A 110,201-nucleotide genomic window follows, 5' to 3' on the forward strand; every position below is an offset into this window, starting at 1 on the left:
CAGGATTATTTAAAAACCTGTATAGTTATAGTAGGACGAGTCATGGTGTATCATTTTGTAGCAATATGTAGCATTATGTTGCAAAATGTGTCATTTTTGGAAGCGCCTGATTGAATCGGTATTTTTCCTCCATATCTTTGTTATGAACAAATGAACAGTGATGTATAACCGAACATTTGAGTACTTACAATTGACAAAGTTCATTATCGTTCCCGCTCCACAAAACAACTAAGCAGCTTGCAATCGGTAATCATTGCATCTGCAAACCGGCAAACCGGAAACGAGGATGCGATGGCGCGATGCGACTTCCACTTGTAATATGTACGATGGATCCAATCCCGCTTCAGCGGGACAGGTAATGCAATGCCTTCATTTGTTACGCACTTTATTGGCCAATAAAGTAACAGGCTTTGTTAAGTAGCTGGTATTTTTATTTCCTAACAACTAAAATGTCAAAACATGACACACAATATCACAAACGGATTTAAAAAACTCCGTGATAACGATTTGATCGGTTTCTCATACGGCGTTACAGGAAAAATGGAGAATAATCCAAATTTTCCTCAGCCACCCGCCGCATTGGCTGACCTTAAAAAACTACTCCCCGAGTATCAGGAGGCCAATGTCAAAGCAAGCGGTGGCGACGAAGAAATGCGGTTTATTAAAAGGGCTATACGGGTCAGGGTGATCTCCCTGTTATCAGATATAGCCGATTATGTAACCCTTACCTGTAATGGTGATCCTGCCAGGTTGGTCAGCAGCGGTTTTGAACTGGCCAGGGCAAGAGGTACAAAAGCAATGGCCGCTATTAAAGAACTGAAGGTAACTGTTGACCGGTCCGGTGAAGCAGTTACCCGGGTTAAAAGAGTGGCAGGCGCCAAAGCGTACATTCACCAGTATACAATCGACCCGCTCACGGGCGACAATGTATGGGTTAACAAGGTCACTACCGATCCCGGTTATACCTTTACAGGTCTTAAATCGAAAGAGAAGTACTGGTTTCAGGTTATCGCTGTAGGATTGAATGGCCAGGAGTCTGCTTCTCCACCTGCTTCGCGGGTTGTTCAGTAACAGATGAATAGCCAACATATTACTTAATAGTCAGGAGTTCCGCCATCGGCGGGACTTCCGTTTTATATGCCCGGATCGGGAAAATATCATTTTGAAACAAATTATTCATTATAGGTGAGTTGAACGGGCAGGCGGCCGGGCCCAGGCTTCCGGCATTATCAACGGTGTTATACATGTATGTTTACTGAAATAATTTTTTTTATTAAATAAAAAAAATTATTTTGGATGTAATGATTCCTGTGCGCCTGCTATATGCAAAAACACATTTTTAAAAGTGTTATTTCCTGATAGCACTTTGATTTGCAAGCGAAATTTCGGCTTCGCTTCAAGGTTTCATGTTTGAGTCATAATTTTATTTTTTACAATAGCATCTGGGCTCATTGTAGCGATAGCTATATCCTGAAGTATTAACACTCTCTGTTTTTCATTCTTACATGTTACTTACTGCGTGAATACACCGGTTATTAAAATATCTTATTTGCACAATTCATAAATAATAATGTTAAATACACGCTCTGATCAATTCGCATCGTCGCCTTTTATTTACCGCGTTAATCATCAGTTTTTTCTGGGCAATACTCCCTGGTATTTTGTAGGCGCCAACTACTGGTATGGGCCTTACCTTGGTTTGAAAAAAGACCCGGAAAAAGGCATAGAACGGTTGCGCCGGGAACTCGATTTTCTGAAAGCAAAAGGCATTACCAATTTGCGTATATTAGGTGGGGTAGAAGGTGCCGGTCAGATAAACGGCGTTCAGCGGGTTATGCCATCTCTGCAGCCGCAAAAGGGTGTTTTTGATGAACAGCAACTGAAAGGACTTGATCTGTTACTATATGAAATGGGTAAGCGGCAATTGAAAGCAGTGATCTTTCTCAGTAATAACTGGGAGTGGAGCGGCGGCTTTTTACAATACCTTAACTGGAATGGCTTGCTTGCTACGCCCGATATGCAACGTAAACTGAACAGGATTGAACTGAGCGATGCTATCAGTAAATTTTATGGTTGCACTCCCTGCATACAGGATTACTACGAACAGGTAAAACACATTATTACCCACACCAATACCATCACTGGTAAAAAATATAGCGAAGATCCCGCCATCATGGCGTGGGAACTGGTCAATGAGCCCAGACCTATGCGGCCTGCTGTCAACGACGACTATTATACATTTATCAGCAATACCGCCTCGCTTATCAGGTCGCTCGATAAAAATCACCTCATCACTACCGGTCATGAAGGCGTTATGGCCATTGACAACGACATGCCGTTGTACGAAAAATTACATGCCGATAACAATATAGATTATCTCACCATTCATATCTGGCCAAAGAACTGGAGTTGGTTTAAAGAAAATACATTACACCAGGATCTGCCCGGGGTAATTGATAAAACAACTGCCTATTTAAACAAGCATGTACTGGCGGCTGAAAAATTAAACAAGCCCCTGGTGATCGAAGAATTTGGTATTCCCAGAGATCATCATGCATTCAGTGTTGATACTCCTACTACTGTAAGAGACCAATACTACCGGTTATTGCTGGAACAATGGCAACGCAGTAAACTTCATAATGGCGTATTGGCGGGCTTAAACTTCTGGTCATTTGCAGGCATCGGAAAACCCATACCCGGGCAAACCTTCTGGGAGCAGGGCAACGATTACCTCGGCGACCCGCCTATGGAAGAGCAAGGATTGAATTCGGTATTTGATAGCGACGCCAGTACCTGGCAATTAATTACAACGTTTACCATCAACTCGTAGTTACTTAGTAAATAGTTATAAATCAGTAGTATACGTTTATTGATAAAAGATATACATTTCAACGTTTGCTCATTTCCGAATATATATTAACTTAACATACGATTAAACTTTGGTTGTTTTATTCCATTTTCATTTCTCCAAAATTTGGTTTCCACTTATTAAGTAAACATGTGAGTTTCTTTAGCGACAGCTATTGCAATCCCTAACGTTGCCACAACATTAATAGAATTTCAGGTAAAGATTTATCAGATTCTATGCATCTGCGATAAGCTGTTTTTTTTGCAAATCATCCTTTTTTAATACAGAAAATATTTGCACCCGCCTGCAATGAAATGCAGGAACCGGGAACGGAGCATAATGGCCTTTTTTGATTAAACATTGTTTTATGAAGGTGCGAACCATTGCTGTTTTTTACCTGTTTGCCGGTGGCCTGGTGGCAATAATCCTGTATATGTTGAATGCAGGTAATGGTCCTGGTTTGTCCGGAAGCAGTTTTTCAGGCGTTCATGTACAACCTGTTCTGCCATCCTCAGGTATTATAAAAGCGCTTTCGAACATACAGGCGCTCATTATTCTGCAGATCGCTCTTATTTTGGTTGTGGCAAGATTATGTGGTGTGCTATTCCAAAAGCTGGGGCAACCTACTGTAGTTGGTGAAATCATAGCCGGTATTGTACTTGGACCATCGCTTACAGGAACTTTATTTCCTGGTTTTAGCGAATTCATATTTCCAAAGTCCTCGTTAGGTAGCCTGCAGATATTGAGCCAGATAGGCCTCATACTGTTCATGTTTGTTATAGGCATGGAACTCAGGCTGAATGTGATCAGGAAAGAAGCCGGTACTGCTTTGGTCATCAGTCACGCCAGCATTATTATTCCTTACGGCCTGGGAGTTGGTCTTTCCTGGTACCTGTATAAAACATACGTACCTGCCAATATTCCTTTTTTCGCATTTGCATTGTTTATGGGTATAGCCATGAGTGTTACTGCTTTTCCGGTGCTGGCAAGAATAATACGTGAAAGGGGGCTTTCCAATACCCGTCTTGGCGATATTGTAATTTCCTGTGCAGCTGTTGACGATATCACGGCATGGTGTCTGCTGGCCATTGTAATAGCCATCGTAAAAGCAGGTTCTATTACCGATGCGCTGTACACATTGCAATTTGTAATCCTGTATGTTGCGCTGATGTTCCTTGCCGTGAAACCTTTGCTCAGAAAGGTATTACAGAAAAAAACTGAAAAAAAAACGATCGATCGCCCGGCGCTTGCAATCGTTTGTACGGTACTGCTGTTAAGTGCCTGGTGCAGCGAAGTAATTGGAATACACATGTTATTCGGAGCATTTTTAGCAGGTATTGTTATGCCGGCAGATGTGGTGTTCAGAAAACAACTGATCGATAAGCTCGAAGACTTCGCGCTTGTAATGTTGCTTCCCTTGTTCTTTGCCTACACCGGTTTGCGAACACAGATGGGATTACTGAACAATTCATCGCTATGGGGCAGCTGCGCGCTCATTGTGCTGGTAGCCATTGCAGGAAAATTTGGCGGAAGTGCTCTCGCCGCCATGTTCATGCGTGAATCTTTAAAGAATAGCTTATCAATAGGCGCATTAATGAATACCAGAGGCCTGGTAGAACTGGTGGTGCTCAACATCGGTTACGAGTTGGGAATACTCTCGCCCGAAATATTTACCATGATGGTACTAATGGCACTCGTCACTACATTTATGACTAATCCGGCATTGAACCTCATTAATAAGATAAAAGACAAAGACAGCCCTTCGATTGAGGAATTACCACAGGAATACCAATTGGAAGATGGAATGAAAAAGTGAACCATCAGGATTTACACCGCAAAAATTGTATTAATACTTTACCGGAAACATATTAGTTAACTATAAAAGATACGTATGGAAAAATTATTTTTTCAGAAGTATGATATGTATACAGCTGAAGATCATAAAACCTGGTCTACGCTGCTTAAAAGGCAAAAGCGGTTATCCGAAAGCTCGAATATCTCTAAGGAATATTTAAGTGGTCTCGGTAAGCTTGGGTTGAGCAACGACCGGATTGTAAAGATAGATGAGATGAGCGATGTGTTAATGAAAATAGCGGGATGGGCCCTGGTACCTGTAAATGGGCTCATTCCTACCAAAGAATTCTTTCATATGGTTAGCAATAGAAAATATCCGGTAACGGTATATATACGAAAACCATTTGAACTGGATTTTAGTGAACAACCGGATATTTTTCATGATGTATGCGGACACTTACCCTTGTTGACTAATGAAAAGTTTACCCAATTTCTTACATCCTATAGTATAATTGCATTAAAATATGTGCATAATGACAGAGCCGTGGAACTGCTGGGAAGGCTATATTGGTTTACGTATGAAATGGGTTTAATTAAAGAATTTGATGAATGTAACGCATACGGAGCGGCTATTCTCACTTCTTCCAGTGAAATGGAAAACTTTAAGGATAAAAAAATACCTAAATATTGTTTTGATATTGACCATATTTTCAAAACAAGCTATGACAGTTTTAATTTACAACACGAGTATTTTGTTATAAACTCATTTGATGATCTTTTCAATTGTTTGGAAAACCTGGAAGAAAAACTGACCCGGCATTTGTTGTTGCCGGTATCCAACGCAAACGCATACGAATAACTTCAAAATATGCAGAAGTCTGAAATCTCTTCCACATTGACGGAGGAATTTTGCTGCAATAAAGTTGACTATGGCCCTGAGCGAAATATAATTGACCTGTTTGCCGAACAGGTGCAGAAACGCGGAAATGCAATAGCATTGGTATATGAAGATGAAGAAATGAGTTACAGCGATCTGGACGATTATTCCGGTAGAGTAGCGCGCTATTTAAAAAAAGGAGGAGTGAAGCCGGAGCAGATGATTGGGATCTGTATGGAACGCTCAATGGAAATGATAGTGGCGATATTGGGAATATTGAAAGCGGGATGTGCATATGTTCCTTTCGATCCTGATTACCCGCCCGACCGTATTCGTTATATGGTAGATGATAGCGATTGTCGGGTAGTGCTAAGCAGTAAGTCCTGTATGAAAGCGCTGGAGGGGTGTGATTGCCGGATCATTTATCTGAACGGGGAAATGGATATTGTTCAGCAGGAATATGAAGAGGGAATGCCTGACGTGGTGCGTCCATCGCAGTTGGCCTATATGATCTATACATCCGGATCTACCGGATTGCCCAAAGGGGTGATGATAGAACATCGTAATGTGGTGAATATGGTACGGGGTAAAGCGCCTGCGCTGCATTTGCGTTCGGGAATACGGGTGTTGCAGTTTTCTTCGTTGAGCTTTGATGCCTCGTGTTATGAAATTTTTTGTACACTGTTGTATGGAGGTTGCCTTGTATTGGTTTCCCGGTCGGTCATCATGGATCCTGAACAGTTATACGATGCGCTGGAACGGCATTGCATAGAGCTGATCACATTGCCACCCAGCTTTCAGCAGGTGCTTAAAGAAAAATTGTTTGGCGTTAAAACGGTTGTATCGGGAGGAGAACCATTGATACCCAAACTGGCAAAGAAATTAAATGAAGAAGGGATACGGGTGGTCAATTGCTACGGACCAACAGAAAATACCGTGTGTTCTACATGGTCGGTTAATTCGGTGTACAATAATGGAATAGTAACAATTGGCCGGCCAATAGGTAACGTACAGGCATATATACTCGATGAGCGGTTGGAACCCGCTCCCATCGGCGTAAAAGGTGAATTGTATCTTGGAGGAGCGCAGGTTGCACGCGGGTATTGGAATCGACCGGACTTGACAGTGGAAAAATTCATTCCGGATCCTTTCGGTAAGGAACCGGGCGCACGATTATATAAAACAGGCGATCTGGCGCGATGGCTACCCGATGGGAACATTCAATATCTGGGACGTACAGATGATCAGGTTAAGGTTCGGGGATTCCGGATCGAGTTAGGAGAAGTTGAAATGGTGTTGACGAATGCTCCCGGGATTCGGCAATGTGTAGTAGTAATATCAGAAGACGTACAGAGGGGAAATCAGCTGCTGGGTTATGTTGTAACAGGGCCGGATTATGACCGGGAAGAAGTACTGGTTTATTTAAGGAACAAGTTGCCTGACTATATGATACCGTCTGCTCTGATCCAATTAGAGGTTTTGCCATTGACAGGAGGGGGCAAAATAGACCGGCAGCTGTTAAAGAAGAACAAATAGTGAATGTGCAATCATTTGCTATATTGATGTAGTATCCGGTCTTTCGCAGCTTGCAGGGAATTTTTTACATGTTCAAATTCTTCTTTTATGCCGGGAATTTCAATTACTAATGAACTTACTCCTTCCTGAATATATTTTTCAATTACACTGCCAACCTGATCATAATCCCCTACAAAATAAGGACAATCCGATTTGAAATTTCTGAATGGAAATAAAGTATAGGTTTCATTGAAATTAGTATTGGTACTTTCATACAAATTCTTTTTCCAGGTAGCATCTGTATTGGACATTGAATATTTAAGCATATCCTCTCCATCTTCATCGTTTTTAAATAGTTCATTAAACTTATTTTTTGCCTCCTCTTTTGTCGGCCTCGTTATTAGTCCAAAATGTATTCCCTTTTTTTGAAGCGGTTGAATTTGAGTGTAGGTGCTTTGATGATCAGAATCGCTTGCCATATGAAATGAGGATGAAGAAAATGTTTCGTTTAATTCTTTAGCCTGAATGGAAGCACCGGCAATAAAATACCCGGGAAGAAATTCTTCAGGAAGTTTATCAGATAACGACAACCGATTTATAGTGTAATAATTACCTGAAAAATTTAAGCTTTTCCCTGAGCGCAATAAAAGATCTACAATCTGAATATATTCACTTAATCTTTTGTAGCGTTGTTCTTTTTCAAGATTGTCTCCAAGGCTGAACAGATCACTTTTTGAAGCGCCGGAAATAAAGTTGATAAAAATTTTTCTATTGTAAAATTTGCTTAAGGATAGTATTTTTTTTGCTACCGTAAAAGGGTGCATGTACACCGGGTTAACAGCAATAAAAGGACAAAGATTCTTTGTGCGGCTTAAAACAATTTGTGCGAAAACCCAGGGCTCAATGTTACCTCTGTTGCTCTCAAATAATAATAATCCGGTATAGCCGTATTCCTCACTAAGATTTATTATATCCAAAAGGTCACTGAAGCCGTATGATTGCACTTCATCACTTCGATGCAAAACTGTAAATAGATTTACTGTGCGATCTGGTAGATAAATATTCATAAGTTTTTATTTAGCTTTCCTGAATATTGACTTGAGTATTTCTTTATGCCATACATAAATACAAATGCTTTTCTCTTCAATTGATTTATGTTACGTATGAAAAGGTACAAATAATTAGCACCTGAAAATTACAGTTACAAAAGCTTATCATTAATGATAGTTTACAAACAGTCGTTATCACGCTGACAAAATATTTTACAAGACATTTAAAATATATTCTTTTGGGCTAATGTGAATGATGTGTCTAACTCTTTAGTAAGATCGAATATTTTTTTAATTTTAAAGTTGTTGTGTAATTGATTTTTTTCTATTTTTAATTTGAAATTTTCTTAGTTCAATTTTTGATCCCGTCCCTTTTGATTCCACTTGAAATTCTCACTTGTATTTCCATTTTAATTATTTTTTCATTCAGTAAAAGCAATGTGTGGGTTGCATTAGCGATAGCTGTGCCAAAAAATCATAATCACTTGATGTACTTGTTTAATTACCCGATATAACTTCAGTAGGGTGGTCAATTCTATTTTGTGATCAGATTTGTATGTTTTCTTAATAAAGCAATGTGGGAGTTGCATTAGCGATAGCCGTGTCAAAAAACATCACATAACGCACTTGTTAATTACCCGATATAACTCCAGTCAGGCGGTCAATTCTATTTTGTGATCAGACTTAAATGTTTTTTAAACATCGCTGTAATTGCCAACTCAGGCAATTGGAACACACTCTGAATACATCACATTCAAATTAAGAATTCAAAATTAGAATTTATGGGATCTACATTGGCTACCAGGAACTGGTATGTTGCTTACACATTTCCAAATGCTGAAAAAAGCGTGCAAAAAGACCTTGAAAAATTGCAGATTACTTCATTTTTGCCCTTACATGCTGTTGTGCGAAACTGGAGCGATCGTAAAAAGAAAATTCTAACGCCTCTTTTTCCGAATTACATTTTTATTTACTCCTCAAATGTTGAGAGATATCAGGCATTGCAGATTAAACGTATTATAAAATATATTTCTTTTGGTGGTGAGCTTGCGATAATAAAAAATGAGATGATTGAAGACATAAAGAAATTACTAAGCGGCGATGTAAAAGTTCACCACCAGGACTTTTTTCATCCCGGAAATAAAGTTAAAATTACACGAGGGCCCTTTATGGGCGTTGAAGGAATTTTGGAAAGATTTGATGGAAAATTGCGATTGGTGGTGACGATAAATTGTTTAAATCGGGCTGTTTCAGTTCATGTATCAGCCGATATGGTATCGCCTGTTACGAATGTATTGGGCCATGGTTTAGTGGATTAGCGGGTTTGCAATTTCATCCGTTAATGCCGAAGTATCTGTTATTTCGAATATTGTCCAAAATTCTTTACAGTTTACCTGTTTTAGCATAATATCATTACAAGTAGAAAGTGCGTTGATTAAACTCTTGATCTTATCATTAGTATTAACTGCATTTATAGTGAACAGATAAACTTTTCGGCCGCTTATTTTTATCTGTTCGGCCTGCATGTTTTCAATAAATCCGGTGTTTGCCGTTGACATAGGGAATCCCTGAAAATCCTCGTATAATTTACCATTTATGGTAATGCTTTCTTCAGGATTACCCATATTCTTCAGTTTATAAGACAGTTTCTTTCTAATTCTTTGTTCAACAAGATAACGGGCGCCATCAATTGTTGGTTCTATTAAATATAGATCGGTGATAAATTCCCGGGTCGGGCTCACCAGTACCGCCAGATCAGCGCCAAATCGTATTCCAAGAAGCTTGACAGCAAGAAGTGCATGTTTGTTTTTTATATAATCTGATAAATATTTTATGTCTTCGACAATCTGACAAAAGTCCATTTCGAATAATTCGCCTCCGCTGTCGCCGGTACCATAATAATCAAACCGAAGCACAAAATAACCTAATTGACATAGGGCGCGGGCGGTTGTGGCCTGGAATATATGCACTTTCTTTTTTTCGTCAAGTATCGGGTTTAAAAATATAAAGGCCTCACCATTGGGCGTTGTGGGATAATGCGAATAGATAAAAAGATATCTGTTGTCAAAAGTTTTTAAAAAACTTGCTTCTTCTTTCATATAGTATAATAATAGTTAAATTAAATGACAGGTTCGTTTGTCCAATGTGCTATGGCTTTACATACATCTCTTTTAAAACGCCATCCAAAAAAACTGTGATCTGATCCAATAATAATTTTTTCTGTGTAGGATGAAAAATGACACCTGTTCCAGAAAATTCGCGATTCGCTTAGTGTTTGATCTTTTTCGCCAAAAATATTTAAAACATGAACAGGCGAAATTAATGTTTCGGGTATTGTTTGAGTAGGGGAAAGAAGGATGAGTCGCTTGTACTGATTTCCTGTAGCATAATGAAGAATGGGTAAACAGCCTACCGAAATGCTGCACAATATGATCTCATTATAAGCATAGTGCTTTTCAAAATAAGTGGTGATCATTTTTAAATAATGGGTATAATACTGATTGTCTATTTCCAGCGGAGTTCCCGAAAAGTAGGGTAGGTTTTCATCAACGCTATCGCCATTAGGAGGAATGTCAACAGCAAAGGAGGCGATGTTATTGTTCAAAATTTCTCTGGCGATTTCAACATAAATTCTTTGTGGGCCTATCCTCGTACCTGTAGTTGCAGGAATCAGAAGCATTAATTTTTTACATGCACCTGATGTTCTTAAAATGCCAAATATTGAAGCCCCTGAATCGGAAATTATAATCGGCGTTTCTATCATAATTATCAGTTTCTATTTGAATGTATGATGTCTGGTGAGGTAATGTAAATTAATATTCATTTCAATTTCTATAAAAAAAACTATTATATGGAAAATTTTAAACTGACCAGCGAAGAAAGAGCCTCATTTTTAAAAAATGGTTTTTGGGGACCGTTTAAAGTATTTGAAAAGGACGATGCCATCGAAAGATGGAAGAAGATTAGAAAGTCTTTATTTCTTGAAAAGAGTAAAGTGTATGAAGAGAATAAATTCCATTATGATCGCCATTTGGACGTTGATTTGATTTCTGAGTATATCACCCATCCACGAATTGTTCATAAGGTGCAAAGCATTATAGGTCCCGACATATTATGTTGGCGTACAGAGGTGTTTTCCAAATCGCCGGGGGCAAAGGGAACAGAGTGGCATCAGGTGGAGGATTTTGCTTATGCAAATAACAACTCTCCCCAGTTAATACCAATGATAAGGGATAAATGGGGAATTGTGCTAACTGTGTGGATCGCTTTTTCTAAAGCAACCAAAGAAAATGGATGCATGAAGTTCCTCCCAGGCTCCAATGCAAGAATGTATTTCGACGAATCGAAGCCCTTTAACAAGAAAATTGACATGGAAAGTACCGGCTTTTATGGATATGAATTTGCTGATTTAAAGTATGACGCCGATTGGCAGCCGGATGAAGCAAAAGCCGTTCATATGGAAATGGAACCTGGGGAAGCCGTTATTTTTACCACAAAATGTGTTCATGGATCAAACCCCAATGTTACGAAAGATTCAACACGTTACAGTACAAACATCAGATACGTTTCCGGTTCTACAAAAATTTTCCCCGGATTGACCGAAGTGTGTGACCATGGAGAAAAATATAACCTGGACAATTACAGAGCTGTTTTAGTATCGGGGCAGGATAAGTATGGATTTAATAAGTTAACAACAGAAAATTTAAACGGAAGAAAGTTTGATGTTGTACCCGTAGCACTAAGTGAAGCTGAAATTGAAGAGATAACCAGAGAGGGCAGTTTAGTATAATCAACATATTATGATTTTTGTTGGAGACGGCGCTTTATTAAAAGATGCTTTAAAATATTCAATTGAATCTGGTCACCCGGTTGACTATGTATTTTGTAGTAATGCTGATATTGTTGATTTTTTGAAGAAACAGCAATTGGAGTATAAAATAACACAGGATATCAATGAAGAACATGAATCAATACAACATCGCTTAACCGACAATATAATTATATCCATTAATAACGGCCAGATATTCAAAGAGATTATTCTGAGGCTGCATCAGATAAGAATATATAATGTTCACAATGGTATATTGCCAAAATACAGGGGATTGCCAGAAGTGTGCATCCTCTTTGCGATATTGAATGGCGAAATGGAATATGGCGCATCTTTTCATAAGGTTGACGAAGGTATCGATACCGGGATTTGTTATGACATATTGAAATTCAGTATAAGCCCCAATGATACATTTCAGGACGTGATGTTAAAAGGAATTGATCATTGTTCACTTATTTACAGGAAAAATATCCACAAAATTATTTCGGGAGAATTGTGTGAAGTTGATGTGACAAATTTTGAATCCAGGTTATATGCTTATCGGGATTTGAACAACATAGGGCGTTTTAGCAATCAGGCCAACTTTAAGAGAGCCACCAGGCTGGGCATCTTTAAATTTTGGTTTAAGGAATTGGATTCAATCATTCGTAAATGCAAAGACGATCCGACTTTTAAAATGTGATAAATACAACCTATATGTTTAAAAAATTAATAGGGTTAGGTAAAAAGGAGAAAAAGAAATCGCAGCAGGAAATTTACGCGAAGGTTATTGAGATTATAAAAAAAAATCTGGACGAGGAATCAGGTAATGTTGAGTTGGAGCTTTCAACTAATTTGAAAGATTTAGGATTTGACTCCATTAAGTTCATGAACCTGGTCCTGAGTTTGGAGGAAATACTGGATAAAGATATTGAGGAGATAATAGATGAAGTGGAAGATTTGTCATCGATCAATACTATTCAGGATATCGTTGATATTGTAAATAAATTAATGTAGCAATTATGAAAACTGATGTGGACAAAATATTTACAGATTTGATTCAATCAACTAAAAAATATGTTGTCTATTTTGAAGGGAATAAAAGATGCCGTAAGACCTGGAAGGAGTTATCTAACGATATCGACCATTCAATCAGGATTATTAATGCAATAAAAGGAGGCGCAAAAAATGAAACATTGAAGGTTGGTATTATTGGCCCGATAAGTTATAGCTGGATGGTCTTTGATCTGGCCTGTTTGAAAGGCGGGTTTGTGACTATTGGTCTTCAGGAGCACGCTGATGTAGATGAGATCAATGAAATTGCTGCCGCAGAGCAACTCGATATCGTGTTGGCTGATTATTCCCTGAAAGAAAAGGTGAAAGAATTAAAACAGGGAATGCTGTATTATTTTAACTGCAATGCTTTCGAACCGAACGATATCCAAAAAATTTCAGTTGATGACAGCGAACCTGTTCAAATGAATATTTTAGATGAGTATGGGGCCGGCTATACCTCCGGAACATCCAGGCATCCTAAGAAAGTGAGATTGCTTTGTACGAAAACAAATGATGATCCCGGTTTTATTCAAAAAATGCTTAAAGCAATTTTATACCGGTTTACCTTTTGGTCGGGGAAAAACAACAAGCTGATCATTTTTATGCCTTTTTCCCATATTCAGCAACGTACGCTGGTTAAAATGGCTTTTATTAATAAAATCAACATTATTCTTTCGAACGAAGCAAATTGTATCAAACATATCATAACTGAAAAGCCAAATGTAATGGTATCAGTACCGGCTATCTATGATTTTATAGCCGGTAGAATACGGGAGAAGGTCGAAAAATTTCCTCCATTTAAAAAAAAGGTTTACCGGTTTTACAACAAAACAGGAATTAACAGGGGATCAAACCTGAATGTTGTGAAGGTTATTTTTGACAGGTATTTGTTTTCTGATATTAAAAAATTGTATGGCGGTAAGGCAAATTATTTTATTGTTGGTAGCGCAAAGTCAAATCTTGATACAATCAGAATGTTTTATAATGTAGGCGTTAAAATACTGGAATCATATGGGCAGAGTGAAACCGGCATCATTTCAATGAGCTCACACTGGAATTTCAGAATTGGCAGCGTTGGCAAACCCGGGCCGGATGTAAAAATTGCAGAAGATGGAGAGGTATTGCTAAAGTTGAATAAGAATTATTATCATGACTATAACAAGGATATTTTGAACGTAGATGAGCAGGATTACATACATACAGGAGATATCGGTTACCTCGATAAAGACGGTTATCTGTTTCTGAATGGAAGAAAAGATGAAGTGATTGTTTTGGAAAATGGACTGAAAATATTTTCCGGTGTTATTGAAGAAAAACTAATGCAGTGTGAAGGAATTAATTATGCTGTTGTTTTTTCAGACACAGGTAAATCTTTAAAGGCCATTCTGGCTACAGATGCCCATTTCACCACCAATGATATATTACACACCATAGAATCGCTGAATAAAAAATTAAAGAACTACGAAAGGATAGGCGCAGTTGCTGTAGATTATAATGTTTGGCGTGCAGAAAATGGATTCATGACAGGTACTTTAAAAATAAGAAGGAGTAAGATAATCGAAGAGAAAAGATCTTATACATTCTATTCAGTTCCTGATTCACCGGCAGCAATTGCTTTATGATCGACATCCATACTCATCTTGCCTGGCATAAGATATATTCCCCGTCTTACCTGCAGGGTATGCTTGCCGAGAATCAGGAAATATCCTCATCAAAACTGAACCAGCTTCTGAAAGCCATTTTGAATGATAAAGATGGTGGCCGGCACGTACGGCAAATGGATAAAGCGGGAATAGAAAGATCTGTATTGCTGATTATTGATAGCTGTATTGGAATGGAGCCGCCGGAAATGTCAATAGAGGAAATTTATAAACTTCATGGCAATATTCTAAAACAATTTTCAGATAGGTTTATGGTGTTTGCAGGAATTGATCCCCGGCGAAGAGATTGTTACGAGCTATTTATAAAGAGTGTAGAAACCTATGGATTCAGAGGGCTGAAGCTGTACCCGCCTATGGGTTATTCAATGAACCATCCATCTTTGAACAGGATTTATGAATATTGTCAAAGTCACCAATTACCGGTTCTCATTCACACCGGCAATTCATTGGAAACGCTCGATAAAGAGTTCAGTAAGGTAAAAAATGCAATTCCGGTGGTAAGTTGTTTCCCTGATATTCAATTTATTTTGGCCCATGCAGGTTATCAGTTGAAAGAACCCGGTATGACAGAATTGCTTACCCATCCAAATGTATATTTTGATATTGCAGGAATTCAATTATTCCTGAACAATAATATAAATCCGTTTCAGGACCTTCAAAAAGAAGAACTGCTTCAATTTTCGGAAAAAATTGTATATGGCTCTGACTGGCCTTTATTCAACCTCATGACACCTGTTCGTGAACATATAACCGCCATTGGCGCCTTGTTTAAGGCAAATGGGTTTTCAGACGGCCAGATAAAAAATATGTTTGATGCTACCCGCATATTCAGAGAGCATCACAATCTGCATAGCAGTTTAACTGCAAAGAAATAGCCTTATTTAGTCAAATCGAACTTTATAATAAAGTGAGTATGGAGTTCAATACCTTGCCCGCCCTTCTTTATCATGCCGGTAATAACGGGGATAAATGTGCTTACACCTTTCTTAATCGAAATGGGGAAGAGGAAACAACATTGACTTATTCCCAACTACTTGGCCATGTTGAAAATATAGGCGCTCATTTAACTTCAGTTTCACAAAAGGGAACGCGGGTTTTACTCGTATTTCCGCCCGGGTTGGATTTTATAATTTCTTTTTATGGAGTTGCCATGGCGGGAATGATTGCAATTCCTGCTAATGTACCAAAAGCAAAAGGTGATACAGACAGAATTCGAACCAGCATTGAAGATTGTAATGTTGATATTGTTTTAACGCTTTCATGGTGGGTTGATCAGTTAAGGTTAGTTGTGCCTCCTTGTGTTACTATTATAGCCGTTGACAAGTTGAGCAGTATAAATAAAGAGAACATCATATTCCCCAAAGTATTGGCTGAAGATCCGGTATTGATCCAATATACATCGGGATCCTCAGGTGCTTCGAGGGGGGTGACCATTACACATGATAATATATTGCAAAATCAGGCACTTCTGAAAAAAGCTTTTTTACAGGATAAAGAAAGTGTTATTGTGGGATGGTTGCCTTTTTATCATGATATGGGATTGATTGGCAATATCGTTCACCCTTTATATTTAGGAGCAAAAGCCATTCTCTTCTCACCTGTAGATTTTCTGATGAAGCCACGCATGTGGCTGGAAGTAATTTCCCGGTATAAAGGAACCATAAGCGGCGCTCCCAATTTTGCTTTTCAGCTTTGTGTTGATCGAATAGATGATAGTGATGTAGAATATTTGGATTTATCAGGTTGGAATGTTGCCTTTTGCGGAGCCGAAATGATAAGTTCAGCAACACTGAATGAATTTGCCGGAAAATTTTCAAAGATCGGTTTTCGTTCAACGGCATTTCAGCCTTGTTATGGAATGGCAGAAGCAACCTTATTGATTTCGGCCAGTCCTTATGGTGAAGGTTGTAAGTCGGTTAACCGAAACCTGCGTTCTTTGAAATACGATGCAGACTTTTACCAGGATAATGATATGACTAACATCTCTGTTGTCAATTGTGGTAAGCCGGCGGATTTTGATGTAAAGCTTGTGAATGCAAAAGGGTACGAATGTATTGAAGGAGAAGTGGGAGAGATTTGGGTGCGCGGCAGATGTGTGTCGAAGGGATATTGGAATGGGCATATGCCGGAACAGGCAGCGTTCTCAACATTTATTAATGGAATAGGCCCCTATTTCAACACAGGCGACCTGGGTTTTACAGAGAAAGGTGATCTGTATATAACGGGTAGAAAAAAAGAATTAATCATCCTTCGCGGTAAAAATTATTATCCCACCGAAATTGAAAGAGTAGTTACTGCCCTGGATAAAAATCTGATTACCGACCGGTGCGCTGCTTTTTCAATTAATAGGGATAAGGAAGAAAAACTGGTCATTGTATGCGAAGTGGAGCATGGCACGAAGGCAGTATTGAAAAAGATATTGGAAAAAATACAGCAGGAGCTATTCAATTACTATGAGATCAAAGCGGATGAGATTGTTTTGATACGGAAAAATTCTTTGCCAAGAACCACAAGTGGTAAAATTCAAAGAACCAAATGCAAAAATCAATACCTCAATCGATCCCTGAAATGTGTTGGCTCCAATCTTCAACAGTTAAATACTGAGCACATAGATCAATCAGGTTTTACACCGGAGGAAATTATTATAAAGAATGTAGCGGAGAAATTGACAAATTCTCCTGTCAAAGACAAGTACACGAATCTCTTTTCATTGGGGCTTGATTCTATTTGTTTAACCCAAATGAACATTTCCCTTTCCGGAAAATTTAATAAGGAAATTCCTGTTGATCTGATCTTCAATTACCCGGATATTCATTCTTTAGCGGAAGCAATTGCGAACATACCGGAATATAAAGCAGCGGGAGACGCAGTCGTTGAAAAAGAAAAATATTTTCCCTTGTCACCGGTTCAAACAGGTATCTGGTACGATTTTAATCTCAGGCGTACGAGCAGTTACAATATTCCCTGTTTGGTTTCATTAAAAAATGAACCGGATGAATTTTTGTCAAATAACCTTAATAAGCTCATTTCAAAGTATGATATTCTGCGAACAGTATTTCCGGTTCAGCAAAACGGACCAGTACAAAAAATACTTTCATCCTGTGTTTATGAAATAAAAAAACTTGATTTTTCAGGTTTAACCGGTGATGAAATTGAAACATATTTGAGCAGGGAGGTAAGTAATGTTTTTGAATCGGATAAATGGCCGCTTTTTAAAATATCACTAATAAAATTTCCGGGGAATGTTTTTAAAATACTAACTGTATTTCATCATCTGATAGCCGATGGCCAGTCAATGCTTATTTTCCTGAATGAGTTGTTGAACCCCTTTACAAATCACACGTACAGGCAATCATACCACGACTATGTAAAATGGTGTGAGCAATATGAGAAATCGCCTGCGTATGGAAAGGCACGGGAATATTGGATGAAACAGCTTGGCAAGGTCGAAAAATTTGATCTTCCTTTCAGGGAAAAAAACGGCATTGTTTCAGAGACTGGTTATTCGGTATCCTTAATATTTTCCCGGGAGCAACACCGCAATATCAAAGCGCTTGCAAAGGAAGCCCAATGTGGTATTTACACCGTTCTGCTTTCTGCATTTATTTACTTACTGTTCAGAACTTCCGGCAAAAAGGAGGTCGTAGTGGGCGTTCCAACGAGCGGGCGCATGATGCCGTCGTTTCAGAATATGCTGGGGGTTTTTATTAATGCGATAATGGTTAAAGTTAATGTGGATGAAGGTGATTCGCCGGTTGAATTGTTGAAAAAGGTGGATAAAGCATTGAATGAAGGGCTCAGGCATCAGTTCTATCCGCTGAATAAAGTGTTAAGCGATTTGAGATCTGCCGAATCGGGGTACGAACGCAGTATAACAAGGGTTTTCTTCAATGGGCTTAACTTTTATACAGGATCGGAATCACAACAGTTTTATGAAGCCTTTAAAAATAACCTGGGAGTTGAGTTAAACCAGGATATTAATTGCTATGCATTTCAGAATGAAGATGAGATTCGGATCAGAATGGATTGTAATCCGCGTAAAGTGAACAGGGCAGAGGCCAACCGGTTGATATTTCAATATCAGGCGATCATGAATAAGATGCCGGAACAACCCGATATGGCCCTGACTCAATTAATTCAGGAGCTTCCGCTTCCTCAGGAAGAATATGAGAAGATTATTTCATTTTCGGGTGACGAAGTGCCCGGGCCTGTTAAAAATTTATTATTACAAATTCAGGAACAGGTTCAACGGGTACCCTCGAATAGTGCCTATGTTTTTAAAAATACTGCTGTTACGTATGCGCAGCTCTGGAATTCCTCTGATAAAGTGGCAAATATGCTGGTCCAAAGAAAGGTTGAACGAGGCGATCTGATACCAGTCATAATGAACAAAACTCCCGATCTGCCTGGTGCGATCCTGGGTTGCCTGAAAACCGGCGCAGCCTATGTTCCATTGGATATTGAGTGGCCACAGGAAAGATTATTGATGCTTATTGATGACCTGAATCCGAAAGCTATTTTAACAGATGGTTTTATTGATGCCGGTCTTTTAAACGAATGGTTCAATAAGGTCATTGATGTAAGATCAGAGAATCTGCCGGCTGCTACATACCCGCATGAATATAGCTTTCACCCCGAAGATATTGTTTATGGTTTTTATACTTCCGGTACAACCGGTATGCCTAAATGCGCTTTAAACAGGCACATTGGTATCCTGAACAGGTTTGCAGATATGAACAGAAGATATGATGGAAATGAGCGGGATACTATTTTGTTTACCAGCAGACAAAGTTTTGATGTTTCATTCTGGCAAATGTTTTGGCCTTTAACAAATGGAGCGAGGGTGATTATTCCCGCAACACAGAAAGGGTTTGACCCGGCTGAATTTGTTGATATGGTGAATCGATATGATGTAACACTAACCGATTTAGTTCCCTCGGTTTTTAATTTATTGGTAGATTATTTGAAAAGAAATGCTAATTCCGGTCAACAGTTAAAGAGCTTGCGTCATGTTCTGATTGGCGGTGAAGTAATAAGTCCAACCCATGTTCACCAATTCAGAAAGAGATTTCCCCATATAAACGTGGCTAATACTTATGGTCCTACAGAGGCCTCCATGGGCACCATCTTTTATAAAATAAGCGATCAGGCGCCTGATCCAATACCAATCGGAAAGCCTATTGATAATGTAAAGGTTGTTATACTTAATAAGGATAAAGCATTGACGCCTTTATATGGCACCGGCGAAATTTGTCTGGGCGGTGTTTGTCTTGGGGCCGGTTACTACAATTTGCCGGATAAAACGGATGAGGTATTTATCGACAATCCATTTAAGGATATAAATAGCGACAAGCTTTATAAAACCGGAGATCTTGGATATTTCCTTCCGGATGGAAATATACAATTTGCAGGCAGACTGGATGATCAAATCAAGATCAATGGTATACGAATTGAATTGGGAGAAATTGAAAATACATTGCGTGCTATTTCAGGGGTTAGCAGGGCAATTGTAATTGCTGTAAAAGAAACAGATAAAACAGAGATATGTGCTTACGTTGTGCTCACAGAGGATATACAGGTGGAAGAGATTAGAAAATTGTTAAGATTAAGATTGCCTGGTTATATGGTGCCTTCTCATATCATACAGATAAACGAAGTGCCTGTTAACACCAATGGAAAGCTCGATAGAGATAAATTACCTTTGCCGGCTATGAAGCCTATTCATAACGATTTTGGAAAACCGAAGACTGAGACGGAAGCATTGTTATTAACTATTGTCGATGGTCTCCTGAATCAGGAACCCGGGTCAATCGGCACAAATACTGATTTTTTTGCTATCGGAGGAAATAGTCTGAATGCTACAAAACTTCAGTACAGAATATATGATGCATTTCAGGTGAATATTTCTTTAAGGCAGATATTTGAGCATCCTGTGTTGGAAAACCTTGCTTTGGTTATACAACATGCCCGCAAGGTGAATCCTGAAACCGGAATTGCTGAAAATAAGGGATATTTTGACCTTAGCCCCGGACAAAAAAGATTGTGGGTGCTTAGCCAGATGGATGAATCTTCAATGGCATTCAACGTGCCAGTTTTAATGGAAATTATTGGTCAGGTTAGCGTTGAAAACATAAATAAGGTACTGCAGGCACTTGTTGAACGATACGAAATTTTGAGAACCATTTTTGAGTACACGGACGGCCAGCCCAAACAGCGGGTATTGATGGCTGAAATCACGAACAACAGGATTCAGGTGATTAATTTGACAGATAAAGAAAAGAGCAGTATAGGCAAGATCGTTAAAGAGCAGGTGAATATTCCTTTTAACCTGGGTAAAGGTCCGCTTTTTAAAGCTGTTTTATTTCATATTGAATCTGATAAATATTACCTGCTATTCAATATGCATCACCTTATAACTGATGCCTGGTCGATGGATGTGCTGGCGAGGGAATTTATCAGCATGTATAACAATTACCTCACAAAAGACCATATATATGTAATAGATGAGCCGTATCAATACAGGCATAGCGTAGCATTGAAAGAGCAATACAGAAATAGTTTGGAATATGAGCGGCATAGAAAATACTGGCTTGAGAAATACAGGAATGGAATTCCGGCATTGGATTTTCCGGTTGATTTTAAAAAGTCAGGAACAAAAACATATAACGGTGCATCTGTCAGTATCATTTTAGATAAGTCTCTTTCGAAACAGATAAGAGAATTTTCAATAGAGAACAATTGCACAGTATTTACTTTTTTAATGAGTGCAATAAATCTGCTTTTGTACAGGTATACCAATCAAACAAATATTGCCATTCAAATGCCGGTATCGGGCAGGGGGTATCATGGAACCGAAAATCAACCGGGATTCTTTGTGAATACAATTGTTTTAGGGGTGGAGTTTGAAAGTGATGACACATTTAGCGGCTTGTTGTCGAATGTTAAAAATGAAATACTTGCTGCTTTTGATCATCAGAAATTCGAATTCCAGGATCTCATCCGGGACATGGGAGCTAAAAAAGCCACTTCGCGGGATTTCGCTTTTGATGTTTCGGTAGTTATGGAAAGCATGGTTGAAATCGATGAATCTATTCAGCTGGCCGACGGTTTAACACTGAAGCGTAAACCATTTTTGAAAGATTATGTTGTGTCTGATCTCAGTTTTGTTATCAGGGAGGAATTAACCACTTTTCATGTAAGCATTGAATATAATAACTGCCTTTTTAAGTGTGAAACCATACAACGGATCATAAAGCACCTTGAAAATATAATTAAACAGGTTTTAAATGATGCTGCTGTAAGGTTAAATAAGGTGTCCTTTTTAGAAAAATCCGAGATTGATTTGCTGATAAATAATTTCAATGATACAGTCATATCATATCCGGCAAATAAGAGTGTTATAGACCTGTTCGAAGAACAGGTGATAAAAACACCCGGGCAGCTGGCACTCTGCCGGGAACAAGTGAGTTATAGTTATAAAGAATTAGATAAACTCGCTGATCTCATGAGTGCAAAACTTGAAATGCACCGTGGTAAATTGGGAATGATAGTGCCAGTGATATCAAGAGATCCGTTACAAATGATTGTTGGTATATTATCTGTATTGAAAATGGGCAAAGCATATATGCCCGTAGATCCGGATTTACCAACGGAAAGGATTGCTTTGATGATTGAAGATAGTGGTTCAGCCATAGCTGCTTCGGAGAAAGGGCTGAAACTACCGGCAATGCCTTCGCTGGAATTGATAGAAATAATCACAGATCCCGAAGAAAGAACGATCAACGCCCGAAAAAAGGAATTGGTGCGTACGGCAGAAAGTTTATGCTATGTAATGTATACGTCCGGATCGACCGGCCGGCCCAAAGGCATCAGGGGTATTGACCGGAATGTAGTAAGGTTGGTTAAAAATAATCGACTTCTGTCGGTATCGGCGGGTGACCGGATTTTACAAACATCACCTATGACCTTTGATCCTTCGGTACTGGAAATATGGGGGGCTTTGTTAAATGGGGCCACTATCTATCTCACAAATAAAGAATCAATTCTTGATCCGGCAGCACTCAAAAATGAGTTAGCGGATAATGGAATAACAAAACTATGGCTGACTACCCCAATATTTAATGAAATGGCATCACTTGATCCTGTAATGTTCTCGGGTTTGAAAGATTTAATAGTAGGAGGAGATATTCTGGTGGCCGATAAAGTAAATGCCGTATGTAAAGCCTGTCCTGCAACGACAATAACAAATGCATATGGCCCAACCGAGAACGGTGTTTTTTCAACATGTTACAAAATTGATGATGTTATTTCAGGCCCTGTTCCTATTGGCAAACCGATCAGCAACTCTACTGTATATATTTTAGATGATTATTTACAATTGGTTCCCATTGGAGTTGCGGGAACTTTATATGTAGGAGGAGATGGCTTGCCTGAGGGATACCATGATGACCTGCTTACTAAAGAAAGATTTATCACCCATCCTTTTGTGAAAGGAGAACGGTTATATAATACCGGTGATTTAGGCATGTGGCTAACGGATGGGAATATCGAATTTTTAGGTAGAAAGGATAGACAGGTTAAAATAAACGGCATCAGAATTGAGCCCGGAGAAATTGAAGGTGTACTAAATGAATATCCCGGCATAAGAAATTCATACGTTATAGTAGAAGGATCCGGTATAAGGGCGTACATAGTAAATCAGGACAAAACCTGCGCAGAGAACGACATAAAAGCCTGGCTGAGTCAGCATCTTCTTTCTGTAATGATTCCCGAATATATTTTTCAGCTTTCGTCACTCCCGCTTACTTCGAATGGAAAGATCGATATTAAAAAGTTGCCTCAACCTGAGAAAAAAACCGAAAGAGCTTTAGTTCCTGTAGATAGGTTACAGGAAAAGCTGATTGCCATTTGGGCAGAAGTTTTAGGTATTGAGCAATCCGATATAGGAATTGATCAGGATTTTTATGACCTGGGAGGAAACTCTTTAATTATGGGACGCGTGATCTCCAGGATTAAAAGGGAATTTTCGATCGAGCTAAGTTATAAGGATCTGTTTTTAAATAAAGACATATCCAGTATTTCACATTTAATAAGGGTGAGTAATCGGGCTGATGATCTGAATGATGCCATCCCGGTTTTGAACCGGTCTGATTTTCAGATCAATGATAACTGATCGCGAATGCAGCACTTACTAAAACAAAACATAACAGTATGAGAATTATGCTGAAATCGAAGATTCATAGTGCAACAGTTACAGAGGCTAATGTTGCTTACAGGGGTAGTATAACTATCGACAGGGATTTACTTGAACGAGCCGATATTATCCCGGGTGAAAAGGTGCTTGTAGTGGATAACAGCAATGGAGCACGTCTTGAAACATATGCATTGGAGGGAATGGCCGGTTCCGGCGTTATTTGCATGAATGGCGGGTCGGCTCACCTGATTAAAGTTGGTGATAATGTTACGATCCTTTCATTTGAAGTTACCGACGAAATCCGGCCGCCAAGGAAATTACTTGTTGACGGCAATAATAAAATTATAAAGGACATGTAATATGCCGGATGCTTTTAATTCAACCAACTACACGATCATTGCGGGAACCTATGGCGACGATTCGCACAATGTAGGCAGATCATTGATCGTTCACGCCCTTGAAGAAGAAGGTTACAATGTTATTGACCTTAAGTTGCAGAATGAGTTCCGGCAATTCCTGGATGCGGCCCGATACGGACATGCAATTTTAATTTCTTCACTGAACGGCCATGCAAGCGGGTTGCTGGATGACAGGTTACAAAGCGACATCCCTTCCTTTGAAACGAATTATGGAAGACGGCTATGGTATATTGGAGGAAATTTATGTATACATGAAGATCAGTACCAGGTACATGCTAAATTTCTCAGGATGGGATTTACAGATGCCTATGTAAAACCAGATTATTTTGACCTGACTGAATTCCTTGAACGGTTAAAGAAAGATTTGGTAAATCTTCAGGGTGTTCATATAAAGGAAGGATATCCTTATATGCAATGGTCAAAGCCGGAAATAGTGTCCAACAACAGATCCTGTGTACTTGCCGAATATGATGGGGGAGTGGGATCTCCTGAAGAAACGATTGCTTATCAAAAAAGTATTGCGATCCGTTTCGCATCTGTTTTAGCGAAAGCTAAAAGAGACGGAATAACGCTGATACACCCACGTTGTGGAGTGCCTTCGGTTAAAGGACAAGCCGCATTGTTTTCAAAATTGAAACAAGCCGGGGCCGATTGCTTATCTATACAGGTTGATAGTTCTACCAGGCATCATCAATTTTCAGATGTAGCTTATTTTTTAAAATCGGGTAAGGAGATGAACGGATATCCTGCCATCAACCTGGGAGTTTCGAATAACAGAATATTGACAGAGCAGTTTGCACATGTGCCATTACAGGTTCGACATGGTTCATATGATGGGCGGTTATTGGCTGAAGTAGGGTTTGCAAGCGGATTTACTGCCATAGAAGGAGGTGCGATTTGTTATAATATTCCATATTTCAGCAATGTTCCCCTGGAGAACTCAATCAGGTACTGGCAATATGTGGATAATTTAAGCGGTGAAATTACAAAAGCCGGATTACCGATAGACAGAGAGTTTTTCGGCACCTTAACGGCTACCTTAATAGAACCATCGATTGCGATAGCTGTAAATGTATTGGAGTCATTGCTGGCGGCTCAGCAGGGAGTCAGGTACTTATCGTTAGGTTATGCAGAACAGGGAAACCGGGAACAGGATATCGCTGCAATAAAATCATTGGAAATAGTTACGACTGATTATTTACAGAAGTTTGGATACTATGATGTCAACACATCCACCGTCTTTCATTCATACATGGCTGCATTTCCTTCGGATGAGCGACTGGCCGAACAGATCATCCGCGAGTCTGCTATAACCGCCAGGTTGGCAAATGCCACAAGAATAATGACCAAATCGCCGGTAGAATCTGTAAACGTACCACTGGAAGACGCCAATGTGAGAGGCATTGAATTGACCCGGCTGGGATTTGAGTTGCCGGGTTATTATGATCAGGAAAAAGTTGCCTTTGAACAGCGAATGATCGAAGCCTCTGCCAGGAGTATAATTGATAGTGTTCTGGAAATTGGTGAAGGTGATGTGGTGAATGGAATTGTGGAGGCATTTAAAAATGGGTACATCGACATTCCGTTTGCTCCCAGTATTTACAATGCCGGAAAAGTTAAAACATTAAGAGATAATGAGGGAGCCGTAAGATTTTTTGATCCGGGCAATAGCTGCATTCCTGTAGAAATAATTAATGAACACAGGCAATTGCTGAAGGATCGCAAAGGAAGTTATTTTTCCATGGTTAAAGAAGATTTGAACAGAATATATCTAAATGAAATTGAAGGTTGGCCACTTAGAAATTATTATTCATTATTTCATAAAAAAACGGTTCACTTTTCAAAATAACCCTTCTGCCGGCCTTTTATTCATCGCCCGCCTTTAAAATGATCCCATAAACTCAAAGAGTTAAATAAAATCAATCGAAATATATGTCTAAGGAAAAGTATGTTTTTCCCGTGTCAGCAGCTCAAATGGGGCTTTGGTTATTTGAAATTGCCAATTCGGGAACGACCGGATCTCCATATAATACTGTTTTTGCCTTAAGGATGGCGGGCAATTTAGATATTAAAATTCTGAAGGAAAGTATAACCGCTATCATGCAAAGGCATGAGGCCATGAGAACTACTTTTAAACGCGACAATGATAATTATTTTCAGATAGTGCATTCGGAAATGGATATTGCGTTTGAAGAAATGTCGGTGAACGAACAGGATATAGAGCAGTTTGTTCATCAAAGAGTTGCCGGGCCGATTGATCTGGAAAACGGGCCATTGTCAAAATTCGATCTTTTAAAAACCGGAGAGAACCGGTTTGTTTTAATCGTAACGATTCATCATATAATTTTTGATGGATGGTCTGTTGGTGTGTTTGTAAAAGAGCTGTCTCATTTTTATAATGCATATGTAAGTGACCAAAAACCCATACTGGAAAACCTTAAAATCCAGTACCCCGATTATACGCTATGGAAAGAAAAATTTAAAAATGACCACGTAACCCGGGAAATTGAATATTGGAGGGCTAAACTGGCCGGCGCCGGTTTGTATATTGATTTTCCATTTGACAAAACCAGGAGTAAGAAAGCAAGCTATCATGGAAAATCAAGGCGTTTTAGTTTTGATGAAAGTATTATTGAAAAGGTTAAAAATTTTTGCGATAAAAATTCAGTTACTCATTTTGCTTTGTTTTATTCGGTTTACGCCATACTCTTATCTAAATATTGCCGGCAAAAAGACATCGTGTTAACAGTTCCATTTGCTAACAGGGAGGATCGTATGGAATTGGAAGAGCTGATCGGTGTTTTTGTGAATATGTTACCTGTAAGGGTTACCATAGATGAAGACCAGACTTTTCTGTCGTTAATGTCAGAGGTTAATCAAAATATTTCAGAAATACTGGATCATCAGCATGTTGATTTAAACACTTTGCAGGAACAACTCAACTTCAAACAGCATGTTTCGAATGCTTCTTTATTCAATTTCGCGTTTTCACATATTAATGTCGATTTCGGTAATCTGAAGTTAAACGACATTGACATTGAATATTTGCAATTTAGCAGAGAAACATCGAGGCGCGACTTTACGTTTTATATTTATCAGAACAGCGAGTCGTTTTTTGGCGAGGTTGAATACGCAACGGATTTGCTGTTGCCCGAAACCATTGAACGATTCATCAATAATTATATTCATTCTCTTGTTGAATGTTTGGAAGGCGCTGAGCAAAAAATAAAGGACATATCATTTATTGATGAGCGTGAACAGGATCTGTTGTTAAAGGTCTTTAATAATACGCAAACAGCTTATCCGGCAAACAGAAGCGTTATTGATCTTTTTGAAGAACAGGCCATTAATAATCCCGGTCATATAGCAATTCAACATAACGATCTTTCCCTTACCTACGAGGAATTAAACAGGCTGGCAAACAGGCAGGCTTCTGTCTTGTACAATTACGAAGAAAAATGGGGCCCGGTCATTCCTGTAATTTCGGAGGATCCTCTTAAAATGATTGTAGGCATATTGGCAGTATTAAAAGCAGGCAAGGCATATATGCCGATAGATCCGAATTTTCCGGCAGAGCGGATCTCTTTAATGATTAATGACAGCGGTTCACGGATAGCTTTAATAGAGGAGGGAGTAACCCTGCCAAACGCATCTTCACCGGAACGGGTATTGATAATAACGAATGCGATCAGCGATGCGGCAGATTTTCAGAAAAGGAAAACAGGAAGCAACGCGGAATCCCTTTGTTATGTAATGTATACTTCCGGTTCAACCGGTAAACCAAAGGGTATAAAAGTGATTAACCGGAACGTGGTACGCCTTGTTTTGAACAACAATTTCATGCGTATACAATCAGGCGATCGTATATTACAAACCGCGATGATGACTTTCGATGCCTCTACATTGGAAGTATGGGGCGCCCTGCTGAATGGCGCCACCTTGTGCTTAACGAACAAGGACACTATATTAAATGCATCCCTTCTTCGAAAGCAATTACAAAACAGAGAGATTACAACACTTTGGTTAACGGCCCCGTTATTTGGAGAAATGGCGGCTATCGATGCAACTATGTTTGCAGGCCTGCGTTATTTGATTGTAGGAGGAGATATTATACCCATTGATAAAATGAATGCTGTGCGACAGGCTTGCCCGCACACGGTGATTATAAATGGCTATGGCCCTACAGAAAACACAACCTTTTCCACAACCTTTGAAATAGAAAAGGACTATTCACGACCTATACCGATTGGGAAACCGATCAGTAATTCAACAGTGTATATACTGGATGATCATCTTCAACTGTTACCCATAGGTGCAACAGGAACTTTATTTGCAGGAGGCGATGGTTTGTCGGAAGGGTATTTGAATGACGATGAACTTACAAGGCAGAAGTTTGTACCTAACCCCTGGGTAAAAGGTGAAAATATGTATAATACCGGCGATCTGGCAAGATGGATGCCTGATGGAAATATCGAATTTTTAGGAAGGAAAGACCGGCAGATCAAGATCAGAGGTTTCAGAATAGAACCCGCAGAAATTGAATACGTGCTGAATAAGTATCCTGGTATTCGAACATCCTATGTGAGGGTGAAAGAACAGCGGATTATCGCATACATTGTTAAAGCCCTCGAAGTAGATACAGAACATGTTTTAATGGATTACCTGAATGCTCATCTTCTTCCTGCAATGATTCCTGAAGATATTATTGAAGTTGATGCTCTTCCATTAACTGTAAATGGAAAAATTGATGTAGAAGCGTTGCCTGACCACAATATTCAAAAAAAGGATACAACTGAAAGTACTTTAACTGATTTGGAAAAGAAGCTTATTTTGATGTGGTCAAAATCGCTGAACCTGGATCAGATTTCTATTGGCCCGTTGGATAGTTTTTTTGAGATCGGGGGCCACTCACTCGCAGCTACCCGCCTTTTATCGAATATTGAAAAGGAGTTTTCAATTGAGTTGGATCTTGGAGATTTTTTTGAAAACGATACGATAAGCTTTTTAGCCCGTTTGATTATGGAAAAACAAGGGCACGGTAAAAGCGGAAATATCCCCAATATACCTCGCCAGGAATACTACGAAATTTCCAACGGTCAAAAAAGATTGTGGGTGCTCGATCAGATCGAAGAAGGTAAAGGGGTTTATAATATCGCCTGGTCATTGAAGATCACGGGCAATTTCAGACAAGATGCCTTGCGGTTTGCAATTACTCATTTAATTGAACGGCACGAAATATTAAGAACCTGTTTTATTTATCTTAAGGATAAGATTTGTCAAAAGATCGAAGATAAAATTGATCCTGATCTGATATTCACCTTTGCAGAGTGGGATAAGATAAAAGATGATTTTGCAACCGTTGAGCACTATTTAGACAATATATCCGATACGCAGTTTGACCTGGAAAAAGCGCCATTGTTTAAGATGTATGTTCTCAGGCTTTCTGAACAGCAGTTTGTGCTGACATCTGTTTTTCACCATATAATTACCGATGAATGGTCGAATAAAGTATTTATCAGGGAATTTATAATGTTCTACAATGCCTATGTAAATAACTTGCCTGTTGCGGTAGAGCCGCTTCGGATTCAATATAAGGACTATACTTCGTGGCATAAAGACCGGCTTTTAAACGGTGCTGCCGAAAGCAGGGAATATTGGTTGAAAAAGCTGGGCGGAATATTGCCCCAAAATGAATTTGCCTGCAAATGTGGTTCAAGACCAGCCATAAAAACATTTAATGCACGTACAATAAATGTTGATCTGAATGACCATTTATGTAAAAACCTTTTGAATGTTGCAAGGGAAGAAAACGCCACCTTGTTTATGATACTGCTTTCAGGATTAAATCTTCTTATTGGTAAATATACCGGTGAAGATGATATTCTGATCGGAACACCTGTTTCGGGCAGGAATCACTTTGACCTGGAAAACCAATTAGGATTTTATGCAAATACGATCGTTTTACGACATAAAATTGAAATGCTTCAAAATTATGCGGAGTATCTGTCAGATGTAAAGAAAAATACAGTTGAGGCATTTAAATATGCTGATTATCCTTTTGATAAATTGGTAGAGGATCTCAACCTTAAAAATGATCTGAGCCGCGCACCTGTTTTTGAGATACTGTTTGGCTTACTGGATATGCAGGATCAAACCGTTGAAACATTGATGGAGATTGGTGGCCTTACTTTTGAAAACTATCAAACTGTGGTAAAGAAAAGCCCGTTTGATATAGTTTTCAACGCCAGAAAAAATGGCGATAAGATAGCTATTGAATTGTATTATAATATTGATCTTTTTGACAACTGGTTCGCCAATCAGCTTCTTGATGATTATATCGGATTACTGAAACAGCTTACAGAAGACCGGTATAAAGGTCTGCCTGAGTTTACATTCAGCTCCCCATCGACCTTTATACAAAAACAAAGGTCAAATGAACAGAAAGATGATGATTTGATGGCTGAGAAGTCTATTATCGACGCCTTTGATGAGCGGATTCTTTTGTATGCAAATAATCCTGCCATTGTTCATAAAGATAGTATCATAACTTATGGCGGCTTATCCCTGATTACCAATAAGCTAAGCAACGAATTAAGAGACAGGTATGGTATTAAAAAGGGCGATGTGATAGGGGTAATGTTTAATAATGCTGAGTTGGCAATTTGCAGCATACTGAGCATATTGAGACTGGGCGCCGTTTATTTGCCGCTTAATATTAATGATCCTGCAGGCAGGTTGGGTCATATGATAACAGAGTCCGGAGCTAATTTCATCCTTACAGATGCACAACTGCCCTGCGAAACCGGATTGCCCGGTAATTTCATACGCTTTGAAGGAACGGACGATTTTAAATATGAATCGCCCCTGGTCAATAATTCATCTGCATCTGATCTGGCATATATAATGTACACTTCCGGTTCTACCGGCCTGCCAAAAGGTGTAAAGGTTGCTCATAAAAATGTAATAAACCTGGTAAAAAGTACCAACTATCATAATGTTACAGCCGGCAACAATGTTTTACAATTTTCACCCCTGTTCTTTGATGTTTCGGTATTTGAAATATTCGGTGCATTATTAAATGGTGCCAGGTTGACCATCTTTGAAAAAGACCAATCGTTTACGATCAGGGAACTAACTTCCTTCATTGAACGCGAAAACGTGGATACGGCCGTAATGACGGCTTCTCATTTCAACAGGGTTGTTGAAACGGAGCCCCGGGTAGTTTCCTGTTTCGACAAGCTGTATTTTGGAGGGGAAACGGCTTCAGTAAAATTTGTAAGAACAGCTATTAAGTATAGAAAGAAAGTGGATTCCATTGTACATCTTTACGGACCAACAGAGGCGACGGTGTTTGCTACTTTTTATCCTGTAACAGAAATTGAAGATGATATGTTCAATGTACCGATCGGGCTACCTGTTTCGGGCGTATCAATTTACATTTTAGACAAAAAAAATAAACCAGTACCGGCAGGAGTGATAGGAGAGATTTTTATAGGAGGAAAGGGGGTAAGTCAGGGTTATATTGGTAATGAGGAATTGAATAAGTGGAAATTTATTGAAAACCCTTTATTGAAAGGGGATATGCTTTACCGAACCGGTGATTTGGCAAAGTTCAACGCAGCAGGGGAAGTGGAGTTTGTAGGAAGGAACGACAATCAGGTTAAGATAAGAGGTCACCGGATAGAATTGGGAGAAATTGAATCGGTTATTTTAAATCAACCCCAGGTATTTGAAACCAAAGTACTCATCAATAAATCGCCATCAAATGTGCTTACGTTGGTAGCATACTGGACAGGCGAGGATGCATATACCAATGAGGACTTCAAAAAATATTTGGTTAATTCAGTCCCCGGGTATATGATGCCTTCTTCTATAAGAAAGATCGGAGCTTTTCCACTTAATAAAAACGGGAAGATTGATATCGGGGCCCTTCAGCTATTATCCGGCAACGAAACATCCGGGGAGGGAATGGGGCTCAAAACTGAAACGGAAGAGCAACTGGCCGGCATTTGGCGCCAACACCTGGGAAGTGACCATATAACTGCCTTGAGCAACTTTTTTGAAGAAGGAGGACATAGTCTTACTGCAATGAAAGTCTCTTCGGTCATTTTTGATGTTATGGGCATCCATATTCCGCTGAAGGATATTTATCTATACCCTACAATCAGGGAAATGAGCGCTTATATTGATTCTGCAAAATGGCTGGTGAATGAAAATGTAAATAGCAAAACCGGCCAGGTTAATGATATACTTGTATGAATGTTCTTGAAATAATCAGGGAACTAAAAAAACAGGAAATTCCTCTTTTTGTTGAAGGAAATAATATAGTTCTGCGCAATTGTAAAGATAATATGCCTGCATCACTGCTGATCGAGATACAAAAGCATAAACAGGAATTGATTGATTTTTACAACCAGGTAAATCTAAAGTCCCGGGATAACCGCGTGGGTTATATCCCTGAGCAGGAATATTATGAGCTATCTCATTTGCAAAGAAATATTTGGGTGGATCAGAAATTAAACCCGGATATTCAAAATTATAATGTGGGATCAGGCTGGTCAATTTATGGCGAAATTGATCTCAGGCGGTTTAAGTCATGTATTGATAAAGTAGTTACGGAACATGAAATACTTCGAACTGCGTTTAAAATAGTTGAGTGGGAACCAAAACAGGTAATTGCGCCGGATATTGAATGGGATTGGGAGTATTATGATTTTTCGGACAGCGTAAATGTGACAGATGAAATTAATAATATCAGGCGTGTTTCGGAAGAAGTTGTTTTTGATCTGGCGAAGCCTCCCTTGTTTAAGATCTTTCTTATAAAAGAAGCGACACATAAGCACCACCTGATATTTGTAATTCATCATATTATATCCGATGGATGGTCATTGAGAATATTTTTTGACCTGGTAATAAAACAATATCAGCAGCCGGATAATGTTCCGGAGAAGGATAAAGTGGGTAGAGTTTTGCAGTACAAAGACTTCTGTTACTGGCAGAATAAGCAATTGACAGAAGAAAGGATTGAACACGGCAAACGTTTCTGGCTCGGCAGGTTTAAAGATGGGAGAGGTTTTAATTTCAACGCACCCGGTTCTTCTGCCAAACAGGTTAGTTACTCAGGCGCTACAAAATATTTCGACATTGACGGCACGCGCAGGAAAGAAATACACCGGTTGGCTATTAACATGGACACTACCCAATTTGTGGTGCTGCTTTCTATATTAAAAGTGCTGGTATTTTATTTTACCGGGAATAATAAGGTCGTTATTGAAACCGGTGTTGTAGATAGAAATGATGACGGCCTTACTAACCAATTAGGCCCATATCTCGTTAATATTCCGGTTTCGGTTATGATCGATAAAAAAATGTCATTTGCAGAATTTGTCAGGCTGGTTAAATCGGAATTCATTGCCTCGCTGAATCACAAAGATTATCCAATACATCTTATTAAAAAGGATATAAAACGGCTTCACAATGATTTTACCGGATTAACAAATGTGAGTTTTACTTTTCATAACGAGGGATTGTTGAGTAGCAGCGAAGTCAGCGTGGGTGAACTAACGATCATTAAATCGGATTTTAAGTTGGCAAAAATAACGAAGGGAATTAGCTTTCATTGCTATGAACACAACGATTGCCTTACTATGAAAGTTGACTATAGTACTGAATTATTCGATGAGAAATATGTTGTAGAAATAGCTCAGGTATTTTCAGAAATAATTGATTTGGTTAAAGAAAGCCATCTGATCAATATCGAAAACCTGCCAGGTCAGCGCACAGGGGCAGCCATTAAAAAAATACCTGTTTCCGTTATTGGAGAAACTAACATGGATAAGCCGGTTGAAAAAAGATTTTGGATACCGGACGTTGATACACAATCAGAGAAGGCTATTGTTTTGCTGGATGCGGTTAAAGAACTTTTTAATAACGATTCTATCACACTGGGTGATAATTTTTTTGATATAGGAGGTGATTCATTGAAGGCTATTTCGCTTTGTGCGTACCTGGGCGATAAAGACTATAAATGTTCTGTAGGCCAGGTTTTTGATACACCCATCCTAAAGGAATTGCTTGTTTCGCTGGAAAAGAGTATTCCTGATGAAGAAGAAAAGATTGGTGAAATTGAGTCTGCGGAATACTATCCGGTTTCACATGCGCAAAGGAGAATGTGGGCATTAAGTCACCTTATTGAAACGGAAAAACATGCATACAATGTGCCGGCCGCATGGCTTGTAGAAGGAAAAATATCTATTCCTGTACTTATCAAATCGTTTGAAGAACTTTTAAAGAGACACGAAATTTTGCGAACAACCTTCAAAAGCAGTGAGAATGCTGTTATGCAGGTTGTGCATGATTTTGAACCTGCTTTTTGTGACTTCGGCTATTTTGAAGATTTACAGGATGTAGATGGCTGTATTGCAAAGGAAAGTGCTATGCCTTTTGACCTGGAAAAAGGACCGCTTTTGCGTTTGAGGATTTATAAAACGGAAGAGCATAAATTCGTTTTTTTAATTGTTGCCCATCATATCATCATAGATGCCTGGTCCTGTAAAATATTTTATAATGAGTTGTTGACAATTTATTCCTGTCTTCTTGAAAATAGAAAAATCGAATTGCCCCAACCCGATTTTCAGTATAAAGATTATGCAGGCTGGAATAATAACCTTCTTTCTCAAAAAGCCTTTGATATACACAGGGATTTCTGGGTTTCAACATTCAAAGAAATTCCGGCGGCATTAAACCTTAATACTGATTTAAGAAAGAGTTCAATAAGATCATTTAATGGGAATACGCTTAAAAAAACATTTTCATTTGATCATAGCAGTCATATTGAAAAACTTATTGAACAATACAATGTAACTCCCTATGTGATTTTTACGGCGTTAACAAATATTCTGTTATATAAATACACTAACAATCAGGTCATCGTAACCGGCACGCCATTTTCAAACCGCGAAGTAAAAGGATTGGAAAATAAAATTGGATTTTTCATAAACACCCTTCCGGTTAAGATCATGATAAAGGGTAAGGAGAATGTTATAAGCTATTTGTTGAGGGTAAGGTACCTGATCAATAAAATACATGCTCATCAGCAATATCCATTCGATGCGTTGCTCGACGATTTGCATCTTCACACCTCGCAATCGCCCCTGTTTAATGTAGTTATAACATGGCTCGATCATTATGTTGATCCCGCATTTTTTGGAAGAAATGACATGAAGATTTTTCCATACCCCGTTGCGTTTAACATCAGTAAATATGATCTTACATTTGGATTTTCACGTACACCGGGCGGTCAATATGAAATGGAGCTGAATTATAAAACAGATTTGTTTCTTCAAAGTCGCATAGAATATATGTTAGATCATATGCAGGAACTTTTGGAGGAGATAAAGTATTTTGACATCCGGTCGATAGATGAATTAAATATATTACCTGAACGCGAAAAAAGTACAATACACTCTTTCAATGCAACAGTTTGTCAAAAAATAGAAACTGGTAACGTCATTGAAGCGTTTGAGTGTCGGGTTAACAAACATCCCGGTCATTTAGCCCTGCACTTTAAAGGGTTGTCGTATTCATTTTCTCAATTAAATCTGGAAGCCGGTCGCCTGGCAACCTGGTTAACAGAAAAAAAAGGATTAAGGAAGGGAGATAGGGTGGGGGTGGTAATGGATCCATCATTTTATTCTGTTGTGGCTTTTATTGGCATACTAAAAGCAAATTGTGTGTATGTACCAATTGATCACCATGATCCTTTAGAGAGGATTAATTACATTATTGGCGATGCGGGTATTAAGGAAATAATCACCGATGTGAATGATTTTCTGAAAAATGAATTGCCTGGAGCAGATTGTACATATATTGGTGATATTGGAGAATTTGATGGAAAAATATCCTATGATTCCAACATCAGGCCGGAGGATATTGCATATTATATATATACTTCAGGAACAACAGGACGTCCCAAAGGAGTAAAAATCAGTCATGCTTCATTATTTAATTTCTGTTCTTTTCATAATCATTCCTATAAAATAGGCGAAGGTCACTCCTCCATGTTATATTCGTCCCTGTCATTTGATGCATCTGTATGGGAGCTTTGGCCTTATTTAATAGCCGGTGCGTGTCTTTATCCCCTTCCTGCTGAAAATAAACTGGATGTAGATGAGATTATTAATTTTTTAGCGGCTCATCAGGTTACGCATTGTTTCCTGCCACCCTCCATGCTTGATTTATTGCTTACCTGGAACACAAACGAATATGTTAAAGAAGTTGTTTTTCATACAGGCGGGGAACGCATTCGTGAGCATGGAAAAATGGAGCAGTATAAGATCATTAATAATTATGGTTTAACAGAAACCACCGTAATTGCAACAAGTACCTATGGCGAAAAATTGTGTATTCAAAGCCAGCCGGTAACTATTGGTAAACCTTTTGCTAATTGTGAGATTTTTATTCTGGATAATGCTTTAAGGGAGCAACCTATAGGTGTTACCGGAGAAATATATATAGCAGGTATTTCACTTGCCGAAGGGTATGTTAATGATGCCGCATTGGATTCGAAGCATTTTATTGGGTCGCCTTTTGGCCGGGGAAAATTATTTAGAACCGGTGATTACGGATACTGGACCCCGGAAGGCCGGGTTGTATTTGCCGGAAGAAACGATAGTCAGGTACAACTCAACGGCAGAAGGGTTGAATTGGAAGAAATAGAACGGGTTATATTGCAGTATCAGGAAATTAAACAGGTTGTTGTCAATGCTAAGCAAAGAGGTGATAATACTATTTTAAAAGCTTATTTCACAAGCGATATCCATATTAACTGCAATGATTTACGGTCATTTGCGCAATTGTATCTGCCTAAATCAATGGTGCCGGTCGATTTTCTGCAGCTGGATGCCCTGCCATTGAAAGCCAGTGGAAAGATCGATTATCAACTCTTGCCTGATGTTAGCAATATTGCAATAAATTCCAACGGCCATAAGGAGATTGCTACCCCGTTAAAATTATTTCTTAAAACTATTGTGACGGAAACCCTCAATATTGAAAATGTGGATTTCGAATCCAGTTTTTTCGATCTGGGCGCCAATTCCGTTTCCCTGATTACTGTTCATAATAAGATCAAACAGAGATACCCATGGATCAGGGTGATGGATCTTTTTACTCATCATAATATTGACAGTTTATCAAACTTTATAGAAAATTACAACGGGGAGGCAACGATAGAAATCAGGAAAACCATTGAAACCGCATACCGATTCGATAAGAATATTCAATCAAAAACTACCTCATTTCACAACTGTTACGAGTATTTTGAAGAAACCCGGGCACTTTATCAGTTGGCAGAAGAATATTCAGTTGAAATTCCTGATATCCTGATTGCAGGCTTTTTATATGCATTGAACCTGTGTTCGGCCGAAAGTGATATTACTTTATTTATAGCAGATGGAAAGGAAAAAGCCATAACGCTCATCAGGGTGAATTTCGGGAATATAAATGACGAAGCTGCTCTTTTTAACGCAGTGCGTGACCAGTTGACAAAAAACGTATTGATGAATGTGCCTGATACAGATGTTAAGCGGATCAAATTTGTGGGAGGTGATGAGGAACTTTTGAGTGTATGTTTAATGATAAACCAGATGGATCCGGAGATTGAAAAGATCGTTTATGAAAAATTTGACGTGATATGGTATCTGAAGCCTCATGTTGAAAATATTTTAAAATGCACTTTGACATGTGCCGGCGGGTTCGGCAGGGATTTTATGGAATCTTTATCCCTGCGTATTATGAATGTATTTGATTCCATGAAAAGCCTTTCCTCATTATAATAATATTTCGGCAGTGAAGAAGATAGCTTTATTGTTTCCGGGTCAGGGTATTGGGCTGGAAAAAGTAGGAGAACTCATTAAGAGCAATACAACGGCAAGAAGAATATTTGAAGAGGCCGGTGCCATTGTAAACAGAGATCTCATTGAAAAGGCAGGCCGGGAAACCGCTGGTACGGATCAGGTACTTATTGTTGTATCAGGTATTGCTTATTTTGAATGCTTCATAAAAAATCAGGGGCTCATTCCTTCAATACATTATATGGCTGGCCACAGCCTTGGTGAATACAGCGCGTTGATTTGCGGTGGTGTACTTCAGATGTCTGACACATTGCCCATATTGGAAGAACGGCAAAGGTTAATGGACAGTTGTGCCGCAACCGTAAATGGAAAAATGACAGCCATTCAGGGAATTGGTACTGACATGGTTGTTCAACAGGTGAACACACTGCGTAGTAAGGGATTTCCGGTGAATATTGGCGCGTTTAATGCACCGGGTCAGGTAGTGGTTTCCGGCGCTGCAGAAGCCGTTGGTAAAATTGAAAATGAAATAAAAAAGCAGGGAGGGATGTGTACTCCGCTTAAAATTAACGGTCCCCTGCATAGCGATTTGATGACACACGCAAAAAGATCATTTGTACACTATGTACATATGCTTCAGCTGCATAAACCGAAATGCGATATATATTCTTCAGTTACCGGAGATCGTGTGTGCGGCGCAGATGAAATTAAAATGAATTTAGCCGCGCAGCTGACCCAACCGGTTTTATGGGAACAGGTAATCAACAGGTTGATAAAAAATGGGGTAAGCTTATTTATCAATGTTGGTCCAGGTAAGGTATTGGAAAATTTGATTAATAAACATTGGCCGGCATGCAATTGCCAAAGCCTGACCGATTCCGAAAGCAGGTCATCCTGCTCCGGGTATGTGAAAGAGCAGATAAGTCACTTTATTTCACCAATAACCAGGTGCCTCGTTAATGCTGTAGCTGCACCGGCTGAAAATAATGTTTATAATGGCAGGTTAAGCAACTGTGTTGAAAGCTATAATCGTATTTGGGAGCTACAATTATCAGTTGAAAAGCAGGGAAAGCTATGTGCTTACGATGAAATCAGGTATTGTCTGTCATGCCTTGAGGATATTCTTCAAAATAAGGGAGTAGAAGCACAGGAAATTGCCGGTATTGTAAAACAGATAAAATTTGAAACGGGGTTGACTGGTCTTTATGATGGTTTTTAAAATGAGCAATGAAAAAAACATTATTCAATATTTCTTCTTCAGCTATTGCGGAAACAGGAAGGGTTAAGCAATACTCAGGTAAAGAGGTGGCGGTAGTTGGAATGGCGGTAGATTTGCCCGAAAGCAAAAGTCTGAATGAATTCTGGCAGGTGATCAGGAGCGGCAGAGATTGTGTAAGTGATTTACTACCGCACCGTAAAAAAGACGTGGAGCAATTTCTTTCCCTTTATGCTGCTCAAAATGAAAAAGCCTATGAATTTGAAGAGGCAGCATATATCGATAATATAGATTGCTTTGATCATACATTTTTTAATATCCCCTATGAAGATGCAGTAGTGATAAATCCAATGCATCGAAAATTGATGCAAACAACATGGCATTGCATGGAGGATGCGGGCTATACCAGGTCGATGATATCAGGTTCAAAAATGGGGGTGTTTATTGCCTGTTCCTGGAATTTGAATATGTATCATAATCTGATGAATTTGGTAAATCCTGATCTTGCATCGTATGCCATCATTCAGAATATATCTGCCACACTTCCGGGAAGAATTTCTTATTTCTTTGACCTCCATGGTCCGAGTATGATCATTGATACGGCGTGTTCTTCATCGCTGGTTGCACTACACAACGCCTGCGAAAACATTATTTCAGGTAAAATTGATGCTGCTTTTGTTGGTGGGGTTAATTTAACTTTTGGTATCAAAAAGTCATTGTACGAAAGGATAGGCATTGAATCTGTTTCCAATCGCTCAAAAACGTTTGATGAAACGGCCGATGGCATTGGTAAAGGAGAAGGAGCAATAATGGTCTTTGTAAAATCCCTTCCATTGGCGATAAGAGATAATGATAATATTTATGCAGTCATAAAAGGAGGCGCTGCAAATAACGACGGAGGCAGATCCGTTGGAATGGCTGCCCCAAGTATTATTGCCCAGCAGGAAGTGTTATTAAATGCCTGGAAGAACTCAAATATTTCACCCGGTGATATTGGTTATATAGAAGCGCATGGCACAGGGACAAAGTTAGGAGATCCGATCGAGATGGAGGCTTTGATACGGGCGTTTGCAGATCATACTTCGAAAAAACAGTTTTGTGCCATAGGTTCAGTAAAAGCTAATATTGGCCATCTTGATACAGCCGCGGGTATTGCCGGGTTTGTAAAAGCGGTATTATGCCTTTCCAATAAACAACTTCCACCACAGATCCATTTTGAAAAACCCAATACAAAAATTCCGTTTCTCGAATCACCGGTATATGTAAATAATAAATTACGAAACTGGAATATTCCAAAATCAGGGAAGCGGATTGCGGCAGTAAGTTCTTTCGGCATAAGTGGAACAAATTGCCACATGGTTATAGAAGAGTATAACGGATCTGAAATAATGCCGGCGGTTACCTCAAATTATATCTTTTTTTTGCTGCCTCTTTCGGGAAAGTCAAAAGCAGCTTTGAGTAAATTAATTACCGCTTACATTTCTTTTCTGGAAAATAATGTAGAAATAACGCTCGAAGCGCTTTGTATGAACGCAGCCCGAAACCGGGATCACTACAACCACAGGCTGGCTATCATTTCAGAAAATATAAATGATTTACAATCGAAGCTACAGGCGATTGAAAGCAGGCTCCTGAATAACATGGATGTAAGCCTTCCTCTGGGTGTATACTGCAACCTGGAAGAATCTGTGGAAATGAATGAATCAGATCATACGTCAGTAATAGCTGTTGCCGCCCACAATCAGGCAGGCATCAGTGAAATGGCTCAATATTATACAAGCAGAAAGCATATAAAGTGGGATATCCCAAATTATGACAGCGCATATAAGTTTAGATTGCCAACTTATCCATTTGATAAAACCAGGTGCTGGCTGAACATAAATGACAAAAATATTGCTGCGGGTAATGGAAAACTAAAAGATGATAAAATGAATTCAGAGAAAAGAATAACAGAAATATTAAAGAGTATAGTTGCCGAATCTTTGAATATTTCAATCGACGCTGTCAAATCGGATAAAACATTTTTTGAACTGGGGTTTGACTCTATCAATATCGTGTATGTTAAAAGGAGATTTCATAAACAATTCAATATTGACTTCCCTGTTGAGGAGTTTTATAGTAACCTGAATTCTATCGATAAGCTGGCAGCATATGTTCTCAGGGAAATTGAGTTACCGCATAACAGTCCGGAGTCAAATGGTCATATGTCAGGTGATAAAGATCACGGAGATATTTCCGGCGGCATAGGCGTCAGAAATGAGATGGATAGTATTCGTCTTGATGATATATTCCAAAAGCAACTGGCGCTGATCGAAAGCCAGATAAATATTCTAAAACAGGTTGGCAGAAATACATTGGTAAATGATACGGAAAAGTCATTCAGGAAAGAGGGGAACACGCAAAATAGCGAAAGAAATCAGTTGTCAAAGAGGCCATCGTCGCATTACTATTCCGATTCCGGAACATTCTTCAATGAAACACAAAAGAAGTTTATCCACGATTTGATTGATAAAATAACACGCAAAACAAAAAAATCCAAACTGCACACCCAAAAATACAGGAGTCAGTTTGCCAGTTACAGAAAGGCGATGTACTTCGATAATTATTTTAAAGAACTGATATATCCGGTTTTTGCAGAAAGTTCGCAGGGAAGTAAAATGAAAGATATTGATGGGAATGAGTATGTGGATTTTGTTATGGGATTTGGGGTTCATTTATTAGGATATAATAACCCACAGGTAGTTCAGGCTATAATACAACAGGCAGAAAAAGGAATTTATGTGGGGCCTATGTCGCCATTGGCAGGTGAAGTTGCCGATATGATATGTCGAATTACCGGTTTGGAAAGAGTTGCGTACGCGAATTCGGGAACTGAGGCTGTTATGCATGCAATTAAGATTGCACGTGCCAAAACGAAACGTAATCTGGTTGTAAAGTTCAGCAATTCATATCATGGCTTTTATGATGTTGTGCAGGGAGACCAGGATCCTTATGATGAATTGAAAAGTGTACCCAATTCGCCCGGAATACCGGCTAAAATAATGGAGGATGTAATGGTACTGGATTATGGGAAGGATTTTTCACTGGAGCTCATCAGACAGAACCTGCATAAAATTGCCTGTGTATTGGTTGAGCCCGTGCAAAGCCGGCGTCCTGAATTTCAACCCGGGGATTTTCTTTTAAAACTCAGAAGTATTACACAGGACGCTGATATCCCTTTGATATTTGATGAAATTATTACCGGTTTTAGGATACATCAAAAAGGTGCAATGGGATATTTTGGTGTAAAGCCTGATATTGTCACGTACGGAAAAGTGCTTGGAGGAGGATTGCCCTTAGGTGCAGTTTGTGGTAAAAAAGAATATCTGGACTATATGGATGGAGGGTTTTGGCAATATGGCGATGATTCAAAGCCTTCAGGAAACCGGATAGGCACCGGAGGAACTTTCTGTCATCATCCATTGGCAATGGCTTCTGCCAAAGCTACTTTATCTATAATAATGAACCGGGGCGATCAATTATATGAATCCCTGAATGAAAAAACCGAATTCCTTAAAAATTCGTTGAACGAGTACTTTAGTTTGAACGATATCCCGGTTAATATTGTGAATTGTGGTTCTTTATTTTCATTTAAACCGTTGTTTGACGTTAAGATAATGCAGGTATTGTATTACCTGCTGTTGGAAAAAGGTATATACCTGTGGCAGGGGGCAACCTGTTTTGTATCGGATGCTCATACTTATGACGATATTATAACCCTCATAAATGCTGTAAAAAACAGTTGTGAGGAGCTGATGGAAAACGGTTTTGTGAAGCGTAAACAGGCGTACGATGTCATTAAAAAAGTGCCGCAAAAAGAATATTATGAGGTATCTCCTTCACAAAGGCGATTGTGGTTTATGCATCAATTGTACCCCCGATTGAATGTTTATAATCTGGTTGCAGCATACAAATTACCAGCTGCAGTAGATATCCCCGCATTTAAAGAAAGTTTTGAGATCGTGATCAACAGACATGAAAGTTTACGAACAACTTTTATAAATGTTGATAACCAACCCAGGCAGGTTATCAATACATATAACAGCGATGTTCATGGTATTTTATATAAAGACTATTTCCTGTCAGGTATCGATGAAGAAGAAGTAGCCGCAGAAATGGGTGCCGAAATGGAAAAGGTGTTTGATCTGGAGCGAGGGCCGTTGTTCAGCGCCATTTTGTTCCGGGCTGCGGGTGGTGCTTATTTCATATATTTTAATTTCCATCACCTTATTGCAGATGGATTTTCAGTAGAAATCATCTTACAGGAATTGTTTATTGCTTATCATTCTTTAGTTAATGGAAATGCCGTAAATCTTAAGCCGCTGAGAATTCAATACAAGGACTATTCAGGTTGGATCAATAATTTTCTGGAATCGGATCGGGTTAAAGTTTCACGTGATTATTGGATTGAAAGAATAGGAAAGCCTTCGGACAGGGTTATTATTCCGCCTGATTTTAACAGGGAAAATGTGTTGGATTTCAGCGGAGATGTTGTTGTTATAGAAATTTCCGCCGGTCAAACGGATAAGCTTCAGGAGATTTCAAAACAGTTTGGTGCTACCTTATTCATGACCCTTCTGTCGGCGATTAAAATATTAATTAATAAACAGGGTGGTGATGGAAACATAAAAGTAGGTTGTCCGTTTTCAGGAAGATTTAATGATGAATTATCAAATCAGGTAGGTTTTTATGTTAATACCGTTATATTAACCGATGCCATCGACAGTGATGATACTTTTGAAGAAATCCTCAAAAAGGTCAGTCAAACCGTTATAGAAGCCGCCAGGCACCAAATATATCCATACGACAAATTGGTAAACGATTTGTGCCCCGAACGGCACATAGCACGAAATCAATTGTTCGACATTGACGTGAATATGAACGATCAGGATCTGGGTAACTTCGGCCGGATAGGTCCTGGCGTATCCGCACTCAAAGCAATTGATCTGAAGTCTAAATTGAGCAAGTTCGATATGACGTTTTCGATTTATAAAGATGCTTCCATTAATATCGTTCTGGAGTATAAGACCAGTGTATATGACATATCAACCATTGCTTTGATGAAAGCCAGGCTGGCTAACATTATTACTGATATCATAAACATGAAATTCGATGTTCCGATCAGGGAATTGAACTATGATAATGGCATTATAACCGAAGACAAAAATGTTTTTGAGAAAAAAGAGCTGTTTTAAAATGAATTTAGTTTTTCAAACCTACTAAGGCGTTTTATGAACGAATCTGGCCGGAAAATAATTCAAACAAGGTATTGGAAAGAAAAGGTCCAAAGAAGTTTGAAATACGACAACTTGTACTTTTTGAGAAAATCTGATAATTCGGATTATTTTAAAAAAGAATTGTTTTTCGAATTAGATCCCTCTGTTACCAGTAGTATTGCAGGTATTTGTGACAATGATTCTTATTTAATATTTACCTGGTATCTGGCAGTCATTAGCCTTTTAATTCATAAATATTCCGGCCACGGGCATATTTATTCGGTTGCAGACATATTAAGCAGAAGACACGATGGCAGTGAGCAATTACAGAAAATCTTATTAGACTGTAGAATAGAGGATAAAGCTGATTTTAAGTCTGTTTTTAATGATCTTAAGAAAGAAATAAACGACTCGGCTTCTTCGGATTTTATTCTTTCTGAAGACGGACTAAGCGGTTACACCAATTGTAATTTGCATATCGCTTTAGTCGCTTATACGGAATCAGCGTTTGCAGATCAATATAAAGATCATGGTTTGGTTATAATGCTTTCCCAATGGCCTGAAGTTACCGGCCTGCGGGTTGCTTTTAATTCATTACAGTTTGAGGAATTTGTCGTTTGCAATTTGATAAATAATTTCATGAGTTTGGCAAGTGAGGTACTCCGGAACCCCTATAAAACGATAAACAGCTATAATTATATCAACCCGCAGGAAATATCATTAATAACGGACTCATTTAACCGCGAATGGATCACCTATGACAAAGAAGAACAGCTGGTGGCGGGTATTTGCCGGCAATGCGGTGTGAGTGGCGATAAGGTAGCCGTTTATGATGGGAACAGGATACTCACCTATAAGGAACTGGACTTTCAGTCGAATGGAATAAGCGGATGTTTGCAAAAGAATTTTTCCCTTCGAAAGGGAGACAGGATTGGCATTTTTATGGATCGTTGCACCGATATGATCTGTACCATCCTGGGCATCATGAAGAGCGGTGGGGTTTTCGTTCCGATAGACACCAAATATCCTTTACAGCGGGTGTCAGATATTATAGCCGACAGCGGCCTGTCGGTGATGATCACCGATTCGTTTTATATGAACGATGTACAGGCAATATACAGTGGCAGATTGTTTGTAGTTGATTTGCAGCAGGAGGGTATATACGCATTGGGCGCCTATGAAAGCGAGGCCGGTGCTGGTAAAGAAGACGGCTGTTATCTATTATATACGTCCGGTTCAACCGGCAGGCCCAAAGGCATACAGATCAGCCATGGAAGCATATCGAACTATATATCCTGGGCAAACAGGTATTATTTTGAAGGAGCAAACGGATACCGGTTTGCATTTTTCACCTCCCCCTCCTTTGATCTGACGCTTACCAGCCTGTTTAGCACCTTACTGCGGGGCGATTGTATGGAAGTATATCGTGAAGCGGAGGTAAGCAGCATACTGGGCGCTATATTTAGCCTGCATACGCCTGTGAACACGGTAAAATTAACGCCGTCGCACATCGACGTGCTGAAGGGGATGAACGTTAGCGAAACAAACATAAGAAAGGTAATTGTGGGCGGCGAGGCGTTGCAAAGCCATCATGTGACGTATTTGCAAAGCCTCAATGAAAGCATTGAAATATATAACGAGTACGGACCAACGGAAACCACGGTAGGGTGTACGGTTAAGAAAATATCTATTGGCGATGAGATCAATATCGGCAGACCCATGGCGGGTAACCGGATATACATAGTGGATGAGCAGATGAATTTGCAGCCGGTAGGCATAGCGGGCGAGATCATTGTGGCAGGCCCGGGTGTGGCTCAGGGATATTTCAATAACCCGTTGGAGACCGCACAGAAATTTGTGTTGCCCCAAAACCCACAAATAGCAGAGGAGCGGGTGTACCTGACAGGCGACAGAGGCCGGTGGTTGCCGGATGGTGAGATTGCCTTTTTGGGTCGCAAAGACAGACAGGTAAAGCTGCGCGGACAGCGCATAGAACCAGGCGAAATAGAGCAGGTGCTTTGCCGGCAGGAAGGCATAGCGGAAGCAATTGTTGTTTTACATGATAACCAACTGATCGGGTATTATAAGTCAACGGTGGCAAAAGAGTTCGATGCTTCGGTACTGGAAAATATACTTCCTGACTATATGATCCCCCGGCGCTATATCCGTATTGAAAAAATACCGCTGACGATCAATGGCAAAATTGATTACGACCAACTTCCCGACCCTGCAGCGGCCGGAAAAGATAAAGAGATCATAGCACCGGCAACGGAAAAAGAAAGGTTATTGGTAAACATCTGGAAGGATGTGCTGGGTAAAGAAGAGATCAGTACCGATGACAATTTCTTTGCCCTTGGCGGAGACTCGATCAGGGCCATTAGTCTGGTAAGTAAAATTAACCGGGAATTCAATACTTCACTGGAAGTTAAGCATGTCTTTAGTCATCAAACAATCATAGCCCTGAATAACGTATTGGGTTCAAAAGAGGATGCCGGGTCAGGCGAAAATGACATGAACATTGCTCAATATTTTGATGACTTCAGGAATAAAGTGCTAAGCAATGGCATTAATAAAACGATAGATGTTGACTCATGGGAAGACATTTATCCATTGAGCGATATAGAACTGGGTATGATATTCCATAACCAGATGCAAAAAGGTTCAGCTACCTATCACGACCAGTTCTTTTATCAGTTTCAGGATGCAGATTTTAATTTTCCCAGGCTACAATACGCCTTCCAACAGCTTACAGATAAGCATGACATTTTAAGAGCTAAATATGTAGTTGGCAACAATGAGTTATTCTATAAAATTGTGATGAAAGCGGTAGCTATTTCGGATAAGATCACTTATACTGATATCTCATTACAGGTTGCAACCCGGCAAAAAGAAATTATAGAAAAAGATATGCAGGCTGATCGTGAAAACGGATTTGGCGAAGAGGCCGGACTGTGGCGAATGATGGCGTATAATTTAGGTAATAATGAAATTGGCCTTCTGTTTAGTTTTCATCATGCTATAATTGATGGATGGAGCAGGGCATCACTAATTACTGAGCTGAATAATATTTACCAGAGCTTGAAACGAAATGAATACATCCCTGTACAACATCTTAAGAGTTCTTATAAGGATTATGTTCGTGAACAGCTGAAGGTTTCAAAGGATGAACACATTATAGGATTCTGGAAGAAAGAGCTAAGCAACCTGTCTTTTACCGGATTACCCTTTAAAAGCGGTTCCTTTGGCCAAAAGGAAATAACGAAGAGGTATTACTTTGAGCTGGAGGATTCCATACAAAAGGAGCTTGCAGCGTTTTCAAAGAAAACCGGTATAAGTATTAAGCACATCAGTTTCGCTGTATTTGTATACCTCATCTGGATAACTACCGGAAAACAGGATGTTATAGTAGGGTTAGTGTCGGATGGCAGGCCCGCAATGGAAGACGGTGAGAAGATAATCGGATGCTTTTTAAATTCAATTCCATTCAGGTTTAAAATGGAAACGGCTGATATTTCCGGAGAAGATTATTTTCAGCTTATCAATGAGAAGTTGGCCAACCTGAAAAAAGTTGACCGGCTTTCGCTGATCCAGATTAAAAGATTGATTAGCGCAGAAAGTAATAATCCTGTTTTTGATATTTTGTTCAGCTATGTGGATTTCTACATCTACCGGGAAGCCAGAAATGTTTTTGTTGTTGATTCAATGGTCGATTACTTCGAAAGTACCAATACTAATTTTGATTTTGGATTTGGCAGTGCAAACGGGCAAATGGGGTATAGTATTGCCTATAACCCTGTTATCTATACTGAAAGTGAAATAAAATATTTTGGATCATATTATAAACGATTACTGACATTTTTGATTGAAAGCAGCCATTTACCGCTGTCATCGGCTGCCTTCATTGGTCCGCAGGAAATATCATTAATAACTGACTCATTTAACCGCGAATGGGTCACCTATGACAAAGACGAACAGCTGGTGGCGGGTATTTGCAGGCAATGCGGTGTGAGTGGCGATAAGGTAGCCGTTTATGATGGGAACAGGATACTCACCTATAAGGAACTGGACTTTCAGTCGAATGGAATAAGCGGATGTTTGCAAAAGAATTTTTCCCTTCGAAAGGGAGACAGGATTGGCATTTTTATGGATCGTTGCACCGATATGATCTGTACCATCCTGGGCATCATGAAGAGCGGTGGGGTTTTCGTTCCGATAGACACCAAATATCCTTTGCAGCGGGTGTTGGATATTATAGCCGACAGCGGCCTGACGGTGATGATCACCGATTCGTTTTATATGAACGATGTACAGGCAATATACAGTGGCAGATTGTTTGTAGTTGATTTGCAGCAGGAGGGTATACACGCATTGGGCGCCTATGAAAGCGAGGCCGGTGCTGGTAAAGAAGACGGCTGTTATCTATTATATACGTCCGGTTCAACCGGCAGGCCCAAAGGCATACAGATCAGCCATGGAAGCATATCGAACTATATATCCTGGGCAAACAGGTATTATTTTGAAGGAGCAAACGGATACCGGTTTGCATTTTTCACCTCCCCCTCCTTTGATCTGACGCTTACCAGCCTGTTTAGCACCTTACTGCGGGGCGATTGTATGGAAGTATATCGTGAAGCGGAGGTAAGCAGCATATTGGGAGCCATATTTAGCCTGGATACGCCTGTGAACACGGTAAAATTAACGCCGTCGCACATCGACGTGCTGAAGGGAATGAACGTTGACAAAACAAACATAAGAAAGGTAATTGTGGGCGGCGAGGCGTTGCAAAGCCATCATGTGATGTATTTGCAAAGTCTCAATGAAAGCATTGAAATATATAACGAGTACGGACCAACGGAAACAACGGTAGGGTGTACGGTTAAGAAAATATCTATTGGCGATGAGATCAATATCGGCAGACCCATGGCGGGTAACCGGATATACATAGTGGATGAGCAGATGAATTTGCAGCCGGTAGGCATAGCGGGCGAGATCATTGTGGCAGGCCCGGGTGTGGCTCAGGGATATTTCAATAACCCGTTGGAGACAGCACAGAAATTTGTGTTGCCCCAAAACCCACAAATAGCACAGGGACGGGTGTACCTGACAGGCGACAGGGGCCGGTGGTTGCCGGATGGTGAGATTGCCTTTTTGGGTCGCAAAGACAGACAGGTAAAGCTGCGCGGACAGCGCATAGAACCAGGCGAAATAGAGCGGGTGCTTTGCCGGCAGGAAGGCATAGCGGAAGCGATTGTTGTTTTACATGATAACCAACTGATCGGGTATTATAAGTCAACAGGGGTAAAAGAGTTCGATGCTTCGGTACTGGAAAATATACTTCCTGACTATATGATCCCCCGGCGCTATATCCGTATTGAAAAAATACCGCTGACGATCAATGGCAAAATTGATTACGACCAACTTCCCGACCCCGCAGCGGCCGCAAAAGATAAAGAGATCATAGCACCGGCAACGGAAAAAGAACGGTTATTGGTAAACATCTGGAAGGATGTGCTGGGTAAAGAAGAGATCAGTACCGATGACAATTTCTTTGCTCTTGGCGGCGACTCGATATTCGCGATTCAAATTTGTGCCCGTGTTCAGAACACGGGATATAATCTTGAAGTAAACGATATTTTTAACAGGAAATATATTAAAGAGATTGCTGAGAGCCTGACCGAATTAACAGTGAAAGCTGATCAGGGAATAATATCGGGGGAATCACCGTTAACACCTATCCAACACCGTTTCTTTTCTCATTACAAAATAAATCCAAACAGATTTCATCAGAACCTCATACTTAAATTAACCAGGAAGCGTCCCATAGCAATACTGAATAAAATTTTTGCAAAACTAATAACGCATCACGATGCTTTACGGATGGAGTTTGAAACAGACGATTACACAAGAGAAATAGTGCAGATAAACAGATCCAATGACCTAAGGTTTGATGTTGAGTTATTGGGCAAATTTAATGAATTTGATAGTGCGTGTTTAAGGGATAAAATTGAGTCACTTCATGAAAGCATTCAACTAAAAAAATCATCCCTCATCAGGGTTGGGGAATTTGAAGTAGGGCATGATCAGTATATTATCATTGCTATTCATCATTTGGTGATCGATGGTATATCCTGGAGGATCCTGCTCGAGGATATTGAACAATTGCTGAACGCAGGAGAAGATGCTGCGTTACCATTGAAAACTGATTCATATAAAAATTGGGCCGGCGTATTGCATAAATACGGTTCCCGGGAAACGCTGATTGAAGAAAATAGTAAAATATGGAAGAAGATGCTGTATGCAGGCACAGACAGGATAATTGAACCTGAACTGAATGCCGGTACATCGGATCTTATAAAGGATGAGGAAGTTGTTTCGATAGCCATCGAACCTGAAACAACGGCTAAATTAACAGGAGAGTCGTTGCATGCAACATTAAAAACAGAAATTACTGATTTTCTGATATGTGCTTTGGGATTAACCTATAAAAATCTGTTTAGTCGCAGGAAATTTTATGTAGCTGTAGAGTCGCATGGAAGAGAAGAAAATTTCCCCGGCATTAATATTAACAGAACGGTAGGATGGTTTACCAATATTTATCCCGTTGTTTTTGATTTGGAAAAAAGCGACAATTTATTTGCTTTATTAGGGGAATTTAAGGACACGCATAAACTGGCATCGAAGGGTGCTATTGCATATAATGTTGAAAAATATAGGCATCCTGATTTCAAGGCGCCGGAATATCCTGAACCTGCCGTGGTTTTTAATTATCTGGGACATTTTAATAAAAGAAAGAATGATTCCTTTGAAATAGTATCGGTGAATGCCGGAAAATTAGTTTGTGAAGAAAATGTAAGAGAGTATCAGTTTAGCTTTTCGGGGATTGTTGCAGATGGTAAATTCAATATACAACTCTCCTTTAACAGAAATCATTTTACTAAAAAAAGCATGATTTCATTGCTGGAACATTATAAAAAGAACCTGGAAGTATTGATCGAAACAATCGAACGTATCGATGAAAATATTTTGACCCCAACCGATTTAACCTACCAGGAATTATCAACTGACGATCTTAACCAGATTAACGCCCTTCTGTAGGAAGGGCAGCATTGTGTTCGATCACATCTTATTTTAATTCTACAATTCGCCGCATGAGTCAAAAATTTGATGATATCTATGAATTAACGCCATTGCAGGAGGGTATGCTATTTCATACGCTTGTAAATAAGTCAACACCCACCTATCTGGAGCAACGTTCATTCAGGGTAATGGGAGAAATCGATCGGGATAAGTTCAATGAAGCATTCAGGTTCGTTTTTAAAAGACATGATATTTTAAGAACAGCGTTTATTTATGATAAAATAGACAGACCGCTGCAAATAGTTTTAAAGAACAGGTTACCTGAAATTTATTACAATGAAATTGCCTGTTTGACCAGGCCGGCTGAAATAAATTCTTTTATTGAAGAATTTAAAGAATCTGACAGGAAAAATTCATTCGATTTGAGTAAGGATATACTCATGAGAATAAGTATTATAAAAGTGGGAGCAGGGGAATACGAATTGATCTGGACCTGGCATCACATATTGTTTGATGGGTGGTGCACAAAAACATTGGCCGTTGAAGTTTTGAAGGTTTATCATGCTTTACTGGAAAACAAACAACCGGAGCTTGCACCGGCAGTACCCTATAAAGAATATATCAAGTGGATAAAAGCACGTTCAAAAGAAGATCTTGAAAGATATTGGCAGCATTATGTTAAGGGATTTGGAACGATCAGTTGTTTGTTGAATTATGAAAACAGGAACCGGTTCGGGCAGCATTATCATAAGGCACATGCGGAATACAATTTTAGTTCAGCGGTAACTGCTGAACTGGTTAAACTGGGTAAACAAAATCAGATAACGCAAAATATTCTGTTAAAGACTATCTGGGCTGTTTTACTGTTTAAATATAATAATGTGAACGATGTGCTGTTCGGTGAAGTAGTTTCCGGACGGCCGCCCGAGATTAAAGGAGTAGAACATATAATAGGGCTATTTATCAATACAATACCCATCAGGTTTACATGTAAGCCAACAGATACTTTTTTGAATGTGGCAACCGTTGCTCAGAAAAATGCGATCATTACCAATGAATACCATCATTTTCCATTGGTGAACATTAAGAAATATGCAGATGTGGAGGGGGAATTGTTCAATCATCTTTTTAGTTTTCAGAATTATCCCGAAGACAATAACGGCGGCCGGGAGTCGAAAAATAAAATTGAAATAATTGAGGCCGGCTTTTTTGATCAAACCAGTTATGATTTTGAAATTTCCATTTTCCCAGGTGACCGGCTTTCGGCAAAAATCGGGTTTAATAGTATTGTATATAGTAAGGAAACTATTGACAGTATCATGGGCCACTATTCAAACCTGATTCATCAGGTACTTGAATCTCCGCATATACCAATAAGTGATTTGTCGATATTATCTGCAAGCGAAAAAAAGGAAATACTGGCAATGAGCCGGGGCCCGGTTTTGGAGATTGATGAGAACAGGCCCGTGGATATGCTGATAGATGAAGCTTGCCTGAAATATCCTTCAAAAACTGCCATCCGGTTTGGAGAGCAGGAAGTAAGTTACGAATCACTGTATAAGAAGAGTAATCAGATAGGAAATTATTTGCACGGGAGGGGTGTTGGTAAAGACGATGTGGTAGCAATTTTAATGGATCGCAGCCCGCAGTTTATTGAAAGTATGTTGGGAATATGGAAAGCCAATGCGGCTTACATGCCCATCGATCCTTCTCTTCCCGAAAGCAGGATCATGCAGATGATTGAAGAATCGGCAGCGAAGTACCTGGTGTTTGGTTCAGGCTATCTTGATCTGGCGGATAAACTGGTTTGGGAAAGCAAAACATTGGAGGGCTATTTATGTTTGGATAAAGACAAAGTTGTGCATACGCCATTGTATAAAACCTTTCAGGAACGGAGGGCGTTTTGGGAAGCTGTAGGAGAAGATGCCAGTGATGACATTACTGCCGGTGGATGGTATAGCAGCTATACTGGTAAGCCATTAAGCCCCCGGGAAATGAAAGAATATGCAAACAATATTGTAATAAAGCTCACGCCTTATTTAAATAAAAGCGCCAGGGTTTTGGAAATTGGCTGCGGATCAGGATTTACCATGTTTAAACTGGCTCCCATGGTGGCAGAATATGTAGGCCTCGATCAATCGGCCGTTGTGTTATCACTCAATGAAAAAGTTATATCAAGGCAACAGATAAAAAACATTAAGCAGCTACAATTACCTGCCCATCTGCTTTCAGACCTGGAAGAAAATGAGTTCGACATAATAATACTCAATAGTGTAATTCAGGATTTTGAAAGCTATCAATATTTGAAAGAAGTACTGCATGCAGCCATAGGGTTGTTGAAAGAAAAGGGGGTGCTATTCATTGGTGATGTTATGGACCTTAATCAAAAACAGCAGATGCAGGATTCATTGGAAGCATTTAAAAAAGAACATGCCGGAGCAGGATACATTACCAAAGTTAACTGGTCGAATGAATTGTTTGTTCCCAGGCGCTTTTTTGATGACTGGCAGTGTGAGAGCCCTGTGATCAGTAAAGTTGAGCATACAACAAAGATTGGAACACTGGAGAATGAGTTAACAAGGTTCAGATACGATTCAATAATAGTGATTGATAAAAAGAACGCAGGGGGTGGAAGAAAGGACTATCGCAGTAAACAACTTGATTTTTCGGCGGATCTGCTTCAATGCTCAGATGCCCACGCAGAACACAGGCAGCCGGATGCTGCAGCGTTAGCCTATGTTTTATTTACCTCGGGGTCTACAGGCACTCCTAAAGGTGTAATGATAGAACACAGGGGAATGCTCAATCACAAATTGTACATGGCTTCTTCGCTGAATATCGGTGCTGGTACCGTAGTGGCGCAAACGGCATCACAATCATTTGACATCTCCGTTTGGCAGTTTATAACCGCATTGATACAGGGAGGCACTACTGCGATATATACTGAAGATAGCCTGCAGCATGTCGAAGATTTTTTGCATCGGCTTGAATCAGACAAAGTAGAAATTCTGGAAATTGTTCCCGGATATTTGCAAACGGTTCTGGAAATTATAGAAGATACAGGATTTCGATTCTCTTCATTAAAATATCTTATTGTAACCGGTGAACTGGTTTCGGTACAGCTAATTGAACGATGGTTCAGTTATTTCCCCGGCATTACGTGTATTAATGCCTATGGCCCGGCAGAAGCCGGAGATGATGTGGCATTATTTGTTATGAACAGGTTGCCCGATGACAACCTTGTTCCCATAGGCAAACCCATACAAAATATACAGGTTTATGTAATGAATACCGATGGCCAGTTATGTGCACCCGGTGTTAAAGGGGAGATCTGTGTATCGGGAATGGGCGTGGGCAGGGGATATATTAACCGGTTGGCCAACGTATCTTTTACCAATGATCCTTTTTTTGCCGGGGAGAGAATGTATAAAACAGGCGACCTGGGTAAATATTTACCGGATGGCAACCTGGTCTTTTTGGGAAGGCGCGACAGTCAGGTAAAAGTGAGAGGCTACCGGATAGAGTTGGGCGAAATTGAATCCTGTGTAAACAGCATACCCGCCATTGGGTTGTCGGCAGCGATTATTTACCGGGAAGGGGAAAATGCAGATCAGCAGATACATGTATATGTTGAGCTACGGCCCAATGAAATTATAACGGTAGAGCAGATACGCGAAACACTGAAAAAGAACCTGCCCGGCTATATGCTGCCGGCCGGGATCATGATTTTGGATCGAATGCCCTTGCTGTCGAACGGGAAGATAAACCGGAAAGCGCTGTTGACTCAGGCAGATCTTCATACCGTCGGGAATGCGTACCAGGCGCCGGAAACAGAAACAGAGAAAATACTGGCCGGAATATGGCAGGAGATACTAGGTGTAGAGAAAGTTGGGTTGCACGACAATTTCTTTGAACTGGGCGGGCACTCATTGAAGGCGATCAGGTTAGCCTCGGCTATCCATAAGGCAATAAATGTGAAGGTCAATTTGAGGGATATATTTTTTCATCCTGTACTGAAAGATTTCAGCCAATTGGTCGAAAGCGCCAAAATTGCTGTTTATGCCAATATTTCGGCGCTTCCTGAAAAAAAGAGGTATCGGATCTCTCACGCACAAAGAAGACTGTGGGTGTTATCGCAATTTGAAGCCACCTCCATTGCTTACAATGAATGCGAAGCTTATGATATTACAGGCGATCTCAACAGAACAATTTTAGAAAAAGCAATTACTATATTAATTAAACGGCATGAAATATTACGAACCTCATTTGAACATAAGGAAAATGAAATATTCCAAAGAGTACATGATCCGGCTGATCTGGATTTTAAAATACAATACATCAGCCTTGAATCGGAAATAGATCCGGATGGTGAAGTTTATAAAATTATAGACCGCTCCGTTCACCTGGATTTTGATCTTGAACAGGCCCCTCTGATGAGGATCACCTTAATGAAGATGTCTGATAAACGGCATGCCGTTCTTGTATGCATGCATCACATTATTAATGATGGCTGGTCTGATTCAATATTCATGAACGATCTGCTGACAATATATAGTTGTTTGCAGGAAGGGAAAGAAATACAATTGCCCCCGTTGTTGATTCAGTACAAAGATTTTTCAGAATGGCAGAATAAAGAACTGGAAAGTGATTCATATATAAATCATAGAAATTACTGGTTAAATAAACTCTCCGGCGAATTACCTGTGCTGGAATTGCCCTGCTCATACGACCGGCCCGCTAATATTACATATAATGGTAAAGAACTGAGTTTTGATTTTACCCAAAAGTTAAGTAAACGGATTAATGATTTCAGTGCCAAACAGGAAATAACGCTTTTTTCGACGCTTACAGCAATTTTGAAGGCCCTGTTCTATAAATACACAAATGAAAAAGACATCGTAATTGGCACTTACAATGGTAGCCGCGATCATCCTGATCTGGAGAACCAGATCGGTTTTTATATAAATACATTAGTGCTGAGGGATCAGATAGATATTGATCAAACTTTTATTTCTTTTGCCCATTCGGTTGGTAAAACCATTCTGGAATCATTGGAGCATAGGGTATATCCCTTTGATGTATTGATAGATGAACTGAAAGTAAAGCGCGATTTAAGCAGGGCGCCTCTTTTTGATGTTTTGATAGGCTTGCAAAACTTCAATGATATGGTTCAAAGAAGAGGAACCTTCAGGGCATTTACAAATAATTTCCACATCAGAGAATTTAAGGTTGATAAACTTACGAGTATATATGATCTGAATTTTATGTTCAGGCAAGAGGAGGATTGCCTTCACCTCAATGTGAGATTCAATACGGATATTTATTCTGATCAGGATATCAACAGAATAGTCAATCACTATAAAACGATAGCCGACTGGCTTTTGAGCAGGCCGTATGCAAAAATTCGCAAGGCTGAATATCTTTCCGATGCAGACCGGCGCGAATTAGATGCCTTCCATTCAAATAAAGAAATAGATTGGAATGTAAACCTTTTTAGCCTGGTAAAAACCAATGCGGCGGCTTTCCCCGAAAAGGTGGCAGTCGTACAAAACGATCAGGCTATTACTTACCGGGATTTATATAATAATGTAGCGCAAATCGGGAATTTTTTAAACAGCATAAATACCCGGGGAGCAATTGTTGCTGTTCTCATGGATCGATCGATTCAATGGGTCGAATCAATTCTGGCGATCTGGGGCGCCAATGCTATTTACCTGCCATTGAATCCCACAGATCCTATTGAACGTCTCTTATATTTTTTAAATGATGCGCAATCGCATTTCCTGCTATTTGAATCAAAATATGCTGAACTTGCCTATGCATTACAGTGGAGAGCGCAGGCAATACATTCGATTTTTTGTGTAAATAGCCCCGATTTTTACAGCCTGGTCAATACTGGCAGGGATAAGCTATCAAAGGAATTGTGGGAATATATTGGTGAAAAGGGCGTTGATGAAATAACAGCCGGCGGATGGATAAACAGCTATACCGGCAAACCGTTTTCGGGTCAGGAAATGGAAGAATATGCGAATAATGCCTTTCAAAAACTGGCTCCCTATATTAACAAAAACTCTAAAGTACTTGAAATTGGTTGCGCCTCCGGAATTACCATGTTTGCAATAGCTCCTTTTGTTGATCAATACGTTGCAACAGACATCTCCGGGGTTATCATTCAGAACAATGAGCGGGAAATTGCAAAAAGGAAACTAAAAAATGTTAAGCAATATTGTTTGCCGGCTATTGATATAAACAAGCTCGATGAAAAGGATTTCGATGTTATCATTCTCAATAGTGTAATTCAAAATTTTAGTGGTTACAATTACCTCGGGAAAGTTTTGAGATCGTGCATTGATCTTTGCGGTAAGAAAGGAATTATTTTTTTGGGGGATCTGATGGATGAAAATAAGCGTGAAGAGCTGGAAGCGTCTTTTTTTCAATATCAAAGAATGAATGATAATCCGGCAAATGTAAAAACCGACTGGAGCAATGAGCTTTTTGTAAGTAAAAAGTTTATTGATAATCTTATAAATCAGATATGGGAAATAAAGAAAATTCACCATTCCCCTAAAATAGGATTGATCAGAAATGAATTAACCGAATTCAGATTCGATTCAATTATAGAAATAGATAAAGTAAGTCAAAAGAATAGATTTATTGGTCAGGCAGCATTCAATCAATACGATACCAGCTATTGCAAAAGTGACGGGGAAACATATGCCGATTGCCAACCTGATGGGCCCGATCAGGCTGCCTATATTATTTACACGTCCGGCTCTACCGGAAAGCCTAAAGGAGCCATAGTTACGCATGGGGGAATGATGAATCATCTTTATTCAAAAAAAGAAGTATTACAGGTTACGAACGAAAGCATTATAGCGCAAAGCGCTTTCCCTACATTCGATATTTCAATCTGGCAATTTGCCCTGGGACTTGCAGTGGGAGGAGTCACCTGTATATTTGATAACAGTACTGTTCTGAATCCGGGTCTTTTCATCAATAGCTTACAGTTACATAAAGTAAATATTTTAGAAGTTGTACCGTCTTATTTAAACTCATTCCTGTATTTCATCGAGAGAAAAAACGATCCGGTAACCTTCAACGACCTGAAAATACTGGTTACATGTGGAGAGATACTTACTCCCGTGATGACACAAAGATGGTTTACTATTTTCCCCCACATTCCTATAGTGAATGCATATGGCCCTACTGAAGCTTCCTGTGATATTACTCATTATACAATAAAGTCAGCAATTGAAGGATCAAGGGTATTAGTTGGGAAAGCGGTACCTAATTTAAAAATCAGGATATTGAATGAAGAGATGCAGGTATGCCCTGTTAATGTGAAAGGAGAAATTGTTGTTTCGGGTATCGGGGTAGGGAAAGGGTATATCAATAATAAGCAAAAAGAAAGTGAAGTTTTTTTAGACGATCCGTTTGATAAATCAAATTACAGGATGTATAAAACTGGGGATGTTGGGAGGTATTTGCCAAATGGGGAAATCGACTTTTTTGGAAGGAAAGACAGTCAGGTAAAGATCAGGGGAATAAGGATTGAATTGGGAGAAGTTGAAGCTAATATCATGCGGCTCGAAATGGTAAATGCGTGTGCTGTTCTTATGAAGCAGAAGAACGGTGAAAATTACCTGCAGGCGTTTGTGAGTTTTGAGAAAAAAGATTTTGAAGACATTTCACGGCTAAGGCAGGAATTGGCGAAACATGTTCCCGAATATATGATCCCGGATAGTTTTATAATTCTTGATAAACTTCCCTTATTGTCAAGCGGAAAGATCGATAGACCGGCTTTGTCAAAAATTATTCCCGGGCAGGGACATTCGATTCGGGAAAATCAGGACCTGAACGCTACGGAAGAAATGCTTTATAAGCTATGGATGGAAGTAGTGGGGCATAGTAACTTTAAAAAGGAAGACAATTTTTTTTCGATTGGCGGGCATTCACTAAAAGCCATGAGATTAATTGGTTTGATCGAAGACCGTTTTAAAACGAACATAACCTTCAGGGAGTTATTTGTAAATTCTACCCTGGCTGCAATGGCCAACTTTATAATACTGGCACAACAAAATAAATATAATCGCATTGAGCCAATTGGTTATAGAGAGTATTATGAACTGTCTAATTCACAAAAGAGATTGTGGATCTTAAGCCAGTTTGAAAATGCGTCGAAAGCGTACAATCAATTTTACGCCTTTAAAATAAAAGGGATATTGAATGTGGATGTGGTGAGGCGATCACTCGCATTATTAGTGGAACGGCATGAAATATTAAGAACTGTTTTTCTTACGATAAATGAAGAGCCACTGCAAAAAGTGATTCCGGCGAATGAGTTCAGGATGCCCCTTGAATTTGTTGAGGATGGAGGATCGCTAAATGTGGCAGAAGAAGCTAAAAGGGAAGAAGATCAGCGATTTGATTTTGAAAAAGGCCCTCTCTTTAGAGTTAAGATCATACAAACGCAAAATGAGTGCTATGTTTTTTTATGCATGCATCATATTATTACAGATGGGTGGTCGGTTATGATATTCATGCGAGATTTCTTCCGGTTCTACGAAAGTATTGGCCGGGGCATACCGCCCGCGCTTCCAACGCTGAATATACAATATAAAGATTACGCTGCATGGAAGAACGACCATTTACAAGGCAGGTTTGGCAATGAATCTAAACAGTATTGGATGGAAAAACTGAAGGGTTACCTGCCAAAACTTGACTTACCTGTAATAACTAACCGGAGTAGTATACAATCCTATACCGGCATTTCTTTGAGTTTTCAATTGGATTCAGATGCATGCAGCGCGTTGAATTGTTTAAAAAAACAGTATGCGTGTAGCTCTTTTATCATTCTTAACAGCGTACTGAATATCCTGTTTTTCAAAATAACCAATCAGACGGACATTATCACAGGTACCATTGTTGCAGGCAGAGATCAGTCGGATATTCAGAACCTCATTGGATTTTTTGTAAATACAATACCTGTTCGCCTTACTGTTAACGGTAGCTTTACAGTAAATGAGTTTTTTATCAGGGCAAAGCAGGAGATCATAGAAGCATTGTCTTTTAGCCAATATCCGTTCGATAAACTATTGGATGATTTGAAAATCGACCGCGATTTATCAAGATCACCGTTGTTTGATGTACTGGTAGAGTATCAGGAGTTCGATGATATTTTCGATTGGCAACAACAAACAGAATTGCCGGATCATAACATTCAGTCATTGAAATTTGAATCAACAAAGAGTTTATTTGATATCAGTTTTATATTTTCCGGAAGTAATGACCAGATTAAACTTGACGTTGAGTTTAATTCAAATTTGTATTCCATCGATCAGATAAATAATTATGTTTCATTATTCAGCGATCTGTTGATAAGAATACCCGATTCATCGGGTGTGTTGATGGCTGATTTGAAATTGCTGTCTGCCGGCCTTGAAGCAGCAATATTGAAAATGGGCCAGGGACCTGTTGTTGAAATGGATGAGCAAAAACCCGAGGATATTTTGATAGATGAAATTTGCGGCAGGTATCCCGGCGAAAAGGCGATTCTGTTTGGCGAAGCAGCGATCAGCTATGCTGAACTATATGACAAAACCAATCAGATTGCCAATTATTTAAGTTCCAGGAAAATTGAAACGGAGAACGTGGTAGGCATCTTAATGGATCGAAGCCCGGAATTTATTGAGAGTATATTAGGAATATGGAAAGCCAATGCGGCTTATATGCCCATCGATCCCGCTTTGCCCGAAACCAGGATCATGCAGATGATTGATGAGTCATCAGCGAAGTATTTAATAGTTGGTCCCGGTTATCTGGATGTAGCCCGAAAGCTGGTATGTAACAACGAATCATTGCTGGGCTTTTTATGCCTTGATAACAACAAGGCTGATATCCGGGATCGGATGGATGACGGTGTTGCCGGTAAATTCCAGGATTATTCAGATGATTTATTATTGTGTTCTGCCTCTTATCCTCCACACAGGAAACCGTGTTTCACCAACCTGGCGTATGTTTTATTTACTTCGGGTTCAACAGGTATTCCCAAAGGCGTTATGATAGAGCACCGCAATATGCTCAATCACACAATGGCCAAGATCGCGTTGTTAAATATAAATTCCAATACGGTGCTGGCGCAAACAGCATCGCAATCATTTGATATTTCCGTTTGGCAGTTTATGGCCGCATTGATGCGGGGAGGAACTACGGTGATATATCCTGATAAGGTTGTTCTGGATGTTGAACACTTTTTGCATCGCCTCGAATCAGACAAGGTAGATATCCTGGAAATTGTTCCCAGTTATTTGCAAACGGTTCTGGAGATTATAGAAGATACAGGATTTCGATTCTCTTCATTGAAATACCTTATTGTTACCGGTGAAGCAGTCTCCGTTAGCCTTGTTGAGCGTTGGTTTACTTATTTCCCCGAAATACAACTCATCAATGCCTATGGTCCTGCAGAAGCCGGAGATGATGTCACGCATTGGGTGATGGACAAGCTTCCGGCAGACGGGAATGTTCCCATAGGCAAACCCATACAAAATATGCAGGTGTATGTAATGAATACCGATGGCCAGTTATGTGCACCCGGTGTTAAAGGGGAGATCTGTGTATCGGGAATGGGCGTGGGCAGGGGATATATTAACCGGTTGGCCAATGTATCTTTTACCAATGATCCTTTTTTTGCCGGGGAGCGAATGTATAAAACAGGCGACCTGGGTAAATATTTACCGGATGGCAACCTGGTATTTTTGGGAAGGCGCGACAGTCAGGTAAAAGTGAGAGGCTACCGGATAGAGCTGGGCGAAATTGAATCCTGTGTAAACAGCATACCCGCCATTGGGTTGTCGGCAGCGATTATTTACCGGGAAGGGGAGAACGCAGATCAGCAGATACATGTATATGTTGAGCTACGGCCCAATGAGCATATATCGGTAGAAAATATACGCGAAATACTGAAAAAGAACCTGCCCGGCTATATGCTGCCGGCCGGGATCATGATTTTGGATCGAATGCCCTTGCTATCGAACGGGAAGATAAACCGGAAAGCGCTGTTGACTCAGGCAGATCTGCATACAGCCGGGAATGCGTACCAGGCGCCGGAAACAGAAACAGAGAAAATACTGGCCGGAATATGGCAGGAGATACTGGGCGTAGAGAAAGTGGGTTTGCACGACAATTTCTTTGAACTGGGCGGTGATTCGCTCAGGCTGGTGAAGATATACAGAAAGGTGAGTAAAATATTTCCTTGTAAACTTGATTTAGCTGATTATTTCACCGCCAGAACCATTAGTGAACTGGCGGAAAAATTGGTAAAAAAAGGCACGGGTACATTTGGAAATAGTAACGAAGGGGGTACATTTTATCTTCAAAAAGTAATTGACCGGAATAAAAGTAACCTTTTTATGTTCCCGCCGGCGGGTGGGCTGGGAATAGCGTACAGAGACCTGGTTCAATATTTAGACCATACCTGCAATTGCCATCTATTCAATTACAGAGGAATGGGGAAAAATGAACAACCATTCATTGATCTGGAAGATGTGCGTACTTACTATGGCAATCTTGTACTTAATAAAGTAAATGCCACTGATGAAATTTGTTTGGTAGGCCTTTCAAGTGGCGGGAATTTAATTTTCGAAATAGCCGGTTTTCTGGAGAAAAAAGGTAGAAAATGTTTACTCATTATGTTGGATTCGGAGCCGACAGTTATTGAGGAACGTGAGGAATTTGTAAAGGCGTATATAGCGAATGTAGGAGCGTTCATAAACGATACCGAACAGGGAAAGATGTTCCTGGCCAGATATGAAAGTTCATTAAGAGCCTATATACACGTGTTCAATGCTGAAATGCAAAATGTAAATAAGGAGATCAAGTCAGATATAATTAATTTTATATGTAAGGCGTCGTCACATGAGGTTCGTTTGTGGGATAACTATACCAAAGGAACGGCCAGCTATATCACGCTGGAAGATGGTTCGCATATAGATTTTTTAGAAATAAAAGAAAATCTTAAATTGATTTCGAATGGGATTTGTCAGGTATTAACAAAAAGAGCCCTCCTATGACACTCACTCTGAAACGAATAATTAGCTGGTGCAGGTCATCAGCATTGGCTGTACTTGGGTTGACAATTTCAATCGCTGTAAGCTTTCTGATCTTCTGGTATATTGCGTATGAAACCAGTTACGATAAAAGTCATAAGAATTATGATCGGATCTACAGGCTGTCTATGGAAATTGCAGCAAATGGTTCAACCGATCATTATGCTGCTACGGGAGGTCTCCTGGGTTCTGAAATAGTCAAAAATTATCCGGCCATTGAAAGTTATGCGTCTTTCAGAATGATTGGAGGAAAGCCGGAGATAAAGCATAACAACAGTTCCTTTTTTGACGAAAAAATTTATGGAGTAAATAACGAAGTGTTTAAGATATTTTCCTTTGATTGTATAGAGGGAAATATTGCTAACGCCCTGAGTAATCCCGGCTCGATTGTGCTTACAGAAACACTTGCCCGAAAATTATTTGGTAATAAACCCTGTTTAAATGGATTTGTAAAGGTAAAAAACGATGCATTTAAAGTAACCGCAGTTATAAAAGATATTCCATCCAATTCAGATTTAACGTTCGATGCCCTGATCTACGATAAATACACGGCCGGGAATATAGAAGAAGGCATTCAATCTTATTTCGATACCAATTATTACACCTATGTTTTACTAAAGAACAACAGTTATGATGGGGCTGTTACCAGTGCATTGAATAATTTCGGCGATAAGGTGTTCAATCCAATGATTCAGAAAGCCGGGGTGGGCTTTAGCGTTAATTTCAAAAGTACTGCGCTCTCTAAACTTCACTTTAGCAAACCCCTGCAAATGGATACGCCAAAGGGCAATGCGAATAACCTTTATATTCTTTCTTTGCTGGCTTTATTTCTTTTAATTATCGGAATATCAAATTTTGTTAATTATAGTATAGTTATTTCATACAAAAAAGCTACGAGAGTAGGGTTGAAAAAATTGTACGGTGTAGAAAAAAAGAAGATTATCCGCGGATTTGTTGGCGACTCGGTCTTAGGTGTTTTTATTGCTATACTGCTTTCTATTGTAATTTTTTTACTGTCGGTAAAATACATAAATACACTTGGTAAAATTGAATTTATACCAGGGTTTGGTCAACTGCTCATTTTTGGGGGGCTTATTTTAATCCTGATTATTATAATCGGCGGCCTCGGTGGGTTTATTCCCGCGCATCACATGTTGGGCCAATCTATAGCAAAATTGCTCAAAAATAGAATGATGTTGGTTTCACATACTTCCTGGAGTCACAAAACAATCCTTTTTCTTCAATTAGCTATATCTGCCGGACTTATTATATTAACGCTTGAATTACACAGACAATTAACTTTTTTCAACACGTATGATCTCGGATTTAATACCGCGAATATATTGGTAGTGGATGTTCCTGAGGGTAATTATAATAGCAGGTTGGAAACCTTTAAGAAAGAGTTGCTTAACCGCACGGATATAGAGGATGTATCTTTTTGTACAACCGTTCCGGGCGAGGCTCCGGGCAAAGAGATATTTCACGGCATTTTAAATGAGAATAATAAAGAAGTTGTTTATTCTTATTTTAAAGCAGATGAAAATTATTTTAAATTATTAGGTATGCCGGTTGTGGATGGCAGATATTTTGATCGAACATCCGATGCCAATTCATTGGTAGTTACCAGAAGCTTTTTGAATAAGTTTCCTAAACTTACTATTTCCGGTATCAAAATTTCAATGGATACGGCAAAAAGTATTGTGGGGGTGATCAGGGATTTTCACCAGACTTCTTTTCACGATCTGATTGAACCAATAATAATTGGTAAACTAAATGTAAGGAAGGATGCCATTAATAAAGTTCTGATTAAAGCAAAATCAGGAAGTTTGAAAACTATCGGAAATGAATGGAAGAAATTAAACTTTGATGCTCCGTTTAATTATTATTATCTCAGCGATTATTTTAATAGTCAGTATTTGAAAGAAAACAAACTGCTGACCCTGTTTTTAGTGGTTTCTATAATTGCTATTATCGTTTCCTGTTTTGGTGTGTTCAGCATTGCATCTGTTATAATAAAGGGACGAATAAAGGAGCTGGCTATCAGATCAGTATTGGGGAGCAGCTTTACCAATAATTTAGTGCTTCTTTTCAGGCCGTTTGGATATATCGTGTTGGTTGTTTTCCTGCTTATTGGGCCCCTTTCTTATTATTTAATACAAAGATGGCGGGAGAATTATGCTTATTCTTCTGAAACATCGTTATTTCCATATATCTCAGCATTGATAATTATTTTGTTTTTAATCTCTGTTAACATCGCATATCCCTTTTACCGGTTATTCAGAGGCCGCGTGCCTAATTTACTCAAGAATGAGTAAATAATTCCTGAAGCATTTTTCTACCTGATAAATTACAATCGGTTGCCTACCGGCAGCGCCAGTTTGTTTATGACTTTACTCATGCAGCTGTAAAAGCGGGCCATGCCTGCAGGAAATAACATGCCTTTTTTATCCCTTTAATGAAACTGAATATTAAAAAATATGGGCTCCCCGAAAAAAACTACCTGGAAAACAGTTCGGAGATTTTTAAAATATCTCAAACCGCACTTAAAATATGTGTTTGCATTTTTAATGGCAATTCTATTGGGTGCACTGACTCCTATCGTTACACCTGTTTTTTTAAAGGTAATTGTAGACAAAGCGTTGCCTGCGGGGAATATGAAACTTTTGACAGTCATTTTATCTTTATGGGCATGTACTATAGTGGTTCAGGCTATCACCTCTTATTATATTGAATATCTGCGGGAATGGCTGCGGGCCCACATTGGATATGATATGCGAAGGGATGTTTTCTCACATTTGATGAAATTGCCGGTAAGCTATTATAAGGAAAATAAATTCGGTGACATTCTTCATAGAGTTAATAATGAAGTTGATGAAATTAAAGGGGTTTTTACAGGTGAAATTGTTCAGATATTTCAGAGTGGTATTCTTTTATTGGGTATTATTATTATGATTATGGTGTTAAGTGTCAAATTGTTTTTCGTTGTATTGTTTATGTCGCCCTGTTTTGTATACCTGTATTTTTATTTTAACCCCAAAAACGAAGAACAATCAGAGCAGGTAGTGAAATCAGAGTCGGAATTATTGCATTTTATAACAGACAGGTTAAAACGAATGAGTTTGGTAAAAATATTTAACGGATATAATGCAGAAAATGCCACCCTGAAATATAAAGGAGTATCCGTTATTAAAAAGCGGCTGATTCGGGCCCGTACATCTTCAGCTTTTACCGGTATTTCTACATTTCTATTGCTGCTGGGACCTTTGTTGATATTATTAATCGGAGGCGGCAAGGTGATTGGTGGTACGATGACTACGGGAGCACTCATCGCATCCTTTCAATATTTGAATCGGATCTTTTTTCCTCTTGTTAACCTGGTAGAATCCCAGATGGATTTATCAAGGGCCGTTGTATCGATGCGCAGGGTAACGGAACTGTTAGATACACCCGTTGAATATCAGGCTTCCATTTATGTTAACAATGTCAATACAAAAAAAGGTTCGATCGAATTAAAAAATGTTGGTTTTTCTCATGGCGACAAATTGATCTTTGAAGATATTTCCCTGCATTTGGAACTTGGAAAAAAGTATGCGTTGATTGGACCGAGTGGGGCAGGAAAAAGTACCTTATTGGATCTGATATTTCGGTTCTGTAAACCCAATACCGGTGAAATCAGATTAAATGGTGCTGATATCAATGAGATTGATATGGAAGCATGGAGGAATGATATCGTTTTTGTAACACAGGACAGACTGTTGATGGATGAATCTGTAAAACAAAATATCATGTATGGTATATATACCTCGGGTAACGGAAAAACTGTTGCAGAGCAGGGTGATCCGTTTGAAAAGGTATTGCCAATTCTTAGTAGTGAGCTGCGGGATGATCTGGAAAAGAACAGCGATAAAATTTCGGGTGGAGAAGCGCAGCGGGTTGCTTTGGCGCGTGCGATTGTGAGGAAAGCGGATATTATACTGTTGGATGAGGCCACATCGGCATTAGACCTTATTTCTGAAATGAATGTTCTCAAACATGTCATGGAAATATGGAAAGATAAAACCGTTATTATGGTGAGTCACAATTTGAGTACCGTAAAATTTATGGACGAAGTAATATGCCTGGAAAAAGGAAAGATCATCGAAAAGGGCACCTATGAAAAATCGCTTGAACGAAAAGGAGTAGCATGGAAATTAATGGAAGACAAGGTATGAAATAAAAAAAAGCTGTATTATGACAGTCATTTATTACACTTTTTTCGCTGAAAACCTTTCTGAAGAATTATTCAATAAGCACCTGGCATTATTACCGGATGATATCAGAAAAAAAGTATTGAGTTTCAGAAGACGCCATGATGCGTGTGCCTGTTTGATGGGAAAATTACTTTTAAGCAGGATGATCAGGTGTTTTGGGTTGAACGTTTCACTGGAAGAATTGTGCTACACAAAATATCAAAGACCTTATTTTAAAACGGCGCTGTTTGATTTCAATATTTCTCATTCCGGAGATTGTGTTATTTGTGCAGCGAGCGATAAAGTAAGAGTAGGAGTGGATGTTGAGCAAATTAAACCGATCAATATATCCGATTTCAAAAAGCAATTTCATCAGGATGAGTGGGAAGAGATTTTGAAATCCAAACTTAACCTGAGTGTTTTTTATGAGTTCTGGACAAAGAAAGAGGCGCTGATAAAGGCCGATGGAATGGGATTGAACTTTCCACTAAACAGGATTAATCTAAAATATACGCCTGAGCGTGTAAAATTGAACGATAAGGAATGGTTTGTTAAAGAGATAAAAATAGAAAATTCCTATAAATGCGCCATCGCAGCTTCGGATAATGTAGGATACCAGGCTCCCCTGCGTATAGACTTTTAGTAAATAAATTTAACTGCCAACAAATGTATTTAAAACCCAACGTTGTATTTGAACCACTTGTCGACAGATGGTATGCATGGTCTCATTTAATTTCGCCTGTTACGGCTGCAATGAATATTGTAAACAGGCACCTGAAGATTATGGAGTCATACGTTTGTGCGCCTGCAATCCATGCCTCATCTGTCAAAAATCCAAAGATGCGGGGAGGCCCTTTTATTGATCTGAATGGAGAGCGGACGGATGATGTCAAAGAACTGATTAAAAATACACTCGACCGTAGATCTAATATGATCGAATTGGTGAAATCAATTCGTTGTCTGGAGAAATTATTGAAAGAAAAAGCGTCCGGTTTTTCTTTGGAAACACTGTATGCCGGGGTGCCTGAAAATTTAAAAGGCCTCGTAGAACTGGTGTATGATATAAATAATAATCCCTCCTACAGACTATTCGAAGCGCTGTTGTATCGTAGTGAATTTTATGATAAAAGCAGTCAAAGCATTGCCTTTTGGATTACTGAAAATAACGAAAGGTCATTTGTACTAAGTACGCCGAGATTGGATAATAAAAATGTATGTCATCTGCCATTGTCATTCGACGATCCGGTCATTGATGAGCTGGCAGTAATGAAAAGAAAAAGCAATGGCTATGAGCATGTACTAAATAAGTTGCCATTAAATGAGGATCAGCGCCGGTTATTTTCGACATTCTTTACAGAAGAAGAGCCGGTCAGGTATCAAAACTATTCAGGAGATAAAGTGAGGCTAAGGTACTTTGGACATGCCTGTATACTTATAGAAACCGCAACCGTTAGCATATTGGTTGACCCTTTGATCAGTTATTACGGATACATGTCTGATATCGATAAATTCTCGGATGTTGATCTCCCCGATGAAATAGACTATGTGTTAATTACCCATAATCATCAGGATCATATATTGCTGGAAACTTTATTGCCGCTGCGACATAAAATAAAACATATTGTTGTGCCCGATGGCGGAAACAGAACTATTCAGGACCCGAGGTTAAAGTTAATGTTTGAGGCCATTGGGTTTAAGAATGTTTTGGAGATTGCTGAATTTGAAAAGATCATTGGTAACGATTGTACGATCACAGGGATTCCATTTCTTGGCGAGCATTGCGATCTGGATATCATGTCTAAGATCTGTTATCATGTTCAATTCGGTAATTTTTCGATAATGTTTGTCGCTGATTCGTCGGTAAGTGAGCCGATGTTTTATGAAAGGATCTACAAATTTACGGGTGATATAGATGTTATTTGTTTTGGGATGGAATGCGATGGCGCCCCTCTTTCATGGTTATATGGCCCGCTGTTATCGGGTCCGTTGCAACGCGACAAGGATCAGTCGAGAAGATTAGCGGGCGCCAATTTTATAAAAGGAAAGGGTTTGATAGATATTTTTCATCCGCAGGAGGTATATGTATATGCAATGGGAATGGAGCCCTGGGTGGAATTTATAAGCAGTATAAAGTATACCGAAGAATCTAACCCGATAATAGAGTCAAATAAAATACTGGCGTATTGCAAAGAAAAAGGGATAATCGCCGAGCGCTTGTTCGGGGAAAAGGAATTGTTATATACTAAATAATGCTTGCTATGCTACGGGAGTATCTGAACGTGAGAATTAAAGAAGTTGAAGACAAACTTGTTGTTTTACAGAATCACTGGGAAGCGGAAATGAAGTTTCCATTTAACATAAGGAGATCATCTTTTTTGGCTTTCATCTATGATGAGCGGTCAAAATACCGCATCCTGCTCAATGAGCTGAAGAGAATTTCAGAACTGGTTAACGCATGAAGATCATAAGAATTGTTATATCCTGGGGCGGATTCGGAGATGCTTTGATTGTTACTCCTGCATTGCAAGCCATCAAAAAAAAGCGCCCGGGAAGCAGGATCATTGTTTATTGCCCGAAAAAAATGGCTGCTCTGTTTAAAGGTAATCCGAATATTGATCTGTTAATTCCGCTTTATTACTTCAATAGGCCGGTCCTGTCTCCGTTATATATATTGTTCAAAAAATATTTCAGGCATGCTGATTTATCACAATATCCTATTGAAAAGGTTACCGAAGTATCGGTGAAAATTACAATGGGTGAATTTCTTGGAGCACGGGTAAAAAGTGATACCCTTGAAATATTTTTAACTGAAAAGGAAGATAACTGGGCGAAAAACTTTTTATCGAAATACACGCAGAAAAAAGTAGTTATACATATCACCTCAGATCACTCAACAAACAATCATTGGGATTTAAACAAATGGAATCAATTGGTAAAGAAGCATCCCGATATTGTGTTCATTCAGCTCGGATTCAAAAATGAAGATAAAGTAGAAGGAGCCGTTGACTTAAGGGGAAAGACAACATTGCGGCAGGCGATATCAATTGTAAAGCATGCTGACTCATTTGTGGGAGTAGAATCATTTTTTGGCCATGTTACAAATGCATTTAACATAAAAGGGGTGGTCCTTTTTACGGATTCGACGCCTCGGGTTTGGGGGCATAAAAATAATATAAACATTTATAAGAACCTGGAATGTTCTCCCTGTTATGTAACCCTGAATGGCTACAAGTGCCCCTATGGGCAGGAATGTAAGGAACATACTGTAGAGGAAGTATCCAATTCTTTGTTGAAACAACTTGCGTGCACAGAGCGGGAAGAATTATTTATAAATCCGGAGAAATGAAACTATTTATATTTCCTCACGCGGGAGCAAACTCATATACGTATGCTAATTTCGGGAATTTGTTTCCGGAAGAATTTGACATTGAATTGCTGGAATTACCCGGCAGGGGAAAAAAGATAAAAGAAAGGTTGATGTACGATATTGAAGAAATAGCCAACCATTTGTATCTGGAGATCAAGGATAATATCGATACCCCATATTGTTTTTTTGGCCACAGTATGGGCAGCCTCCTTGCTTATTTGGTGATAAAAAGAATTATCCGTGATGCATTGCAGTTGCCATTAAAATTTTTTTCATCTTCAGGTACGGCTCCTGCATTGGTATCGAACGATAGAAGATTTATGCTGCCTCCTGATCGTTTTTGGGAAATGATTAAGGAAATAGGAGGGATGCCAAATGAATTTTTCAAATACCAGGAAGTAAAGGAAACATTTGAACCTGTTTTAAGGGCAGATTTTCAAGCCCTGGAAACTTACAAACACCAGGTTTCGGATAAAATTCAATTACCAATAGTTGTTTTTATCGCCGACCAGGATAAGGTTTCCTATAATGAATGCTTAAAGTGGCAGGAAGAAACAAGCTACGGGATTAAAATATATCAGTTCAAGGGAAATCATTTTTACTTGTTTAAACATAGCACAGAAGTAATTAATACAATAGTAAGAGAATTGGAACATAGCAATACATCAACTCCAAATTGATTTGCTGTAACTATTTAATCTATGAACAATAAATTTCTGATTTTTGCGCTCACCAGAACAGGTAGCACTTCTTTAATGAAAATATTAAATCTACATAGCGATTTAAAATGCATTCATGAGCCGTTTAATCCCCGTGAGAATAATTATAAGTTTAAATCCGGAATTCAAACAAGAGAAGCGCTTTCTGATGCATTGAATATGATCTATGCTACAAATAATGGAATTAAGCATACCTGGAATTTTACCGGCTGGCCGTTTTTGATGCAGCCGTTGTTAAATAAATTTATTTTATTGGAAGCCGGGAATATTATCTTCCTCACCAGAAAAAACATTCTTCAGCGAATTGTTTCAGCTGAAATGAGTTTGCAAACGAAGGTGTGGGAATTTACAAATGCAGGAGACAAAAGTAAAGTTTCAAATTTCAAATTTGATCCTTTGAATTGTAAACGTATAAAGTGGCATATTGAAAATGAAAATCATCATTTGGCCGAATGGAGAAATTATATGAATGAGCATCGTCTGAATTTTATGGAAATATCTTATGAAGATCTTTATGGCCACCAGATGAATATTGAAGAAAAAAGATTTGTGATCGATAAGGTATTTTCATTTTTGGGATATGCGGGAACCGGCACGCTTCCAATAGATCAGCTAACGGACCTGCTTAACGAATCCAATAAAATGGCTTCCTGTGAAACTTATAACAGTATCCCTGAAATTGATAAAATTAACCAGGAGTTCGGATCAGATGAAACAGGCTGGCTTTTCTGATATAAAATTTCAAAATATTATCTATGAGTAAGCAACAGGAAAAAATTATAATTTATGCATTGGCAAGAACCGGTAGCAGTACATTATGCGAATTATTGAATTTGCATGATTCGCTGAGATTTATGGATGAACCGTTTAACAATAGCAATCACTACTGTTATGCTGTAAACAACCCTGAGGAACTGGTAAAATCGTTGCCGGTACTTTTTACAAAAGTTAATGCTATTAAACACGTTTGGGATCCTTGCGGGTGGCCATTTACTGATTCACGGTTGAATAAGTTGCTGGTACGGGAGTTTAAAAAGGTGATATTTCTTAATAGAAAGAATGTGTTTCAGAGGGTGGTGTCCAAACAAATGAGTATGCAATCGAAGGTTTGGCATATTTCAATTCCCGAACAAAGGCAAACTGTTGATAATTTCGAATATGCCCCTTTGAATGAAGAGGTAATACAGTGGCATATTGCGAATGAAAAGAATATGTTGAAAGAGTATGTAAACTTTTTTCATTCGGAAAAAATAAGTTTTTATCCGGTTTATTATGAAGATATTTTTCAGGATGAAACAAGCGGTCTGAAAAAAATAAATGAAATTTTAGATTTTCTTGAGTTGCCACACTTTTCTGCAAAAGATGAAACTAAATTAAGATCGCTCATGAGCGCCACAAATAAGATCAGTACAGATGAAGTGCTATTGAAGATCCCTAATTATATTGAACTTAAAAGTAAATATGCGTATGAGCAATTATCTGAAGACCTGTGCTGATTGAAAACGTTAGAAGTTTTAAAGCTGTCGCTACAGTATGTTACAGTAACTTACCTGAAAAAATATTTTTGAAAAAAGAAATATTTTGAATAAGAATATAATATTTTTGATTAACTTAATCAATAAAGGGATTCTTAAAAATAATTTACATTTTGTGCAATCAGGGGTTACCGTTACCTGATTTCTTCTGCATCATTTTTTTCTATTTCTCTTCCCGGGCAATATGTCTTGTGACTTGCTCAAGCGCAAGCTTTATTAAATCAGGCTTTTTTTACATTAACCATCAGTGCTATGAACGAATTTTCAGATTTTCACTTATCAGGTGAAGCCAAAGTGCTTTCCGAAACGCTTCCGGGAAAAAAATCAAAAGAACTATTGGCTATGCAGGAAGCTCTGGAAGGCAGTATTGTTTCCTATCCCAGAAATATGCCGATTGCAATAGACAGTGCAAAAGGGGCTGTTATTAAGGATGTTGATGGAAATTTATTTATTGATTTTTTTAGTGCGGCAGGAGTGCTTAATGTTGGTCATTGTAATTCTTATGTGCTTGAATATGTGAAGAGGCAACAGGAGAAATTGATTCATATGCTGGATTACCCTACTGAAAATAAACTGAATTTAATACAGAAAATGCTGGGTCAGATACCTGCCGAAATCAGGGATCAGTTTAAAGTCAGCTTTTGTGGTCCTACGGGGTCAGATGCCGTAGAAGCCGCCATCAAATTGGCAAAACATACAACCGGTCGGGAAGGTATCATTGCTTTTTATGGTTCTTACCATGGTATGACATCCGGTGCTTTGTCGGTTACAAGTAATATGAGACTTCGCGAAAAAATAGGCTCTTTGGTACCTAATATCAGCTTTATTCCTTACAGCTATTGTTACAGGTGCCCATTTGGAAAGACGTCTGATACGTGTGTGCTTGACTGTGCGAATTTTCTACAAAATATGCTCGAAAACCCGCATTCAGGGATCGCTAAACCTGCGGCAATAATAATTGAACCAATACAGGGCGAAGGAGGGACCATTATCCCTAAAGCCGGTTTTTTAGAAAGAGTTTCGCAAATAGCGCGTGACCATAATATCCCAATAATTTTTGATGAAATACAAAGTGGTTTTTTCAGAACAGGTAATTGCTGGGCATTCCAGGATAGTGCTGCTTTTCCCGATATTATAACTATGTCTAAAGGCCTGGGCGGTATTGGATTCCCGATTTCCGCGATACTTTATAATAAAAGAATTGAATCCTGGGGCCCCGGGGATCATATTGGAACATTCAGAGGTAATCAGGTAAGCATCGCAGCCGGAAATGGCGCCTTTGATTTTGTTGCAGATTATGACATTGAGCAACATACGAAAGAAATGGGAAAGTACCTTTTGGAAAAACTCGAAACGATCAAAGAGATGTATCCATTTATCGGAGATGTGAGGGGAAAGGGGCTGATGATTGGAATTGAATATGTTAAAAGCCGCGTCACGAAAATACCCGATGCTGAGATAGTAAAGAAGATCCGAAATAGTTGTTTTAAAAAAGGGCTTCTGTTTGAAATCGGAGGGCATTATAGCAATGTAATAAGATTTAGTCCGCCATTAATTATTAATAAACAGCTAATTGATAATGCGCTTGATATTTTTAAAGAAGCAAATGCTGAAATTGAAATAATGACTGCAATATCTGTTTGTTCCTAAACGCCCGACAATGAAACAGCATACTAACAGGGAGAAAATAGTATTGAAAAAGCCGCAGGAACGGCTTTCGCATGTTGGGTTGTATGATAAAGCCGACATGCTATTTGTGCTTGAGAAATTATCCAAATTTATTGGCAATACTCCTTTGAAGGATTTGGAGAGTTCAGAGGCAAACCTGTTTGCTAAATTGGAATATAATAATTTTTCCGGCAGCTCGAAAGACAGGGCGGCCTATAGCATGATTTATCAGGCTATAAAGGCAGGAAAGATCAACCCTGAAACAACAGTAGTAGCTTCCAGTTCAGGTAACCTTGCCATTTCACTTGCATTGATATGTAAATTTTTGCGCATAAAATTTATACCTGTAATTGATCCGAATATCAATAAGGATTATGAGTTAATGCTCAATTTAACTGCCTCGAAAGTGGAGAAGGTAACCAAACGCGACAAAACAGGAGGGTTTCTTTTAACAAGAATTGAAAGAGTAGAGGAGATATGTTCAGGAATTGAAAATTCGTTTTGTGCAGACCAATATTGTGATGCGAATAATTATACGGGTTATTATGGTTTAGGGAGTGAAATTTTATTGTCGCCTGCCAAACCGGATTATATTTTTGTTGCGGTAAGTTCAGGAGGTGCAATCACCGGAATTTCCAGGTACGTTAAAGAGAAGATGCCCCACATCAGGATTATAGGAGTTGATGTTGAAGGGTCGGTTATATTTGGAAAAAAGCCGGCGACCCGATTTATTTCCGGTATCGGATCGAGCCTCGTGTCGCCAATACTGAAAGATGCATTGATTGATGATGTGATTTACATTTCGCAAATTGATATTATACAAGGATGTCATGATCTTTTGAATGAGCAAATGATTTTCGCCGGAGCTTCTTCCGGCGCTGTATATTTTGCAGCTAAAAAGCATTTTGATAAAGTTGAAAACACCTGTAAACCCACCGCGATTCTGATATTTCCTGATAAGGGGTCGGCTTATATTGATACAATCTATAATAAAGAATGGGAAAGCGAGCTTCGGACTAAAATGAATCATCATACTTAAAAATAGCAATGCTTTACCTCAATGAAATTCATATACAGGAAATCGGAATTAACTGGTTTAAGTTGATTAAAGTAATCACCGATGCTACGGGCCTTATAAAAAATGGTGATTTTTCACAACCCATTAAGCTCTATCTCAGATACGGAAACAAGCGGAATAGAATTATTGCAATGCCGGCATATAGCGGTGGAACCATGCCCTGTGCTGGGATAAAATGGATAGCCAGTTTTCCCGGTAATAACAACAGCGGAAGATCGAGAGCCAATTCCGTTACGATACTCAACGAATTCGATACAGGAATTCCTGCCTGCATAATCAATACTGCCATTATAAGCGCTGTTCGAACGGCAGCCGTTACCGGTATGGTCATTGCGAAGTTTATCGAATTGAAGAAATTGCCACATTATAAAGTTGGCATTTGTGGTTTTGGTCCTATTGGAAAAATGCATCTCAGCATGATCGCTTCAATGTTTCCTGAAAAAATTCAACAGGTATTGTTGTATGACATAAAACAGATTGATGGTAAAAGCGCTGACTGTTTTTTCCCGGATAAAGTTTCAGTTTGCAATACCTGGGCCGAATGTTATGGGGAGGCCGATATATTTATTACCTGTACAGTTGCTGAAAAACCTTATATAAATAAGGCGCCTAAAAAAGGATCTGTTCAATTAAATATTTCCCTGAGAGATTATGAAGTAGAAACTATGAAGTATATGGATACTATCGTTGTTGATGACTGGGAAGAAGTATGCAGGGAAAATACAGATATTGAGAATATGCATAAGCAGCTCAAACTCGAAAAGGAAGATACCTTATCGATATCCGATTTTATGTTTGCTCAATCTCCTGTTCTTAATAATAAGGATGCGGTTCTTATGTTTAATCCAATGGGCATGGCAGTATTTGATATTGCTGTAGCAGCCTGCTATTACCAGGAAGCAAAATTGAAGGGAATTGGCATAACTCTTCCGGGATGATACAATAATAATAAAAATAAATCTCCTTTATCAATGCTTAACCAGTTTCCTCTTATATCCTGCCTTTGTATAACCAGAGGCAAACCTGCAATGCTTAAAAGAGCCATTGAATGTTTTACAGCACAAACTTATTTATCGAAAGAACTAATAGTTGTTTATGAAGACGATGATTCCAAAACCATTGATTTTATTGGATACGAAAATATAGAACAGCATCCTGATATTCGTTTTATCTGTGTGAGTGCAACGCCTAAAATTACGCTGGGTGAACTACGAAATATAGGAATAAAGGCAGCGCATGGAGAATTTATTTGTCAATGGGATGATGATGACTGGTACCATGTGAACAGATTAATGGATCAGTATAGCATGCTTTCCATCCATGGGCTCGATGGGGCTGTTTTAACGCAATGGCTTGTATTTGATGCTATTCATCAAAAAGCTTATGTCTCTAATAAGAGGGTATGGGAGGGAAGCATTCTGTGTGATAAAACTACTTTACAACTGAGGCCGTATGAAGACAAGCCCTTTGGAGAGGAGGATGCGACCATTAATTTTCTCGTTTCGATTGATTGCCTTTGTTTGATGCACGACGTACCTGGTTTATATATTTATATATATCATGGTAACAATACATGGGACTATGAACATTGGAGCTATATTTTTGAGTGCAGTAAGGCTTTGCCGCATGAAGATTCAGTTAAAATCTCAGAAATAGTAAATGGGAAATATACTGTTCAATCGGGTTCAAAGCTGATAGATCGCATACTTAAAAAACAATCTTCGAAAATTCCTGGTTAGGTAGTACTAATATCAGAAGTACATGTTTTTCCTGAAAATGCTGTTGGCGCTATATTCCCTTAAGGTAATCTTTTATTTTTGTTTTTTGATACACAAAAAGCTTTGTGACAAAGGTTCCTGTGCTGAAGATAAGTTAAAACCTGTCTTGTCTGTTGATATTATTTTGCCGATGTTTAATGAGGCGAACGTAGTTGTTAAAACTATAAATAATCTTCTTGATATTAGTTATCCTGCGTTCTCAATAATTGTGATAGATGACGGGTCAACCGATCAAAGTTATGATATAGTTAAAGCACATTTCGGTCATCACTCACGCATTTGTATAATACATCAGAAAAATTCAGGAAAATCATCTGCATTGAACGCAGCCATGAATTTTTCACAAAGTGATATTTTTATTTGTATTGATGCCGATACTTTGGTAAAACCGGATGTCATAGATAAAATATTACCTTATTTTAACGACGAAAAAGTAGCTGCCGTTTCAGGATATGTAAAGGTGGGTAACAGGGGCAATCTTCTCACAAATATGCAATATGTCGAATATCTTACCATTCAAAATCAGGAGAGGATAATTTTCGAAAGCATCAACGGTATACTTGTTGTTCCCGGTGCATTGGGCGCCTTCCGTCGTTCTGCGGTCAAAGCAGTTGGGGGGTTTACATCAGAGGCACTCGCAGAAGATTGTGACATTACTTTAAGAATGTTGTCTAAAAATTATGTAATTAAAAATGCAGATGATGCACTGTCGTTTACAGAAGCGCCAACTACGTTAAATATGTTCATTAATCAACGCGTAAGATGGACGGTTGGGTTAGTGCAGGGATTGATTAAACATGCCAGGCCGTTAACTTATCAAACTAACAAATTGTTGGCCTATGTAGTTATACCTTATACCTGGATTTATAGGATCGTTTTACCTTTCTTTGTTGCCCTTGCCGACTTTTTTTTTATTTATTTTTATTTCGTTTCGGGAGATCACGAATTGTTGAAATATTATTTGTTTTGGATACTGATAGAATTTTTATCAACCTATATTGTTCTTTTACAAAAGGGCGAGTATATAAACCCTGTTAAAGTAATTGTTTGGCAACGTTTTTTCAGACACATAATATGGGTGACTTATCTGTACATCTTTCTCAGATGGATAAATGGAAATCTTTATGGCTGGAGTAAAATACCAAGGGTAGGAAATGTAAAACTGGATCAATAAGCATCCTTGCAGTAAAGAAATATATACTATTACAAAGCATAAAAAAGACTGTCAGGAATGACGGTCTTTTTTTTCGCTTAATCCTCCGACCCGCCAGTAGTCGGGCAGGCTCCACCGACAATGGGCAGGCTTCGCTCAGGACATTTTAAATTACTGAATAACCCGGGAAATGAAAGGCGCTCCTCACTCAATAACATTTAGCTGATCAATCATCGACCTGCGAAACATAAAGCTACCCGAATTAGTAGGTATTACTGTACTGCATAGTTCTTTACCGTATTATATAATGCATTACAAAACGTTTTTTAGCAATTGAAAATAAAGGATTATTACACACTTATAAGCTAAAACTGCACGGTTATTGTCAAAAACAACACACTTATCAATTTTAACTACAAAAATTAATTTCCGTTCTCATATTTTACCTAAATTTATTTCACGATATCAGCACTATAATAGTATCCCAGTAGGCAATAGGGCATTTGGGAGTATCTGAGTTCCACTTGCACTTTACCAGAAAGTTTAATCAAATTGTAAAATTTATTTTGGATTCTGACAGTTTAGTATCAGAATAATTGATTCTGGAATTAAATTCGGCAGAATCGCAGAAAAATTTAAGATATTCTATGAAAGGCGTACCTGTTTCATTTCTTTTAATGAGTATTATTGAGTGCATTCCAAATAAAATTAAACCTGCGCTGATTCCACCGTGATATAATGGGTGTTTTAACTCCGCAAATGGACCATTAAACCTAATTATACAACGATGGACCTAAGGTTGACTACTTAGAAAGAGTTAAACTTCATATTCATCATATCAAAATCATGTCTGAAAATTTATGCAATCACCTGTGATTCGGTTAGCTATTGTGGACGACCATACATTATTCAGGAAAACACTAAAAAATTATATTTCAGGTCAAAAAGACATACAGGTTGTTATTAATTCACCCGATATTTCTGACTTGCTTAATAAATTAAAAGACTTTGACGTACAGGTATTGTTAATGGATATTTATTTGCCCCAGCTGCACGGAATTGAGGCAGTGAACCTGATCAGAAGTCAATATCCGGAAATTAAGATAATGATTTTATCCATGTGCATGGATATGGATCTCCTGAGCGATTTGCTTGAAATGGGTGTATACGGAGTAGTTTCGAAATCAGACGAGCCCGAAGAAGTGATTCGTGCAATTACTTCCCTTTCTGAGCACAGAATTTACCGCAATAAACTGTTTACCGATCTGATGTATTGGAATAAACAGAACAATATGAAGTTGAATAATAATGCCCATGTGTCGCTGAATGATAGAGAAAAAGAAGTACTTAAACTTTTGTGGGAAGAAAAAAGTAATAAGGAAATAGCAGCCCAATTATTTTTGAGTGTAAGATCGGTGGAAAAAACAAGACAGGACATGAAAGAGAAAGTGGGAGCAAAATCTACTATAGGTTTATTAAAATATGCAATAAACAAAAAAATAATAAACGTTAATTACCACTTGCCTGCTCCTTCTTATGTCTGGGGAAATTCTTTGCGGTTAGGGTAAAAAAAATTTAAAAAACTGTTTCCTTTCCGGTATGGTGTTTATTTATATAGTTTCCTGCTTTCAAATGACATATAACGAGATGCTTTTCGCATATAAAAAGATATTACCGGAATGGTATATCAGTAAATTGGATAAATTAAAATTTGAAAGAGATAAACACCTTTGCCTTTTAGGGAAAATTGCTTTGCTGGAAGGATTGAAGAAAATGGGGTATGACCATTTCAAATTGGAAGAACTTCAATTTGAACCATATGGCAAACCCTATTTTCCTTTTGGCCTGCATTTCAATATTTCTCATTCCGGCACTTATGCTGTTTGTGCCATAAGTGAAAAAGTGAAACTGGGTGTAGATATCGAGCAGAAAAATGAAATTAATATAAGCGATTTCAAAGATTGCTTCTGCTCAACTGAATGGGATCTGATTACTAACAGCAAAGAACCATCTGCCACATTTTATGAATTATGGACCAGAAAAGAAGCACTTATTAAAGCAGATGGCCGGGGCATCAATATACCTTTAAAGAATATTGATGTAACTGGTAATTGTGTTGTTATCGATGATCATCCATGGTATCTTCAGAACATATTTATAGCGGACGGATATGCCGCTTCTCTGGTCACTGACATCAACCTTACAGGTCAGTATTCTGTTATTCCGGTTATGTAAGTTGGTTACTGCAAGTCAAATTAAACATTCATAAATTCATTGGCAACCTGCGAAGTACCTGTAGATATAATTCCGGTCGACAAGGCGTATTTAAACAAACCCGCTATTGATTTGTATCCGATTTTTTCTTTGAGATCCTGGCGGATTTTTTCAATTGATCTGACACTGAGGTAAACTTTTCCTGCTATTTCCTTATTACTTTTTTCTTCCCAAAGCAACCGGATTATGTCTTTTTCTCTTTCATCGATAGGGATATCTTTCGTGCCGTTTTTTCTGTTATTTATCACTTTGTTGAGAAAAAGGGCTTCTGTAAAAAGGTGATTGCGATAAATTTTACCCTGGTAAACTGTTTCAATTGCTGCAATAAGGGTTTGTGGGTCTTCATCCTTTGAAATGTAAGCATTAATATTCAGATCCAATAATGAGCTGATAACACTTATATCAGTGCACATTGATAGCATAATTATTTTAATACTGGGGAAATATTTGTTTATTAAACTTATTGTTTCCTCGAGGCAATTCATAACACCCAGCGGGTAATCGATGATAACAATATCGGGCTTTGAAATTTTAATTTTATCTATTAGCTCAATCAGATTTTGGGCTTGTATGGTAATTCTGATATTTTTTGTTTGTGATAAAAAATCTGAAAGTACTTTTCTAAAAAGCTTGTTGTCGTCTACCACTGCCACGTTAATGAAATTAGCAATCATATTTAATAAGGTTTTAATGCGTGTTGATCAGTATGGGCAATAAAAATATATGATATTGAAGTAATAAACTTTCGTAATACCCGCAGAAATAATTGGCATTACTATCACGGGGAGCCGGCATTGATTGCTGGTTACAATTATTTAATTTTACGAACAGCCCCTCCGACGGGGGAGTTCCTGTAATTCAAAATCAACGCATGTTCAAGAACTATTTGAAAGTAGCCTGGCGCAACATAATGAGACATAAGATGTTCGCATTTATAAATGTCATCGGGTTGGTGGTCGGCATCTGTTCGTGCCTGGTTATTTATATGGTGACCCATTTTGAAATGACTTTTGATAAGTTCCATGAGAACGGGGACCGGATTTACCGCATAATCACGGAACGCCAGGATCATGGCGAAGTGCATACTGAAGGCACTGTAGTTCCGGCTTTACCGTCCACGGCGCGTAATAGCATAGCCGGAATAGAGGCGCTGGCTCCGTATTATCTATACGATGCAACGGTATCGCTGCCTGGCAATGAAACCGGTGTCTCCAAATTCGACAATAAGTTACCGGATGCGCCTATTGCTTCCACTATCATTACTTCTCCCGAATATTTTAAAATATTCACCTTTAACTGGTTGGCGGGAAATGTTGCCACGGCTCTAAACGAGCCGTTCAGGCTGGTACTTACAGAAAGCAGGGTCAAAAAATATTTTGGAGATATTTCTCCGGATCAGGTCATAGGGCGCAACCTGATTTACAATGACTCGCTGAATCTCACCGTTACCGGTGTTGTAAAGGATTGGAAGGAAAGTACGGATTTTCCATTCACCGAGTTCATCTCATTAAGTACTGCAGAATCGGGACAATTGAGAAATGATATCCATCTGAATTCATGGGATGGAGGGGCAGTTCCCTGGAATTCGAGAGCCGTGCTAAAACTTGCCGATGGCGTCAAGTCATCAGGGATAGATGGGCAGTTGGCAGCGCTGGTCAGAAATCATATACATGCTGAGCAGGGTATAAAGTATACTGTATCGCTTCAGAAATTGTCGGATATACATTTTAACGGAAAGGTAGAAGATGGCATTCCCAAGGCGCATTTGCCTACGCTTTACGTACTGGTAGGGATCGCCGTTTTTATATTGCTGCTGGCGATCATCAATTTTATCAATTTGTCAACGGCCATGTCGGTTAGCCGGGCCAGGGAGATCGGCGTGAGGAAGGTGTTGGGAAGCAGCAGGCTAAGCCTGCTATCACAGTTCCTGCTGCAAACGGGTATGCTCACATTCATGGCACTCGTGCTCTCTCTGATTTTTGTAAAGCCTGTATTGCATATGCTGGCCGGATTCATTCCGAAGCAGGTCGGGTATCATTTCTTTTCATTTACGACTTTTGGATTTGCCATTGCGCTGGGGCTCGTTACAACACTGTTGTCTGGAATCTATCCTGCCAGGATCGTGGCGTCTTACCTGCCGGTCGAGTGCTTCCGCGGAAGTGGTCCTCAGAAAGGCAACGAGAAGCTGTGGCTTCGAAAGGGACTGATCGTCTTTCAGTTTACGATCTCCCTTATCTTTATTATAAGTTCGATCGTGATCGAAAGCCAGATCAGTTTCATGCGCAATGAAGATCTTGGGTTCACTACCAATGCCATACTGTCGATCGATACCGACAGGGGAGATACGACTGGCAAAGCAGAATTACTTGTTGCCAGATTGAGCCTGCTGCCGGGCGTTAGTATGGTGGCCCGGCAATCGTTCACGCCAACAACCGACATGCATACGATGTTGCCTTTGAAGTATCATGGAAAGAATGACATCGACGTGGTAGCAGCTATGCAGCTCGGCGATGAGCATTTTATTCCTTTATATGAGATGAAATTGCTGGCAGGCTCTAACATCCGGAGATCCGACAGTTTAAAGGCGTTCGTTGTAAATGAAACCCTGTGCAAGGCCATTGGTTGCGCCAACGTGAAAGATGCGCTGGGCAAGTTTCTGTTTCTGGGCGATCATGGATTTCCGATTACGGGAGTGGTCGCTGATTTTCACCAATATTCTTACAGGGAGGCTATAAAGCCCGTCATCATGGCGGATATTGAAAAGGGAGGCGCGGCAGAACCCGGCATTGCGATCAGGCTGGCGACACGGGGTAAAAAACTGAGTAATTTTGAGAATGCGCTGGCTCAAATAAAGAGGGAATGGGAAACAACTTTTCCCAATACTCCTTTTGTTTATCATTTTATAGACGATTCTATTGCCGCAATGTATGAAAAAGAACAAAAAACAGCTTCATTGATGAACGGCGCCATGTTTCTAACCATCTTCATTTCATGCATGGGGTTGTTTGGCCTTGCTATGTTCACGGCGCGGCAAAGGACTAAGGAGATCGGCATTAGAAAATTGCTGGGAGCAAGTGCTATCCAGATTTCTTTTCTATTAAGCAGGAACTTTGTTCTGCTGATCTTCATATCGATTTTGATCGCATCGCCGATAGCCTGGTATTTCATGCATATCTGGCTCCAGGATTTTACTTACCGAATCAGTATAAGTTTGTCGGTATTTCTGATGGCAGGTTTTCTCGGCATGCTTGTGGGCCTATTGACTGTTAGCTTTCAAACAATTAAGACAGCTTTTATGAATCCGGTGAAAAGCCTGCGGTCTGAATGACGGAGATGGTCATACGGCTACCGCAATAAGAGAATTTATTTCTCCGAGCACCGGCACGAGTGCATTTTGAAAAGTGGCTTCATTCAATGGCTGATCCGTTATCCGGAATGGTTCGAAGGTATATGGCCAGGTAAACCTTATCTTATTAACGCCCGGAGAAATACATTTCTTCGGAAGAATCATTTTTTCATTTTTCCATTTATCGCTCATAGGTATTTCATGAATCAGATATGTTCCCTGGTTTGCGGTGATGCTGATCTTGTACCTGGGATAATAGCGATTAGGCGTTCTGTAGGTGAATGCAAACGAAATATCCTGCATGCCGTCTGCGACAAAGGTAATTTCGGTAGATATATTCCTTGCCTGCAGGTAGTGGCCCGTTTCTTCGTTGGTAAAATCAAGGTACGTCGAGCTGATGTAGCATGGCTGCAGGAGATCAGTCTTATGAGGTCCTATTTGATGTTCCCCGAGTCTAAGCTGGTTTATTTTATCTTCCATATGGATGTTAACTCTTTTAAGAGAATGGCACATGGCACTAATTAGCTCCACGTCGAGAAGCTTGCGTCCCCGCGGCGGTCTAAGCGCAAACCCTCCTTCGTATTGACGCATTTTTCCGCCTTTGATAATGTCTTCAAATGATTTGCAGAGTATGGTACCGGAGCGTCGGGTAGCGAAATCGATATATTGTATCATGGCGTGCCTGATATCACTATCATGCATGATCGACTGTTCACAATGGTATTTGACAATATCATACGATTGTCCATTGTGTGCATTGTGGATGGCTGCACACAGATGTGCGGCAGATACCACGGAATCGTCAGGCCGTAGGTCCGATGACCCGATCGGACGCAATGGCAGGTCCTTATATAATATAGGGATCAATGTTGCTGCAACATGCTCCATGGCCAGTTTTATGCCACGGACCGTTAAATGACAATAATCCAGATAGATACTTCTGTCGGAGAGTCCATTGGGAGCAGCTGTATCGAAAAAGGCGTTCAGGTCTACAGGGGTGATTCCGAAACGGGGGCCATGTTCGAGAATGGTTGCGGATAATACGGTTAGGCATCTGGGATAGGTATTGCCGCCCCGGTTGATAAGGGCTGTGTCTTTGCTGCTATTGAGGCATGATCTTGCTTCGACCCATCGGTGTTTGGCAATATAGTAATCGGCCAGCCATTCGTAGGGGAGTGGATTGAATGCGTCGAGACCGATCATTTCTTTGCAATTGCTTTCAAAGGCATCGTAGTCGTTATTGGTCAGGGCATTTTGTGCCTTTTCTTTGGCTGCCAGCCATTTGCCGGCATTATTGTCAGGGAGCCATGGCAGATTTTTTCCAACCGGATCGCTTCTCCAATCCATGATATTGAAGCCGGGAATGATAAATATGACCGGGATGTTTTTGTCTGCCAGCGATGATCTGATAGTAGAAAGCAGATCGACGATCAGGTTGCTGAAATGCGTTTCCAGGCACATGCTGAGCCCGCGAACAGATTCTGCACGAAACGCCGTCAGCATTTGAGCATATGTTTCGAAGCAAAGACTTTTATAGAGCGTTCCGATCCAGTTGTTGCCGGCAAATATTATTACTGCGTCAGGATCGAGTTGTGCGCAGGAAGTGATCAGTTTCCGTAATCCGTCATACGACTGGCTGGTTTGCGCAAGATCAATGACCTCGTTTTCGTTGTTGTTCGAATTCTTATTGAGAATGCTTTCCAGCTCCGCTGATACGTTATAGAAAGGGTCATAAAAATAGCCGCGGGCAACCGACTCTCCCAGCAATAAGATCCTTTTTTTATTCCTTTTCGGGTATATACGATGCTTAGCCGACCAAAGCGGCCATTCGGCCGACAGTTCAGGGTCTCTTTCGTAGAATACAGAAGCCGTATCTTTTATTTGTTTCCATATACCCACACGGCATTCTTTTGCCGCCGCCTTTTTTACAGGAACCGGGGAGGAAGGAGCTGTTGTATAACTGTTAGCAAGCTCTTCGAACAATTGGGAGGTCCGGTCGTTTTCTCTAAAACCACTGGCCAATAGTTTGGCAAGTTCGGTAGAAATTTCTTTTAGCCGCTTGTCTGATAATTTTTCCATGATATATCTTTAAGGTAGATCAAGGTAGATTTTAAACAAATGTATATACGTCATGCCTTATGCCTATGGTAGATGTTACGTCGGTGTTGATGATGAGTTTTAACAGCTCGGTGTCGTTTTCATCTTTGCCGATAATATAGTCTCCCACAATCAGATAATCAAGGTCTGAATGGATAAAGCATTTGATGGCATCTTCGGGTGAGCATACGATCGGTTCTCCTTTGACGTTAAAAGAGGTATTGAGAAGGATCGGGCACCCGGTAATGGATTCGAATTCTACCAGCAGGTCGTAAAACAATTTATTGGTCGAAGGAGAAACTGTCTGAACCCGGGCTGAATTGTCTACGTGTGTAATGGCGGGAAGATCCAGATGCGATATGACCTGGCAGGTTTCAAGCATGAAAGGTGACTCATGGCTGATGTCAAAATGAAGGTTTACTTTTGAATCGATGACTGCGGGTGCAAAGGGTCTGAAAGCTTCCCTTTTCTTTACAAGGTTATTTATTTTATCGCGCATGACCGGGTCCCGCGGATCTGCCAGGATTGATCTGCATCCAAGAGATCTGGGGCCGAACTCCATTTTGCCTTGAAACCAGCCAATTACCTTGCCATTGGCGATATGTTGTGCAGTTGATCTCAGGAGTTCTTTCGTCTGTCCGGAATGATCGTGATATTTAAGAGACGTAGATCTCAGAATTCGTTCGATCTCCAATTTGTCATAAGAAGGCCCCAAATAAACGTGAGAAAGCTTTTTTACTGGTATACGGGATCCGGTAAGCCTGGCAAAGGCTGCAGCAGCTGCACCCACCGCCCCACCTGCATCGTTCGCGGCGGGTTGTACAAAAAGTTGTTTAAAGGCGCTTTTTTTTCTTATCAACCCATTGGCAACGCAGTTCAGGGCGACTCCGCCCGCCATACAAAGATTTGAGCTTCCCGTTCTCTTGTGAAGATAATCGCACTTCTCCAATATTATTTCTTCCAATACCTGCTGCAGGCTTTTGGCAACATCCATATGAAATTGCTCAACTTTGTCTTCTTTCTTACGTGGATGTTTGCCTAATAGTATGCTCAGCGATTGTGCGTACATGCAGTTCTCAAATGGAAAATTGAAGTACTTCATCTGCAATTGATACTGGCCATTCTCTCCGCTTGTGATCATCGATCTGATCTTATTGCAGTAGATAGGTCTTCCATATGGAGCAAGGCCCATTACTTTGTATTCACCTTCGTTTACTTCGAATCCCAGGTAACTTGTAATGGTGCTATAAAGGATCCCCAGCGAATGAGGAAATTGTACTTTTTCGAATAATTCAATGCCCTGATCGTTTCCGAACCCGTAGCTGGTCGTATCCCATTCACCGACGCCATCCATGGTAAGAATGGCAGACTCCCGGTATCCGGAAAAATAAAAGCTGCTGGCAGCATGCGACATATGGTGATCGACGAACTGAATATCTCCTTCAAATCCCAATATATTGCGTATTTGACGTTGCACCCGGTTTGGGTCCACGGAGGAGAGTACATTTTTTTGCCGGCCCAGTACGCCGCTCCATAGCTGTCGTCCCAATTTGGCTACAGGATCTTCATAGTATGCAATGCAGTCTATGTCGGTTATGGAAAGGCCGGCCTCGGTAAGGCAGTATTTGAACGCATTCGCCGGCAGCGATGGGTCTGCTTTGATCCTGGTAAAGCGCTCTTCTTCCGCAGCGGCTACCAATTGTCCTTCTTTGAGAATGCAGCATGCTGCATCATGATAATATGCAGATATGCCGACGATATTAAGACTCATAATGAATTTATATTAATGGGCTGTTGCGTTTCGAATGAGGCGGTTATCGCCTGATCATATTCATTTCAAGATGGTTCACCTGGTTTTTTTGGAAGGATATTATTCCCTGGCTGAGCGCATACTTAAAGAGCCCGGCATTTGATTTGAATTCCAGCTTTTCCTTCAGGTCCTGGCGAACCTTTTCAACTGTACGAATACTTAAATACAGTTTTCCCGCAATTTCCTTGTTGCTTTTTTCTTCCCATAACATTTGTATTACTTGTTTTTCCCGGTCGTCTAAAATGACAGACTGCCGCTTTTCTTTCTTTTCAGGTATTTCTTTGCTGAAGAACAAAGCTTCTGTATATAGTTCGTTTCTGAATATCTTGTCTTCCGTTGTCGCTAATAATGCCTGGATGAGATCCTTTGGATCTTCCGACTTGCTGACATATGCATGTATCCCAATGTCTAATAGGCTACTTACTACTTTTATGTCTGTACACAGCGATAATATAATAATCTTCATTTCAGGAAATTCATGCCGTATAATATTGATAGCGTCTATGCTGTTGAGTTTCGGCATAAAGAGATCCATTATAACGATGTCTATTTTGGTTGCTTCAAGTTGGTTCAGGAAATCGGTTGCATCGGCAGCCTGCAATGTAATCCTGAAATTATTTTGTGAGAGATAGTCTGAAAGTATCTTCCTGAAAATCGTATGGTCGTCGACGAGGGCAAGGTTAATTGTTTTTTTTGTCATACCTGGTACGTTAACTGGTTGGGTTAATTTGGGTAAGCTTTGCTAATTTATGGACATATTGCCTTTCGAATTATAGTAAAACCCGCAAAATATTTTGATAGACTTCCGAAGGATGAAGTCCTTCAGAGCAAGTATTTTCGAACCCATCCTTGATTGCTATGTATCTGTTTAAAGTCTGGAGAGGGTCTTTCGGGCTCATCTGAGAATAATTTTTTTAAATTATTTGCTGTTCTCAGTGTTGTCTTGTCCCTGCGATTATGTTAAAACACCGATGTTAAATTACCTGTTTACACGGGCAGATATCGTTATGCCGTAACGGTCTGTTCGCATATTATTTTATAAAGTCAATTTATGAATAACTACTTAATTCAACAGGACTACGATTCTTATGGCGCCGAAGCTCATGAAACCTGGCGAAAGCTTGTCAAAAGACATATGGAGTATAATTATAAACATGCCTCCGAAGAATATAAAAGCGGCTTCAAAAGTTTAAATCTCGATCAAAAGAAAATCGTCAGAATTGAAGAGTTGAGCGAAACACTTAGCGCCATCTCGGGATGGAGTCTTATTCCCGTGAGCGGTCTGATTCCAACGCGTGATTTTTTCTTCATGATCATCAATAAGAAGTATCCGGTAACTGTAGTTATCCGGCAACCGCATGAGCTCGATTTTAGTTCCCAACCTGATATTTTTCACGACGTTTTTGGCCATGTGCCGTTATTGACCAGTGAGAAATTCTACCGTTTCCTTACGGAATTCAGCACACTTGCGTTGAAGTATATTGACGACGAACAGGCTGTGGAAGAATTAGGAAGACTTTATTGGTATACTTATGAAATGGGCGTCATTCACGAAAATAATGAGCTAAGGTCATATGGCGGCGCTATTTTGACTTCCAACTCGGAGGTCAGAAATGTGTATAATCAGGAAATCCCAAAATTGCCCTTTAATGTGGATGAAATATTTAAAACGCCTTATGACCCGTTTCAGTTACAGAAGAAATATTTCGCCATCGACAATTTCGACGACCTTTTCAATTGTGTTTCAAAACTGCAGATGAAGCTTGAACACGACAGGCTCCATACCTGTCCCGAAAAGGTTTTGTCTGACTATCCTATTAACAAGGCGTTGCGGAATGGACTCAAGAATACGATCCTGTTCCTCAATGATATTCAATACCGGTACCCGGATGCGATATCTTTCGCTGCGGGACAGCCGGATGAATCGTTGTTCGATGTAGATGGGCATATTAAGAATTTCGAAACATTCGTAAGCTATCAGATGGAGAAGTCGGGTAAGGACCGGACCCAGGTGGTTGGTCAGATCGCCCAATATGGGAAGACCAAGGGGATGATAAATGAGCTGATAGCCGAATACCTGAAAAATGACTGTGATATTCATGCTGGAGCGGAGGATATAGTGATGACTGTTGGTGCACAGGAAGCTTTTGCAATTATTATTTCTGCACTGATCGACAGGGAGAATGACGTTATGCTCGTTGAACAACCGGGCTATATCGGTCCCAGCGGTTTCGCCACCTTGTTCGGATATCAGGTAGACGGCGTGCGCATGACCCCGGAAGGCATGGATCTGGATCTTCTGGAAGAGAAAATCCGATCCTACGCTGAGGCCGGCAAACGGGTAAAGCTCGTATATGTAATACCCGACTTTCAAAATCCTTTGGGTGTTTCGATGCCGGTACTGCAGCGGCTTAAACTGCTCGACCTGGCGGAGAGATATAATTTCCTGATTCTTGAAGACAGCGTATACAATACGTTGACCTATACACAAACGATACATCCGACCATCAAATCGCTCGATCGCAGCAGACGCGTGTTATTTGTGGGTTCTTTTTCGAAGTCGCTGTTTCCGGGCCTCAGACTGGGATATATAGTCGCTGATCAGCAACTGGAAGACAACGATGGCACGTTGTCTCCGCTCAGCGATGAATTTGCCAGAGTGAAAGCCCAGATAACCAATAATACATCCGGGATCAGCCAGGCTATAGCGGCCGGCGTTCTCCTGCAGGGCAATGGCTCTTTGAGCCGCATCACGTCTGAAAAATTCAATTTTTATAAACGCAAACGCGACAAGATCGCCGAATGTCTGCACGAGACCATCGGCCGGCACACATTCGATTGGGCAACCGGTATTTCTTATAATATACCCGACGGCGGTTTTTTTATACGGGTAAGGCTGCCTTTTGAGATATCGAACGAAGATGTGCTTGAATGTGCAAGGGATTATAAGGTGATATTCTGTCCTATGGAATTTTTCTATTTGGATCCTGGTGTTAGAAATGAGATCCGGCTCACTTTCTCGAACCTGACACCGGAACAAATTGCTACGGGCATTTCAAGGCTTTCGGAATTTCTAAAAAAGAAGGCTATGCAAACAGTTTTACAGGAAGCACAGTTGGCTGTAAGGTGATCATTATTTAAAAATCTTTTTATGCATACAGATAATCCGGAACCATTTACCATCGATTATATAGAGTTATATGCCCCCATGGCGAAGCCGCTTGTGTATTGGCACACGGCCGGGCTCGGATTCACTGTCGAAGGTTACAAGGGGAGTGAAACCGGCTCAGGAAATGTTTCCTCTTACATTCTGCGAAGCGGAGATATACGGCTGGTATTGTCATCGACCTTTTCGACGCAGGGAATCGCAAAAGATGCGGAGATAGGAGGATTTCTTGGTAATCACTATACCGGGGTAAAACGCATCGTTCTGAAGTGTGACGATGTACAGGGAACTTTCAATCGGGTGGTGGCTGCGGGGGCGATACCTGTAAGCGGTGTGCATAAAATAGCTGACGAAAACGGTCATATTGAATCGGCTTCGGTTAGGCTGTTCGGTGATCATGAGCTGGGTTTTATAAACAGGAGTCACTACAAAGGTGCATTCCTGCCCGGGTTTAAGCCTGTTAAATCAAAACATACTGCGAAACCCCGGTTTACGGCAATCGATCATATTGCCAGTGAACTGCGAACCAATGAGGTCAGCTATTGGTCAAATTATATAAAGGCTGCCATAGCTGCGAAAGTTGTACAGCAGGTTGGCCATACTGAAGATAATAAAACGGGTATGGTTATGAATATTTGCCAGACTGATAATAAAGCTATCACGATGGTGATGTCGGAGCCTATGGAGCTTACCACCCGTTCAAAGATAAGGGAGAATCTGGATGCGTTCGGTGCCGGTATTCATCACATTGCATTTGCCACGGAGGATATAGTTTCTACCGTAGAGGGGCTGCTGTTGGCAGATATCGAGCTCGTCGGTGTGCCCGATTCCTACTATGACCTGCTCAGGGAGGAATATCCAAACATAAGCATGGATATCGATGCACTGCAAAAGCTCGGCATATTGATGGATAAGGAAGGAGATTCTTTTCTACTTCAAAAATTCATCAGGCCCTATGGAGACCAACCCTTCTTCCTGTATGAAATTGTGCAGCGGGTCAATGGCTATCAGGGTTTTGCGCTCAAAAATATCAATGTATTAAAGAAGGCGGAAGAAAGAGAGCTTGCTAAAATCGGATGAATAAACAAACAACGATGATAATCGAAGCTTTGAAGAATATAGTCGGCAATTCTTTTATCACCAGCGGAGAAGATGCGCCAGCGTGCTATCGAAAGGATGAGTCGTTCGGATCCGACAGCGCTTTTGATGTATTGATAAAGCCCGGGTCAGTGCATGAATTGTCCGAAATTTTGCGTACGTGCAACCGGTATAGTGTACCGGTTACTGTGCGTGGCGGCGGCACGGGTGTTACGGGCGGAGCTCTTCCTGTAAAAAGAGGTGTTCTGATTTCGATGGAGCGTATGAACAAGGTATTATCGGTGGATAAACAAAATCGTTTTGCGATTGTTCAGGCTGGCGTTATAACAAAAGATTTTTGTGATGCCGTTGAAAAAGAAGGTATGTATTTTCCGGTGACGCCCGGAAGCATGTCTCAGTCTTTTATCGGTGGCAATATCGCGGAGAATGCGGCTGGCATCAAATCATGCAAATATGGCACGTTCGTGGATCATGTTCTCAATCTCGAAGTGGTGCTCGCATCGGGCGAGATCTTCCAAACCGGGGCCAATGTGCACAAGAATGCTACGGGTTTTAATTTAACCAAGCTGTTTGTGGGATCGGAAGGTGTTTTAGGGGTCATTTCAAAAGCCGTAATAAAGATTATGCCAAAGCCGGCATTCAGGAGTACTTTGATGATGAGCTTCACATCTTTGGCAGACGCCTGCCGGATGGTGCTCGACGTTAGTTCCATATATCCCGCTCCTTGTGCGGTGGAGCTGGTTACAAAGGATGCTATCGAACTGGCTGTTCCTTTTTTGCCATCAGATTTTCCATTGGTCGGTGCTGGTCCTGAGGCGTTGCTGATTGTTGAATGGGAAGAGAACGAAAGGAGCTCCATCAACAGCGCTATTAGCGCCGTAACTGAAATGGCACAGACCATCAACACATGCAGAACCGTATTAAGCGATGATGCGGAACAGATCGAAGCGCTGTGGCAGATCAGGAAGGTCATTAACCGCGCGATGACGGAGAATGGCTGGATCTACAGGGATATAGATGCCTGTGTTCCTCCTGCTGCGCTATACAGGTATTTGCAAAGGCTGGAAGATATCCGGAACCGTTATTCCGTTCCACTGGTATGCTTCGGCCATGCCATGGATGGAAACATTCACTCCATGTTGCTGATTCCAAAGGCACATCAGCATACTGCTGCACCAACCACCCATCTGGTGCTGCAGGAAATATATAAAACAGTGGTGGCGCTCGATGGAACCATATCGGGGGAACATGGTATCGGAAGTCTTCAACAGTCATACCTGCCAATACAATTCGATTTACCAATACTGGATCTCATGAAGCGGATCAAATCTGTCTTCGATCCGGCAAGAACCCTGAATCCGGGAAAACTCTTGCTGGATATTGATTGAAACTTAACAATTAAAGTTTATCATAATGTTCATCAGATCCATAGCCTTATTTGGAATGCTTGGCTGCCTCGTCATTCTTTTATCAATTAAGATCGGACCTTTATCACCACAAGGGGCCTTTCTGAATCCTTTGACCGGATTTTGGCGCAACGCTGAAGCCAGGAATCTGCCCGCGAGCGAAAGCCGGCGGGTTAAAGGCATTATGAACAATATTGTAGTCAAATATGACAACGACCTTATTCCTCATGTATTTGGCAATAGCGATCACGACCTTTATTTCGCTCAGGGATATACGACGGCAAAAGCCCGGTTGTGGCAAATGGATTGGCTGATGCACATTGCGGCAGGCCGGTTGTCGGAAATCGTCAGAGACGGGGAGCGACACGATATATTTTACCGGCGGATAGGCATCAAACGTGCAGCCGAACGGTCATTGGAGGCAGCTTTGGCCGACCCGGCGACCAAAACAATGTTAGAGGCATACAGCGACGGGGTCAACGCTTTTATCGATCAGTTGTCTCCAAAAGATTATCCCATCGAGTTCAAGATGTTGAATTATAAACCTGAGAAGTGGAAGCCGTTGTACAGCCTGCTGATTCTGAAAATGATGGGTGAAACGATGTCGGGGGGCGAACCTCAGTTCGCCATGACAAATGCGTTAATAAAATTCGGGAAAGATACCACGGAAGATCTGTATGGACCTGCTTCCCATATCAGAAAGGAGTCTGTTCTGGGAAGCAACAATTGGGTACTCAGCGGCCAACGGACGGCAAACGGTTTTCCGTTGCTGGCGAATGACCCGCATTTGGGGATTACACTCCCGTCTATATGGTACCAGATACAGCTCGTGTCTCCAGGCGAAAATGTAGAAGGTGTTTCGATACCCGGCATTCCATGTGTCATCATCGGATTCAACCAGCATATCGCGTGGGGGCAAACCAATTCTGCGATCGATGTAGTGGACTGGATCCACGTTAAATTTAAGAACAATACCGACAACGAGTATTGGGATGGCGCTCAATGGCGGAAGGTCGAGCGCGTTGTCGAAACATATAAGCTGACAGACGGCCACATTATTCGGGATACCATCATTTACACTGACTTCGGACCGGTGGTGTACGATAGCCGCCAGCATCAGGTAAGAGATTTCAGCCAGAAGCTTCACGAAGGGGAAGGTTTTGCCATGCGATGGACGCTCCACCTGCCTTCGAACGATCTCAGGGGGTTTTATCTGTTGAACAGGGCGCAGAACTATAACGACTACCGTACAGCGCTGACACAGATTTGTTGCCCTTCTCAGAATTTTGTTTTTGCAGATAAGCAAGGCGATATCGCATTGACAACCGCGGGAACCATTCCCATCCGCATGTCTAAACAACATCAATACGTGCTGGATTGCGATTCTGCCCAAAAAGAATGGTCTGGCTTTATAGCCGGCAACAGGCTGCCCTCGGTAAAAAATCCCGCTAACGGTCTGGTATACTCTGCCAATGAACCCATTAGCGATTCTTCCTGTGCTTACGTTATCGACGGGCATTTTGCCAATCCGGCGCGGGCAGTCAGGATCAACGAAAGATTGCGGAATATGACCGGGGCTACGGTAGACAGTATGAGAATGCTGCAGAAGGATTCCTACAGCGAGATAGCCCGGATCGTACTGCCTGCACTGCTGCGGCGGCTTGATGCCAAAAACAATACATCCGAAGCCAATATAATAAAGATGCTGCGGGAATGGGACCTCAGTTTTCGGGCATCCTCTGCTGCGGCCGCTGTTTTTCAGGAATGGTGGCATCAGCTGTACAATGAGCTATGGGAAGACGATATCGCCGGTGCTTCAGTGAGAATTCCCTGGCCCGATGATACGAGAACGATCAGGATCATTCTTTCTGACACGAACTCCCATTGGATCGACAATATAAAGACTACCCCAAAGGAAACTATGCAATCTCTTGTAAACGGTTCCTTCCTCAAAGCTATTACTTCCTTAAAGGAACGCTTCGGCCCTCAACCAGATAAATGGAGCTGGGCCAATATGAGAAATACGGTGATCCAACATCTTGGCGGAATGGAAGCTTTCAGCGCCATCGTACGAAATTCAGACGGCGCACCTAATACCATCAATGCATTATCGAACAACGCCGGTCCTTCCTGGCGGATGGTTGTTGAAATGGGGCCTTCAATCGTAGGGTATGGAGTTCTTCCCGGTGGGGCATCGGGTAATCCGGGGTCCTGGTATTATGACAACGCTGTTCCCTCGTGGAAGAAGGGCAAACTCAAGCCTTTGCTTTTCATGCACAGCGATAACGAGCAAAGCGAAAACATTCTAACAACATTGACATTAAAAAAATAGGAGCCATGCCATTCATCATTTTTTTTGCAGGTCTGGCGCTTGGTGTTCTGGCGCCCTTCTGGTGGTCTATCGTGCCAATCTCTTTCCTTGTTGCATTTTGTTTTGCGCGTGCCCGTAGCAAATTCTTTTGGAACGCCTTCCTGGCCAACGCGCTGCTTTGGCTGTTGTTCATCCTGTGGTGGTCCATTCCCAATGGGTTTCTGCTGGCGAATAAAATAACGCATATGTATCGATTACCTCACTGGAGTATTTTGATTCTGATCGTTGTATTGATTGGTGGGCTTATCAGCGGTTTGAGTGCATCGTGTGGAGTACTGGCGCGAAAGGCTATTGATCATTTTATGTCGACCGGAAAGCGTGCCGTTGCCTGACATTTCAATTTAAACTATAAAAATACAGTTATGTACGTAAAGAAAATTCAGGAGGTAAAGCAGGTTCTGGACCAGATAAAAGAAAAGGGACTCATTCATTCATGGGAACTTCCTTACGAAAACCTGCTGACCCGCCTCAATGCCGCCATTTTTTTTATTGCACCTGCCGATGAGAGTGAGTCCTGCATTTCGGCTATCCGCAGCGAGCTTGAAAGGTTTGATGATTTCAGCTATCGTGCGAATGCCGAAATGAAACTGTCAAAGTTGCCTTATCGCGTCACCTTCAATGCAGATGAAAAGGCCAAAAACCTGCAGGCTGTTCCCGGCATCAACTCCGCGGAAGCATAATACACTGCCGAACATAAACAAGTAGTTGTTGTACATGGAAAAAATCAATCTGATCTGCCTGCCCTTTGCAGGCGGAAGCAGGTATTCTTACAGACCTTATGAGGAAAGAACGCCGAGCTTCCTTAAGTTCCTTCCTTTGGATTATCCGGGCCGGGGAAGTCGTATTCGTGAGTCTTTTGCAGGGGATATGGACCTTTTGATTGAGCAATTGTATAATGAAATAAAACAAGTCGTTTTGTCTTCGGAGTATGCATTGTACGGGCATAGCATGGGAGCCCTTGTGGCTTGTTTGCTGGCCCGGCGGATCTCCGAAGACAAAGGCCCGTTGCCGTTACACATTTTCATTACCGGCGCGGCGGGGCCTTCGGCACGAAGCAGTAACCCTCGTAACAGACATGCTTTGAGTAAACCCGACTTTATCGAAGAACTGAGAAGGTTGAATGGATGCCCCGAAGAAATCCTGAATGATCCGCAATTGCTCGATCATTTTGAGCCGATCATCAGGGCCGACTTCAAAATAAGTGAAACCTATCAGTATCCTGGTCCTGCACAGTTAAACGTGCCCTATACTGTTATCACCGGCAGCCAGGAAGATATGGAGCCGGAAGATATCAGTTGCTGGCAACTGGAATCTCATTATAAGGTCGACTTCAAAACTATGCCCGGAAATCATTTCTTCATTTTCGAATATCCGTCTACCATCATGGAGATTATCTCAAGGAAGTTGGCTAAACATATAAAATCAAAAACTTATGACAGAGAATAAGGTGTATTTAAAGCCCAATGTGGTCATTGAACCACTGGTAGACAAGTGGTATGCCTGGAGTCATTTGATCTCGCCCGGTACGGCGGCATTGAATCTCATTGACCGGCATATTACCATCATGGAATCCTATATCGCCGCTCCGCAGGTTCACGCTGAAGCAGTGCTGAACCCCAAAATGCGTGGAGGCCCCTTTATGGATTATGGAGGCAAGCGTGTGGACGAGGTAGAGAAATTATTAAATAAAATAAAAAAGGACAATGCCCGACAAATAGAATTTGGAAAGGCGCTGAAGCAGCTCGACAAAATGCTGATTACGGAAGGGAAGGGGTTTGGCCTTGAAAATTTGTACGAAAAAATACCGGATATCCTCAAAGGTTATGTTGAGCTGCACTACGATCGGAATAACAATGCGGGGTACAGATTTTTCGAATCATTGTTGTTTGGCAGCGAATTTTACAATAAGCAGTCGCAGAGCATCGCATTGTGGCTTACCACCAACGATCAACGGCCATTCTGCCTGAGTACTCCCAGGCTGAGTGATCCGAATGTATTGGAATTATCTATTCCCTTCGATCATCAGGGAATCGATGCACTGGCACAGATGAAAAGAACTCCCCAATCTATTTCATACATACAAAAAATACTGGGCGTAACTGACGAACAGCTTGGTCTGTTCAATACTTTCTTTACCACTGAAGCACCCGCTCCATACGAAAAGTATACGGGTGACAAAATCCGCATGCGGTATTTCGGTCATGCCTGCATTTTGATCGAGACCCCGGATCTGTCCATTCTGATCGATCCGCTTATCAGCTATTATGGATATTACTCCGATCTGGAACACTTCTCAGATGCAGACCTGCCGGATGTTATAGATTATGTGCTCATAACGCATAATCATCAGGATCATATCCTTTTCGAAACGCTTCTGCCCTTAAGGCACAAAATAAAGAATATCATCGTTCCGAGCACCTGCAGCGGAAAGCTCGAAGATCCTGACCTGAAATTGATGTTCGGGAATATCGGATTTCAAAATGTTTATTCCATCGATGAAATGGAAGAGATCCGGTTTGCAGATGCTACCATTACAGGGCTGCCTTTTACAGGTGAACACAGCGATTTGAACATTTTATGCAAATCGTGCTATCTGGTTAAGATCGATGGCTTTAAACTTATGTTTCTTGCTGATTCCCGTATCCTCGAACCTAGGTTATACAAGTTCATTCAACAGCATATCGGGAATGTAGATGTTATGTTCCTGGGCATGGAATGCGACGGGGCGCCTCTTTCCTGGTTATACGGGCCTTTGATGACAAAGAAGCTGCCCAGGGATCAGGATTCGAGCCGAAGGCTCGCTGGTTCCGATTGTGCGAAAGGAATGTCATTGGTGGATATATTCAAACCCAATGAGGTATATGTTTACGCGATGGGGCAGGAGCCCTGGGTTGAATTCATCAGCAGTATTAAGTATACCGATGAGTCGAATCCGATAGTTCAATCCAATAAGTTGATCGGGATTTGCAGGCAGCGAAATATCGTTGCAGAAAGGCTGTATGGTGAAAAAGAGATCCTCTACAGCAGACAGACAAAAGCATCAATGGTATAATCTCAGCATCGTGTTTTAGGTTCAAAATACAGAGACGGTATGTTTACAAAGTTTTCCCTTCATCCGGCACAACAAGACGTTTTCCTGGACCAGTTGCTCAATAGCGAAAGCGCTCATTATAATATTGGCGGATTTATCAGGTTGCATGGCGCATTGGATGTCGACATATTGAGAGAGGCTTTTCGATCGGTTCCCGAGGTATTCGATGTATTCAATATGCGATTCGGATTTGATGAGCACGGGCTGCCGGTAGGCACAATCGTTCCGTCGCAGGAGCTCTACTTTTTTGAGGAACTGGATTTTTCCGCATCAGGTAATCCGGCCGGCGAAGCGTTACAATGGATGCAACAGCGGTTCAATACTCCTTTTTCAATGGTGGAAGGCGCTCCTCTTTTTGAGCTTTTTCTGCTCAGGATCTCCCATAATGAGTATTGGTCGTTTAATAAATACCATCATCTGATCACCGATGGTTTCGGATTTACCATTTGGGCGAAGTATATAGCCGGTAAATACAGGTCTCTGGTTGAACGTACCACGATGAAATGGATCTATCCTTCATACGTTGATGAGATGGTAAAGGCTTTCGAATATCGTCATTCAGACGCGTATGCAAAAGAGGGTGATTATTGGAAGCAAAAAATTGGTCAAAAACCTGCCCGGGCTATAAGTCCATACATTCTATCGGAAACTGGTGGCCAAACAAGCGGAAAGTATGTGGCCATTTTAGACAAATCCAGGGAGGAATTCCTTACCCGGTTGCAGCAGACAGGTAAATGCAGCCTTCAACAGCTGACAATCGCAGCTTTAGGGGTTTACTTTTCGAGGTTGTCGGGGCAGGAAGAGATGATTTTCGGTACGATGGTTCACAAGCGTAGAAACAAACGCAGCAGGAATGTTGTGGGCATGTTCTCCGGCATCATTCCATTTAAAGCGGTCTATTCTTCTGACTATAGCGTGGAAGAGCTTTTGAAGTCCATTGTAACCGGCCAGAAAAGCGATTATAGAAATCAGGAGTATTTAATCGGCGATATCAATAAGTATCTGAAGAACGATTCGCTGAATGGCTTTCTGGATATCATAGTCAATTATAAACTACTCGATTTTGCCCTGGATTTCGGGGAAGATATCGAAGCTACTACGCATGAGCTTTCCTGTGATAGTTCGCGGTTCCCGCTTCATATTTGCTGGAGGGATTACGGGAAACAACAACCGCTTGAATTATATGTCGAATACCAGCATGATTATTTTTCCGATACCGATATAAATGACATGGTTGGAAGGCTGTTCCTGATTCTGGAACAATTCTACGATGCTCCCCGTTCTCTTATCCGGGATCTTAACCTTGTTACGGAGGATGAGCGCAGGCGGCTCGATGCTTTTAATGCAACCGGAATTTTTTGGCCGCAGCGGCGGGAAACGGTGGTGGATCAGTTTGTAGCCCAGGCCGGTAGAACGCCGGATACGGTAGCAGTTGTGTATGAGGGATCGCATTTGAGCTACCGGGAGCTGGATGAGCGTTCGAACCAGCTGGCGCATTACCTGCGCAGGCAGGGCGTGGGAGTTGGGGTGCTGGTGCCGCTCTGCATAGAGCGGTCGCTGGAAATGATCGTAGGCATACTGGGTATTCTGAAAGCCGGCGGCGCCTATGTGCCGCTGGATCCATCGTATCCGGTGGAGCGGTTGCGGTATATGATTGAAGATACGGCAGCGGAAGTGCTGGTGAGCAGCAGCCGTCAGCAGGAGTTGCTGGCTGAGCTGCCGGGTGCACTACACTGTGTGTTGCTGGACGAGCAATGGGCTGAGATCAGCCGTGAGCCGCAGAACCGCCCGGATGTGGTGTCGGCGTTGAATGATGCCTGTTATGTGATCTACACGTCGGGCTCAACGGGTCGCCCCAAGGGCGTGGTGGTGGAACACGCAGGTTTGTTGAACCGGCTGAACTGGGGGCAGGAATATTTTTGTCTGACACCGGAAGATGCGGTGTTGCAGAAAACAACCTACAGTTTCGATGTATCGGTGTGGGAGTTGTTATGGCCGCTGCTGAGTGGATCGCGGCTGGTGTTTGCGCGTCCCGGCATGCAGGGCGACAGCGGGTATCTGCGTTCTGTGATCAAATCGGAAGGGATCACGACGCTTCATTTTGTGCCCTCGATGCTGGAGGCTTTTCTGCTGGATGGTCAGGGGGAAAGCTTACCGGGTCTTCGGCGGGTGCTTTGCAGCGGAGAAGCGCTGCAACCCGGTCATGTGTCGGCATTCCGGCGGCAGTATCCGCAAATAAGCTTATACAATTTATATGGACCGACAGAGGCTTCCATTGAAGTCACTTGCTGGTCTGCGTTAGATATGGAAGGTCCTTCGGTAGTGCCCATCGGCCGTCCGGTGGCCAATACGGGTATCTATATAGGGGATGGGGATATGCGCCTGGTTCCGCTGGGGGTTAGTGGCGAGTTATTGATCGGTGGCGTACAGGTAGCGCGGGGCTATCTGAACCAGCCGGAGCTGACGGCGGAGCGATTTGTACAGACAGAAGATTGGAGCCGTGTGTACCGTACGGGTGACCGCGCCCGTTGGCTGAAGGATGGGAATATTGAGTATTTAGGCCGTATGGACAATCAGGTAAAGATCCGCGGTTACAGGATCGAGTTAGGCGAGGTGGAAGAGGTGCTTCGGCGTTTGCCACAGGTGGAGCAGTGTGTGGTGGTGGTACGGGAGGATGCGGCTGGTCAGCGCCGGCTGGTAGGGTATGTGGTGAGTGGCAATGGAGAAACCCCTGACCGTTCGTTGATTCAGGACTACCTGCGCAGCCGTTTGCCGGAGTACATGGTTCCGTCGGCACTGGTGGTGCTGGAGCGGTTGCCATTGACAGTCAACGGAAAGATAGACCGTAAATCGCTGCCGGCGCCGGAGCAGGGAGGATTAGAAGGTTATGTAGCGCCGCAAAGTGAAGTGGAGCGTCAGCTGGCGCAGATCTGGCAGGAACTGCTGGGGGTAGAGCGGATAGGCATTCACGATAATTTTTTCGAACTGGGAGGAGATTCTATAATAACGATCCAGGTGGTGAGTCGGGCACGCCGTTGCGGATATGTGTTGGAGCCACGGGATGTGTTCCGCTATCAGGATATCCGCAGTTTGTCGGGTGCGTTGTCGGCCCGTTCGGGCGCCGGTGTGCAGGGCGAGCAGGGTATGCTGGAAGGGGAGGCAGGGCTGCTGCCGGTGCAGCAATGGTATCTGGGTCAGGCGCCGTTGGCGGTGTCGCATTTTAATCAGAGTGTGTTGTTGAAGGTGGACCGGGGTATAGGTCTGGAAGAACTGGAAGCAGCACTTCGTGTGATGGTGAGTCATCACGATGCGCTGCGTTTCGGTTATGCAGAGCAGGAAGGTACATGGCGCCAGACCTATGGCGGTGTGCGTGACCGGTATATAGAGGATGTGGACCTGCGTGGGCAGGCTGTGGAAGGGCTACCGGAAGCGATCAGCGCGGTGTGTGAACGTACACAGGCAAGTCTGAATATCTATGAAGGAGTGGTGCTGCGGGCGATATGGATGCGGTTGCCGGAAGCGGCAGACTCGAACCGGCTGCTGATCGTGATCCATCACCTGTCGGTGGATGGGGTATCGTGGCGAATCCTGCTGGAGGACCTGCAGGTGTTACTGGAAGGGAAAGCAGGCGCCGGAGGAGCGAAGAGCAGCTCTTACCGGCAGTGGTATGAGGCGCTGGTGCAATATGGGCAGGAAGCCCGAACACAGTCGCAGTTGCCTTACTGGAAAGAGCGGTTCAACAGTTTTTTACCCATCATAACCGATACCCGGTACGAGGGTATCGTTCGCAAAGGGGATGTGCGCAGTCTTATTGTAAAATTATCGGAAGAGCACACCCAAAAATTATTAAAGGAAGCAGGCCGTGCATACGGTACAGAGATCAACGATCTGTTGCTGAGTGCGCTGTGCCGTTCGTTGTGCAACTGGCTGGGCAGGGAACAGGTGGTGATCGGCCTGGAAGGCCATGGCCGGGAATCGATCTCGTCTTCGGTTGATGTAAGCCGTACGGTGGGCTGGTTCACGAGTATGTACCCTGTGTTACTGGAAAGCCGGGGCGTAGCGGGCGGGTTGATCAAAACGATCAAGGAATCGCTGCGATCGGTGCCTGACAAGGGACTTGGATATGGAGTGTTAAAATATATCAATGGGGAGGCTGGCTTATCGGGCGCCGAGCCCTGGGATATCGTATTCAATTACCTGGGGCAGTTGGACAATGTGGGCAGGAGCGGCTATTTGTCGGAAGAGCCGACAGCATTTGGACTGAGTATAGGAAAGGACAATAAGGTAAATGAAAAAATAGGTATCAATAGCTTTATAAATGAAGGAAGCCTGCAGCTGATATGGGAGTACAGCGGGTTGCATTTTGAAGAAGATACCATCGCAGGGCTGGCATCTTCGTATGTGCGTGCCCTGGAGGGGCTGATCGATCATTGTGTGTCGGAGCATGGCAGCGGCCATCAGCATCGTACGCCGTCAGACTTCGGGCTGAAGGGGGCTGTAAGTATTGAAGAGCTGGATGGCTTTTTAACGGAGCTGGAAAGCGGAGGCGCTGAAGTGGAGAGCCTGTACCGGTTGAGCGGTTTACAGGAAGGGATGTTGTTCCATGGATTGTATGACGGGCGCTCGCGTGCCTATATCGAACAGTTCAGCTGCTTGCTGGAAGGGTTGGAGCAGGAGCGTTTCGGTTGGGCATGGTCGGAGCTGCTGGGTCGTCACAGCATACTACGCACAGGCTTTTATCATGACCGATTCCGGATGCCGGTGCAGGTGGTGTACCGGGAAGTGAAGCTTCCGCTGGAGGTGGTGGACTGCCGTGGGCTGTCTGTTGAAGAGCAGCAGCGCCGGATGGAAGAATATGGAGAGGGTGAGCGGTCGCGGGTATTTTCCTTCGGGGAAGCGCCGTTGATGCGGATAAGTTTGTTGCGGTTGAGCGAGAGCGGCTACCGGATGATATGGACGTATCATCATATTCTGCTGGATGGCTGGTCGCTGCCGGTGCTGATAGAGGAGTTCCTGCGGTTGTATGAGGATGGTAAGCATCAGGTGTCGGGGGATCAGGATCGATACGAGGATTATATCCGCTATATAGAAGGTTTGGACAAGTCTGCATCGGAGCAGTACTGGCGAAGATATCTGGTGGGCCTTGAGGGAGCGAGCCTGCTGCCGTTCGTTCGCACGGGATCGGAACGGAATATGGGTAAAGGACGCAATGAATATTTGGATTTGAACCTGCCGGCGTCGGTCCGGGCCGAAGCCAAATCCTATGCTCTTCGTCACCAGGTAACGGTTAATACGATCATGCAGGGAGTGTGGTCGTATCTGCTGCACTGTTATACGGGCAATAAGGATGTGGTGTATGGGGTAACGGTGTCGGGTCGTCCGGAGGGATTGGCAGGAGTGGAAAATCGTGTGGGCTTGTACATCAGCACGCTGCCGCTGCGGGCTGTCATAAACGGGGAGCAGGAGGTGGCAGCGTGGCTGCAGGGGTTACAACATGAGCAGGTGTCGTCGCGGGAGCATCAATATACGAGTATAAAGGAAATACAGGAATGGATAGCCGCTGATGGGGATCTGTTCGACAGTTTGCTGGTATATGAAAATTATCCTGTGAACGAAATAATCAGCGCAGGTCAGTGGAAATTAAAGTTGGATGGTGTGGAAGTGCGGGAGCAGGTGAACTATCCGTTGTCAATTATGATAACTGGCGGCGATGGTATCAATATACGATTTCGGTATAATACTTCTTACCTGGACAAAACCTATGTGTCACGCATAAGGACACATTTTGAGCGGATCTTACTGCAGATTGTTCAGGAGGAGACGTTGTTATTGGGAGAACTGAGGCTGCTGGGTGATGAGGAGCTTGGCGAACTGTCGGGCTTCAATGCCACGGCGGTGGATTATGGTGTTGGTGGAACGGTGGTTGATCTGTTTGAAGCGCAGGCGGCCCGCACGCCGGCTGCGTTGGCGGTGGTTGCCGGGCAGTCGCGGATGAGCTACAGGGAACTGAATGAACGTTCGAACCGGCTGGCGCAGTACCTGCGCAGCCTGGGTGTGGAACGGGAGGTGCTGGTGCCGCTGTGTATCGACAGGTCACCGGAGATGCTGGTAGGCATGTGGGGTATTTTGAAGGCCGGGGGTGCGTATGTGCCGCTGGACCCGTCGTATCCGGTGGAGCGTCTGCGGTACATGCTGGAAGACACGGGAGCGCAGGTGGTGGTGAGCAGCAGCCGTCAGGCGGATCTGCTGGCGTTGCTGAACGAACCGGGAAGTGAGGGTTGCCGCTGTGTGCTGGTGGATGAGCTGTGGGATGAGCCGGAGACGGGAGCCTGTGAAAGACCACAGGGGGGCGCCGGACCTAACGATGTGTGCTATGTGATCTACACGTCGGGCTCAACGGGCCGGCCCAAGGGGGTGCTGATAGAGCATGGCAGCGTGATAAACTATCTGTTGAATGAGAAGACCCAATATATAGGGCAGCAGGAGGCCGGAGGAAGCTATGTGCATTTGCCAATGTCGTTCGATGCATCGGTGACGGCGCTTTTTTTGCCGTTGCTGCGAGGCCGGCCGGTGGTGTTGTCCGGGGCGCAGGGAACGGAGTTGTTTGAATCGGAGGAACTGAGTGGGGAGCGTCCGTATTCGTTCATCAAATTAACGCCCTCGCATTTGCCGCTGCTGAAGTCAGCGCTGTCGTCGGGAGGCGTTGCCGGGGTAACGGGCCGGCTGGTATGTGGGGGTGAGGCGCTGGAATGGCGCGATATAGGCGGGGAGTGGCAGGATGCAGGGGTGAAGGAGGTGATCAATGAATACGGTCCAACGGAGGCAACGGTGGGCTGCAGTACCTATGTGGTTCGGCTGGAAGCAGGGGAACCTGAGAGAACGGGCCGTGTACCGATCGGCAGGCCGATCGACAATATGCAGATGTACATACTGGGGCCGGGGGACCGGCAGCAGGCGGTAGGAGTAGGCGGCGAGATCTGTATAGGAGGGCGAGGTCTTGCGCGGGGGTATCTGAATCAGCCGGAGCTGACGGCAGACCGGTTTGTGCAGACAGGGTCATGGGGCCGTGTGTACCGCAGTGGAGACCGTGGCCGGTGGCTGAGTGATGGGAACATGGAGTATTTAGGCCGGATAGACGATCAGGTAAAGCTACGCGGCTACCGGATCGAGTTAGGCGAGGTGGAAGAGGTGTTGCGCTGTGCGCCGCAGGTAGAGCAGAGTGTGGTGGTGGTGCGCGAGGATGTACCGGGTCAGCGTCGGCTGGTGGGGTATGTGGTGATGGAACAGGCGGGGGTATTTGACCAGGAAGCATTATTAAATTATGCGCGGGAGCGTCTTCCGGAGTACATGGTGCCGGTGGCATTGGTGGAGCTGGAGCGTTTGCCGTTGACGGCCAACGGGAAGGTAGACCGGCGATCATTGCCGGTGCCGCAGGTGCGGGGCGAGGGAGTGGATAGCGCTGCGTGCAACGAGGTAGAGGGTCAGCTGGCGGCGATCTGGGAGGAATTGCTGGAAGTGGAAGGCGTGGGAAGAGGGGATGATTTTTTTGCATTGGGGGGTCATTCGCTGCTGGCGGTGCGGCTGGTGTCTGCGATCCGCAGGCAACTGGGTGTGGAGCTGAGCATCGCAGAGATCTTCGATTATCCGACAGTGGGCTTACAGGCCTTGCAGGTGTCGGCCCGCAGACGGGTGGAGACAGCCGGGGTGTTGGAGGCGAAGGTTCGTCCGGAACGGATACCGTTGTCGTTTAGCCAGGAACGGTTGTGGTTTATCGACCGTTTGGAGGGAAGTGTACAATATCATATATCCACGGTGCTTCGATTGAACGGGGAGATACATGCGGATCGGCTGGAGAAGTCCTTCCGCACGATCATCGACCGTCATGAAGTGCTTCGGACGGTGATAAAAGAAGAGGATGGCCGGCCATATCAAAAGATACTGCCGGCAGGGGACTGGCGTATGGAGCGATGGAGCGCAGTGGATCAGCAGGAGCAGGAGGTTCGGGCAAGGATAGAGGCGTCGGTGAACCGTCCCTTTGATCTGGGCAGAGATTATCCGGTACGGGTGGAACTGCTGCAAACAGGGGCGCATGAAAGCCTGCTGGTGGTGACGCTGCATCATATAGCATCCGATGGGTGGTCGACCTCGATCCTGACCAACGAATTTGCAAAGGCATACCAGGCCATCGACAAGGGTAATCCGGTCGATCTACCGGCCTTGCCAATACAATATGCAGATTATGCCATCTGGCAGCGGTCGTATCTGCAGGGAGATGTGCTGTCGGAGAAGCTGGGATACTGGCGGGAGCGGCTGGCGGGCGCAGAGCCCTTGCAGCTTCCAACCGATCACCTGCGTGCTGCGATTCAAAGTACCCGGGGAGCGTTGTATCAATTTAAGCTGGATCGGGTATTGACGGAACAACTCAGGTCGTTGTCAAGGCGGGAGGGAGCAACCTTATTTGTAACCTTGCTATCGTCCTTCAAGGTATTATTAAGCCGTTACAGCGGCAAATCTGATATCAGTGTAGGAACGCCTGTGGCGAATCGTCCGCTGGCCGAAGTAGAGGGCCTGATCGGATTTTTTGTCAATACGGTGGTGTTGCGCACGGAAGTAAACAGCGATGTCACATTCAGCGATCTGGTGTCGCTGGTGAAACAAACAACGCTGGCAGCGTATATGCATCAGGATGCGCCATTCGAGCGTGTAGTGGAAGCGGTGGTAAAAGAACGGGATACAAGCAGGAATCCTCTTTTTGACGTAATGTTCACTTTACAGAACGAATCTATAGCAACGAACGATATTATTACTGCGGGAGATCTCAGTTTATCGGGTGATGTGGTTGTGCATAAGACATCAAAGTTCGATATGTCGTTCATGTTGACGGAGACGGAGGAGGAAATTATAGGTACAGTAGAATTTTGTACTGATTTGTATGAGGAGGAAACAATCAGTCGTATAACGGATCATTACAAGCGAATTTTACATTCGATCGTTCAATATCCCGGGCAGGTGATCGGAAAGCTGCAGTTAATGGTCGATTCGGATCAAAGGCTACTGAAAGCATTCAATGCAACGGATGTATCCTATGCGCCTGATCGTACGGTAATAGAGCTTTTTGGGCTGCATGTTGCCCGAACGCCTGATGCAGTGGCGGTGATGCATGGTGTTCAACGCTTAAGTTATGTTGAACTTGATATGCGCTCGAACCAGGTGGCGCATTACCTGCGGAAGCTGGGAGTGGGCCCTGGTGTGCTGGTGCCATTGTGCATGGAGCGATCACCTGAGATGATCGTGGGAATACTGGGCATTCTGAAGGCCGGAGGAGCCTATGTTCCTATGGACCCATCGTATCCGTTGGAGCGGCTTCGGTTCATATTGGAAGATATTGGTGCGGACCTGATCGTAAGTGTTGCCGCTTATCAGGATGTATTGGCGCAGACGGGCTGTTTGCATCGTCTGTTACTGGATGAAGACTGGTCATCGATCAGCCTGGAGTCCACAACCAATCCAGGGGTTGAATTACACATGGAGCAGGTTTGTTATGTCATCTATACTTCAGGTTCTACCGGCCGTCCTAAAGGTGTGATGGTGGAATATAAGGGGCTCTACAATCTGGTGCAGTGGCATATCCGTCAATTCGACGTCGCTTCCTGTCACAGAGGAACTTGTCTTGCTTCGATTGGTTTCGATGCTGCAGTTTGGGAGATCTGGCCTTATTTATCCAGTGGTGCGTCTATTTGTATACTGGATCAGGTAAGCAGTCTTTCTCCTGAGGATCTGCTGGCATTTTATAGCGACAATAATATTACGCATAGCTTTCTTCCCACCCCGCTGGTTGCAGGGTTCGTAAAGGCATCGCGGGGAATAGCATTTGGATTGAAATTTTTGCTTACAGGAGGAGATTTCCTCAGTTTTTTAAATGTTAGCGATCTATGTTATACAGTTGTAAATAACTATGGACCTACTGAAAATACTGTCGTAGGCACCAGCTGTGTTATCAATCCGGGCGACCCATTTCCTGGTATCGGCGCTCCGATTCACAATGTTAGCGTACACATTACCGATATATATTGTATGTCAGTTCCACCCGGAGTTAGTGGCGAGTTATTGATCGGTGGGGTACAGGTAGCGCGGGGTTATTTGAACCAGCCGGAACTGACGGCGGAGCGATTTGTACAGACAGAAGATTGGGGCCGTGTGTACCGTACGGGTGACCGTGCCCGTTGGCTTAAGGATGGAAATATTGAGTTTTTAGGCCGGATAGACGATCAGGTAAAGATCCGCGGTTACAGG

General features: G+C 41.4%; 52 protein-coding genes. 45 read left to right on the forward strand and 7 right to left on the reverse strand.

Going from position 1 to position 110,201, the window contains the following annotated elements; genetic code table 11:
* The first annotated feature begins 459 nt into the window (after positions 1-459).
* The 5 genes from AC59IL_RS36500 to AC59IL_RS36520 all read left to right on the forward strand — a co-directional run bounded on the left by AC59IL_RS36500 (position 460) and on the right by AC59IL_RS36520 (position 7,055).
* Complete coding sequence (locus AC59IL_RS36500) at positions 460-1,071, forward strand: fibronectin type III domain-containing protein (protein ID WP_496557191.1); 612 nt, start codon at positions 460-462, stop codon at positions 1,069-1,071.
* A gap of 499 nt (positions 1,072-1,570) precedes the next feature.
* Positions 1,571-2,830 (forward strand): glycoside hydrolase 5 family protein, encoded by a 1,260-nt coding sequence (locus AC59IL_RS36505; RefSeq protein WP_496557192.1) that lies wholly within the window; start codon positions 1,571-1,573, stop codon positions 2,828-2,830.
* A gap of 385 nt (positions 2,831-3,215) precedes the next feature.
* The gene (locus tag AC59IL_RS36510) at positions 3,216-4,664 is read left to right on the forward strand and encodes a cation:proton antiporter domain-containing protein (protein ID WP_496557193.1); all 1,449 of its coding nucleotides are present in this window, start codon (positions 3,216-3,218) and stop codon (positions 4,662-4,664) included.
* A gap of 75 nt (positions 4,665-4,739) precedes the next feature.
* Positions 4,740-5,501 (forward strand): hypothetical protein, encoded by a 762-nt coding sequence (locus AC59IL_RS36515; protein ID WP_496557194.1) that lies wholly within the window; start codon positions 4,740-4,742, stop codon positions 5,499-5,501.
* 9 nt (positions 5,502-5,510) lie between these two features.
* Positions 5,511-7,055: a non-ribosomal peptide synthetase gene (locus AC59IL_RS36520; protein ID WP_496557195.1), complete on the forward strand. Its 1,545-nt coding sequence runs from the start codon at positions 5,511-5,513 to the stop codon at positions 7,053-7,055.
* Positions 7,056-7,066: 11 nt separating this feature from the next.
* Here AC59IL_RS36520 and AC59IL_RS36525 read toward each other — a convergent pair whose 3' ends face one another.
* On the reverse strand, positions 7,067-8,101 hold the full coding sequence (locus tag AC59IL_RS36525; protein ID WP_496557196.1) for an LLM class flavin-dependent oxidoreductase: 1,035 nt from the start codon (positions 8,099-8,101) through the stop codon (positions 7,067-7,069).
* A gap of 764 nt (positions 8,102-8,865) precedes the next feature.
* On the opposite strand from AC59IL_RS36525, the gene AC59IL_RS36530 reads away from it, so the two are divergent.
* A complete protein-coding gene (locus tag AC59IL_RS36530) occupies positions 8,866-9,402 on the forward strand; it encodes a UpxY family transcription antiterminator (protein ID WP_496557197.1) in 537 nt (178 codons plus the stop codon).
* On the opposite strand, the gene AC59IL_RS36535 is transcribed toward AC59IL_RS36530, so the two are convergent.
* Complete coding sequence (locus tag AC59IL_RS36535) at positions 9,391-10,182, reverse strand: serine aminopeptidase domain-containing protein (RefSeq protein WP_496557198.1); 792 nt, start codon at positions 10,180-10,182, stop codon at positions 9,391-9,393. The genes AC59IL_RS36530 and AC59IL_RS36535 overlap by 12 nt on opposite strands.
* Before the next feature lie 20 nt (positions 10,183-10,202).
* Positions 10,203-10,763, reverse strand: coding sequence for an alpha/beta fold hydrolase (locus tag AC59IL_RS36540; protein WP_496557199.1), 561 nt, complete (start codon positions 10,761-10,763; stop codon positions 10,203-10,205).
* Positions 10,764-10,934: 171 nt separating this feature from the next.
* Between AC59IL_RS36540 and AC59IL_RS36545 the strand changes: the two genes are divergently transcribed.
* The 29 genes from AC59IL_RS36545 to AC59IL_RS36685 all read left to right on the forward strand — a co-directional run bounded on the left by AC59IL_RS36545 (position 10,935) and on the right by AC59IL_RS36685 (position 81,484).
* Entirely contained in the window at positions 10,935-11,873 is a 939-nt protein-coding gene (locus tag AC59IL_RS36545; protein ID WP_496557200.1) for a chlorinating enzyme, read from the forward strand.
* Positions 11,874-11,883: 10 nt separating this feature from the next.
* Positions 11,884-12,594: a formyltransferase family protein gene (locus AC59IL_RS36550; RefSeq protein ID WP_496557201.1), complete on the forward strand. Its 711-nt coding sequence runs from the start codon at positions 11,884-11,886 to the stop codon at positions 12,592-12,594.
* Between the two features lie 14 nt (positions 12,595-12,608).
* Positions 12,609-12,908: an acyl carrier protein gene (locus tag AC59IL_RS36555; protein ID WP_496557202.1), complete on the forward strand. Its 300-nt coding sequence runs from the start codon at positions 12,609-12,611 to the stop codon at positions 12,906-12,908.
* Between the two features lie 5 nt (positions 12,909-12,913).
* Positions 12,914-14,569 carry an AMP-binding protein gene (locus tag AC59IL_RS36560; protein WP_496557203.1) on the forward strand — a complete coding sequence of 552 codons (1,656 nt, stop codon included), beginning with the start codon at positions 12,914-12,916 and terminating at the stop codon, positions 14,567-14,569.
* Positions 14,566-15,483 (forward strand): amidohydrolase family protein, encoded by a 918-nt coding sequence (locus tag AC59IL_RS36565; protein WP_496557204.1) that lies wholly within the window; start codon positions 14,566-14,568, stop codon positions 15,481-15,483. The genes AC59IL_RS36560 and AC59IL_RS36565 overlap by 4 nt, the downstream gene beginning before the upstream one ends.
* Positions 15,484-15,521: 38 nt before the next feature.
* Positions 15,522-23,780 carry an amino acid adenylation domain-containing protein gene (locus AC59IL_RS36570; protein ID WP_496557205.1) on the forward strand — a complete coding sequence of 2,753 codons (8,259 nt, stop codon included), beginning with the start codon at positions 15,522-15,524 and terminating at the stop codon, positions 23,778-23,780.
* 38 nt (positions 23,781-23,818) lie between these two features.
* Positions 23,819-24,160 (forward strand): aspartate 1-decarboxylase, encoded by a 342-nt coding sequence (gene panD, locus AC59IL_RS36575; RefSeq protein ID WP_496557206.1) that lies wholly within the window; start codon positions 23,819-23,821, stop codon positions 24,158-24,160.
* A gap of 1 nt (position 24,161) precedes the next feature.
* On the forward strand, positions 24,162-26,069 hold the full coding sequence (locus AC59IL_RS36580; protein ID WP_496557207.1) for a methylaspartate mutase subunit E: 1,908 nt from the start codon (positions 24,162-24,164) through the stop codon (positions 26,067-26,069).
* Positions 26,070-26,152: 83 nt separating this feature from the next.
* Positions 26,153-32,479, forward strand: coding sequence for an amino acid adenylation domain-containing protein (locus tag AC59IL_RS36585; protein ID WP_496557208.1), 6,327 nt, complete (start codon positions 26,153-26,155; stop codon positions 32,477-32,479).
* Entirely contained in the window at positions 32,476-38,052 is a 5,577-nt protein-coding gene (locus tag AC59IL_RS36590) for an amino acid adenylation domain-containing protein (protein ID WP_496557209.1), read from the forward strand. Before AC59IL_RS36585 ends, AC59IL_RS36590 begins: the two co-directional genes overlap by 4 nt.
* Positions 38,053-38,065: 13 nt before the next feature.
* Positions 38,066-39,289: an ACP S-malonyltransferase gene (locus AC59IL_RS36595; RefSeq protein ID WP_496557210.1), complete on the forward strand. Its 1,224-nt coding sequence runs from the start codon at positions 38,066-38,068 to the stop codon at positions 39,287-39,289.
* A gap of 8 nt (positions 39,290-39,297) precedes the next feature.
* Positions 39,298-44,520 (forward strand): aminotransferase class III-fold pyridoxal phosphate-dependent enzyme, encoded by a 5,223-nt coding sequence (locus AC59IL_RS36600; RefSeq protein WP_496557211.1) that lies wholly within the window; start codon positions 39,298-39,300, stop codon positions 44,518-44,520.
* A gap of 123 nt (positions 44,521-44,643) precedes the next feature.
* The gene (locus AC59IL_RS36605; RefSeq protein WP_496557212.1) at positions 44,644-51,636 is read left to right on the forward strand and encodes an amino acid adenylation domain-containing protein; all 6,993 of its coding nucleotides are present in this window, start codon (positions 44,644-44,646) and stop codon (positions 51,634-51,636) included.
* A 53-nt stretch (positions 51,637-51,689) separates the two neighbouring features.
* Positions 51,690-63,686 (forward strand): amino acid adenylation domain-containing protein, encoded by an 11,997-nt coding sequence (locus AC59IL_RS36610; protein WP_496557213.1) that lies wholly within the window; start codon positions 51,690-51,692, stop codon positions 63,684-63,686.
* Complete coding sequence (locus AC59IL_RS36615; RefSeq protein ID WP_496557214.1) at positions 63,683-66,037, forward strand: ABC transporter permease; 2,355 nt, start codon at positions 63,683-63,685, stop codon at positions 66,035-66,037. Before AC59IL_RS36610 ends, AC59IL_RS36615 begins: the two co-directional genes overlap by 4 nt.
* A 252-nt stretch (positions 66,038-66,289) precedes the next feature.
* A complete protein-coding gene (locus AC59IL_RS36620) occupies positions 66,290-67,933 on the forward strand; it encodes an ABC transporter ATP-binding protein (protein WP_496557215.1) in 1,644 nt (547 codons plus the stop codon).
* Between the two features lie 19 nt (positions 67,934-67,952).
* The gene (locus tag AC59IL_RS36625) at positions 67,953-68,594 is read left to right on the forward strand and encodes a 4'-phosphopantetheinyl transferase family protein (protein WP_496557216.1); all 642 of its coding nucleotides are present in this window, start codon (positions 67,953-67,955) and stop codon (positions 68,592-68,594) included.
* 23 nt (positions 68,595-68,617) lie between these two features.
* A complete protein-coding gene (locus AC59IL_RS36630) occupies positions 68,618-70,201 on the forward strand; it encodes an MBL fold metallo-hydrolase (protein ID WP_496557217.1) in 1,584 nt (527 codons plus the stop codon).
* 502 nt (positions 70,202-70,703) lie between these two features.
* A complete protein-coding gene (locus AC59IL_RS36635; protein ID WP_496557218.1) occupies positions 70,704-71,297 on the forward strand; it encodes a glycosyltransferase family 9 protein in 594 nt (197 codons plus the stop codon).
* The gene (locus AC59IL_RS36640; RefSeq protein ID WP_496557219.1) at positions 71,294-71,998 is read left to right on the forward strand and encodes a thioesterase II family protein; all 705 of its coding nucleotides are present in this window, start codon (positions 71,294-71,296) and stop codon (positions 71,996-71,998) included. The genes AC59IL_RS36635 and AC59IL_RS36640 overlap by 4 nt, the downstream gene beginning before the upstream one ends.
* Positions 71,999-72,019: 21 nt before the next feature.
* Positions 72,020-72,769: a Stf0 family sulfotransferase gene (locus tag AC59IL_RS36645; RefSeq protein WP_496557220.1), complete on the forward strand. Its 750-nt coding sequence runs from the start codon at positions 72,020-72,022 to the stop codon at positions 72,767-72,769.
* A 23-nt stretch (positions 72,770-72,792) separates the two neighbouring features.
* Positions 72,793-73,533, forward strand: coding sequence for a Stf0 family sulfotransferase (locus tag AC59IL_RS36650; protein WP_496557221.1), 741 nt, complete (start codon positions 72,793-72,795; stop codon positions 73,531-73,533).
* A 291-nt stretch (positions 73,534-73,824) separates the two neighbouring features.
* The gene (locus tag AC59IL_RS36655) at positions 73,825-75,222 is read left to right on the forward strand and encodes an aspartate aminotransferase family protein (protein WP_496557222.1); all 1,398 of its coding nucleotides are present in this window, start codon (positions 73,825-73,827) and stop codon (positions 75,220-75,222) included.
* Positions 75,223-75,232: 10 nt separating this feature from the next.
* On the forward strand, positions 75,233-76,279 hold the full coding sequence (locus AC59IL_RS36660; protein WP_496557223.1) for a pyridoxal-phosphate dependent enzyme: 1,047 nt from the start codon (positions 75,233-75,235) through the stop codon (positions 76,277-76,279).
* 8 nt (positions 76,280-76,287) lie between these two features.
* On the forward strand, positions 76,288-77,256 hold the full coding sequence (locus tag AC59IL_RS36665) for a 2,3-diaminopropionate biosynthesis protein SbnB (RefSeq protein WP_496557224.1): 969 nt from the start codon (positions 76,288-76,290) through the stop codon (positions 77,254-77,256).
* A 33-nt stretch (positions 77,257-77,289) separates the two neighbouring features.
* The gene (locus AC59IL_RS36670; RefSeq protein WP_496557225.1) at positions 77,290-78,057 is read left to right on the forward strand and encodes a glycosyltransferase family 2 protein; all 768 of its coding nucleotides are present in this window, start codon (positions 77,290-77,292) and stop codon (positions 78,055-78,057) included.
* 37 nt (positions 78,058-78,094) lie between these two features.
* Complete coding sequence (locus AC59IL_RS36675; RefSeq protein WP_496557242.1) at positions 78,095-79,270, forward strand: glycosyltransferase family 2 protein; 1,176 nt, start codon at positions 78,095-78,097, stop codon at positions 79,268-79,270.
* Between the two features lie 839 nt (positions 79,271-80,109).
* Positions 80,110-80,817 (forward strand): response regulator transcription factor, encoded by a 708-nt coding sequence (locus AC59IL_RS36680; protein WP_496557226.1) that lies wholly within the window; start codon positions 80,110-80,112, stop codon positions 80,815-80,817.
* A gap of 127 nt (positions 80,818-80,944) precedes the next feature.
* A complete protein-coding gene (locus AC59IL_RS36685; protein WP_496557227.1) occupies positions 80,945-81,484 on the forward strand; it encodes a 4'-phosphopantetheinyl transferase family protein in 540 nt (179 codons plus the stop codon).
* A 20-nt stretch (positions 81,485-81,504) separates the two neighbouring features.
* Here the strand turns inward: AC59IL_RS36685 and AC59IL_RS36690 are convergent, their stop codons facing one another.
* Positions 81,505-82,197 (reverse strand): response regulator, encoded by a 693-nt coding sequence (locus AC59IL_RS36690; RefSeq protein ID WP_496557228.1) that lies wholly within the window; start codon positions 82,195-82,197, stop codon positions 81,505-81,507.
* 197 nt (positions 82,198-82,394) lie between these two features.
* Here AC59IL_RS36690 and AC59IL_RS36695 point away from each other — a divergent pair, with 197 nt between their 5' ends.
* Positions 82,395-84,851, forward strand: coding sequence for an ABC transporter permease (locus tag AC59IL_RS36695; RefSeq protein WP_496557229.1), 2,457 nt, complete (start codon positions 82,395-82,397; stop codon positions 84,849-84,851).
* A gap of 9 nt (positions 84,852-84,860) precedes the next feature.
* On the opposite strand, the gene AC59IL_RS36700 is transcribed toward AC59IL_RS36695, so the two are convergent.
* From AC59IL_RS36700 to AC59IL_RS36710, 3 genes are read right to left on the reverse strand one after another with little or no spacing between them, the layout of a single operon-like run.
* Entirely contained in the window at positions 84,861-86,948 is a 2,088-nt protein-coding gene (locus tag AC59IL_RS36700) for a hypothetical protein (protein WP_496557230.1), read from the reverse strand.
* Between the two features lie 31 nt (positions 86,949-86,979).
* Complete coding sequence (locus AC59IL_RS36705; protein ID WP_496557231.1) at positions 86,980-88,737, reverse strand: carbamoyltransferase family protein; 1,758 nt, start codon at positions 88,735-88,737, stop codon at positions 86,980-86,982.
* Positions 88,738-88,780: 43 nt separating this feature from the next.
* Positions 88,781-89,476, reverse strand: a complete 696-nt coding sequence (locus AC59IL_RS36710) for a response regulator transcription factor (RefSeq protein WP_496557232.1) — start codon at positions 89,474-89,476, stop codon at positions 88,781-88,783.
* A 351-nt stretch (positions 89,477-89,827) separates the two neighbouring features.
* On the opposite strand from AC59IL_RS36710, the gene AC59IL_RS36715 reads away from it, so the two are divergent.
* From AC59IL_RS36715 to AC59IL_RS36755, 9 genes are all read left to right on the forward strand, one after another.
* Positions 89,828-91,906, forward strand: a complete 2,079-nt coding sequence (locus AC59IL_RS36715; RefSeq protein WP_496557233.1) for an aminotransferase class I/II-fold pyridoxal phosphate-dependent enzyme — start codon at positions 89,828-89,830, stop codon at positions 91,904-91,906.
* Positions 91,907-91,927: 21 nt separating this feature from the next.
* Positions 91,928-93,022, forward strand: coding sequence for a 4-hydroxyphenylpyruvate dioxygenase family protein (locus AC59IL_RS36720; protein ID WP_496557234.1), 1,095 nt, complete (start codon positions 91,928-91,930; stop codon positions 93,020-93,022).
* 14 nt (positions 93,023-93,036) lie between these two features.
* Complete coding sequence (locus tag AC59IL_RS36725) at positions 93,037-94,428, forward strand: FAD-binding oxidoreductase (RefSeq protein ID WP_496557235.1); 1,392 nt, start codon at positions 93,037-93,039, stop codon at positions 94,426-94,428.
* 25 nt (positions 94,429-94,453) lie between these two features.
* Positions 94,454-96,778, forward strand: coding sequence for a penicillin acylase family protein (locus AC59IL_RS36730; protein ID WP_496557236.1), 2,325 nt, complete (start codon positions 94,454-94,456; stop codon positions 96,776-96,778).
* 5 nt (positions 96,779-96,783) lie between these two features.
* Positions 96,784-97,149 (forward strand): hypothetical protein, encoded by a 366-nt coding sequence (locus AC59IL_RS36735; RefSeq protein WP_496557237.1) that lies wholly within the window; start codon positions 96,784-96,786, stop codon positions 97,147-97,149.
* 30 nt (positions 97,150-97,179) lie between these two features.
* Positions 97,180-97,497, forward strand: a complete 318-nt coding sequence (locus tag AC59IL_RS36740; protein ID WP_496557238.1) for a hypothetical protein — start codon at positions 97,180-97,182, stop codon at positions 97,495-97,497.
* Between the two features lie 34 nt (positions 97,498-97,531).
* Entirely contained in the window at positions 97,532-98,263 is a 732-nt protein-coding gene (locus AC59IL_RS36745; RefSeq protein ID WP_496557239.1) for a thioesterase II family protein, read from the forward strand.
* Positions 98,250-99,869: an MBL fold metallo-hydrolase gene (locus AC59IL_RS36750; RefSeq protein ID WP_496557240.1), complete on the forward strand. Its 1,620-nt coding sequence runs from the start codon at positions 98,250-98,252 to the stop codon at positions 99,867-99,869. The genes AC59IL_RS36745 and AC59IL_RS36750 overlap by 14 nt, the downstream gene beginning before the upstream one ends.
* A 39-nt stretch (positions 99,870-99,908) precedes the next feature.
* The coding region (locus AC59IL_RS36755; protein ID WP_496557241.1) for an amino acid adenylation domain-containing protein at positions 99,909-110,201 on the forward strand (10,293 nt) is incomplete at its 3' end.

Source organism: Niastella sp. sgz303648, assembly GCF_059587045.1.

Bases quoted from the DNA above. Each gene is read 5' to 3' on its own strand.
- AC59IL_RS36540 (WP_496557199.1), bottom strand. From the start codon at position 10,763: ATGCTTCTGATTCCTGCAACTACAGGTACGAGGATAGGCCCACAAAGA.
- AC59IL_RS36500 (WP_496557191.1), top strand. From the start codon at position 460: ATGACACACAATATCACAAACGGATTTAAAAAACTCCGTGATAACGAT.
- AC59IL_RS36585 (WP_496557208.1), top strand. From the start codon at position 26,153: ATGTCTAAGGAAAAGTATGTTTTTCCCGTGTCAGCAGCTCAAATGGGG.
- AC59IL_RS36615 (WP_496557214.1), top strand. From the start codon at position 63,683: ATGACACTCACTCTGAAACGAATAATTAGCTGGTGCAGGTCATCAGCA.
- AC59IL_RS36570 (WP_496557205.1), top strand. From the start codon at position 15,522: ATGGAGTTCAATACCTTGCCCGCCCTTCTTTATCATGCCGGTAATAAC.
- AC59IL_RS36620 (WP_496557215.1), top strand. From the start codon at position 66,290: ATGGCAATTCTATTGGGTGCACTGACTCCTATCGTTACACCTGTTTTT.
- AC59IL_RS36665 (WP_496557224.1), top strand. From the start codon at position 76,288: ATGCTTTACCTCAATGAAATTCATATACAGGAAATCGGAATTAACTGG.
- AC59IL_RS36655 (WP_496557222.1), top strand. From the start codon at position 73,825: ATGAACGAATTTTCAGATTTTCACTTATCAGGTGAAGCCAAAGTGCTT.
- AC59IL_RS36510 (WP_496557193.1), top strand. From the start codon at position 3,216: ATGAAGGTGCGAACCATTGCTGTTTTTTACCTGTTTGCCGGTGGCCTG.
- AC59IL_RS36730 (WP_496557236.1), top strand. From the start codon at position 94,454: ATGTTCATCAGATCCATAGCCTTATTTGGAATGCTTGGCTGCCTCGTC.
- AC59IL_RS36725 (WP_496557235.1), top strand. From the start codon at position 93,037: ATGATAATCGAAGCTTTGAAGAATATAGTCGGCAATTCTTTTATCACC.
- AC59IL_RS36695 (WP_496557229.1), top strand. From the start codon at position 82,395: ATGTTCAAGAACTATTTGAAAGTAGCCTGGCGCAACATAATGAGACAT.
- AC59IL_RS36525 (WP_496557196.1), bottom strand. From the start codon at position 8,101: ATGAATATTTATCTACCAGATCGCACAGTAAATCTATTTACAGTTTTG.
- AC59IL_RS36750 (WP_496557240.1), top strand. From the start codon at position 98,250: ATGACAGAGAATAAGGTGTATTTAAAGCCCAATGTGGTCATTGAACCA.
- AC59IL_RS36550 (WP_496557201.1), top strand. From the start codon at position 11,884: ATGATTTTTGTTGGAGACGGCGCTTTATTAAAAGATGCTTTAAAATAT.
- AC59IL_RS36680 (WP_496557226.1), top strand. From the start codon at position 80,110: ATGCAATCACCTGTGATTCGGTTAGCTATTGTGGACGACCATACATTA.
- AC59IL_RS36545 (WP_496557200.1), top strand. From the start codon at position 10,935: ATGGAAAATTTTAAACTGACCAGCGAAGAAAGAGCCTCATTTTTAAAA.
- AC59IL_RS36625 (WP_496557216.1), top strand. From the start codon at position 67,953: ATGACAGTCATTTATTACACTTTTTTCGCTGAAAACCTTTCTGAAGAA.
- AC59IL_RS36630 (WP_496557217.1), top strand. From the start codon at position 68,618: ATGTATTTAAAACCCAACGTTGTATTTGAACCACTTGTCGACAGATGG.
- AC59IL_RS36645 (WP_496557220.1), top strand. From the start codon at position 72,020: ATGAACAATAAATTTCTGATTTTTGCGCTCACCAGAACAGGTAGCACT.
- AC59IL_RS36740 (WP_496557238.1), top strand. From the start codon at position 97,180: ATGTACGTAAAGAAAATTCAGGAGGTAAAGCAGGTTCTGGACCAGATA.
- AC59IL_RS36530 (WP_496557197.1), top strand. From the start codon at position 8,866: ATGGGATCTACATTGGCTACCAGGAACTGGTATGTTGCTTACACATTT.
- AC59IL_RS36640 (WP_496557219.1), top strand. From the start codon at position 71,294: ATGAAACTATTTATATTTCCTCACGCGGGAGCAAACTCATATACGTAT.
- AC59IL_RS36600 (WP_496557211.1), top strand. From the start codon at position 39,298: ATGAAAAAAACATTATTCAATATTTCTTCTTCAGCTATTGCGGAAACA.
- AC59IL_RS36560 (WP_496557203.1), top strand. From the start codon at position 12,914: ATGAAAACTGATGTGGACAAAATATTTACAGATTTGATTCAATCAACT.
- AC59IL_RS36670 (WP_496557225.1), top strand. From the start codon at position 77,290: ATGCTTAACCAGTTTCCTCTTATATCCTGCCTTTGTATAACCAGAGGC.
- AC59IL_RS36690 (WP_496557228.1), bottom strand. From the start codon at position 82,197: ATGATTGCTAATTTCATTAACGTGGCAGTGGTAGACGACAACAAGCTT.
- AC59IL_RS36610 (WP_496557213.1), top strand. From the start codon at position 51,690: ATGAGTCAAAAATTTGATGATATCTATGAATTAACGCCATTGCAGGAG.
- AC59IL_RS36745 (WP_496557239.1), top strand. From the start codon at position 97,532: ATGGAAAAAATCAATCTGATCTGCCTGCCCTTTGCAGGCGGAAGCAGG.
- AC59IL_RS36580 (WP_496557207.1), top strand. From the start codon at position 24,162: ATGCCGGATGCTTTTAATTCAACCAACTACACGATCATTGCGGGAACC.
- AC59IL_RS36535 (WP_496557198.1), bottom strand. From the start codon at position 10,182: ATGAAAGAAGAAGCAAGTTTTTTAAAAACTTTTGACAACAGATATCTT.
- AC59IL_RS36705 (WP_496557231.1), bottom strand. From the start codon at position 88,737: ATGAGTCTTAATATCGTCGGCATATCTGCATATTATCATGATGCAGCA.
- AC59IL_RS36590 (WP_496557209.1), top strand. From the start codon at position 32,476: ATGAATGTTCTTGAAATAATCAGGGAACTAAAAAAACAGGAAATTCCT.
- AC59IL_RS36635 (WP_496557218.1), top strand. From the start codon at position 70,704: ATGGGTGAATTTCTTGGAGCACGGGTAAAAAGTGATACCCTTGAAATA.
- AC59IL_RS36715 (WP_496557233.1), top strand. From the start codon at position 89,828: ATGAATAACTACTTAATTCAACAGGACTACGATTCTTATGGCGCCGAA.
- AC59IL_RS36660 (WP_496557223.1), top strand. From the start codon at position 75,233: ATGAAACAGCATACTAACAGGGAGAAAATAGTATTGAAAAAGCCGCAG.
- AC59IL_RS36565 (WP_496557204.1), top strand. From the start codon at position 14,566: ATGATCGACATCCATACTCATCTTGCCTGGCATAAGATATATTCCCCG.
- AC59IL_RS36520 (WP_496557195.1), top strand. From the start codon at position 5,511: ATGCAGAAGTCTGAAATCTCTTCCACATTGACGGAGGAATTTTGCTGC.
- AC59IL_RS36515 (WP_496557194.1), top strand. From the start codon at position 4,740: ATGGAAAAATTATTTTTTCAGAAGTATGATATGTATACAGCTGAAGAT.
- AC59IL_RS36675 (WP_496557242.1), top strand. From the start codon at position 78,095: ATGCTGTTGGCGCTATATTCCCTTAAGGTAATCTTTTATTTTTGTTTT.
- AC59IL_RS36505 (WP_496557192.1), top strand. From the start codon at position 1,571: ATGTTAAATACACGCTCTGATCAATTCGCATCGTCGCCTTTTATTTAC.
- panD (WP_496557206.1), top strand. From the start codon at position 23,819: ATGAGAATTATGCTGAAATCGAAGATTCATAGTGCAACAGTTACAGAG.
- AC59IL_RS36720 (WP_496557234.1), top strand. From the start codon at position 91,928: ATGCATACAGATAATCCGGAACCATTTACCATCGATTATATAGAGTTA.
- AC59IL_RS36555 (WP_496557202.1), top strand. From the start codon at position 12,609: ATGTTTAAAAAATTAATAGGGTTAGGTAAAAAGGAGAAAAAGAAATCG.
- AC59IL_RS36735 (WP_496557237.1), top strand. From the start codon at position 96,784: ATGCCATTCATCATTTTTTTTGCAGGTCTGGCGCTTGGTGTTCTGGCG.
- AC59IL_RS36700 (WP_496557230.1), bottom strand. From the start codon at position 86,948: ATGGAAAAATTATCAGACAAGCGGCTAAAAGAAATTTCTACCGAACTT.
- AC59IL_RS36650 (WP_496557221.1), top strand. From the start codon at position 72,793: ATGAGTAAGCAACAGGAAAAAATTATAATTTATGCATTGGCAAGAACC.
- AC59IL_RS36710 (WP_496557232.1), bottom strand. From the start codon at position 89,476: ATGACAAAAAAAACAATTAACCTTGCCCTCGTCGACGACCATACGATT.